Source organism: Nonomuraea purpurea (genome assembly GCF_042650645.1).
In the GTDB taxonomy this organism is placed as follows: domain Bacteria; phylum Actinomycetota; class Actinomycetes; order Streptosporangiales; family Streptosporangiaceae; genus Nonomuraea; species Nonomuraea purpurea.
This window is the reverse complement of the sequence record NZ_JBHSBI010000025.1, coordinates 1-114665: the sequence shown is the minus strand read 5'-3', so window position 1 is coordinate 114665 and position 114665 is coordinate 1. Positions and strand designations below refer to the sequence as shown.

The 114665-nt window shown below is 68.8% G+C and carries 108 protein-coding genes and 2 pseudogenes (1 of these 110 running past the window's edge); 63 read left to right on the top strand and 47 right to left on the bottom strand.

Annotated features, from left to right (window positions below):
- The 5 genes from ACFOY2_RS38140 to ACFOY2_RS38120 form a co-directional block, all read left to right on the top strand.
- Positions 1-428: the final stretch of an aminobutyraldehyde dehydrogenase gene (locus ACFOY2_RS38140; protein WP_379532975.1), read on the top strand. The gene continues 970 nt to the left of window position 1, outside the view; the window shows 428 of its 1398 coding nt (coding positions 971-1398); its start codon lies beyond the left edge, outside the window; it ends in the stop codon at positions 426-428.
- Positions 429-680: 252 nt separating this feature from the next.
- Positions 681-3836: a nitrate- and nitrite sensing domain-containing protein gene (locus tag ACFOY2_RS38135; RefSeq protein ID WP_379532974.1), complete on the top strand. Its 3156-nt coding sequence runs from the start codon at positions 681-683 to the stop codon at positions 3834-3836.
- Positions 3833-4255 carry a roadblock/LC7 domain-containing protein gene (locus ACFOY2_RS38130; protein ID WP_449290155.1) on the top strand — a complete coding sequence of 141 codons (423 nt, stop codon included), beginning with the start codon at positions 3833-3835 and terminating at the stop codon, positions 4253-4255. Before ACFOY2_RS38135 ends, ACFOY2_RS38130 begins: the two co-directional genes overlap by 4 nt.
- Before the next feature lie 19 nt (positions 4256-4274).
- Positions 4275-4679: a DUF742 domain-containing protein gene (locus ACFOY2_RS38125; protein ID WP_379532973.1), complete on the top strand. Its 405-nt coding sequence runs from the start codon at positions 4275-4277 to the stop codon at positions 4677-4679.
- On the top strand, positions 4660-5238 hold the full coding sequence (locus tag ACFOY2_RS38120) for a GTP-binding protein (RefSeq protein WP_379532972.1): 579 nt from the start codon (positions 4660-4662) through the stop codon (positions 5236-5238). Before ACFOY2_RS38125 ends, ACFOY2_RS38120 begins: the two co-directional genes overlap by 20 nt.
- Before the next feature lie 57 nt (positions 5239-5295).
- Here ACFOY2_RS38120 and ACFOY2_RS38115 read toward each other — a convergent pair whose 3' ends face one another.
- Positions 5296-5754, bottom strand: a complete 459-nt coding sequence (locus tag ACFOY2_RS38115) for a MarR family transcriptional regulator (protein WP_379532971.1) — start codon at positions 5752-5754, stop codon at positions 5296-5298.
- 161 nt (positions 5755-5915) lie between these two features.
- Here ACFOY2_RS38115 and ACFOY2_RS38110 point away from each other — a divergent pair, with 161 nt between their 5' ends.
- Positions 5916-7337, top strand: a complete 1422-nt coding sequence (locus ACFOY2_RS38110) for a glycoside hydrolase family 6 protein (protein ID WP_379532970.1) — start codon at positions 5916-5918, stop codon at positions 7335-7337.
- Between the two features lie 102 nt (positions 7338-7439).
- Here ACFOY2_RS38110 and ACFOY2_RS38105 read toward each other — a convergent pair whose 3' ends face one another.
- The 4 genes from ACFOY2_RS38105 to ACFOY2_RS38090 form a co-directional block, all read right to left on the bottom strand.
- Positions 7440-8168: an SAM-dependent methyltransferase gene (locus ACFOY2_RS38105; protein WP_379532969.1), complete on the bottom strand. Its 729-nt coding sequence runs from the start codon at positions 8166-8168 to the stop codon at positions 7440-7442.
- A 31-nt stretch (positions 8169-8199) separates the two neighbouring features.
- Positions 8200-9087, bottom strand: coding sequence for an HpcH/HpaI aldolase/citrate lyase family protein (locus ACFOY2_RS38100; protein ID WP_379532968.1), 888 nt, complete (start codon positions 9085-9087; stop codon positions 8200-8202).
- Positions 9077-10297, bottom strand: a complete 1221-nt coding sequence (locus ACFOY2_RS38095; protein WP_379532967.1) for a CaiB/BaiF CoA transferase family protein — start codon at positions 10295-10297, stop codon at positions 9077-9079. Before ACFOY2_RS38095 ends, ACFOY2_RS38100 begins: the two co-directional genes overlap by 11 nt.
- A 103-nt stretch (positions 10298-10400) precedes the next feature.
- Positions 10401-11339 (bottom strand): LysR family transcriptional regulator, encoded by a 939-nt coding sequence (locus tag ACFOY2_RS38090; RefSeq protein WP_379532966.1) that lies wholly within the window; start codon positions 11337-11339, stop codon positions 10401-10403.
- 157 nt (positions 11340-11496) lie between these two features.
- Here ACFOY2_RS38090 and ACFOY2_RS38085 point away from each other — a divergent pair, with 157 nt between their 5' ends.
- Both ACFOY2_RS38085 and ACFOY2_RS38080 read left to right on the top strand, forming a co-directional pair.
- Positions 11497-12855 (top strand): CitMHS family transporter, encoded by a 1359-nt coding sequence (locus ACFOY2_RS38085; RefSeq protein ID WP_379532965.1) that lies wholly within the window; start codon positions 11497-11499, stop codon positions 12853-12855.
- 7 nt (positions 12856-12862) lie between these two features.
- A complete protein-coding gene (locus ACFOY2_RS38080; RefSeq protein ID WP_379532964.1) occupies positions 12863-14926 on the top strand; it encodes a DUF6351 family protein in 2064 nt (687 codons plus the stop codon).
- Between the two features lie 232 nt (positions 14927-15158).
- On the opposite strand, the gene ACFOY2_RS38075 is transcribed toward ACFOY2_RS38080, so the two are convergent.
- From ACFOY2_RS38075 to ACFOY2_RS38040, 8 genes are all read right to left on the bottom strand, one after another.
- Entirely contained in the window at positions 15159-17321 is a 2163-nt protein-coding gene (locus ACFOY2_RS38075; protein WP_379532963.1) for a leucine-rich repeat domain-containing protein, read from the bottom strand.
- A 155-nt stretch (positions 17322-17476) separates the two neighbouring features.
- Positions 17477-17704 carry a hypothetical protein gene (locus ACFOY2_RS38070; RefSeq protein ID WP_379532962.1) on the bottom strand — a complete coding sequence of 76 codons (228 nt, stop codon included), beginning with the start codon at positions 17702-17704 and terminating at the stop codon, positions 17477-17479.
- A 396-nt stretch (positions 17705-18100) separates the two neighbouring features.
- A complete protein-coding gene (locus ACFOY2_RS38065) occupies positions 18101-18646 on the bottom strand; it encodes a hypothetical protein (protein ID WP_379532961.1) in 546 nt (181 codons plus the stop codon).
- A 394-nt stretch (positions 18647-19040) separates the two neighbouring features.
- Positions 19041-19547, bottom strand: coding sequence for an SUKH-4 family immunity protein (locus tag ACFOY2_RS38060; RefSeq protein WP_379532960.1), 507 nt, complete (start codon positions 19545-19547; stop codon positions 19041-19043).
- Between the two features lie 398 nt (positions 19548-19945).
- Positions 19946-20716, bottom strand: coding sequence for an ABC transporter ATP-binding protein (locus tag ACFOY2_RS38055; protein WP_379532959.1), 771 nt, complete (start codon positions 20714-20716; stop codon positions 19946-19948).
- Between the two features lie 191 nt (positions 20717-20907).
- Entirely contained in the window at positions 20908-21696 is a 789-nt protein-coding gene (locus ACFOY2_RS38050) for an ABC transporter permease (RefSeq protein ID WP_379532958.1), read from the bottom strand.
- 68 nt (positions 21697-21764) lie between these two features.
- On the bottom strand, positions 21765-22580 hold the full coding sequence (locus tag ACFOY2_RS38045) for an ABC transporter permease (protein WP_379532957.1): 816 nt from the start codon (positions 22578-22580) through the stop codon (positions 21765-21767).
- Entirely contained in the window at positions 22577-23575 is a 999-nt protein-coding gene (locus ACFOY2_RS38040) for an ABC transporter substrate-binding protein (protein ID WP_379532956.1), read from the bottom strand. Before ACFOY2_RS38040 ends, ACFOY2_RS38045 begins: the two co-directional genes overlap by 4 nt.
- A 622-nt stretch (positions 23576-24197) precedes the next feature.
- Between ACFOY2_RS38040 and ACFOY2_RS38035 the strand changes: the two genes are divergently transcribed.
- From ACFOY2_RS38035 to ACFOY2_RS38010, 6 genes are all read left to right on the top strand, one after another.
- On the top strand, positions 24198-26945 hold the full coding sequence (locus tag ACFOY2_RS38035; RefSeq protein WP_379532955.1) for a sensor histidine kinase: 2748 nt from the start codon (positions 24198-24200) through the stop codon (positions 26943-26945).
- 37 nt (positions 26946-26982) lie between these two features.
- On the top strand, positions 26983-27405 hold the full coding sequence (locus ACFOY2_RS38030) for a roadblock/LC7 domain-containing protein (protein ID WP_379532954.1): 423 nt from the start codon (positions 26983-26985) through the stop codon (positions 27403-27405).
- A 65-nt stretch (positions 27406-27470) separates the two neighbouring features.
- The gene (locus tag ACFOY2_RS38025; RefSeq protein ID WP_379533019.1) at positions 27471-27818 is read left to right on the top strand and encodes a DUF742 domain-containing protein; all 348 of its coding nucleotides are present in this window, start codon (positions 27471-27473) and stop codon (positions 27816-27818) included.
- Positions 27799-28386, top strand: coding sequence for a GTP-binding protein (locus tag ACFOY2_RS38020; protein WP_379532953.1), 588 nt, complete (start codon positions 27799-27801; stop codon positions 28384-28386). The genes ACFOY2_RS38025 and ACFOY2_RS38020 overlap by 20 nt, the downstream gene beginning before the upstream one ends.
- A gap of 89 nt (positions 28387-28475) precedes the next feature.
- Positions 28476-29855, top strand: coding sequence for an aldehyde dehydrogenase family protein (locus tag ACFOY2_RS38015; RefSeq protein WP_379532952.1), 1380 nt, complete (start codon positions 28476-28478; stop codon positions 29853-29855).
- A gap of 5 nt (positions 29856-29860) precedes the next feature.
- Entirely contained in the window at positions 29861-30304 is a 444-nt protein-coding gene (locus ACFOY2_RS38010) for a hypothetical protein (RefSeq protein WP_379532951.1), read from the top strand.
- Here ACFOY2_RS38010 and ACFOY2_RS38005 read toward each other — a convergent pair.
- From ACFOY2_RS38005 to ACFOY2_RS37970, 8 genes are all read right to left on the bottom strand, one after another.
- On the bottom strand, positions 30282-31064 hold the full coding sequence (locus ACFOY2_RS38005; RefSeq protein WP_379532950.1) for an ABC transporter permease: 783 nt from the start codon (positions 31062-31064) through the stop codon (positions 30282-30284). The two genes, ACFOY2_RS38010 and ACFOY2_RS38005, sit on opposite strands and share 23 nt — an antisense overlap.
- Positions 31061-31828: an ABC transporter permease gene (locus tag ACFOY2_RS38000; protein ID WP_379532949.1), complete on the bottom strand. Its 768-nt coding sequence runs from the start codon at positions 31826-31828 to the stop codon at positions 31061-31063. The genes ACFOY2_RS38005 and ACFOY2_RS38000 overlap by 4 nt, the downstream gene beginning before the upstream one ends.
- Entirely contained in the window at positions 31825-32772 is a 948-nt protein-coding gene (locus tag ACFOY2_RS37995) for an ABC transporter substrate-binding protein (RefSeq protein WP_379533018.1), read from the bottom strand. Before ACFOY2_RS37995 ends, ACFOY2_RS38000 begins: the two co-directional genes overlap by 4 nt.
- A gap of 55 nt (positions 32773-32827) precedes the next feature.
- Positions 32828-33805: an ABC transporter substrate-binding protein gene (locus ACFOY2_RS37990; RefSeq protein ID WP_379532948.1), complete on the bottom strand. Its 978-nt coding sequence runs from the start codon at positions 33803-33805 to the stop codon at positions 32828-32830.
- A 94-nt stretch (positions 33806-33899) separates the two neighbouring features.
- The gene (locus tag ACFOY2_RS37985) at positions 33900-35348 is read right to left on the bottom strand and encodes a dihydroorotase (RefSeq protein WP_379532947.1); all 1449 of its coding nucleotides are present in this window, start codon (positions 35346-35348) and stop codon (positions 33900-33902) included.
- Between the two features lie 15 nt (positions 35349-35363).
- Positions 35364-36140 carry an ABC transporter permease gene (locus ACFOY2_RS37980; protein WP_379532946.1) on the bottom strand — a complete coding sequence of 259 codons (777 nt, stop codon included), beginning with the start codon at positions 36138-36140 and terminating at the stop codon, positions 35364-35366.
- Positions 36137-36946, bottom strand: a complete 810-nt coding sequence (locus ACFOY2_RS37975; protein WP_379532945.1) for an ABC transporter permease — start codon at positions 36944-36946, stop codon at positions 36137-36139. The genes ACFOY2_RS37980 and ACFOY2_RS37975 overlap by 4 nt, the downstream gene beginning before the upstream one ends.
- The gene (locus ACFOY2_RS37970) at positions 36943-37935 is read right to left on the bottom strand and encodes an ABC transporter substrate-binding protein (protein WP_379532944.1); all 993 of its coding nucleotides are present in this window, start codon (positions 37933-37935) and stop codon (positions 36943-36945) included. Before ACFOY2_RS37970 ends, ACFOY2_RS37975 begins: the two co-directional genes overlap by 4 nt.
- A gap of 544 nt (positions 37936-38479) precedes the next feature.
- Here ACFOY2_RS37970 and ACFOY2_RS37965 point away from each other — a divergent pair.
- The 17 genes from ACFOY2_RS37965 to dprA all read left to right on the top strand — a co-directional run bounded on the left by ACFOY2_RS37965 (position 38480) and on the right by dprA (position 54571).
- Positions 38480-41227: a sensor histidine kinase gene (locus tag ACFOY2_RS37965; protein ID WP_379532943.1), complete on the top strand. Its 2748-nt coding sequence runs from the start codon at positions 38480-38482 to the stop codon at positions 41225-41227.
- On the top strand, positions 41224-41646 hold the full coding sequence (locus ACFOY2_RS37960; RefSeq protein WP_379532942.1) for a roadblock/LC7 domain-containing protein: 423 nt from the start codon (positions 41224-41226) through the stop codon (positions 41644-41646). Before ACFOY2_RS37965 ends, ACFOY2_RS37960 begins: the two co-directional genes overlap by 4 nt.
- Positions 41647-41651: 5 nt before the next feature.
- Positions 41652-42098 (top strand): DUF742 domain-containing protein, encoded by a 447-nt coding sequence (locus ACFOY2_RS37955; protein WP_379532941.1) that lies wholly within the window; start codon positions 41652-41654, stop codon positions 42096-42098.
- A gap of 7 nt (positions 42099-42105) precedes the next feature.
- Positions 42106-42666, top strand: coding sequence for a GTP-binding protein (locus tag ACFOY2_RS37950; RefSeq protein ID WP_379533017.1), 561 nt, complete (start codon positions 42106-42108; stop codon positions 42664-42666).
- Positions 42667-42723: 57 nt separating this feature from the next.
- The gene (gene ffh, locus ACFOY2_RS37945) at positions 42724-44271 is read left to right on the top strand and encodes a signal recognition particle protein (RefSeq protein WP_379532940.1); all 1548 of its coding nucleotides are present in this window, start codon (positions 42724-42726) and stop codon (positions 44269-44271) included.
- Between the two features lie 239 nt (positions 44272-44510).
- Positions 44511-44951 (top strand): 30S ribosomal protein S16, encoded by a 441-nt coding sequence (rpsP, locus tag ACFOY2_RS37940; protein WP_379532939.1) that lies wholly within the window; start codon positions 44511-44513, stop codon positions 44949-44951.
- A 1-nt stretch (position 44952) separates the two neighbouring features.
- Positions 44953-45198 (top strand): RNA-binding protein, encoded by a 246-nt coding sequence (locus ACFOY2_RS37935; RefSeq protein ID WP_379532938.1) that lies wholly within the window; start codon positions 44953-44955, stop codon positions 45196-45198.
- Positions 45199-45268: 70 nt separating this feature from the next.
- Entirely contained in the window at positions 45269-45769 is a 501-nt protein-coding gene (gene rimM, locus ACFOY2_RS37930; RefSeq protein ID WP_379532937.1) for a ribosome maturation factor RimM, read from the top strand.
- The gene (gene trmD, locus ACFOY2_RS37925; protein ID WP_357828559.1) at positions 45769-46548 is read left to right on the top strand and encodes a tRNA (guanosine(37)-N1)-methyltransferase TrmD; all 780 of its coding nucleotides are present in this window, start codon (positions 45769-45771) and stop codon (positions 46546-46548) included. Before rimM ends, trmD begins: the two co-directional genes overlap by 1 nt.
- A gap of 137 nt (positions 46549-46685) precedes the next feature.
- Complete coding sequence (rplS, locus tag ACFOY2_RS37920; RefSeq protein ID WP_379532936.1) at positions 46686-47048, top strand: 50S ribosomal protein L19; 363 nt, start codon at positions 46686-46688, stop codon at positions 47046-47048.
- A 139-nt stretch (positions 47049-47187) separates the two neighbouring features.
- A complete protein-coding gene (gene lepB, locus ACFOY2_RS37915; RefSeq protein ID WP_379532935.1) occupies positions 47188-48048 on the top strand; it encodes a signal peptidase I in 861 nt (286 codons plus the stop codon).
- Complete coding sequence (gene lepB / locus ACFOY2_RS37910; RefSeq protein WP_379532934.1) at positions 48048-48647, top strand: signal peptidase I; 600 nt, start codon at positions 48048-48050, stop codon at positions 48645-48647. The genes lepB (ACFOY2_RS37915) and lepB (ACFOY2_RS37910) overlap by 1 nt, the downstream gene beginning before the upstream one ends.
- Positions 48648-48699: 52 nt before the next feature.
- Entirely contained in the window at positions 48700-49368 is a 669-nt protein-coding gene (locus ACFOY2_RS37905; protein WP_379532933.1) for a ribonuclease HII, read from the top strand.
- Positions 49369-49407: 39 nt separating this feature from the next.
- Positions 49408-49731 carry a DUF2469 domain-containing protein gene (locus ACFOY2_RS37900; RefSeq protein WP_026215037.1) on the top strand — a complete coding sequence of 108 codons (324 nt, stop codon included), beginning with the start codon at positions 49408-49410 and terminating at the stop codon, positions 49729-49731.
- A gap of 813 nt (positions 49732-50544) precedes the next feature.
- Positions 50545-51045: a YraN family protein gene (locus tag ACFOY2_RS37895; RefSeq protein ID WP_379532932.1), complete on the top strand. Its 501-nt coding sequence runs from the start codon at positions 50545-50547 to the stop codon at positions 51043-51045.
- Entirely contained in the window at positions 51046-52587 is a 1542-nt protein-coding gene (locus ACFOY2_RS37890; protein WP_379532931.1) for a YifB family Mg chelatase-like AAA ATPase, read from the top strand.
- Positions 52588-53242: 655 nt separating this feature from the next.
- Complete coding sequence (gene dprA, locus ACFOY2_RS37885) at positions 53243-54571, top strand: DNA-processing protein DprA (protein ID WP_379532930.1); 1329 nt, start codon at positions 53243-53245, stop codon at positions 54569-54571.
- A 402-nt stretch (positions 54572-54973) separates the two neighbouring features.
- On the opposite strand, the gene ACFOY2_RS37880 is transcribed toward dprA, so the two are convergent.
- The 3 genes from ACFOY2_RS37880 to ACFOY2_RS37870 all read right to left on the bottom strand — a co-directional run bounded on the left by ACFOY2_RS37880 (position 54974) and on the right by ACFOY2_RS37870 (position 56754).
- On the bottom strand, positions 54974-55288 hold the full coding sequence (locus ACFOY2_RS37880) for a hypothetical protein (RefSeq protein WP_379532929.1): 315 nt from the start codon (positions 55286-55288) through the stop codon (positions 54974-54976).
- A 399-nt stretch (positions 55289-55687) separates the two neighbouring features.
- Positions 55688-56053: a hypothetical protein gene (locus tag ACFOY2_RS37875; protein WP_379532928.1), complete on the bottom strand. Its 366-nt coding sequence runs from the start codon at positions 56051-56053 to the stop codon at positions 55688-55690.
- Positions 56054-56121: 68 nt separating this feature from the next.
- Complete coding sequence (locus ACFOY2_RS37870; RefSeq protein ID WP_379532927.1) at positions 56122-56754, bottom strand: NAD(P)-dependent oxidoreductase; 633 nt, start codon at positions 56752-56754, stop codon at positions 56122-56124.
- A 115-nt stretch (positions 56755-56869) separates the two neighbouring features.
- Here ACFOY2_RS37870 and ACFOY2_RS37865 point away from each other — a divergent pair, with 115 nt between their 5' ends.
- The 3 genes and pseudogenes from ACFOY2_RS37865 to ACFOY2_RS37855 all read left to right on the top strand — a co-directional run bounded on the left by ACFOY2_RS37865 (position 56870) and on the right by ACFOY2_RS37855 (position 58687).
- Positions 56870-57439, top strand: coding sequence for a TetR/AcrR family transcriptional regulator (locus ACFOY2_RS37865; RefSeq protein ID WP_379532926.1), 570 nt, complete (start codon positions 56870-56872; stop codon positions 57437-57439).
- A 144-nt stretch (positions 57440-57583) separates the two neighbouring features.
- A pseudogene (locus ACFOY2_RS37860) lies at positions 57584-58051 on the top strand (site-specific integrase); the annotation flags it as partial.
- 21 nt (positions 58052-58072) lie between these two features.
- On the top strand, positions 58073-58687 hold the full coding sequence (locus tag ACFOY2_RS37855) for a tyrosine-type recombinase/integrase (RefSeq protein ID WP_379533016.1): 615 nt from the start codon (positions 58073-58075) through the stop codon (positions 58685-58687).
- Positions 58688-58756: 69 nt separating this feature from the next.
- Here the strand turns inward: ACFOY2_RS37855 and ACFOY2_RS37850 are convergent, their stop codons facing one another.
- Together ACFOY2_RS37850 and ACFOY2_RS37845 are read right to left on the bottom strand one after the other, a co-directional pair.
- Positions 58757-59746: a murein hydrolase activator EnvC family protein gene (locus tag ACFOY2_RS37850; protein ID WP_379533015.1), complete on the bottom strand. Its 990-nt coding sequence runs from the start codon at positions 59744-59746 to the stop codon at positions 58757-58759.
- A 250-nt stretch (positions 59747-59996) separates the two neighbouring features.
- Positions 59997-61280, bottom strand: a complete 1284-nt coding sequence (locus ACFOY2_RS37845) for an MFS transporter (protein ID WP_379533014.1) — start codon at positions 61278-61280, stop codon at positions 59997-59999.
- A gap of 503 nt (positions 61281-61783) precedes the next feature.
- On the opposite strand from ACFOY2_RS37845, the gene ACFOY2_RS37840 reads away from it, so the two are divergent.
- The 6 genes from ACFOY2_RS37840 (at position 61784) to ACFOY2_RS37815 (ending at position 68488) form a co-directional block, all read left to right on the top strand.
- A complete protein-coding gene (locus tag ACFOY2_RS37840) occupies positions 61784-62398 on the top strand; it encodes an ArsR/SmtB family transcription factor (protein ID WP_357828526.1) in 615 nt (204 codons plus the stop codon).
- 870 nt (positions 62399-63268) lie between these two features.
- Entirely contained in the window at positions 63269-64234 is a 966-nt protein-coding gene (rpsB, locus tag ACFOY2_RS37835; protein ID WP_379532925.1) for a 30S ribosomal protein S2, read from the top strand.
- Positions 64235-65270: 1036 nt separating this feature from the next.
- A complete protein-coding gene (gene tsf, locus ACFOY2_RS37830) occupies positions 65271-66104 on the top strand; it encodes a translation elongation factor Ts (protein ID WP_379532924.1) in 834 nt (277 codons plus the stop codon).
- 136 nt (positions 66105-66240) lie between these two features.
- Positions 66241-66939: a UMP kinase gene (gene pyrH / locus ACFOY2_RS37825; protein ID WP_357828581.1), complete on the top strand. Its 699-nt coding sequence runs from the start codon at positions 66241-66243 to the stop codon at positions 66937-66939.
- 46 nt (positions 66940-66985) lie between these two features.
- Complete coding sequence (gene frr / locus ACFOY2_RS37820) at positions 66986-67543, top strand: ribosome recycling factor (protein WP_357828518.1); 558 nt, start codon at positions 66986-66988, stop codon at positions 67541-67543.
- Between the two features lie 99 nt (positions 67544-67642).
- Positions 67643-68488 carry a phosphatidate cytidylyltransferase gene (locus ACFOY2_RS37815; protein ID WP_379532923.1) on the top strand — a complete coding sequence of 282 codons (846 nt, stop codon included), beginning with the start codon at positions 67643-67645 and terminating at the stop codon, positions 68486-68488.
- Here the strand turns inward: ACFOY2_RS37815 and ACFOY2_RS37810 are convergent.
- A complete protein-coding gene (locus ACFOY2_RS37810; RefSeq protein ID WP_379532922.1) occupies positions 68485-69498 on the bottom strand; it encodes a suppressor of fused domain protein in 1014 nt (337 codons plus the stop codon). The two genes, ACFOY2_RS37815 and ACFOY2_RS37810, sit on opposite strands and share 4 nt — an antisense overlap.
- Positions 69499-69606: 108 nt before the next feature.
- On the opposite strand from ACFOY2_RS37810, the gene rlmN reads away from it, so the two are divergent.
- Entirely contained in the window at positions 69607-70707 is a 1101-nt protein-coding gene (rlmN, locus tag ACFOY2_RS37805) for a 23S rRNA (adenine(2503)-C(2))-methyltransferase RlmN (RefSeq protein ID WP_379532921.1), read from the top strand.
- A 6-nt stretch (positions 70708-70713) separates the two neighbouring features.
- Here rlmN and ACFOY2_RS37800 read toward each other — a convergent pair whose 3' ends face one another.
- Positions 70714-71382: a hypothetical protein gene (locus ACFOY2_RS37800; RefSeq protein WP_379532920.1), complete on the bottom strand. Its 669-nt coding sequence runs from the start codon at positions 71380-71382 to the stop codon at positions 70714-70716.
- Positions 71379-72134 carry an ABC transporter ATP-binding protein gene (locus ACFOY2_RS37795; protein WP_379532919.1) on the bottom strand — a complete coding sequence of 252 codons (756 nt, stop codon included), beginning with the start codon at positions 72132-72134 and terminating at the stop codon, positions 71379-71381. The genes ACFOY2_RS37800 and ACFOY2_RS37795 overlap by 4 nt, the downstream gene beginning before the upstream one ends.
- A gap of 62 nt (positions 72135-72196) precedes the next feature.
- Here ACFOY2_RS37795 and ACFOY2_RS37790 point away from each other — a divergent pair, with 62 nt between their 5' ends.
- A complete protein-coding gene (locus ACFOY2_RS37790; protein WP_379532918.1) occupies positions 72197-72745 on the top strand; it encodes a DivIVA domain-containing protein in 549 nt (182 codons plus the stop codon).
- 15 nt (positions 72746-72760) lie between these two features.
- Here ACFOY2_RS37790 and ACFOY2_RS37785 read toward each other — a convergent pair whose 3' ends face one another.
- Positions 72761-73408, bottom strand: coding sequence for an HAD family hydrolase (locus ACFOY2_RS37785; RefSeq protein WP_379532917.1), 648 nt, complete (start codon positions 73406-73408; stop codon positions 72761-72763).
- Positions 73409-73427: 19 nt separating this feature from the next.
- Between ACFOY2_RS37785 and ACFOY2_RS37780 the strand changes: the two genes are divergently transcribed.
- A complete protein-coding gene (locus ACFOY2_RS37780; protein WP_379532916.1) occupies positions 73428-73553 on the top strand; it encodes a hypothetical protein in 126 nt (41 codons plus the stop codon).
- Here the strand turns inward: ACFOY2_RS37780 and ACFOY2_RS37775 are convergent.
- The 5 genes from ACFOY2_RS37775 to iolC form a co-directional block, all read right to left on the bottom strand.
- Entirely contained in the window at positions 73543-74541 is a 999-nt protein-coding gene (locus ACFOY2_RS37775) for an AI-2E family transporter (RefSeq protein ID WP_379532915.1), read from the bottom strand. The two genes, ACFOY2_RS37780 and ACFOY2_RS37775, sit on opposite strands and share 11 nt — an antisense overlap.
- Positions 74542-74602: 61 nt before the next feature.
- Positions 74603-76453: a 3D-(3,5/4)-trihydroxycyclohexane-1,2-dione acylhydrolase (decyclizing) gene (gene iolD / locus ACFOY2_RS37770; protein ID WP_379532914.1), complete on the bottom strand. Its 1851-nt coding sequence runs from the start codon at positions 76451-76453 to the stop codon at positions 74603-74605.
- Complete coding sequence (gene iolB, locus ACFOY2_RS37765) at positions 76450-77307, bottom strand: 5-deoxy-glucuronate isomerase (protein ID WP_379532913.1); 858 nt, start codon at positions 77305-77307, stop codon at positions 76450-76452. The genes iolD and iolB overlap by 4 nt, the downstream gene beginning before the upstream one ends.
- A 25-nt stretch (positions 77308-77332) precedes the next feature.
- Positions 77333-78238: a Cgl0159 family (beta/alpha)8-fold protein gene (locus ACFOY2_RS37760; RefSeq protein WP_379532912.1), complete on the bottom strand. Its 906-nt coding sequence runs from the start codon at positions 78236-78238 to the stop codon at positions 77333-77335.
- Entirely contained in the window at positions 78235-79173 is a 939-nt protein-coding gene (iolC, locus tag ACFOY2_RS37755) for a 5-dehydro-2-deoxygluconokinase (RefSeq protein WP_379532911.1), read from the bottom strand. The genes ACFOY2_RS37760 and iolC overlap by 4 nt, the downstream gene beginning before the upstream one ends.
- A gap of 75 nt (positions 79174-79248) precedes the next feature.
- Here iolC and ACFOY2_RS37750 point away from each other — a divergent pair, with 75 nt between their 5' ends.
- From ACFOY2_RS37750 to ACFOY2_RS37720, 7 genes are all read left to right on the top strand, one after another.
- Positions 79249-79440 carry a hypothetical protein gene (locus ACFOY2_RS37750; RefSeq protein ID WP_379532910.1) on the top strand — a complete coding sequence of 64 codons (192 nt, stop codon included), beginning with the start codon at positions 79249-79251 and terminating at the stop codon, positions 79438-79440.
- Positions 79440-80627, top strand: a complete 1188-nt coding sequence (locus ACFOY2_RS37745; protein WP_379532909.1) for a CehA/McbA family metallohydrolase — start codon at positions 79440-79442, stop codon at positions 80625-80627. Before ACFOY2_RS37750 ends, ACFOY2_RS37745 begins: the two co-directional genes overlap by 1 nt.
- Entirely contained in the window at positions 80624-81529 is a 906-nt protein-coding gene (locus tag ACFOY2_RS37740; protein WP_379532908.1) for a TIM barrel protein, read from the top strand. The genes ACFOY2_RS37745 and ACFOY2_RS37740 overlap by 4 nt, the downstream gene beginning before the upstream one ends.
- Positions 81526-82608 (top strand): Gfo/Idh/MocA family protein, encoded by a 1083-nt coding sequence (locus ACFOY2_RS37735; RefSeq protein ID WP_379532907.1) that lies wholly within the window; start codon positions 81526-81528, stop codon positions 82606-82608. The genes ACFOY2_RS37740 and ACFOY2_RS37735 overlap by 4 nt, the downstream gene beginning before the upstream one ends.
- Positions 82605-85325 (top strand): glycoside hydrolase family 38 N-terminal domain-containing protein, encoded by a 2721-nt coding sequence (locus ACFOY2_RS37730; RefSeq protein ID WP_379532906.1) that lies wholly within the window; start codon positions 82605-82607, stop codon positions 85323-85325. The genes ACFOY2_RS37735 and ACFOY2_RS37730 overlap by 4 nt, the downstream gene beginning before the upstream one ends.
- A gap of 34 nt (positions 85326-85359) precedes the next feature.
- Positions 85360-86244 (top strand): hypothetical protein, encoded by an 885-nt coding sequence (locus ACFOY2_RS37725; protein WP_379532905.1) that lies wholly within the window; start codon positions 85360-85362, stop codon positions 86242-86244.
- A 72-nt stretch (positions 86245-86316) separates the two neighbouring features.
- Positions 86317-86622 carry a hypothetical protein gene (locus tag ACFOY2_RS37720; protein WP_379532904.1) on the top strand — a complete coding sequence of 102 codons (306 nt, stop codon included), beginning with the start codon at positions 86317-86319 and terminating at the stop codon, positions 86620-86622.
- Between the two features lie 348 nt (positions 86623-86970).
- Here the strand turns inward: ACFOY2_RS37720 and ACFOY2_RS37715 are convergent, their stop codons facing one another.
- Positions 86971-87462: an Lrp/AsnC family transcriptional regulator gene (locus tag ACFOY2_RS37715; protein ID WP_357828464.1), complete on the bottom strand. Its 492-nt coding sequence runs from the start codon at positions 87460-87462 to the stop codon at positions 86971-86973.
- A gap of 196 nt (positions 87463-87658) precedes the next feature.
- On the opposite strand from ACFOY2_RS37715, the gene ACFOY2_RS37710 reads away from it, so the two are divergent.
- The 9 genes from ACFOY2_RS37710 to ACFOY2_RS37670 all read left to right on the top strand — a co-directional run bounded on the left by ACFOY2_RS37710 (position 87659) and on the right by ACFOY2_RS37670 (position 97335).
- The gene (locus tag ACFOY2_RS37710) at positions 87659-89092 is read left to right on the top strand and encodes a gamma-aminobutyraldehyde dehydrogenase (protein ID WP_379532903.1); all 1434 of its coding nucleotides are present in this window, start codon (positions 87659-87661) and stop codon (positions 89090-89092) included.
- 13 nt (positions 89093-89105) lie between these two features.
- Entirely contained in the window at positions 89106-90197 is a 1092-nt protein-coding gene (locus ACFOY2_RS37705) for an ABC transporter ATP-binding protein (protein WP_379532902.1), read from the top strand.
- A gap of 9 nt (positions 90198-90206) precedes the next feature.
- Positions 90207-91409 (top strand): polyamine ABC transporter substrate-binding protein, encoded by a 1203-nt coding sequence (locus ACFOY2_RS37700; RefSeq protein ID WP_379532901.1) that lies wholly within the window; start codon positions 90207-90209, stop codon positions 91407-91409.
- A gap of 2 nt (positions 91410-91411) precedes the next feature.
- Positions 91412-92263: an ABC transporter permease gene (locus ACFOY2_RS37695; RefSeq protein WP_379532900.1), complete on the top strand. Its 852-nt coding sequence runs from the start codon at positions 91412-91414 to the stop codon at positions 92261-92263.
- Positions 92260-93045 carry an ABC transporter permease gene (locus ACFOY2_RS37690; protein ID WP_379532899.1) on the top strand — a complete coding sequence of 262 codons (786 nt, stop codon included), beginning with the start codon at positions 92260-92262 and terminating at the stop codon, positions 93043-93045. The genes ACFOY2_RS37695 and ACFOY2_RS37690 overlap by 4 nt, the downstream gene beginning before the upstream one ends.
- 35 nt (positions 93046-93080) lie before the next feature.
- The gene (locus ACFOY2_RS37685; protein ID WP_379532898.1) at positions 93081-94475 is read left to right on the top strand and encodes an NAD(P)/FAD-dependent oxidoreductase; all 1395 of its coding nucleotides are present in this window, start codon (positions 93081-93083) and stop codon (positions 94473-94475) included.
- Between the two features lie 15 nt (positions 94476-94490).
- Complete coding sequence (locus ACFOY2_RS37680) at positions 94491-95363, top strand: alpha/beta hydrolase (protein ID WP_379532897.1); 873 nt, start codon at positions 94491-94493, stop codon at positions 95361-95363.
- Between the two features lie 28 nt (positions 95364-95391).
- Positions 95392-96336 (top strand): quinone oxidoreductase family protein, encoded by a 945-nt coding sequence (locus ACFOY2_RS37675; protein WP_379532896.1) that lies wholly within the window; start codon positions 95392-95394, stop codon positions 96334-96336.
- A gap of 84 nt (positions 96337-96420) precedes the next feature.
- A complete protein-coding gene (locus ACFOY2_RS37670) occupies positions 96421-97335 on the top strand; it encodes a serine hydrolase (RefSeq protein WP_379532895.1) in 915 nt (304 codons plus the stop codon).
- A gap of 14 nt (positions 97336-97349) precedes the next feature.
- Here ACFOY2_RS37670 and ACFOY2_RS37665 read toward each other — a convergent pair whose 3' ends face one another.
- The 8 genes from ACFOY2_RS37665 to ACFOY2_RS37630 form a co-directional block, all read right to left on the bottom strand.
- Positions 97350-98855: a DHA2 family efflux MFS transporter permease subunit gene (locus tag ACFOY2_RS37665; RefSeq protein ID WP_379532894.1), complete on the bottom strand. Its 1506-nt coding sequence runs from the start codon at positions 98853-98855 to the stop codon at positions 97350-97352.
- A gap of 92 nt (positions 98856-98947) precedes the next feature.
- Positions 98948-101773, bottom strand: coding sequence for a BTAD domain-containing putative transcriptional regulator (locus ACFOY2_RS37660; protein WP_379532893.1), 2826 nt, complete (start codon positions 101771-101773; stop codon positions 98948-98950).
- Positions 101774-101780: 7 nt separating this feature from the next.
- Positions 101781-102521, bottom strand: a complete 741-nt coding sequence (locus tag ACFOY2_RS37655) for an isocitrate lyase/PEP mutase family protein (RefSeq protein ID WP_379532892.1) — start codon at positions 102519-102521, stop codon at positions 101781-101783.
- Positions 102518-103231 carry a hypothetical protein gene (locus ACFOY2_RS37650; protein WP_379532891.1) on the bottom strand — a complete coding sequence of 238 codons (714 nt, stop codon included), beginning with the start codon at positions 103229-103231 and terminating at the stop codon, positions 102518-102520. Before ACFOY2_RS37650 ends, ACFOY2_RS37655 begins: the two co-directional genes overlap by 4 nt.
- A 52-nt stretch (positions 103232-103283) precedes the next feature.
- A complete protein-coding gene (locus tag ACFOY2_RS37645; RefSeq protein WP_379532890.1) occupies positions 103284-103955 on the bottom strand; it encodes a DUF998 domain-containing protein in 672 nt (223 codons plus the stop codon).
- On the bottom strand, positions 103952-105163 hold the full coding sequence (locus tag ACFOY2_RS37640) for a glycosyltransferase (RefSeq protein ID WP_379532889.1): 1212 nt from the start codon (positions 105161-105163) through the stop codon (positions 103952-103954). Before ACFOY2_RS37640 ends, ACFOY2_RS37645 begins: the two co-directional genes overlap by 4 nt.
- A 79-nt stretch (positions 105164-105242) precedes the next feature.
- Positions 105243-106055 carry a DMT family transporter gene (locus tag ACFOY2_RS37635; protein WP_379532888.1) on the bottom strand — a complete coding sequence of 271 codons (813 nt, stop codon included), beginning with the start codon at positions 106053-106055 and terminating at the stop codon, positions 105243-105245.
- A 36-nt stretch (positions 106056-106091) separates the two neighbouring features.
- The gene (locus tag ACFOY2_RS37630) at positions 106092-106709 is read right to left on the bottom strand and encodes a DedA family protein (RefSeq protein WP_379532887.1); all 618 of its coding nucleotides are present in this window, start codon (positions 106707-106709) and stop codon (positions 106092-106094) included.
- Positions 106710-107101: 392 nt separating this feature from the next.
- On the opposite strand from ACFOY2_RS37630, the gene ACFOY2_RS37625 reads away from it, so the two are divergent.
- Together ACFOY2_RS37625 and ACFOY2_RS37620 are read left to right on the top strand one after the other, a co-directional pair.
- On the top strand, positions 107102-108277 hold the full coding sequence (locus ACFOY2_RS37625) for a sensor histidine kinase (RefSeq protein ID WP_379532886.1): 1176 nt from the start codon (positions 107102-107104) through the stop codon (positions 108275-108277).
- Positions 108278-108293: 16 nt separating this feature from the next.
- Positions 108294-109247 (top strand): hypothetical protein, encoded by a 954-nt coding sequence (locus ACFOY2_RS37620; RefSeq protein ID WP_379532885.1) that lies wholly within the window; start codon positions 108294-108296, stop codon positions 109245-109247.
- Here the strand turns inward: ACFOY2_RS37620 and ACFOY2_RS37615 are convergent.
- Both ACFOY2_RS37615 and leuE read right to left on the bottom strand, forming a co-directional pair.
- Positions 109155-109796, bottom strand: coding sequence for a VC0807 family protein (locus tag ACFOY2_RS37615; protein ID WP_379532884.1), 642 nt, complete (start codon positions 109794-109796; stop codon positions 109155-109157). The two genes, ACFOY2_RS37620 and ACFOY2_RS37615, sit on opposite strands and share 93 nt — an antisense overlap.
- Positions 109797-110009: 213 nt before the next feature.
- Positions 110010-110663, bottom strand: coding sequence for a leucine efflux protein LeuE (gene leuE / locus ACFOY2_RS37610; RefSeq protein WP_379532883.1), 654 nt, complete (start codon positions 110661-110663; stop codon positions 110010-110012).
- A 573-nt stretch (positions 110664-111236) separates the two neighbouring features.
- On the opposite strand from leuE, the gene ACFOY2_RS37605 reads away from it, so the two are divergent.
- Positions 111237-112628, top strand: a complete 1392-nt coding sequence (locus ACFOY2_RS37605; RefSeq protein ID WP_379532882.1) for a cellulase family glycosylhydrolase — start codon at positions 111237-111239, stop codon at positions 112626-112628.
- A 240-nt stretch (positions 112629-112868) separates the two neighbouring features.
- Here the strand turns inward: ACFOY2_RS37605 and ACFOY2_RS37600 are convergent.
- Positions 112869-113068 (bottom strand): annotated as a pseudogene (locus ACFOY2_RS37600) (ATP-binding cassette domain-containing protein); the annotation flags it as partial.
- 150 nt (positions 113069-113218) lie between these two features.
- Here ACFOY2_RS37600 and ACFOY2_RS37595 point away from each other — a divergent pair.
- The coding region (locus tag ACFOY2_RS37595; RefSeq protein ID WP_379532881.1) for a M14 family metallopeptidase at positions 113219-114665 on the top strand (1447 nt) is incomplete at its 3' end.

Here is a 114665-nt window from a genome sequence, read left to right as displayed (position 1 = left end):
GGCCGGCGCATGGCGGCGCCCCGATCGACGGGCCGGGGTTCTTCTATCCGCCCACGCTGGTGAGCGGGGTCGCGCAGGACAGCGAGATCGTCCAGGGCGAGTTGTTCGGCCCCGTGCTCGTCGCGCTGCCGTTCGACGGCGAGGACGAGGCGGTGCGCCTGGCCAACGACACCAGGTATGGTCTGGCCTCGTCGGTCTGGTCGCGCGACGTGGGCAGGGCGATGCGCGTCTCACATCGGCTCGATGTGGGGGTGACCTGGGTCAACGACCATCTGCCCATCGCCAGTGAGGCGCCGCACGGCGGGGTGAAGGGCAGCGGGTTCGGCAAGGACATGAGCCAGGAAGCGGTGCAGGAGTACTCGGTGACGCGGCACCTGATGGTCAAGCACGCGGCGCCGGTCGAGCGGGACTCATTCCGGCCCGCTTGAAAACGTGTACGGCGATATGAACCCTAAAGTCCACCTTTGGGGTCGTGTGATGGGATATGTTCGGTTGGCCGATCTGGTACGGGTTGTGTTCCAATTACCCAGCCGGACAGAATCCCATGCGCCACACGCGTGTCTGATTTCTTTCGAGCACGTACCGGCGAGAGGTTGCGAGAGTCAGTGAGGAAGAAGGACCCCCGGCACACGAGGTCAGGGGAGTACACAGGCGGACGGTTCCGGCTGGCAAACTGGCGTGTGCGCTCGAGGCTGGTCGCGCTGATCCTCATCCCCACCGTCGTGGGCGTGCTGCTCGCCGGCATCCAGCTTGCCGACGCGATCGGCACCAGTGCGGAGTACCGCCGGCTCACCCAGGTGGCCGAGCTGGTGCAGCGCATCGGCGCGCTCAACCACGAGCTCGGCAAGGAACGCACGCTCACCGCGTGGTTCGTCGCCGACGGCAACAGGGGCCAGCGCTTCGTCACGCTCAAGACCCAGCGCCAGGCGACCGACGAAGCCAAGGCCGATGTGCTCTCCGCGGCCTCCGCGATCGACGCCGCCCACGCGCCCCGCGTCCGCAAGGGCGTCGACGACATGCGCCGCTGGCTCGAAGGCCTCGACAGCCTGCGCGCCTCCATGATCGCGAACGTGCCCGCGCGCGCCGGCATCAGCACCTACAGCACGATGATCGGCGTCTTCTCCGCCATCGAGGCGGACCTGGGCGACGGCGTCAGCAACGACGCCCTGCAGGGTGAGGTGTCCGCGCTCGGCGCGCTCCAGCGCATGAAGGAGGAGATCTCGCGTCAGCAGGTCATCCTCATCGTGATGCTGGAGCAGCGCCGGCTCGACCAGGACGACCTGTCCGACCTCCTGGGCTCATGGAACAAGCAGCAGGCCGAACTGACCGCCTTCGAGCGGGACGCGACGCCCGCCGACCTGAAGAGCTACCAGCAGAGCGTCAAGGGCCCCCAGGTCGACCGCGCCGACGCCATGCGCCAGCGCGCGCTCGCCCAGGCACGCGCCTACGACCGGCTGATCGACCTCGAAGTCGCCTCCCGCCGCGCCGACGTCAACCTCTGGTTCGACAGCACCGACGCGACCATCAACACGATGCGCAAGGTCGAGGACGGCCTGGCCACGAAGATCGTGACCAGCACCCGCGACCTGAGCGACACCGAGCAGCGCAACGCCATCATCTCCGGCACGATGATCCTCGTCCTGCTGCTCCTCGTCCTGGTCATCACCACCCGCGTGGCCGGTTCGCTGGTCCGCCCGCTGCGCCGCCTGCGCGCCGAGGCGCTCCAGGTCGCCACCACCCGGCTGCCCGAGACCGTCCGCGTGCTGCGCGAGTCCGGCGAGGGCACTCAGGTGCCCGAGGCGCCCTCGGTCGGCGTCAACACCCGCGACGAGATCGGTGAAGTGGCGCGGGCGTTCGACGAGGTCCACCGCGAGGCGATCCGGCTGGCCGGCGACGAGGCCAAGCTGCGCGCGAACGTCAACGCCATGTTCGTCAACCTCTCCCGCCGCAGCCAGACGCTGGTCGAACGGCAGTTGCAGCTCATCGAGGGCCTGGAGCAGGGTGAAGAGGACGAGCAGCGGCTCGCGAACCTGTTCAGGCTCGACCACCTGGCCACCCGCATGCGCCGCAACAGCGAGAACCTGCTGGTCCTGGCCGGTCAGGAGGCCGCGCGCAAGTGGAGCGAGCCGGTGCCGCTGGTCGACGTCGCCCGCGCCTCGCTGTCCGAAGTCGAAAACTACGAGCGGGTCCAGATCCAGATCCCGTCCGGCACGCTGATCGTCGGCCCCGCCGTCACCGACGCCGTCCACCTGCTGGCCGAGCTCATCGAGAACGCCATCTCCTTCTCGCCGCGCGAGAGCAAGGTCCAGGTCACCAGCACCCCCGCGGAGGGCGGCGTGCTGGTCTCCATCAACGACCTGGGCATCGGGATGAGCCAGGACGAGCTGGCCGAGGCCAACTGGCGTCTGGCCAACCCGCCGGTCGTGGACGTGTCGGTGTCGCGGCGCATGGGCCTGTTCGTGGTCGGCCGCCTGGCGCTGCGGCACGGCATCCGGGTTCAGCTCAGCGTGCGGGAGACGGGCGGTCTGAGCGCGCTGGTCTTCATGCCCGACATGCTCATCAGCAACGGGCAGGCCTCGCAGCCCGGCGGGCAGTACGAGGCGTTCACGACGTTCGACCCGAACATGTTCGCCCAGCCGGGGCAGAACGGCGCCCACCCGTCGCTCGACGGCCCCGAGCAGGTCGTGGACACGCAGTGGCCGGGGTCGCTGCCGGTGCCCGGCACCGGCAACTGGCCCTCGTTCGGCGACCAGCCCGTGGCGGGCGGGATCGGCGACCAGCCCGCGCCCGCGAACTTCGGCGACCAGCCGTCCGTGTTCAGCGAGCAGCCCCCCGGGTTCGGCGACCAGTTCGGGCAGCCGCCCGCCCCCGCCCAGGAGGAGCCCCGCTGGCCGTCCTTCGCGGAGGAGCCGCCGCCCGCGCCCCTCGGGGAGCAGCGCTGGCCGTCCTTCGCCGACGGGACGCCGCCGCCCGCGTCCAACTCGTTCGAGGAGAACCGGTGGCCGTCGTTCGCCGAGCAGCCGCCGCCCCTGCCTGAGGGCGTCGAGCCCCGCTGGCCGTCGTTCGCGACCGAGCCTCCGCCGCCGCAGCAGCAGCCCCAGGAGGAGCAGCGCTGGTCGTCGTTTGCCGACCCGACGCCGCGCAGGTCGCTGTTCGACGCCGAGGAGCGGCCGAGGCCGCAGTTCGGCGAGGAATACCACTCGCCGTTCGCCGACGAGCCCAAGCCGGTCGACCAGTTCCAGCAGAACGGGCACTCGACCTACGGGCCGTTCGGGAAGGGCGACTACTCCTCGCAGGACATGACCGGGCCGCTGCCCGTGGTGCGCAACTCGCCCATGGAGGAGCAGAGCGAGGAGTTCCTGCCGATCTTCTCGTCGGTCGGCTCCGACTGGTTCCGCCGGCCCGAGCCCGACCAGATGCATGCGCAGCCCGAGGCCGAGCCCGAGATCACCGCGATTCACCCGGCCGTCCCCGCGGACCCGCCGCCGCCACCGCCTCCTGCTGCCGACGTGCAGAGCGGGTCCTCGCTGCCGAGGCGGACGCCCGGCCAGTCGGGCGCCGGCGCGTCGTGGTCCTCGCCCGCGGACTCCGGCTTCCAGGCCGCGCAGGCCGCATCGGAGCCCGCGCAGGGCGGCACGACGGCCTCGGGTCTGCCCCGTCGCGTCCCCAAGGCCAACCTGGTGCCCGGCACGGCGAGTCTCGCCGAGCCTCAGGCACAGTCACCGGCACCGCAGATCTCACCTGAGCGGCTGCGCAGCCGGCTCTCCAGCTTCCAGCAGGGTGTCCGGCAGGGCCGAGCGTTCACCCGCGGAGAAGAGAATGAGGAGGAACAATGAGAGAAATGAGCCAGGGAGCGCGTGGCATAAGCTGGCTGATCACGGACTTCGTGAACAATGTGCCGGGCGTGGCTCACACGGTCGTGGTGTCGTCTGACGGCTTGCCGCTCGCCTTCTCCGAGGGGTTCCCCAAGGACCGGGCCGACCAGCTCGCCGCGGTGGCCTCGGGTGTGATCAGTTTGACCCAGGGCGCCGCGCGGGTCTTCGAGGGCGGTATGGTCACCCAGACCGTCATCGAGATGCAGCGCGGGTTGTTGATGATCATGTCGATCAGTGACGGTTCCTGCTTGGCGGTCCTGGCCGCGCCCGACTGTGACATGGGCCTGGTCGCGTACCAGATGACCCTGCTGGTCGAGCGGGCGGGACAGGTGCTTACTCCGGCCGTACGCGCTGAGCTGCAAGCGTCACGCCCCCGCTAGCCGGGGATGACAGGAGATCATGGTGACAGGTCAGGGTTGGGCTGGTGATAGCACGCCGCCGCATCCGGCGGTTCCCCGTCCGCAGAAGCCGAGCTCCCTGGTGCGGCCCTATGCCGTGACCGGGGGGCGCACCGCGCCGCGGATGAAGTTCGCCATGGAGGCATTGGTGTCCTCCGTGACGTCGGAATACCAAGACATTTCCCTACTCAGTCCGGAGTATCAGGCGATCATTCAGCTGACCCGGAACGTCAGGTCGGTTGCCGAGATCTCCGCCCTTTTACGCCAGCCGCTTGGCGTGGTCCGGGTGCTGATCGCCGACATGGCGTCGGAGGGCCTGATCCGCGTGCACCAGCCTGCGCTGGACGCGGGAAAGCCGGACCTCAACTTGCTCGAAAGGGTGCTCAGTGGACTTCGCAGGCTCTAGTCCCGGCCTCACCTCGACGAAGATCGTCGTGGCCGGGGGCTTCGGCGTGGGGAAGACGACGTTCGTGGGTGCGGTCTCGGAGATCTTGCCGCTCACCACGGAAGCCGTCATGACGGACGCGTCGGCGCACGTCGACGACCTCTCCCACACGCCGAACAAGACGACCACCACGGTCGCCATGGACTTCGGCCGGGTATCGCTCGACCGCGACCTGATCCTTTATCTGTTCGGGACGCCGGGCCAACACCGGTTCTGGTTCATGTGGGACGACCTCGTCCGGGGCGCCATCGGCGCGGTCGTCCTGGTGGACACCCGCCGCCTGGCCGACAGCTTCCCGGCGATCGACTACTTCGAAGAGGCCAAGCTGCCGTTCGTGATCGGCATCAACGGCTGGGACGGACACTTCGCGCACGCGGAGGGCGAACTGCGCGAGGCGCTGTCGATCGGGGATCACACCCCGGTCGTGCCGTTGGACGCGCGGCAGCGTGAGTCCGTCAAGTCCACCCTCATCACGTTGGTGGAACACGCCTTGACCCGCCACATGCACACGTCCGTGTAGGCGGGCCGCTCTTACGGGCGCCGCCGGTCCTGCCGACAGGACCGGCGGCGCCCGTTTTCACGCGCCGGAGCGCAGGCGTTCGGCGTGGCGGCGCTGGTTGTCCAGCGCCACACTCAGGAACGTCGCGATCAGCTCCAACTCGGCCATGCTGAACCGGCCCAGCTCGGCCTGCGCGTCCGCCAGGATGGGGCCCCAGATTTGCTCGCCGAGCCGCTCGGCCTGCTCCGTCAGGTGCACCAGGACACGTCGCCGGTCGGCCGAGTCACGGTCGCGCCGGGCCAGGCCGGCCCGCTCCAGCCGGTCGATGGCCGTGGTCATGGCGCCCCCGGTGAGCCCGGCGGCGGCGGCCAGCTCGCTCGCGGTCTGCGGGCCGTGCGCGCCGAGCCGGCTCAGGCAGCGCAGATCCGTGCGATTGATGCCCAGACGGCGGGCGGCCAACTCGTCGATGAGGTCCGTCGCGTCCTGCAGGTCCTGAACCGCCCCGGTGAGAGCGTCAATCCGAGATTGTTTTGACAATCTGATCCTTAGAAAATTTAATTGCTTCCTGTAGAGCACATCTTAATGGATCGAGCAGGGCGTCATCACCCTGGCCGAACAGACGTGCTCACCAGATCTCTTGACCTTGTTCACGGCGGTCCGTAATGATCAACGGCGGATCCCCGCCGAAAGGTGAACACGTGCGATTTCTCGCAGCGAAAACCGCGGCTTTAGCCGCTGTCCTGACCACCTCGGTTCTTGTTTTTCAGCAGCCCGCCTCCGCCGCCGCCCAGCTCATCGCGAACGGTACCTTCACCAGCAGCACCGCCCCATGGGCGGCCATCGGCCAGACGGCGATCGCCGCCGAGTCCGGCCTCATGCGGGTGGACGTCAAGAGCGTCGTCGCCAACCCGTGGGACGCCATGGTCGCCGCGCCCACCACCGCCGCCCTGAACCCCGGCAAGAGCTACACGCTCTCCTTCGACGCCTCCTCGACGCTCGCCTACACCGCGCGCGCCACCGTCCAGTACACGGCCACCCCCAGCTCCAACCAGTCGCTGGCCACCGACGTGCAGCTGACCAAGACGAGCAAGCGCTACAGCATCCCGTTCACCGCCGCCTCCGCCGCCAACACGGCCGCCGAGGTGACCTTCCAGCTCGGCGGGTCCGGCGGCACACCGGTGATCCGCTTCGACAACGTCTCGCTGATGGAGACGCAGACGACCCGGCCGACCGCCCTGTACGTGAACCCGCTGTCGAACCCCGCCCATTGGGCTGATCAGAACAACAGCACGCCCGAGGGCAAGGCCATCGCCGCGAGCATCGGCAGCAAGCCGATCTTCGAGTGGTTCGGCGGCTGGTTCACCGACCTCACCTTCGCCGTGGACACCTACGTCGGCGCCGCGCAGGCCCAGGACCGGCTGCCGATGCTGGTGGCCTACAACATCCCGAACCGCGACGCGTGCGCGGGCCACTCGGGCGGCGGCGCGGGCGACGCCACCGGATACCACAACTGGATCACCGAGTTCGCCAAGGCGATCGGCACCAGGCACGCGATCGTCGTGCTCGAACCCGACGGGGTCGCCGCCGCCGGCTGCGTGACGAAGATCGGCAAGGATCCCGAGGACCAGTACCGGATGCTGCTGGACGCCACCCAGGTGCTGCGCGCCCAGGCCCCGAACACCTGGGTCTACCTCGATGCGGGCAACGCCACCTGGATCCCCGCCGACCAGATGGCGCCCCTGCTGGTCAAGTCGGGCATCGCCAACACGCGCGGCTTCGCCGTGAACGTGTCCAACTACATCACCACGGCCGACAGCGAGGCCTACGCGGTCGCGGTCAACGGGCGCCTGGCCGCCTCCGTCGGCGCCAAGAAGTACGTCATCGACACCAGCAGGAACGGCAACGGCCCGTACTCCGACAGCACGCCCGAAGACAACTGGTGCAACCCGCCCAAGCGCAAGCTCGGGACGCCGCCCCGGCAGCAGACCAGCGGCGCCGAGTTCCTGTTCTGGGTGAAGGTGCCGGGCGACTCGGACGGGCCGTGCGGCATCGGCTCCGGCATCCCGGCCGGGGAGTTCAGCGAGATCCTGGCCATGGCCCTGATCAACGGCAACCCCTGACACTCCGCCACGGGCCGGGCCGGTATCTTCACCCACCGGCCCGGCCGTGCCCCGGGTGCGCCTGCGCTTGGCGTCAATGCGCCCAGGAGCGTCGTGGACGTGTCAGACGCGCCGCAGGAGCAGGGAGACGAAGCCCAGCAGGCCGCGGTAGCCGTTCAGCCACATCTCCCGGTGTTCCCGCATGGCCGCCAGCGCCTGCTCCCCGTCGGGGCCGGGGTTGTCGGCGGCCCAGCGGGCCAGCGAGCCGGTCCACGACAGTTCGTAGTCGTCCCACTCCCCGGCCTCGCTCACGTGGCCGTAGACGGTCAGCCACCCACCGGACTCCGCCTCCGCAACCGTGCCCGCCAGATCCGGATAAATCCCGATGGCCGCAGCGAGCTCCGGGCTCGGCGGCCGCTCCCAGAACCCCTCCCCGACCAACGCCAGCCCACCCGGCCGGACGAAGCGGGCGACGACCTCCATCGTGCCCTTCAGCCCCCCGAACGCGTGCGTCGCCCCGATGCAGAGCACCAGGTCATACGGCTCGGAAGCGGCGAACTCCGTCGCGGACACCTGGTGCAGCGACAGCCGCTCGGACAACCCGCGGGCGAGCGCGGCGCGTTCGGCGGACGACAAGGCGTGCGAGGAGAGGTCCACGCCGTCGGCCGTCGCCGAGGGGACGAGCTCCAGGGCCCGCAACGCCCACTCGGCCTCCCCGCACCCGAGATCGAGCACCCTGGCCCCCTCGGGAAGCGCCGCCCGGAGCAGCAGGTGGTCGAGGTTGCCGGGTGAGACGGGCGCGGCGATCGGGTGGTCGCGGTGCGCGATGGCGCTGATGAGCTGACGTTCCATGCCGTCCATCCTCCCGGCACGCGCAACCGGTTTACCGGCCGTGGCGGGCGAGCAGCAGCCGGGCGGTCGCCGCCATGGCCTCGTCCACCATCTCGCCCTCGAACCGCACCGCCCCCGTCCCGCTCGCCTGGGCCGCCTCGACGGCCGCGACCAGCCGCGCGCAGCGGTCCAGCTCCTCGGCGGTGGGGGAGAAGACCTCATTGATGACGGGGACGTGGGAGGGGTGGATGGCCATCATGCCCTCGTACCCGAGCGCCCGGTTCTGCTCGGCGAAGGCACGCAGCCCGTCGAGGTCCCCGATGCGCGTCCACAACCCGGAGACCGGGTGGGGGACGCCGGCGGCCCGCACGTCCAGGAGCACGCGCGAGCGCAGCCCCAGGGTCTCGGTCCCCGACGGGCTCCAGCGGTAGCCGACCGCCCGCTCGACGTCGCCTCCCGGCGCGGTGACGGCCCCGAGGTAGGCGACCCGGCCGGCGGCCCGGCCCACCTCGTACGCCTCCCGCAGCCCCGACGCCGTCTCCAGCAGCGGCACCAGGACGATCCGGCCGGCGGGCAGGCCGCGCTCGCGTTCGCACCAGCCGAGCAGCCGATCCGCCAGCCGTACCTCGTCCGGCGAGCCCACCTTGGGCAGCACGACCCCGGCGAGCCGTTCGTGCGCGATCGCACGCAGTTCGCCGGCCGCCGCCCAGCCGTCCAGCGGGTTGACCCGGACGAACAGGGCCATCCGCCCCGTCCAGCCGGCCACCGCCTCGGCCACCCGCCGCAACGCGCTGGCCTTGCCCGAGGGCGGGACCGCGTCCTCCAGGTCGAGCACGGCCGCGTCGGCGCCCGCGGCCTCCGCCTTGGCCAGCCAGTCGGTCCTGGTGCCAGGGACGAACAACAGGGAGCGCAGCGGCGCCGCGACCAGGTCAGATGACACCGCGCTGCTCCAGGTCGGCGAGCTCGTCGTCGGCGAGCCCGAGCCAGTCGCGATAGACGAGGCGGTTGTCCTGCCCCAGCGCGGGCCCGGTCCGCCAGACGCGTCCTGGACTGCGGTGGAAGCGCGGGATCACGCCCTGCATCCGGACGGGGCCGAGGTCGGCGTCGTCGACGGTGATGATGTCGTCCCGTTCGGCGTAGACGGGGTCGGCGACGATGTCGGCGGCAGTGAACACCCGGGAGGCCACCACCTCGGCCCGCGCGAACAGCTCCAGGCACTCCTCGGTCCCGCGCGCGGCCACCCATTCGCGCAGGCCCGCGTCCAGCCGTTCGCGGCCGGCGTGCTGCTGGCGCGTGGTGGCGAACTCCTCCTCAGGCAGGCCGAGCAGCCGCGCCACGTTCCGCACCGAGCGGAGGGTGGCCGAGGTCACCGTGATCCAGTCGCCGTCACCCGACCGGTAGGTGTTGATCACGGCGGCGGGCGCGACGGCGAGCTGGTTGCCGGCCCGCTCGGGGACGACGCCGAGCTGGTCGTAGGCGATGACCTGCCATTCGACCAGGCGGAACAGCGGCTCGAACAGGGCCAGGTCGATCCATTCGCCGTCGAAGTCCGGATCGCTCGCCTTGCGGTGCAGCGCGGCGAGCACCGCGTAGGCGCCCATCAGCCCCGTGACCGCGTCGCCGTGGGAGAACCCGGTGTGCACCGGCGGCCCGCCTGGAAACCCGGTCAGGTGCACCACCCCGCTTCTGGCCTCGCCCATCTTGCCGAAGCCCGGCTCGTCCGCCCGCGACGACGTCGCCCCGAACCCGGAGATCTGCAGCAGCACGGCCGTCGGGTTGATCCGGTGCACCGCCTCCCAGTCGAGCCCCCAGTCGCGCAGCCGTCCGGCCCGCAGGGTGACGATCACGACGTCGGCCCAGGCCACGAGCCGGTGGGCGATCTCCCGGCCGTCGGCGTGGTGCAGGTCGAGGGTGACCGATCGCTTGTTGCGGCCGGCGACCTTGAACCACAGGGGCACGCCGTCGCGCTCGGGCCCCATGGCGCGGGCGGCGTCGCCGGAGCCGGGGGCCTCCACGTGCACCACGTCCGCCCCCTGGTCGGCGAGCATCGAACCGGCCATCGGCCCGGCCACCACGTGCGCGAACTCCACCACCTTCAGCCCGCGCAACTGGCCCTGGCCGCCGCCCGTGTCCTGTCCTGTGCCTGCCACCCGCGCGCTCCTTCGCCTCCTGACCGGTCGTTTCATCCTGCCGAGGCGATTAAATGCGTGTCCAGCACAAGAACTCGATCAATACATGCGCATTCCGCATAAATTAGGGCGGGTCGCTGCTCCAGGACACGCCGGGAGGCAGCGGACGCTGCCCGCGCCGGAAGTCGTCGAGCAGGTCGAGGAAGGCTCTCGTGGCCAGCGGCAGCGTGCGCCTGGCCCGGACGACGACGTCCAGCCGCCGATCCACGACGGGCTCGGCCAGCGGCCGGTAGACCAGCGGACCCGCGCCCCCCATCAGTGGCAGCACCAGCGCGGGCATCGCCGAGACGCCGAGCCCCGCCGTGACCAGCCCGCCCACCGTGGCCACGCTGCCCGCCTCGGCCGCGGGCGCCGCCGACGTCCCCGCCTGGGCGAAGGCCGCGTCCGTCAGCCGCCGCACGCTCGACTCCGGCCCGATGGCGAGGAACGGCTCGCGGGCCAGCTCCTCCCAGGTGACCTGGGGCAGTTCGGCGAGCGGATGGCCCTGCGGCAACACCGCGTGGAAGCGGTCGCGGATCAGCGGACGGTGTTCGAGCTGATCGGGGGCGGCACCGACGGTGGAGATCGCGAAGTCGGCGTCGCCGGACAGCACGCGGCCGAGCACCACCTGCTCCAGGCCGTCCATGATGCGCAGCGCCACGTGGGGCCGCCGGCGGCGGAAGCCGGAGATCACCTGGGGGAGCAGCACCGCGGCCAGCGACGGCAGCGTGGCCACGGCCACCACGCCCGACTCGCCGAGCAGATAGCGCTCCAGCTCCTTCATGCCCGAGCGGTGCGCCCGCACGATCTGCTCGGCGACCCGCAACGTCTCCACGCCCGCCGCGGTGAGCTGCACGTTGCGGGTGTCGCGCTCCAGCAACTGCGCGCCGAGCAGCCGTTCCAGCTCGGCCACCGCGCGGCTGAGCGACGACTGCGAGACGTGCATCTCGGCCGCCGCCGCGGTGAAGCTCGCCGCCCTGGCGACGGCGGAGTAGGCGGCCAGCAGCCGCAGGTTCGCCTCCATGACCAGCGAGCATAGACCGCGACTGTTGCGCAGAACGCATGGATAAATGTTGCTTTGATGCTGGACGTGCGATTAAGTCGCTCGGAAACTCTTCCGTAACACTCCGGCACGTCACCCCCCGCATGCCGGACGAGGACGAGAAGGCGAGCGAACTCCGATGCTGGCTGCGCTGGGATTCACCACGATCATTCTGTTCCTGCTGCTCACCATGACCAAGCGCGTGTCGGTCCTGATCGCCCTGGTCCTGATCCCGGTCCTGGCCGCCCTGGCCGGCGGCTTCGGCGGCGACCTGGGCAAGATGATCCTCGACGGGCTCGGCAAGGTCGCGCCCACCGGCATCATGATCGCGTTCGCCGTCCTCTACTTCAGCCTGATGATCGACGCCGGGCTCTTCGATCCGCTCATCCGCGGCATCCTGAAACTGGCCAAGGCCGATCCGATGCGCATCGCCGTCGGCACGGCCGTGCTGACGATGTGCGTGGCGCTCGACGGCGACGGCGCCTCGACGTTCCTCATCACCATCTCCGCCCTGCTGCCGGTCTACCGGCGGCTCGGGATGAGCCCGCTGGTGCTGTCCGGCGTCGTCTGCCTGGGCGCCGGCGTGATGAACCTGATCCCCTGGGGCGGGCCCACGGCACGGGCCATGGCCTCGCTGAAGCTGGACAGCTCCCAGGTGTTCACGCCGGTGCTGCCGGCGATGGCGGCCGGGATCGCGTGGGTGCTGGTGGCGGCGTACCTGATCGGGGCCAGGGAGCGGCGCCGCCTCGGCAAGCTCTCCATGCCGGAGGGCGAGGGGCCCTCGGAGCGGGTGACCGGGGAACGCGCGGTCGGCGAGGCGTCTTCGGAACGCGTGGCCGGTGAAGGGCCCGGCACGCTGCTCGCCCCGGCCCGCCGCAACCGCGCCCTGACCGCCTTCAACCTGATCCTCACCCTCGTCCTGCTCGTCGCCCTGGTGCTGCAGGTCATGCCGCTGCCGGTGCTGTTCGTGGTCGGGTTCGCGATCGCGCTGCTGGTCAACCACCCGACGTGGGAGCGCCAGCAGGAACTGCTCGAACGGCACGCCAAGAGCGTGGTCCTGGTCACCACAATGATCTTCGCGGCCGGCGTCTTCACCGGCATCCTCACGGGCACCAAGATGATCACGGAGATGGCCGGGGCGTTCGTCCAGATCATCCCCGACTCGCTCGGCGGGCACCTGCCGGTCCTCGTGGCCCTCACCGGCATGCCGCTCAGCCTGGTCTTCACCCCCGACGCGTACTACTTCGGCGTCCTGCCCGTCCTCGCCGAGACCGCGAGCGGCTTCGGCGGCGATCCCGCCGAGATCGCCAGGGCCGCCATCCTCGGCCAGATGACCACCGGGTTCCCGCTCAGCCCGCTCACCGCCTCCACCTTCATCCTGGTCGGGATGAGCGGCGTGCAACTGGGGGAACACCAGCGCTTCATCTTCGGCTGGGCCTTCGCCTCCACCCTCGTGATGACCGTCGTCGCGCTGCTGACCGGCGCCTTCGCCCTGTGAGGTGCCGATGAGCCCGCTCGCGCTCGTCCTGCTGCCCGCCCTGCTGCTCCCGCCGCACACCCCGGCCACCTTGGTCCCAGCCCCGCGCGTGGACGCGCGGACCGCCTCGATCGCCTCGGCATCCGACCCGCGCCTCGATGCCCGCGCCGCCCTGGATCTTGACCCGCGCGTCGACGCGCGGACCGCCTCGGCCGCCTTGGGCTCCGGCCTGCACGTCGAGGTCGTCTCCAACCGGGCCGACCTGGTCTCCGGCGGCGACGCGCTGGTGCGGATCACCGGCTCGGCGCGGGTCCGGGTCGACCTCAACGGCGCCGACGTCACCTCGGCGTTCGTGCCCGGCCCGCGCGGCACGCTGACCGGGCTGGTCAAGGGCCTCTCGCCCGGCGAGAACGTCCTGACCGCTCGGCCCGACCGGGGCCGGGCCGAGCGGCTGACGATCACCGACCACCCGCGCGGCGGCCCGGTGTTCTCAGGCCCGCAGGTGCGGCCGTGGCGCTGCCAGACGACGGAGAACGGCCTCGGCCCGGCCGTGAACGACCAGTGCGACGCCGCGCCGGTGCGCCGCGAGACCACCCTGGCCGACGGCACGAAGGCCACCCTCGAACGCGGCACGATCAACCGCGGCGTCTACGACCTGCTCGTCCCGGAAAGCTGGAACCACAAGCTGGTGTGGACGTTCGGCGCGGGCACCGGGCAGCACTACCGGCAGGGCGTCTCCCGTGGCCTGACCGCGCCCGAAGCCGTGGAGGCCGCCTCGAAGGGCTTCGCCGTGGCGTCGTCCACGATGACCGACAACAGTCTGCACAGCAACGACGTCACCTCCGCCGAGACCGTGATGATGGTCAAGGAGCACATCATCGAGACCTACGGCGAGATCCGCTACACGATCGGCCGCGGCGGGTCGGGCGGGGCGCTGCAGCAGTACCTCATCGCCGACGCCTACCCGGGCCTGCTGGACGGGCTGCTGCCCACACAGGACTGGCCGGACCAGATCGTCGGCGCCTACCGCGAATTCGGCGACTGCGCCGCGCTGGTCCGCCACATGGACTCCTCACCCCTGTGGACCGACCCCGAGGACAGGACGGCCGTCTTCGGCCACGGCGGCACAGGCGTCTGCGCCACCTCCGCCGGGCGCGCCCCCGACTACATGAAGCCCGACGACGGGACGTCCTGCGCGGGCGAGGACAGCTACGACCCCGCCCGCAACCCGACGGGCGTGCGCTGCACGCTGCAGGACTTCATGGTCTCCGTCTACGGCACCCGCCAGGGCTGCGCCGGCACGCCGTGCGCCAGGCGCCCCTGGGACAACGTCGGCGTCCAGTACGGCCTGACCGCGCTCCGCGCCGGGACCATCACCGCCGAGCAGTTCGCCGACCTCAACGAGAAGGTCGGCGGGTTCGACATCGACATGGCCTGGACCCCGCGGCGCAGCGCCGCCGACGCCGAGGCCGTCGAGATCGCCCACCGATCCGGACGGGTCGTGTTCGGCCGAGGGCTGGCCCGGGTGCCGATCATCGCGGCCAAAGGCACCGACAACAACGACTACCACTACCCGTGGCGCAGCCTCGTGCTCCGCAACCGGCTCGACCGGGCCAACGGCCACCACCGCAACCAGGTGCTGTGGACCAACGGCAGCGACGGCTCGCCCCTGGACGTCATGGACCGCTGGCTCGCCGCCGTCGAGACCGACGAGCGGGCGGTCCCGCTGCCGGACAAGGTCGTACGCCACCGGCCGCCCCAGGCCGTGGACGCCTGCTGGATCGACGGCGCCAAGATCACCGACGCGGCGACCTGCGACAGGGCCTACCCGCACCGGGCCGACACCCGCGTCGCCGCGGGCGAGGGGCCGACGAGCGACCTGCTCAAGTGCCGGCTGAAGCCGCAGCGGCGCGACTCGTACGGGGTCGCCTTCACCGACGAGCAGTGGGCCCGCCTGCGCACGGCCTTCCCGACGGGCGTGTGCGACTACTCCAAGCCGGGAGTGGGCCAGAGCGTGCCACGCCCCTGGCTCACCTTCGCCAACGGACCGGGCGGCACACCGCTCGGGCCGCCGCAAACCTCAAGGAGCTGACGGACACGCCGGCGTCGAAGTTCGTCAGGGTCGAACCCCGGCTGCAGGCCGCCAAGTACGTCCGCGCCGTGATGTCCGATCTGCCCAAACGCAATGGCTGGACGATTGTCGAGACGGTCGGCGATCCGGCGTCTGGCCCTGGGGGAAGAACCCTTGTCCGCGAGGCGCGTTCGATGGTCTCCACGTCGATGACGAATACGGGACCATGGTCAACGATCGCCTCGTCAGAAGATCAGTCTGCTTCCCTCGCGTCGTCGTCCCAGTCCTCATCCTCATCCTCGTCGTCCCAGCCCTGGTCGTCGTTCAGCCAATCGGGCAGTGCGATGAGCGGGTTGTCGTCCACATCAAGCTCTGTGATGGGGAGATGCTTCAGCCACTCGGGCAAGACGGTGATCTCATTGTTGGCCAGGTTGAGTTCCTCGATGACAGTGAGGCGTCTTAACCACTCAGGTAGCTCGGTGAGATCGTTGTCGCTCAGGTCGAGCTTGATGAGGCGAGTGAGGTTGCCCAACGTGTCCGACACCATGGCGAGCCGATTGCCGCCCAGGTTGAGCTCGGTGAGATTGGTGAGGTTGCCGAATGTGTCAGGCACCAGGGCCAGCTCGTTGCCGTACAGATGGAGCACGATGAGGTTGGTGAGATCGCCGAACGTGTCAGGTAGGACAGTGAGCTTGTTGTGTGGTAGCTGAAGCCCAATGAGGTTGGTGAGGTTGCCGAAGGTGTAAGGCAACAGGGCGAGTTGGTTGGCCTTCAGGTTGAGGTTTCGGAGGTTGGTGAGGTTGCCGAAGGTGTCAGGTAAGGCAGTGAGCTTGTTGTGTGGTAGCTGAAGTTCGGTGAGGTTGGTGAGGTTGCCGAACGTGTTGGGCAGCTTGGCGAGCTGGTTTGCGTCCAGGTTGAGGTTTCGGAGGCTGGTGAGGTCGCCGAAGGTGTCGGGCAGCTTGGCGAGCTGGTTGCCGTTCAGGTCGAGCTCGGTGAGGTTGGACAGGTTGCCGAAGGTGTAAGGCAACAGGGCGAGTTGGTTGGCCTTCAGGTTGAGGTTTCGGAGGTTGGTGAGGTTGCCGAAGGTGTCAGGTAGGGCAGTGAGCTTGTTGTGTGGTAGCTGAAGTTCGGTGAGGTTGGTGAGGTTGCCGAACGTGTTGGGCAGCTTGGCGAGCCGGTTTGCGTCCAGGTTGAGGTTTCGGAGGCTGGTGAGGTCGCCGAAGGTGTCGGGCAGCTTGGCGAGCTGGTTGCCGTTCAGGTCGAGCTCGGTGAGGTTGGACAGGTTGCCGAACGTGTCAGGCAACATGTCCAGCTGATTGTTTCTCAGGTTCAGCTCGGCGAGGTTGGTGAGATTGCCCAGCCATCCGGGTAGGACGCTGAGCCGATTGCCGTAAAGCTTGAGCTTGGTGAGGTTGGTGAGCCCGGCCAACCCGTCCGGCAAGACGGTGAGCTCGTTGCTTTGCAGGTCGAGCTCGGTGAGGTTGGTCAACGTGTCCGGCAGTACGGTGATTCGGTTGCTGCCCAGGTACAGCTTGGTGAGGTTGGTGAGCCCGGCCAATCCGTCCGGCAAGACGGTGAGCTCGTTGCTTTGCAGGTCGAGCTCGGTGAGGTTGGTCAACGTGTCCGGCAGTACGGCGATTCGGTTGCCACCCAGGTACAGCCTGGTGAGGTTGGTGAGGTTGCCCAACGTCTCGGGCAGGACAGTGACGTTGTTGTAGGCCAGGTAAAGAACCGTGAGGTTAGTGAGATTGCCCAACACGTCCGGCAATTTGATCAACTGATTGAGGCTCAGGTCGAGCGTGTCGAGGTTGGTGAGATTGCCGAACGTGTCTGGCAGCACGGTGAGCCGGTTGCCGCCCAGGTTGAGATCGGTGAGATTGGCGAGGTTGCCGAACGTGTCTGGCAGTGCGGTGAGATGCCTGCTGGACCACAGGTTGAGCTCGGTGAGGTTGGTGAGGTTGCCCAACGCGTCGGGCAGGACCGCGACGTTATTGAAGGCCAGGTCGAGGACTGTGAGGTTGGATAAATCACCCAGCCATTCGGGCAAGTGGGTGATCCTGTTGTCACGCAGCTTGAGCACACTGAGGTTGGTGAGGTTATGCAGCCACTTGGGAAAGTTGGTGAGCCGATTGCCGCCTGTATAAAGTTCGAGCGTGGTGAGGTTGACGAGGTTGCCTAACGTGTCAGGAAGTCCGGCGAGCTGGCTGCCCGACACCTTGAGATCGGTGAGGTTGGTGAGGTTGCCCAGCCACCTGGGTAATTCAGTGAGCCGATTACCTTTCAGGTTGAGCGCGGTGAGACCGGTGAGACCGCCCAGCGCCTCAGGCAAGATATCCAGTTCAAGACCAGCAAGGTCCAGTTCAGAAGCGCCGCTGTCCAGCGCCGCGGCAATCCGGCTCTCAGCCTCCGAAGACACTCCGGCCCACCTCTCTTCGATGTCTTGGCATAGGCGGGCTGGCTCACCCGCCGCCAACAATGGCTTTGGCTGACAATCGACAGACAGTACCGCGTGATTGCCGCAGCTATGATGCGTTCTCCCTCCGCGGGCACTGACCATCTGATTCACCTGAGTCAGTTCGCCCCGTCACCTCTCGCAGGGTGGCGGGGCGTCGCCACGTTCAGTGCCGCCGGGTACTGCCTGAGGTCGATGTGGCACGTCGCGCCGAGGAGCGAAAGCCATCCGCCGGCCACCACGAGCAGACGGCGATGCTCGGCGATAGTCTTTCGGCCGTCGAGGAGACACGCGACGTACTCCAGGTGCCGCCCCACGCGCCCGAGGAACGTGCGCGGCGAACTCAAGGCGCGCCAGCGTCTCGCGACCGACGTCGCTGGCCGCAGATCGGCGGGCAAGCTCCATCGCGTCGATCTCGTCTCCGAGGTCCGCCCTTTCGTCCACATCGTTGAAGAGCGTGTGCTCACTCAACCCGTACAAGCGGCAGTAGAGCTCGCCGTCGGGCCGGTGCTTGCTGCTCTCGTGGTCGCGGATCCTGCGCACCATGCTTTCTGGTTCGGGCATGGCCCTGTCGGCGACAGAGGCCAACCGCAGGGCGAGGTCCCGCTGAGACCATCCTGCCCTGGTCCGTGCGGCTCGCAGCCGACCTGCCCAAGCGGGAACCTTGCTCATCGCGTGCACCTCCGGGGGCGGGCGGACAAGGGCGGATATCCGGGTGCGCCTCTAGTGTCATCGGCGTGTGCTCAGTCGTCGGCGAAGGCCAAGATCGTCACGATGGCGCCTTCGCCAACGCCGATCAGTACACGATCGACGGCATAGCCGGTCAGAGAGGTTGAGGCATAACAGTCGGGTCTGCCGTCGGCCTCCCAGGCTTGGGTGAAGGAGAAGTCGTTGTTGCTCCACCAGCAGGCCTGTGTTCCCAGGACTCTTACTATTTGCTCAAGGATGCGTCGCGCGGTCTCAGGGTCCCAAGGTCCTTTGGGAGACCCGTAGGCAAGGTCCTGAGTGCAGGTGCTCACCAGCAACGAGAGCAACCGATCCGCTGGAAGGGTGACGGCCTTCAGCAGCGCGGTAAGGCCGTCGACCGTTGTCGGTAACGGATCTGCTGGTGGATGCCGAGGTGGGTACGGCGCCTGGGCAAAGTTGGCCTCAGCGAGCATCGAACTCAGTGGCTGGGCCACGGCGGTTCCCAGGTCATCGTCTACTGAGGTCCGCAGAAACCCACGCGTATCGCCATGTGCATTCAGGGGACGCAGGAGATTTCGGATCCGCTCAACGGTGCCAATCATGCGCAATGTTCTATCGTCTTGATGCCGGCGGTCGATACTCAACCTCACGATGGCCGAGGAGCGGTGATGGGCGCCCGAGTCGGTGATCTCTTCGACTCCTGGCCTTCCATCTGTGAGGTCCGGGGACGCACGTCTACATGCTCACCGAGGATCCGGCCGCCGTATCCACCGCTCAAGCTCAGCCCGTTCACTCGCGGTAAATCCACCTGCTCCCGGGCATCCCATGCCAGAACCCATGTCCCCCGGTCCGGCCTGTAATCATCAGCGGATGAGTGACCGGTGGTCCCTGCTTGACGAATTCATCGTCGGAAATCGAAAACTCCAGGCGATCAAAGAGTCCAATCCTGAGCTGCGGGTCTATGCTTCAACTGCTTCCGCTCCCGGCATGAGTAGGTCAGGAAACAATATATTGGACCACCCGTGCCCACATGTCAGAGCTCTCTAAGGCGGCGGCGTCAACGTCTCGAATTGTCCGCTCAAGCTCATCTCGATTTGTAGGTTTCACGCCTTCTTGCAACTTTTTGGTCAATTTGAAATTTATTGTCGAAAACGTTTCGAGATGACTGGCTATGAGGACTGCCTCTTCGCGCATTTGAGGCGTCAAGGCGACGACTTCTCCATTTTCTCCATCGAGGCAGAGAAAACTCTCCAGGAAGGTGCCCAGAATGAGAATGGATTCACGCTGCGCCCAAACGGGAAGCTGGAGTCCAACAAGAGAGTCGCGCAGAGGCCGAAGCCCGCAGACGTTTGTCGAAATAAGGTCCTCGAAGCTGCTGGGAACCCCTAGGTTGCACAGCACATATCGCGTCCTGCGATCCGCCACCTGAGCGGGAATATCCTCCTCGGAAAGTACTGGCGCGAGCGCGCCCCCATACACATCCACCATTTTTGCTCTATCCATACAGCACGCCTCTCCTTCCATGCAGGGGCTTTATTCCATTCCGGAACCTCGCAATTGCGGCGTCGCCTCATTCGCCAAAGCCCGTATCTCGGACTGGCTGGCGTGACCGTGGTCGACATCGCCGTGACCGACCTCAACGACCGGGGCGACTCATGGGATCAAGTGCGCTGGGAGCTTCAGGAGCCGTCTTCGGTGGTGTCCATCGATGGATTGACCAAACGGCAAGATTCTGCCCGGTTGGGGTGGGCGTCAGCAGGCCCACCGCTCGGGCGGGCAACGGGTGGGCCCGATGGCGCCGAAGGAAGAACGCCCCGAGCGAAGCGAGGTCGCTTTCGCTCGGGGCGGGTGTCAGCGGGCTCACCACCCAGGTGGGCAACGGGTGGGGGAGCCCGGCTCACCTACACCGTGGCGTGGCCGCGGACCAGGCGTCCCACTTCGGCGCGGAGGTGGACGAAGTCCGAATGTTCGCGGGTGGTGATCTGGTCGCGTGGGCCGGGGAGGTCCACCTTCAGGTCGCCGACGACGTTGGCCGGAGCCTTGGACAGCACGACCACGCGGTCGCCCACGTACACGCTCTCGTCGATGTCGTGGGTGATGAGCACGATCGTCATCTGGTGGTGTCCGCGCACCTTGAGGACGAGGTCTTCAAGGTCTTCGCGGGTCTGGGCGTCCACCGAGCCGAACGGCTCGTCCATGAGCATCAATGCCGGCCGGTAGGCCAGCGCCCGCGCGATCGCCACGCGCTGCTGCATGCCGCCCGAGAGCTGGAACGGGTATTTGCGGGCGGCCCCCGACAGCCCCACCGATTCGAGGGCTTCGTGGGCGGCCTCGCGGCGCTGGCTCTTGTCCATGTTCTTGCGGCGCAGCGGCAGGGCCACGTTGTCGGCCACCGACATCCACGGGAACAGGGAGCGGCTGTAGTCCTGGAAGACCACGGCCAGGTTGTCGGGAGTCTGGCGGACGACGTTCCCCGCGATCTTGATCTCGCCGCCCGTGGGAGTGATCAGGCCCGCGATCGACCGCAGCAGGGTCGACTTTCCGCAGCCCGACGGTCCGACGATGCACAGCAGTTCGCCCTCGGCGACGCTCAGATTGAGGCCATCGATGGCGTGGTGCGCGTTCGGGCTGCCGCCACCGTAGACGTGGGAGAGGTTGTCTATCTCGAGCAATGGATTTCCTAGGGGGACGAGACGACGGCGACCAGGTCGGAACCAGAAACACTCTATCGAAGCGTTGCGCGCCGGACATGACAGTCAACTAAACCTATCCAGGGCGTGATCTTACTCTTGCCCGTCGTCCCTTGTCACGGTCCACGGCGCATGCTCGTTCAGCTCCCGTACGGCGTGCGGCACGACCGGCTCTAGCCGACGAGCTGCTGCGCGGCGTGGTGCCAGGCGAGCACCCGTCGCTCCACGACCAGGAACAGTTCGTTGAGCAGGTAGCCGAGCACGCCGAGCAGCACGATCCCGGCCCACATGGCGGGCAGGTCGAAGGTCGAGTACGCGTAGGTGAGCTGGAACCCGATGCCGTTCGTGGTGCCGGGCAGCAGTTCGGAGAAGACCATGACGATCAGGGACAGCGACAGGGCCAGCCGCAGCCCCGCGAACACCTTCGGCAGCGCCGACGGCAGGATCACCTTCATGAGCCGCTCGCCCCGCGACAGCCGGAACACCTGGCAGGTCTGCAGGTGCAGCGGCTCGACCGAGCGCGCGCCGTCGGCGGTGTTGAGCAGCACCGGCCACACGATGCTGAACATGATGAACGCCAGTTGCATGCGCAGCCCGAACCCGAACACCACCACGAAGACGGTGATCAGCGCGGGCGGCGGGATCGCGCGCAGGAACTGCAGCACCCCGTCGAGGTAGTCGTAGACCCGGGCGGACAACCCCAGCGCCAGCCCGAGCAGGACCCCGGTCAGCGCGCCCCCGGCGTAGCCTGCTGCCATCCTGCCCAGGCTCGGCAGGATGTCGCCGATGGCCGCGTCCGTCAGGAACAACGTGCCGGGCGGCCCTGAGAACCACATGGCGTGCATCCGCGCCACGATCACGCTGGGCGCGGGGAAGAACGTGCTGGCCGCCAGGGTCGTGGCGGCCTCCCAGAGCAGGACGAGCACGACCAGCACCAGCCAGCGTAACGCGGTCGTGCGCACACCTCTTCTCCTGACGGGCCGGACGATGCGGACGGTCCCTGGTTTACCTACCCACGGGGCGGCGGCCTTCATCGTGTCTCTCCCAACCGCGCATGATGCCAGCGGAACGCCCGCCGCTCCACCGCCACCAGCAGTGCGTTGACCGCCACGCCGAACAGCCCGACCCAGAACACCCCGGCCAGGATGTCGGTCATCCGCGCGGGCACGGCGATGCCGGCGAAGAAGATGAACACGCCGATGCCCTCGCCCCGCCCGGCCACGATCTCGGTGCTGACGGTCAGGATGAGTGCCACTCCGGCGGCCAGCCGGATCCCGGTGGTGATGAAGGGCGCCGACGAGGGCAGCGACACGCGCAGCAGCACCGCGAGCGGCCCGAACCCGTACGCCCTGAGCGACTCCTTGGCCACCGGGTCGACGCCGCGCAGGCCGTACATCGTGTTGTAGAGGATGGGCCACAACGCGGCGTAGACCACGAGCGTGACGCGCAGTTGCAGGCCCGTGCCGATCACCAGGGCCACCAGCGGGATCAGCGCCACCGACGGGATCGGCCGCAGGAACTCCACGACCGAGCGGGTGGCGGCGTCGATGATGGGCACGCTGCCGAGCAGCAGACCGAGGGGGACGGCGATGGCCGCCGCGACGCCCAGCCCGATGGTCCAGGCGAGCAGGCTCGTCACGGCGTGTGCCTGGAAGGCCGGGTCGAACGCGAGGGCCGCCGCCCGGCCGATGATTTCGCTGGCGGGCGGCAGGAACGCGGGGTCGGCCAGGCCGGTTCTGCTGAGCAGTTCGATCAGCGCGGCGAAGGCGAGCGCCCCGGCCGCCCGGCGCGACCAGCGTGTGGCCGAGGTCGCCGGGCGGGGACGGGACAGGGTTTGAGCGCTCACCCGGACGTGGTCGCCGACATCAGCGTCTTGACGTCGATCGACTTGTTGAGCCACTTGGCCTCCAGCATCCAGTCGGCCACCCGCTGGAGGCGGACCGGGTTGTCGTTGCTGGAGAAGTACGGGAAGGTGACGGTGGCCGCGGTGGCCGCGTCGATCTGCGTGAAGTTCGGCAGCACCTTGGCCACGACCTCACGGTTGTTCTCCATGAGCTTGGCCGCGTTGTGGATGGCCCGCTGGAAGGCCGCCGCAACCTTGGGGTTCTTGTCGTACCACTCCTGTGTGCTGACGTAGCCGGAGATCGGGAACTCCGCGGCGGGGCCCGACGCCGGGTCGATGATCTTGCGGGCGCCCATCGAGGACGTGGCCGCCGTGACCATGGGCTCGCCCAGGTAGGCGGCGTCGATCTGGCCGCCCTTCCAGGACGGCATGATGTTCTGGAACGTCACCGGCACATATTTGATCTTGGTTGGGTCGACGTTGTTGGCTTTGAGCACCTGGCTGAGCGCGAGCTCCTGGAAGTTGTGCAGGACGTTCACGTTGACCGTCTTGCCTTCGAGGTCTTTGGCCGTCTTGATAGGCGAGCCCGGCAGCGCCATGATGCTGAGCGAGTCGGGGGCGGCACGCGAGCCCTCGGCCAGGATCCGCAGTTTCAGCGCGCCCTTGTCGTGGGCGGCGAACATGGACACGTAGTTGCCGAACATGGCGTCGATCTCGCCCTTGAGCAGCATGGGGATGGCCTCGGGCGCTGCCTGGACGATCTGTGGCGTGACGTCCAGGCCCTCCTTCTCGAAGAGCTTCTGATCGATGGCGACGTAGATGGCGGCGCTGTCGATGGCAGGCAGCGTGGCTACCTTGATCTTCGTCTTCTCCAGGCCGCCGGCGGACGCGGACGGCGGCGTGTCGGGGGTCGTCGAGCCGCCGCTGCTGCACGCCGCGGCGCCGAGCGTCAAAGCGAACCCGATGATGGCGGCCCTGGCAGCGTTGCCAAGCCTCATGTCAGGGACTCCCTTCGATGGAGCCAGGGGGGACCGGGTGGCTTCTGCTCCCGGGGGCTCTGTGTGCCTGACGCACAACAGGGATCGACCGTAGCACCTAATTGGCGGTCATTATCGGGAAAGGAACACTTGTGGTTGCAATGTCCGGTTGCCGCTCTATCGTAAAAATTGATCGCCGAAAATTCTAGAGGTTTGTCCGGTTTGTGAAAGGAGGTGACTGGCGGGACCGCTGGTGCTGATGGGGTTGATTGTAAGACGTTTTCCGCAGGTCCTTAAGTGGCTTGTGGGGCGATCTTATATTGCCCGTTTCAGCAGATAGGAAGGCTCTCACACCGATTCTGTCGTATTTTTCGGACATTATGGGATAAACGCCTCATCGGGGCACTAGTAGTGGTTGGCCCGTGCCAACCCGTGTGCTCAAATGACGCTTATCTCGAAGTACATATTGCCCCACGTGCATTTACCTGCATGGTCACCGAGTATTCCCCTCCGGGGCGAGAGGTTGCGAAGGCAAGTGAGAACGCAGAGCGCTGAAGCTTCCGCTGACCGCGAGCCGCACGGGCATGAGAGGCGTCGGTCGTCCAGCCCTTCCTCGAAAAGGTTCGGACTGGGCAACTGGCACGTGCGTTCGCGCCTTGTCGCGCTGATCGTCGTTCCCACGGCCGTGGCCGTGGGTTTGGGCGGGCTGAACGTGATCACCTCGCTCAACGACGCCAGCACCTACCAGACCCTCAGAGAGGTCGCCGAGCTCAGTGATCAGCTCGGGGCCGTCACCCACGACCTGTCCTTCGAACGTGACGAGACCGCTCTCTACATCGCCCAAGGCCGCCCCGACAACCGTGAGGCCCAGCTCCGCAGCACCTACAGCGGGGTGAACAACCTCATCGACGAGGCCAAACGGCGGGCGCAGGCGCTCACCGACACCCACGCCGAGGCCGTCAGGCCCGTGCTGCGGCGTCTGGACGAGATCCCGACACTGCGCGAGACCGCGGTCAGCGGGAAGATCCAGCCCCTGCCGATGATCCAGAAGTACTCGCAGATCATCGCGACCCTCCTGCAGTTCCACGACCAGGTCGGCCAGGTAGCCGTCGACGACCAGGTCTCCCACAGCGCCAGCGCGATGGCCGCGATCGCCAGGGCCAAGGAGCAGGCGTCCAAACAGCGCGGCATCCTGGCCAGCGCGCTGGACAACAAGAGCTTCGACAGCGGTGAGTACGACGCGCTCACCGACGCCAAGTCGCGTGAGGAGAGCGAGGAGACGCTCTTCGCCACGCTGGCCAACCTCGACCAGCTGGAGCTCTACCGCAACACGGTCGTGGGCAGGGACGTCGACCAGACCGACCTGTTCCGGCTGCGGGCCATGGCGCAGTCGACGGAGGGCAAGGAACTCAGCATCGGCGTCCAGCCCAACAAGGACGTCTCCACGTGGTTCGACGTCAGCACCGGCAAGATCGACGCGCTGCGCAGCGTGGAGAAGGACCTGTCCTCCTCCGTCATCCTGCGCGCTCGCGCCTTGGAGGAGGGCGCGAACCGCTCGGCGCTGATCTCCGGCGGCCTCATCCTGCTGCTGCTGATCGTGGTGCTGGCGATCATCTCGCTCATCGCCCGCTCGCTCATCAGACCGCTGCGCAAGCTGCGCCGTGAGGCCCTCGACATCGCCGGGCAGCGCCTGCCCGAGACCGTCCAGCAGTTGCGCGAGAGCGGCGACGGCACGGTGGGGCCCGTCGTCCCGATCGGCGTGGACACCCACGACGAGATCGGGGAGGTCGCGCGGGCCTTCGACGAGGTGCACCGCGAGGCGGTACGGCTGGCGGGGGAGGAGTCGAGGCTCCGTAGCAACGTCAACGCGATGTTCGTGAACCTGTCGCGGCGTTCGCAGACGCTGGTCGAACGGCAGATCACCCTGATCGACGGGTTGGAGCAGGGCGAGCAGGACGAGCAGCGGCTCGGCAACCTGTTCAAGCTGGACCACCTGGCCACGCGTATGCGGCGCAACAGTGAGAACCTGCTGGTCCTGGCAGGCCAGGAACCGCCCCGCCGCTGGAGCCAGCCGGTGAAGCTGGTCGACGTCACGCGGGCGTCATTGTCCGAGGTCGAAAACTACGAGCGGGTCGTCCTCCAGGTTCCGGACGGCGTCTCGGTGGCCGGCCAGGCCGTCAACGACGTCATCCACCTGCTGGCGGAGCTGGTGGAGAACGCGTTGTCGTTCTCGCCGCGCGAGACCCGGGTGACGTTGTCGGGCAGCAGGATCGACGGCGGCGGCGTGATGTTGTCGATCACCGACTCCGGCATCGGCATGACCCCCGAGGAACTGGCCGCGGCCAACGAGCGGCTGACCGAGGCGCCCAGCGTGGACGTGTCGGTCTCACGCCGGATGGGCCTGTTCGTGGTCGCCAGGCTGGCCCACCGCCACGGCATCAGGGTGCAACTGCGCCCGCACGCCTCCGGCGGACTGACTGCCATGGTGCTCATCCCGGAGAACATGCTGGGCACCCAGGCGCCCTCCTTCGCCGACTCGCCGTCCATGACCGGCACGCAGCAGCCACCTGCCCTGGCCGGCGCGGCGGCAGGGCCCGAGCCGTACGCGGGGCCGCATCCGGCGCCGACCGCCACGGACTGGCCGCAGGCCCCCTACCAGATGGGCCCGGGCCACCCGTCCTTCCCGTCGAATCCGGATCAGGGCGGCAACTGGCAGCAGCAGCCCCCATGGAAACCCGACCCGAACGCCTGGCCCGCCGAGCCCCGCTTCGGCGGCTACGAGAACTCCGACGTCTGGACCCCGCCCCGCGGGCCGGCCTGGAACGGCGACCGCAGCCTGCCCAGACGCCCGGTGTCGGAGCCGAGCGGCTGGAACAACTCCGACCACCCGTCCGGCGGCTGGAACAGCCCGGAACAACCACCCGGCTGGCAGACCGAACCCGAGCCGCCGCGGCCCGGGTTCGGTTTCCCCGACGCCGCCGACCCCGTCACCGGCCCCATTCCCGCGGTCCCGCCTGCCTCTGCGGGTGACGATTTCCTGCCGATCTTCGCCGCAGTGGAGTCCGCCTGGTTCGGACGGAACAAAACGTGGGAATCCAGCAAAGCAGACGAAGGCTGGAGCGCGGCGGAGGCTGTGGTGGAACCGGTACGCGGTGGCTCGACGGCTTCTGGGTTACCCAAGCGGGTGCCCAAGGCCAACCTGGTGCCCGGCTCGGCCGACACGCCGGCCTCGCCGAAGGGCGTCACACCGATGCCGTCGGTCTCGCCCGACCGCATCCGCAACCGGCTGTCGAGCTTCCAGCAGGGGTTCCGAGCGGCACGTGACGACATAACCGAGGGCAGGGCGTTCCCCTCTGGCCCCAAGAACAACGACAGGGAGGAGGGTCCATGACCGAGCTAGGAATCATGGGGCCGACCGAGGAGGGTCCATGAGCGACCTGAGCCACGCGGCGCGCGGAGTCGACTGGTTAATCACCGACTTCGTCAGCACGGTTCCCGGGGTCGCGCACGCGGTGGTCGTCTCGTCCGATGGGCTGCCGTTGGCGGCGTCGTCGGGTTTTCCGGCTGATCGGGCTGATCAGCTGGCCGCGATCGCGTCGGGTTTGGTGAGTTTGACGCAGGGTGCGGCGAGGGTGTTCGAGGGTGGTGTGGTCAATCAGACGATCGTGGAGATGCAGCGCGGGCTGATGCTGATCATGTCGATCAGTGATGGTTCGTGTCTGGCGGTGCTGGCGGCGCCTGACTGTGACATGGGTCTGGTGGCGTATCAGATGACGCTGATGGTTGATCGCGCCGGTCAGGTGCTGACTCCGGCTGTGCGCGCCGAGTTGCGCGCCAGCCAGATCAGGTGATGTAGGTGACAGACCCTCGATGGAACAGCGGCGGTTGGGCTCCTCCGCCCCAACCCCAGTCGTCGCTGAATCCCGACCCCGCATCGCCCGTCCGCCCGTACGCCGTGACAGGTGGACGGACGGCGCCGCGGGTCAAGCTGGCGATGGAGGCCCTGGTGTCCTCGGCGACCGCCGAGAACCGGGAGATCTCGCATATCACGCCGGAGTACCAGGCGATCAGCCAGCTGTGCCGGCAGGTCAGGTCCGTGGCAGAGGTGTCGGCTCTGCTGCGGATCCCGCTCGGCGTGGTACGGGTGCTGATCGCTGACATGGCGGCCGAAGGTCTGGTTCGTGTGCATCAACCACAACTGGACGCGGGCAGGCCGGACGTAAATCTGCTCGAAAGGGTGCTCAGTGGACTTCGCAGGCTCTAGCCCCGGCCTCACCTCGACGAAGATCGTGGTGGCCGGAGGTTTCGGGGTGGGCAAGACGACGTTCGTCGGCGCGGTGTCGGAGATCATGCCGTTGACCACGGAGGCCGTCATGACCGACGCCTCCGCCGGTATCGACGATCTGGCCATGACGCCGCTGAAGTCGACCACGACCGTGGCGATGGACTTCGGCCGGGTCTCCCTCGACCGCGACCTGATCCTCTACCTGTTCGGGACCCCCGGACAGCACCGGTTCTGGTTCATGTGGGACGACCTGGTACGGGGTGCGATCGGCGCCGTCGTGCTCGTGGACACGCGCCGTCTTGCCGACAGCTTCCCGGCGATCGACTACTTCGAAGAGGCGCAACTGCCGTTCGTGGTGGGCGTCAACGGCTGGGACGGCGACTATCCGCACAGCGACGTCGAGGTGCGCGACGCGCTGACGCTGTCCCCGCACATCCCGCTCGTACGCCTGGACGCACGCTCCAAGGACTCCGTCAAGAACGCGCTGATCCACCTGGTCGAGCACGCGCTCTCGGTCAGGATGGCCGTCCCGGGGTGGGGCGGCTGAGGCTGCCCGTGCGCCCTCGTTGACAGGGCCGACACCCTCATGATCACAATGGCTGCGGTTTCCCCAAGCGTGGCAGGAGCCCGTGGCCGATGAACGTGCGCGATCCCCTCACCGGGCGGCTCGACAGGCCGCTCGCCCCCGTCTCGCCCGAGCGCCTCGCCGCCACCGCGGCCGAGTTGCGCGCGATGTCCCCCTCCTGGAACGACGCCGACCGCGGCGCCGTGCTGACCAGGTTCGGGGCCGCGCTGGCCGCTGACGAAGACCTGCTCGCCGCCCTGGTCGCCGACACGGGCCGGGTGGCGGAGTCGGTGCTGGAACGGCAGATCGTCGCCGGCCTGATCGCCCGATGGGTACGCCAGGCGCCCGCCCTCCTCCAACCCCTGCCAGAACGCCCCGCCTCCCTGCCGGGGATCGTCGTGGGCGGGGACGCGGTGCCGTACGAGCTGGTCGGGGTGATCAGCCCGTGGAACTTCCCGCTGCTGCTCGGCCTCATCGACGCCGTCCCCGCGCTGGCCGCCGGGTGCGCGGTGCTGGTCAAGCCGAGCGAGGTCACGCCCAGGTTCATCGAGCCGCTGATGCGGCTGGTCCCCGACGAGCTGCCGCTCAGCGTCGTGGAGGGCGACGGTGAGACGGGCGCGGCGCTGGTCGGCCTGGTGGACGCCCTGGTGTTCACCGGCAGCGTCGAGACGGGCCGGCGGGTGGCCGAGTCGGCCGCCCGCGCCTTCGTGCCCGCCCACCTGGAGCTGGGCGGCAAGGATCCGGCGATCGTGCTGGCCGGGGCCGACCTGGACCGGGCCGCCTCGGCGATCCTGTGGGGCGGCACCGCCAACGCCGGGCAGTCCTGTCAGTCCATCGAACGCGTCTACGTGGCCCGCGAGGCGCACGACGAGTTCCTCGCGCGGCTCGTGGACAAGGCCGCGCAGGTGGGCCTGACCTGCGAGGGCGGCCCGATCGGGCCGATCATCGGCCCGGGGCGGGAGGACGTGATCGCCGCCCACCTGGCCGACGCCGTGGCCAAGGGCGCGCGCGTGCACACCGGCGGCGAGATCGAGCGGCACGGCGGCGGCCACTGGTGCCGCCCGACCGTGCTGTCCGGCGTCGACCACACCATGACGATCATGACGGAGGAGACGTTCGGCCCCGTGCTGCCCGTCATGGCCGTGGACGGCCCCGACGAGGCGGTCGCCCTGGCCGACGACTCGCTCTACGGCCTGTCGGCCGCGGTCTTCGCCGCGACGGAGGCCGAGGCCATGGCCGTCGCGGCGAGGCTGCACGCCGGCGCGGTCAGCGTCAACGACGCCGCGCTGACCGCGCTCGTGCACGAGGGCGAGAAGCACTCCTTCCGCCTGTCGGGGCTCGGCGGCTCGCGCATGGGGGCCGCCTCCATCGCCAGGTTCCTGCGCCGCAGGGCCTACCTGGTCAACCGATCCGAGGCCGCCGACCCGTGGTGGCACACGACGAAGGAGTGAGGCGCATGGGACTTCGCGCGGACATGCCGCTGCTGGCCCGCCACGAGGGGGAGTGGGAGGGCGACTACCTCCACCTCGACCGCGAAGGGAACCCGATCGACCGGCACCGCGTCCACATGACCTGCGCGATCCTCGACGACGCCGTCTACCACCAGACCAACCGCTACACCTGGGACGACGGGCGCAGCGAGGTGCACGAGTTCCCCGGCACGTATCTCGGCGGCGGCCGGTGCGGGTTCGACACCGAGCGGATCAAGGGCGAGTTCTGGGAGCTGGACGCCGGCACCATCTACCTGAGCTGGCAGTACAAGGCCGAGGGCGAGGACCTGCGGCTGTACGAGATGATCGTGCTGAGCGAGGACGGCAAGTCACGCAGCAGAACCTGGCAGTGGATCAAGGACGGCGTCTGCGTGAAGCGCACCCTCATCAACGAGTGGCGCCGTTCCTGACACTGTGGTGCCACGACAACACCGTCCGCTCGACGCCCAGGAACGCGGCGTTGAGCGCGATGCCGAGCAGCCCGAGCAGCACGATCCCCGCCCACATGGCCGGGATGTCGAACTTGCTCTGCGCCTCCAGCATGCGGTGCCCGAGCCCCTCGCTGCTGCCGACCAGCTCCGAGATGACCATCATGATCAGCGCCAGTGACACGCTCAGCCGCAGCCCGGCGAAGATCTTCGGCGCGGCCGCGGGCAGGATGACGCGGGTCAGCCGCTGCCAGGCGCTCAGCCGGTAGACGGTGCCCGTCTCGATGTACTGGCGGTCGACGTGGCGGGCGCCGTCCATGGAGTTGATCAGCACCGGCCAGATGACGCCGTACACGATGGAGGCCAGCTCCATCGGGGTGCCGATCTTGAACAGCACCAGGAAGACCGGCAGCAGCGTGGACGGCGGCACCGAGCGGCCGAAGTGCAGCAGCGGCTCCACCAGCGCCGCCAGCCGGTTCGAGCGGCCGAGCGCCACGCCGGCCAGCACCCCGGCCGCGCAGGCCATCGCCCACCCGGCGAACAGCCTGGCCAGGCTGGGCAGCAGGTCGGCGATCGCCTCGTCGGTCAGGAACGCCCGCGACGGCGGGCCCGAGAACCACATCTCGTGCAGCCTGACCACGATCTGCGACGGCGGAGGGAAGAACACGGCCTGCGCCGAACGCGTGGTCAGCTCCCAGGCGAGCACGGCCACGGGCAGCGACCAGTACCAAAGGATCCTCACAGCGTTTCCCCCGTACGCGCCTCGTGCCAGCGGAACAGCCGCCGCTCACCGGCCGTGAACAGCAGGTTCGCGGCCAGCCCGATGAGACCGGCCCACACGGTCGCCGCCAGCATGCGGTCGACCCGGTTCGCGCTGCCGGCCAGCGACAGGAACGCCCCGATCCCGCCGCCGCCCGGCGCCAGCAGCTCCACGCTCACGGACACGATCAGGGTGACCGACACCGCGATGCGCACGCCGGTCGCGATGAACGGCGCCGCGCTCGGCAGGCTCACCCGCAACACCACCGCCAGCGGGCCGAAGCCGAAGCTGCGCAGCGTCTCCTTGGCCAGCGGATCGACGTCGCCCAGGCCGTACATCGTGTTGATCAGCAGCGGCCACGAGCACGTGTAGACGATCAGCGCGGTCTTGGCGTCGTGGCTGTCGGGGAACAGGAACATGGCCAGCGGGATCAGCGACACCGACGGGATCGGCCGCAGGAACTCCACCAGCGGCCGCGCCGAGCGCTCCATGAACGGCACCGTCCCGAACAGCAGCCCGGCGGGCACGGCCACCGCGATCGCGATCGCCAGCCCGCTCGCGCACGCCACCAGGGTGGCCGCCACGTCGGCCATGAACTGCGCCTCCAGCGGCAGCCGCGCCGCCGCGACCAGCACGTCCGACACGTACGGCAGAACGTTCGGGATCAACCCGGCCCGCCCGGCCAGCTCGGCGAGGACGAGGAACCCCGCCACGCCGAGCCCCCCGAGCACGATGCGAGCGGTCATCCGCCCTGCGGCGCGAACAACTGGGCCGCGTCCACCTTGTTCTTCAGGAACCCGTACCCGTGCAGCAGGTCGGCCAGCTTCTGGACACTGGCCCTGTCGGCCTCCATCGAGAACGTGCCGAGCGTCATCGCCGCCGCCGCGTCCGCGGGGATCTGCGTGTAGGTCGGCACCACCTCGTCGATCGCCTTCCTGTCGGCCCCCGCGATCTGCTGCGCCTTGGCCAGCGCACGGTGGAAGGCCGCGGCCGTCTTCGGGTTCTTGGCCAGCCATGCCTCGCTGACGCCCCACCCGTCGATCGGCACCCCGGCGGTCACGCCGCTCGTGGTGTCGATGATCTGCGTGCCCCCGGCCTTCTTGGCGGCGGTCAGGAACGGCTCGACCAGCCAGGCCGCGTCCACCTTGCCCGAGGACAGGGCGGCGAGCTGGTCGGCGAACGGCACGGCGACGTACTTGACGTCGTCCGGCTTGAGCCCGGCCTCCTGCAGGTGGGCGTTCGTCAGCGTCTCACCGAGCGCGGCCAGCACGTTGACCGCGATGTTCTTGCCCTTGAGGTCGGCGGCCGACTTGATCGGCGAGCCCTTGGCGACCACCACGCCGGCGACGTTGGGCGCGGCCTCCTGGCTGTGCTGGAAGAGCTTCAGCTTGGCCGCGCCGCTGTCGTTGATCGCCATCAGCGACACGTAGCTCGTCAGGAACGCGTCCATGCTGCCATTGGCGATCTTCGGCATGACCGCCTGCGGCGCCTGGATGATCTCCGTCTTGACGGTCAGGCCCTCCTCCTTGAACAAGCCGCGCTTCTCGGCGATGAACAGCGGCGCCGACGACGGCACCGGCACCACGCCGACCAGGAGCTGCGTCTTCTCCAGACCGCCGGCGGAGGACGCGGCCGGCTCGCCGCCGCCCCCTCCGCCGCCGCACGCGCTGAGGGTCAGCGCGATCGCCATACCCACGACTACGAACCTGGCCAGCTTCATCGCAGTGCCTTTCTCGTCAGTCCTGTCACCTGTCATCCGGCGACGCCATGACCGACTTCACGTCGATCGGCGCGTCGATATAGTCGTACTCGAGCATGAGGTCGGCCACCTTCTGCAGCCTGGACGCCTCCAGCGTGCTCGGGTAGGCACCCAGGGTGATCGCCTCGGCGGTCGTCCTGTCGATCTTCGTGTACGTCGGCAGCGCGGCCTCGACCGCCTTGCGATCACCGGAAGCGATCTGCTGCGCCTTGGAGATCGCCCGCCGGAAGGCGGCCAGCGTCTTCGGGTTCTGCCGCGCCCATTGTTCGGTGGCCACCCAGCCCGCGATCGGCAGGTCGGCCGTCGGCCCCGTCATCGTGTCGGCGATCGTGCGAAAGCTGAGCGCCTTGGAGTTGGCGGTGATGAACGGCTCGGTGACCCAGCCCGCGTCGGCCTGGCCCGAGGTGATCGCGTTGCCCATCTCGGGGAACGGCGTCTTGGCGAACGTGACGTCCGTCTTCGCCAGCCCGGCCGCCTTGAGCTGCGTCGTGACCGCCAGTGTGCCGATGTTCCCGAGGTTGTTGACCAGGAGGGTCTTGCCCTTCAGATCCGCCACCGTGCGGATGGGCGAGTTCTTCTGGACCATGATGGTGAAGGTGTCGGGCGCCGCCCGGTACATGTCGGCGACCAGCTTGATCTTCCTGCCCCTGCTCACGGCCAGGAACGTCGAGACGTAGTTGGTCTGCGAGACGTCCAGCGCGGCGCTCTCGATCTGCTGCAGCGCGGCGGCGCCGCCGGTGATCGTGACCGGCTCCACCGTCAGGCCCTCCGCCGCGAACAGGCCCCTGGCATTGGCGATGTAAAGCGCCACGGCGTCGGGGACCGGCAGCGTCCCGACCTTGATGACCGCCTTCTCCAGGGCTCCCGCCGACGGGCTCGGAGCCTGGCCGCCGCCGCAGCCCGAGAGCGCGAGTGCGGCGGCCAGGCCGAGCACGAGTGCGTGACAGCGCAGTGCGCGTGTCATGGGGGGGTTCTCCTCTTGCGAAGGGGGAGAGCGAGACACGTTACTCTGCGCGAGCGTACCCGAGGAGTGATCGAATCGGCAGGCGGACGCCGTTTCAGGCGGGTCTGGACACGTAACGGCCCACGGGCCGGCCCACGATCTTGCCGGCGTCCAGCACGTGGTTGCCGCGCACGAACGTGTCGGTGACCTTGGCGGTCAGCTCGAACCCCTCGAACGGCGTGTACTCCTGCGTCGACTCCGACTCCTGCGCGCGCACCGTCCACGTCTGCCCGGGGTCCACCAGGCAGATGTCGGCGTCGAAACCGGGCGCGATCGTGCCCTTGGTGCGCAGGCCGTACCGCTTGGCCGGGTTCCACGAGGTCAGCGCGGCGATCCTGCCGTACGGCAGGCCGCGGCGGCGGCCCTCGGTGATCAGGCCGGGCAGCAGGTACTCGGCGCCGCCGAACCCGGCCTTGGCCACGAAGACGTCCTCGCGCGGGTCGCCGAACTTGAGTTCGTCGCGGCAGCAGGCGTGGTCGCTGACGACCCAGTCCACGGTGCCGTCGAGCACGTACTCCCACAGCGCCTCGACGTCCTCGCGCGGCCTGATCGGCGGGTTCACCTTGGCGCCGATGCCACTGGCCGTCTCGACGTCGGCGAGCAGGTGACCGATCGTGACCTCGCGGCGGAAGTCGATGTGCGGGAACGTCGCCGCCATGCGCACGGCGGCGTCCAGGGCCTTGCGCGAGGACAGGTGCAGCAGGTTGACATTCGCCAGCCCCGTCTCGTGGGCGAGGTAGGAGGCGATGAAGACGGCCAGCCCCTCGGAGTGCGGCGGGCGGGAGGCGCTGTAGGCGGCCAGCCCGCTCAGGTCTCCGGCCTCCTCGACGAGCTTGGTGTAGGCGGTCATGATCTCGGCCGTCTCGCAGTGCAGCGACAACGAGATCTCGCCCGCCAGATCGGGGAAACGTTCCCTGGCGGCCTGCACGCCGCGCATCACGAACTCGAAGTGCGCGTAGTCATAACGTTCGCCCTCGGGCAGCATGAGGAAGGCCCGCTGGTCGTCGGAACGCCCGTGCAGCCCGTGCCCGCCGTAGAACATGAAGATCTTGAACGACGGGACGCCGAACCGCTCGACCAGATCGGGCAGCTCGCCGATGTGGCCGCTCGACATGGGCGCCAGGTGGAAGCCGTAGTCGACGTACGCCCTGCCCTCGGCCTGCCCCAGCACCTCGGGGAAGAAGTCGGCGTAGGAGCCGCCCTTGTTCAGGTAGTACTGGCCGGTCCGCATGTACGTGAGCGCGGTGGTCACGCCACCCTGAGCGCTCGCCCGGCTCTCCGACTCGGTGTCGTCGGGCAGCGGGTTGTAGATCCCCCAGTGCTGGTGGGCGTCCACGACGCCGGGGAAGGCCAGCTTGCCGCCTCCGTCGACGACCTCGCCGGCCCCGGAGAGTCCGGGCTCCACCCGGACGATTCGACCGTCGGAGACCGCGATGTCCGCATCGACGGGCTCGTCGTGGTCATGGGTCACGACCTTGACGTTCTTCAGCAAGAGCTCGGTCACAGAAATGGGTCTTTCCTAAGCGATGCGGAAGGCGTCGCGGTGCCAGGCCAGCACGCGCCGCTCAACCATGAGGAACAAGGTGTTGAAGACGAAGCCGAGCACGCCGAGCACCAGGACGCCCGCCCAGATGGCCGCCATGTCGGCACGGTTGTTGGCCAGGCTGAGCAGGTAGCCGAACCCGTCGGTGCTGCCCTTGAGTTCGGAGATGACCATCAGGATCAACGCCAGCGAGACGCTCAGGCGCAGCCCGGCGAAGATTTTCGGCGCGGCGGCGGGCAGGATGATCCGGAACAGCCTGATCGGCGCCGGCACGTTGAAGACGGCGGCGGTGTCGACCTTCACATTGTCGAGGCTGCGCGCGCCGTCGATCGAGTTGAGCAGGATCGGCCAGATGATGCCGAAGACGATGGTCGCGACCTGCACCTGCGTGCCCATCTGGAAGAGCACGAGGAAGAGGGGGAGCATGACCGGTGGCGGCACCGCGCGGCCGAACTCGACCAGGGGCTGCACGTAGTCGGCCAGCCAGGCGGTCCTGCCGAGCGCGACGCCGAGCGCCACACCCACCAGCACGGCCAGGCTCCAGGCCCCGACCACCCTGAGCAGGCTGGGCCCGAAGTTCTCCACGGCCTCTTCTGTCAGGATGTACGGCCCGGAGAACCACATCTCATACATCTTGCCCACGATGAGGGTCGGCCCGGGGAAGTAGGGACTGGCCTGCGACTCGGCGAGCAGCTCCCAGCCGATCAGGACGACGGGAACCAGCCACAACCGCTTGATCAAGGTCAGGATCATGCGGATCTCCACCTGAACAGCCGGCGCTCGGCGCGGACCAGCAGGATGTTGACGACGAGCCCGATCGCTCCCGCCCAGACGAGGGCCGCGATGACGTCGATCATCGCGTCAGCGCCGACGCCCGTGCTCGCCTCGATGAGGAAGCCGCCGATGCCGACCGCGCCGCCCACGATGTACTCCACGCTGATCGCCAGGATGAGCGTGATGGAGGCGGCCAGGCGTATCCCGGTCGAGATGAACGGCGCCGCGCTCGGCAGGGAAACCCGCAGGATGACCGCGGCGGAGCCGAAGCCGAACGAGCGCAGCGTCTCCTTGCCCACCGGGTCCACGTCGCGCATGCCGTACATGGTGTTGATCAGGATCGGCCACGAGGCGGCGAAGACGATGAGCGCCACCTTGGCGTTGAGCTCGGGCTGGAAGAAGAACAGCGCCAGCGGGATCAGCGCCACCGAGGGGATGGGGCGCAGGAACTCCACGAACACCCGGGTCATCTCCTCCACCACTGGGACCGTTCCCAACAGCAGGCCGATGGGGACGGCGACGAGGATGGAAAGAGGCAGCCCGATGGCCGCGGCGGTGAGCGTGCCCTGCAGATCGGCGAGGAAGTCCGGGTCGACGGCGAGCGTGACCGTCCTGGCCAGCGTGTCCGCCGCCGTCGGCAGCCATGTGACCAGGCCGGACATTCCGAGAACCTGCCAGACAAGCAGAAAACCCGCCACGCCTGCGGCGTGACGGGAGAACTTGATCAGCCGCGCGCGGGCGAGCGGGTCCCGCTCGCGCCGCGCCGGAAGGACTGTGGCCGTCATCCTTGGGAGGGGGCCGTGTAAATCATGGGAGCGACATCCATCTTCTGCTTGAGCATGCCGGAGTCGAACATCAGGTCCGCCACCCGCTGGACCCGCTGGGCGTTCAGCGAGGTCGGGTAGTTGCCGAGGTTCATCGTCGCGGCGGTCTCAGCCGGGATCTTGGTGTAGGTCGGGATCACCTTGGTCACGGCGCTGCGGTCGGTGGCCGCGAGGTTCTGCGCCTTGGCCATGGCCCGCTGGAAGGCGGCCAGCGTCTTGGGGTTGTCGGCCACCCACTTCTCCGTGGCGGCCCAGCCGGTGATCGGCAGGCCGTCGGTCGGGCCGGACATGGTGTCCAGCAGCATGGTGGCGCCGAGCTCCTTCTTGGCCTGGCTGACGTAGGGGTCGGTCATCCAGACGGCGTCCACGTCGCCCTTGTCCAGCGAGGAGAGCCAGTTGGGGGTCGGGACCTCGGTGTACTCGACGTCCTTGGTGGGGTCGAGACCGGCGATCTTCAGGTGCGGGTTCATGGTGAGGGTGCCCAGGCCGGCCAGGGCGTTGACGCCGATCTTCTTTCCCTTGAGGCCGGCGATGTCCTTGATGGGGGAGTCCTTCTTGACCATGATGCCGAAGGCGCCGGCCGCGCCCTGGTAGGAGTCGGCGATGTACTTGAACTTCTCGGTGCCCTGCTCCTGGATCGTCAGGATCGTGGCGTAGCTGCCGAGAACGATGTCCATGGCGCCGTTGGAGAGCTTGGGCAGAACCGCCTGGGGAGCCTGGATCGGCTCTTGCTTGACGTTGAGGCCTTCCTCCTTGAAGAAGCCGCGCTCAATGGCGATGAACAGCGGCGCCGAGTCCGCGCCGGGGTACTGGCCGATCAGGAGGTCGGTCTTCATACCGGCGGCGGCGCCAGAGCCTTCGCCCTTGTCGCCGGAGCCGGAGCATCCGGTGGCGACGAGGGTGGCGACAAGCCCGATCAGGGCCGTACGCCCTAATGCACCGAACCGCATTGCGGGTCTCCTTTGAACCGGGGGGTCATGCGAAAGGGGTGTTGAACGACGCTGGCACCTTAGCGCAGGCCGTACTTGCAGAGGGATCCAAGAGTTCACGAAATTATTTACATATATCCCCATATATGGCGATTTGAGGAGATTTGTCCGATTATTCGTGAGATGAACTCTTGACTTCGGGGGATCTCGTGCCGTGGGAGCCTTGGGATAGGTGTGGTGATTTGCGTAAAATAGCGAGCCGTGTGTCGACTGTGATCTTTGCGGTATTGGCCGAACTCTGGATGATGTGCTCCAATTGGCTCTCGCCCCAAGGGTGCGTCGGCGTCACACGGTTAACACGTGTTTGACGTGATCTTCGTGCACCAGACCATCCGAGGAGAGGTTGCGAAGGCAAGTGAAGACTGTTGTCCCCTCTGCGGGCGGGGATCAGGGCTTAACGGAACAAGCCCCCCAGCACGCGTCCCAAGGGCCACAGACGCCCGCGCCCAACGGCGCGGCGAGCAACCGACGGGCGGGCTCTCGCTTCTCCCTGCGTAACTGGCGAGTGCGCTCCAAGCTCCTGGTCCTGGTCGTCATCCCAACCCTTGCGGCGCTCGTGTTCGGTGGCCTGCGCGTCACCACCTCGATTTCCACCGCCGGCGAATACGCACAGGTCAACGAGGTGGCTGTGCTGGCGAGCCAGCTCACCTCCCTCGCGCATGAGGTCGAAATGGAACGCGACCTCACCGCCAAGTACGTTGCCCAGGGGCGAAGAACCGGAAACAGCGCACCACAGGATGTTTCTTCGCAATATGAGGTCGTCGACAAGCTTGTCGTCGAGGTCAAGGCCGGCGTCGACGGCCTCGCCGCCTCCGACAACACCGCGGCCCCCGACGCCCTGCGCATCAAGAACCGCATCAACGAGATCGCGACCTCGCGCGAGACGGCGATCAAGTCCCAGCTCGACGCGAACTCGGTCATCACGCTCTATGACCGGGTCATCTCCGACCTGCTCTCCCTGAACGACCAGATCGACCAGGGCGCGGTGGACAAGGAGCTGTCGGACAGCGTGGCGGGCTTCGCCGCCCTGTCCAGGGCCAAGCAGTTCGTCTCCACCCAGCGCGCGCTGATGCTGGAGGCCCAGGCCGCCAGGGGATTCGGCAAGCAGGAGCTCGACGCCTTCATCGCCGCCCGCGCCCAGAAGAACAGCGAGCTGGCCACCTTCAGGGCCAGGGTTCCCCTCCAGCTCCGCCAGGCCTACGACGACTCCGTCAGCGGCAAGGCCGTCGACGGCGCCGAGATCCTCTCCGCCCGCGCCCTGTTCCTGCAGGACCAGGGCAAGCTCGTCTCGGACCCCAAGCTCGGCCTCACCCGTGACGGCAGGAGCTGGTTCAACGCCATCAGCGAGACCATCGACGGCATGCGCAAGGTCGAGCAGCAGGCGGCCGACTCCATCGTGCTGCGCAGCCGCACCCTGGAAGGCGCGGAGCAGCAGAGCGCCGTGATCGTCGCCGGCGCCATCGTGCTCCTGCTCGTTCTCGTCCTGCTGGTGACCGTGTTCATGGCGCGCTCGCTGAGCGGCCCGCTGCGCAGGCTGCGCAGGGAGGCCCTGTTCATCGCCGGACGCCGCCTGCCCGACACCGTGCGCCAGCTCCGCGAGGCCGAGAGCGTCGGCGAGCCCGAAGTGCAACCCATCGGTGTCGCGTCCAACGACGAGATCGGTGAAGTGGCGCGGGCCTTCGACGAGGTCCACCGCGAGGCGGTACGACTGGCGGGGGAGGAGTCGAGGCTCCGTAGCAACGTCAACGCGATGTTCGTGAACCTGTCGCGCCGCTCCCAGACGCTGGTCGAACGGCAGATCACCCTCATCGACGGCCTGGAACAGGGCGAGCAGGACGAGCAGCGGCTCGGCAACCTGTTCAAACTGGACCACCTGGCCACCCGCATGCGGCGCAACAGTGAGAACCTGCTGGTCCTGGCAGGCCAGGAACCGCCCCGCCGCTGGAGCAAGCCCGTCAAGCTGGTCGACGTGGCCCGCGCCTCGCTGTCCGAGGTCGAAAACTACGAGCGCGTCGTCCTCCAGGTGCCCGACGGCGTCTCGGTGGCCGGCCAGGCCGTCAACGACGTCATCCACCTGATCGCCGAGCTCGTCGAGAACGCGTTGTCGTTCTCGCCGCGCGAGACCCGCGTCACCGTGTCCGGCAGCAGGATCGACGGCGGCGGCGTGATGTTGTCGATCACCGACTCCGGCATCGGCATGACCCCGGACGAACTCACCCAGGCCAACGACCGCCTCATGGACGCCCCGATCGTGGACGTGTCGGTGTCGCGGCGAATGGGCCTGTTCGTGGTCGCCCGGCTGGCGCACCGCCACGGCGTCAGGGTGCAACTGCGCCCGCACGGATCCGGCGGCCTGACCGCCATGGTCCTGATGCCGGAAGCGCTCCTCGGCGCCCAGGCCCCCGCCTTCCCTGGAGCGGGAGCTCCCACTGGTGTCGGGCCGATGGACATGCCCTCCGACGACGGCTTCGGCGCCCGGCAGCCCATGCAGCCGATGCAGCCCCCGGTGGCGCCGCCCGCGCCCCAGTGGCCCAACGGCGGCGGCTACCAGCCCGGCCCGGGACACCCGTCCTTCTCGTCCCAGCCGTCGTCGTTCGCCCAGCCGAGCATGGACATGCCCTGGCCGTCCGACCCGCGCGGAGCCGCCGGCACCACCGGCAACCGCGGCTACGAGACCTCGGACGTGTGGGTGCCCGCGCGCAACTCCCAAAGCCCTCCCGGCGAATGGGGACGCGACAACAACTCCCTGCCGAGGCGGCCCACGGGCGGCGCCGAGCCAGGGGACAACGGCCGGCCGAGCTTCGACTTCCCCGAAACCGAGTCCGCCGCGACCGGCCCCATCCCGGTCGTCAAACCCGCATCAGGGGGAGACGAATTCCTCCCGATCTTCGCCTCGGTCGAATCGGCCTGGTTCGAGCACGGGGACCAAGGCGCCGCCGCCGCAACCTGGGGTTCCAGCAAGGCGGACGCGGGATGGAGCGCGGCCGAGGCCGTGGTGGAGCCGGTACGTGACGGCTCGACGGCCTCCGGGTTGCCCAAGCGGGTGCCCAAGGCCAACCTGGTGCCCGGCTCGGCGGAAACCGTCTCGGCGCCGAAGGGCGTCGCACCCACGCCGGCGGTCTCGCCGGAACGGGTACGCAGCCGGCTGTCGAGCTTCCAGCAGGGGTTCCGGGCGGCACGTGACGACATCAGCGAGGGAAGGACGTATTCGTCCGGTCCGAGAAGTGTTGAAAGCAGGGATGAGCGCGCATGAATGACCTGAGCCAGTCGGCACGTGGCGTGGATTGGTTAATCACCGACTTCGTCAGCACGGTTCCCGGGGTCGCGCACGCGGTGGTCGTCTCGTCCGATGGGTTGCCGTTGGCGGCGTCGTCGGGTTTTCCGGCTGATCGGGCTGATCAGCTGGCCGCGATCGCGTCGGGTTTGGTGAGTTTGACGCAGGGTGCGGCGAGGGTGTTCGAGGGTGGTGTGGTCAATCAGACGATCGTGGAGATGCAGCGCGGGCTGATGCTGATCATGTCGATCAGTGATGGTTCGTGTCTGGCGGTGCTGGCGGCGCCTGACTGTGACATGGGTCTGGTGGCGTATCAGATGACGCTGATGGTTGATCGCGCCGGTCAGGTGCTGACTCCGGCTGTGCGCGCCGAGTTGCGCGCCAGCCAGACCAGGTGATGTAGGTGACAGACCCCAGATTCAACAGCGGCGGCTGGAACAGCGGTGGCTGGAACAGTGGCGGCTGGAACAGTGGCGGCTGGGAGCCCCCACCGCCCCCGCCCCCGAGCTCTGACCCCGCCTCGCCGGTCCGGCCCTACGCCGTGACCGGCGGGCGGACGGCGCCGCGGGTCAAGCTGGCGATGGAGGCCCTGGTGTCCTCGGCGACCGCCGAACACCGGGAGTTCTCGCACATCACGCCGGAGTACAAGGCGATCAGCCAGTTGTGCCTGCAGGTCAGATCGGTGGCAGAGGTGTCGGCTCTGCTGCGGATCCCGCTCGGCGTGGTACGGGTGCTGATCGCGGATATGGCGGCCGAGGGCCTGGTACGGGTCCACCAGCCGCAACTGGATGAGGGTAGGCCTGACGTCAACCTGTTGGAAAGGGTGCTAAGTGGACTTCGCAGGCTCTAGCCCCGGCCTGACCTCGACGAAGATCGTGGTCGCCGGCGGGTTCGGGGTGGGCAAGACGACGTTCGTCGGCGCGGTGTCGGAGATCATGCCGTTGACCACGGAGGCCGTCATGACCGACGCCTCCGCCGGAATCGACGATCTGGCCATGACGCCGCTGAAGTCGACCACGACCGTCGCCATGGACTTCGGCCGCGTCTCGCTCGACCGCGACCTGATCCTCTACCTGTTCGGCACGCCGGGACAGCACCGGTTCTGGTTCATGTGGGACGACCTGGTACGGGGTGCGATCGGCGCCGTCGTGCTCGTGGACACACGCCGTCTTGCCGACAGCTTCCCGGCGATCGACTATTTCGAAGAAGCGCAACTGCCGTTCATCGTCGGGGTCAACGGCTGGGACGGCCAGTACGCCCACAGCGATGCCGAGGTGCGCGACGCCCTCACCCTGGCCCCGCACATCCCGATGGTGCGCCTGGACGCCAGGCACAAGGAGTCGGTCAAAAGCGCGCTGATCAACCTGGTCGAGCACGCTCTGACGGTTCGGATGGCCGTGCCAGGCTGGAGCGGCTAGCGGAGCGGCTAGGCTGGAGTCTTAGACGTAAACCCGCTTCGAGGACTGGCCAACCACGTGTTCGAGACGCTTTCCGACCGGCTGACATCGGTTTTCTCCTCCCTCCGAGCCAAAGGGCGGCTGTCGGACGCCGACATCGACGCCACCACTCGCGAGATCCGCATCGCCCTGCTTGAGGCCGATGTCGCGCTCCCAGTGGTCAAGGCGTTCGTCGCCCAGATCAAGGAGCGCGCCCGCGGCGCCGAGGTCTCTCAGGCCCTCAACCCGGCGCAGCAGGTCGTCAAGATCGTCAATGACGAGCTGATCGCGATCCTCGGCGGCGAGACGCGCAGGCTCCGCCTCGCCAAGACGCCGCCGACCGTCATCATGCTTGCGGGCCTCCAGGGTGCGGGCAAGACCACCCTGGCGGGCAAGCTGGCCGGGTGGCTGCGCGAGCAGGGCCACGCGCCCATGCTGGTCGCCGCCGACCTGCAGCGGCCCAACGCCGTCCAGCAGCTTCAGGTGGTGGGCGAGCGCGCCCAGGTCGCCGTTTACGCGCCCGAGCCCGGCAACGGGGCAGGCGACCCGATCGCGGTCGCCCGCCACTCCATCGACGAGGCCAGGCGGCTGCAGCACGACGTCGTCATCATCGACACCGCCGGCCGCCTGGGCATCGACCAGGAGATGATGAAGCAGGCCGCCGACATCCGCGACGCGGTCTCGCCCGACGAGGTCCTGTTCGTGGTCGACGCCATGATCGGCCAGGACGCCGTCACGACGGCGCAGGCGTTCATGGAAGGCGTCGGCTTCGACGGCGTCGTGCTCACCAAGCTCGACGGCGACGCCAGGGGCGGCGCGGCCCTCTCGGTCCGCCACATCACCGGCCGGCCGATCATGTTCGCCTCCACCGGCGAGAAACTGGAAGACTTCGACGCCTTCCACCCCGACCGGATGGCCTCCCGCATCCTCGACATGGGTGACATTCTCACCCTGATCGAGCAGGCCCAGAAGACGTTCGACGAAGAGCAGGCCGCCAAGATGGCCGGCAAGCTCACCTCGGGCGAGAACTTCACGCTCGAGGACTTCCTCGAGCAGATGATGATGGTCCAGAAGATGGGCCCCATCAAGAACCTGCTCGGCATGATGCCCGGCATGGGCCAGATGCGCGACCAGCTCAACTCCATCGACGACCGCGACCTCGACCGCATCGCCGCGATCATCCGGTCCATGACGCCGGGCGAGCGCCAGGACCCCAAGATCATCAACGGCTCGCGCCGCGCCCGCATCGCCGCCGGATCCGGCGTCTCGGTCAGCGCGGTCAACAACCTCGTCACCCGCTTCTTCGACGCCCAGAAGATGATGAAGCGGATGGCGGGCGGCATGGGCATCCCGGGCATGCCCGGGGGGCGCGGCAAGGCCACCAAGGCGCAGAAGAAGGCCAAGAAGGGGCGGCGCGTCAGCGGAGACCCGCGCAAGGCCGCCCTGGGCAAGCCCTCCGCCGCCGAGGAGCCCGCGGAGCCCAAGCAGGGCGGGGTGCTGGGGAACCTGGGGGGCAAGCTGCCGCCGGGGATGGAGCTGCCGCCGGGCTTCGACCCCTCCAAGCTCCGCCTCCCCGGCCAGAAGTAGCCCTTCCTCCGGGGGCCACGCCCGAGGTTCGGCCAGGACGTTGACGGATTCGGTGGCGCGCGGCCCAGAAGGTCGAGGCAGTGCCGTCAATCTGGCACAATGACATGTTGGAACATCGTGACCAGGCGGGTGCCCTCTCACCTCCCGCCGGACGCGCCTGTCCCTGGAGCGTCGTCCCGTCGTGCCCCACTCGGCGAGATGCCGTTCACCCACGCTCGAATGCAGGAGAGACCACACCCGTGGCAGTCAAGATCAAGCTCAAGCGGCTCGGCATGATCCGCAACGCGCAGTACCGTATCGTCGTCGCCGACAGCCGCACCAAGCGTGACGGCCGGGCGATCGAGGAGATCGGCCTGTACCACCCGAAGGATGACCCTTCGCGCATCGAGGTCAACGCCGAGCGTGCGGCTTACTGGCTGGGTGTCGGCGCGCAGCCGACCGAGCCGGTGCTCAAGCTGCTCAAGCTCACCGGTGACTGGCAGAAGTTCAAGGGCGAGCCCGCCCCTGCGCCTCTCAAGGTCGCCGAGCCCAAGCCCGACCGTCACGCCCTCTACGAGGCCGCGGCCAAGGAGACGCTGTCCGGTGGCGACACCGGCGCAGCCGCCACCACGCCGAAGAAGGCCAAGAAGAAGGAAGAGGCTGAGGCCCCCGCCGAGACCAAGACCGAGGGCGAGGCCTGACGTGCTCGAGGAGGCCCTCGAGCACCTCGTCAAGGGCATCGTCGAACATCCCGACGATGTCCGGGTCCGCGCACGCCGCATTCGCAGCGGGCGCGTCCTGGAGGTCCGGGTGCACCCCGAGGACCTGGGCAAGGTCATCGGACGCGGCGGGCGCACCGCCAAGTCGCTGCGCACGGTCGTGAACGCCCTGGCCGACGGGAAGTACGTGCGGGTTGATCTGCTCGATCTGCACGAAGCGGTCCGTTAGCGTCAGGTTTGTGCGCCCTCATCGGCTTTGGTGGCCGGTGGGGGCGCTCGCGTTGAAAGGGTAGGTTCACGTGCAGCTAGTCGTCGGCCGGATCGGCCGTCCGCATGGGGTTCGCGGTGAGGTGACCGTGGAGGTGCTCACCGACGATCCCGAGCTGCGCTTCGCCGTCGGAGCGTCCGTCACGACCGACCCCGCCGACAGGGGTCCGCTCGTCATCGAGGGCCGCCGGTGGCACAAGGGCATTTTGCTGATGTCGTTCGCGGAGGTCTTCGGGCGCGACGCGGCGGAGGAACTGCGCGGCACCATGCTGGTCATCGACTCGGCTGACGTGGCGCCGTCCGAGGACCCCGACGAGTTCCACGATCACGAGCTCATCGGGCTGGCGGTGGAGACCGCCTCGGGCGAGCCCGTGGGCGAGGTCAGCGACGTTCTGCACCATGGGCAGGACCTCCTGGTGGTTCGCAGGCGCGGGCAGGACGAGGCGCTCATCCCGTTCGTCAAGGCCCTGGTGCCCGAGGTCGACCTGGAGGGCGGCCGGCTGGTCGTCGATCCGCCAGAGGGCCTGCTGTGATGCGGCTCGACATCATCTCGATCTTCCCCGAGTACTTCGCACCGCTCGACGTCTCGCTGATCGGCAAGGCACGCGAGCGCGGGACGCTCGACGTCCGGGTGCACCAACTGCGTGACTGGACGCACGACGTGCACAAGACCGTGGACGACACCCCGTACGGCGGCGGCCCCGGCATGGTCATGAAGCCCGAGGTGTGGGGCGAGGCGCTCGACGCCGTGATCGGCGAGGGGGCGCCGCGGATGATCGTGCCGACGCCGAGCGGACGGCCGTTCACCCAGGAGCTGGCGCAGGAGCTGGCGGCGGAGCCGTGGCTGCTGTTCGCGTGCGGACGCTATGAGGGCATCGACTCGCGCGTCATGGCCGAGTACGGCACGCGGCTGCGCGTCGACGAGGTCAGCATCGGCGACTACGTGCTGGCCGGGGGCGAGGTGGCGGTGCTGGTGATGGTGGAGGCCGTCGGGCGGCTGCTGCCCGGCGTGCTGGGCAACGCCCAGTCGGTTGTGGACGACTCGTTCGCGCCCGGGTCCATGCGCAATCTGGTTGAAGGACCCGTTTACACCAAACCGCCCGTCTGGCGGGGACACGAGGTGCCGGCGGTGCTTCTGTCCGGACATCACGGAAAAGTAGCCAGATGGCGGCGGGACGAGGCGCTGCGCCGTACCGTCAGGAACCGGCCGGAGCTGGCGGCGGCGCTGGACCCCGACACGCTCGACAAACACGACAGAAAGCTCCTGGAGGAGCTGTCGTTTCGCGTCGAGCCCGAAGATATGGCAAACTGAATCGCTGCCAACCGTCACCTGGTTGGTTCATCATGCCCGGGAAGAGCAACTCCGGGCTCAGGAGACAGCAAGCGTGTCCGCCACGAGCCACGGCCGGGTGGACCTCCGCGTGCTCACAAGAACTTGAGGACTCTCTCATGCACACGAAGATCCAGGAGCTCGAGAAGGCGACTCTGCGCGGCGACGTGCCGAGCTTCCGCCCCGGTGACACGCTCGAGGTTCACGTCCGCGTCGTCGAAGGCAACCGCTCCCGCATCCAGGTCTTCAAGGGCTTCGTGCTGCGCAGGCAGGGCAGCGGCGCCCGCGAGACCTTCACGGTCCGCAAGGTCAGCTACGGCGTCGGCGTCGAGCGTACCTTCCCCGTGCACAGCCCGGTCATCGAGAAGATCGTGCTCGTGACCCGCGGCGACGTGCGCAGGGCCAAGCTCTACTACATGCGTGACCTGCGCGGAAAGGCCGCGCGCATCCGCGAGAAGCGTGAGACGCCGGCCGCGAAGTAATCCGGCCCTTTCGCCATGGCCCGCGTTCCGCGGGCCATTCGGCTTTACAGGGCCGTTTCCTTTATGTGGAGCGACTCGTGCATGGGTGTAACGTCGGTCGAGGCTTGTCGAGCCGAAGCATCATCTAGGCTCGTCAGCGATGACTAGCGAGAGCCAGGAGCACGGCGCTGCGCGCCGCCCTGTCGAGGACGAGGTGGACGTGGTCGCCGAAGAGACTCAGAAGCCAGCAAAGGGCGGGAAAAACGAGAAGAAGGGGTCGTTCTGGAAAGAACTTCCCGTTCTCATCGTCGTAGCCTTGGTTCTGGCCCTGATCATCAAGACGTTTGTGGTCCAGGCCTTCTACATTCCATCGGAGTCGATGGAGAACACCCTGCTGAAAAACGACAGGGTTCTGGTCAACAAGCTCGTCTACCACACGCGTGACATCGAGCGCGGAGACGTGGTGGTGTTCTCGGGCGTCGACTCGTGGGACGGCGAGTTCCAGCTCGAGGAGCCGTCCAACCCGGTCGCGGCGTTCTTCCGCTGGGTCGGCACGGCGTTCGGCATCGTGCCGGGCGAGAAGGACTACATCAAGCGGGTCATCGGCATCGGTGGCGACCACGTCAAGTGCTGCGACCCCAAGGGGCGCATCACGGTCAACAACACGCCCATCGACGAGGAGAGCTACCTCTACCCGGGCAACGTGCCGTCCGACAGGTTCTTCGACATCACGGTGGCGCCAGGACGCCTGTGGGTGATGGGCGACCATCGCTCCGTCTCGCTCGACTCCCGCTCACACACCGGTGACGCCGGCGGTGGTTCCATTCCCGTGGGTCAGGTCATCGGACGGGCCTTCGTGATCGTGTGGCCGTTCAACCGGGCGGGCTCGATCGACATTCCCGACACCTTCGCTCAGCCCGCGCTCCAGGCGCTCGGCGGGGCGGTGCCGATGGTCGCCGGGTTCGGGCTGGCCGTACCCTTGGTGCTGGTCCGTCGGCGCTGGCTGCTGAGGAGGCGTTGATGGCCGTCACCAAGAAGGCGGAGGGCGTGGCGAAAGAGAAGAAGAAGGGTGGTGGCTTCCGCGAGACCGTCCTGCTGCTCATCATGGGCGTCGGTATCGCGCTGCTGCTGCAGGCGTTCGTGGTCGGATCGTTCTACATCCCGTCGGTGTCGATGGAGAACACCCTGCTGATCAACGACCGGGTGTTCGTCAACAAGCTGGCGGGCAAGCCCGAGCGCGGCGACATCGTGGTCTTCAAGGGCTGGAAGGGCGGCGAGGACACCATCAAGCGCGTCATCGGCGTGGGCGGCGACCACGTCAAGTGCTGCGACTCCAAGAGGCGCATCACGGTCAACGGCACGCCGCTCGACGAGGAGTCCTACCTTTACCCCGGCGACTACCCCTCGGGCGACGATTTCGACGTCAAGGTGCCCGCGGGCCAACTCTGGCTGATGGGCGACCACCGCAGCGCCTCGGCCGACTCGCGTGCCCACGTGGACGAGCCGGGCAAGGGCTTCATCTCCGAGGACGCCGTGGTCGGCAAGGCGGTGCTTCGCTACTGGCCGTTGTCGCGCGGTTACCTCTTCGCGCGTCCCGACACTTTTGACAAGGTCAAGTAGAGGGTGCTTTCGGTCGCGGTATGCGGCGAATGGGGCGTACGCTGCCTCTGTCATGACAGTTGCGTTCCGCCCTCGGCCCAGCGTCGTCCGGCGCGATTCCGGACTCTACGCCTATGAGCGGGCGCTGGCCCGCCGCGGCCTGGCTCCGATCGCCGGAGTCGACGAAGCGGGCCGCGGCGCCTGCGCGGGCCCGCTCGTGGTCGCCGCCGTCATCCTGCGCAGGCAGATCGACGGCCTCGGCGACTCCAAGCTGCTGACCCCGGTCGCGCGCGAACGCCTCTACGACCTGATCATGCCGGTCTCCCACGTGGGCATCGTGATCATCCCGCCCGGGGAGATCGACGCCAAAGGTCTTCACAAATGCAACGTTTCAGGAATGCGGCGGGCTGTCGCACAGTTGCCCTGTGACCCGGAGTACATCCTGACGGACGGCTTCCCGGTTCCCGGGCTGCCCGCGCCGTCGCTGGCCGTATGGAAGGGGGATCAGGTGGCCGCGTGCGTGGCGGCCGCGTCGATCGTGGCCAAGGTGACGAGGGACCGCATGATGGTCGCGCTGGACGCGCGCTTCCCGCAGTACGGTTTCGCCGAGCACAAGGGGTATGTCACACCAGGACACCGGCTGGCGCTGGAAACGCACGGGCCATGCCCTGATCACCGTTACTCCTTCGTCACGGTGGCCAGGGAGATGGGTGAGAATGAAATGGGGGCCGGGGTTGCCTGAGCAGGCGAACCGGGGGACCGGTACGACAGGAGGACCGCGATGAGCGCAGAAGATCTCGAAAAGTACGAAACCGAGATGGAGCTGCAGCTTTACCGCGAATACCGCGATGTCGTCGGTTTGTTCACGTACGTGGTGGAGACTGAGCGGCGCTTCTACCTGACCAACTCGGTCGATCTCGACGTCCGTACCGCGGAGAACGGCGACGTCTTCTTCGACGTGAAGATGCAGGACGCTTGGGTTTGGGACATGTATCGGCCGGCGCGGTTCGTCAAGAACGTGCGGGTGGTCACGTTCAAAGACGTGAACGTGGAGGAACTGGCCAAGGCAGACCTGGAGATGCCCAAGGAGGGGTTCTCGGGGTAGCCGGGGGCGTTCCAAGGGGGGGCTCGTCCCATACGGACGGGGCCAGGCGAGGCACGCGCCACAACACCTCGCCCACCCACAGCCCAACCGACCCGGGCCGGACGTTCGCCCAAGGCCGAACGCGGCAGCCTCACACCCACGCCCCCCTAAGCCCCAACCGGCTCTGGGGCCCACGCTTGCAGGGTCGAGCCGGGCAGCCTGTCGACGTGCGCCCTTGGTCTGACCGGTCCTGGGCCCCATGCTTGTCGAAGGTTGAGCCTGGCGGTCTCAGGCCCACGTGCACCCACGGTCCGACCGGCCCCAGGCTCACGCTTGTCCAAGGTCGAACCTGGCAGTTTCAGGCCCACGCCCACCCAAGGCTCAACCGGGCCTTGGATCGGCTGGTACGGCCCAGTTCTGAAGCAGCGGACCCGGTTCCCGAAGCCCGGCCCTGAGGCGGCCAGTTCGCCACGCAAAGCCCGCCCCGATCCTTGCTGGCCGGCACCGCCCAAAAGCCCAGCTTGGTCCTCGCAGGTCGGCACAACCCAAATCCCGGTAGCGGCTGACCGCCTGAACCTGAGCGGGCACCACGCGCGTGCACCTGCACTCACAGCCTCTCGACGCATGACCTGGCTCGTTCCTGCCTGCCCGAGCCCGCCGCCGCCAGATTTGGCCCACCTCACGCGGTCTCCCATCACCGCACTACGACTTATCCACAACCCGGCGGTAGCCCATCCCCTCCATCCCCAGAACCACGTTCGGCCGCCTCTCCACCGCCCCTCATCCGCGAAAGTCGGTGCCCGGACCGCACCGACGAACAACCGGAGATGGCACATGGCCGCAAACAGCACCACCAGCAACGCGACCCCCCAAAGCCCCGCCAGAGACAAAACCACCAAGAACGAGACCGCCACAAGCAACGTCAGAACGCCCAACAACCCCAAGGGCCCCAACGGACGGCCCACCGCCGGGAAACCCAGCGCCGACAAGCCGCTCCAGCTCGGCAAACAAGGCGAACAAGTGGCAGTGACCTACTTGGAAGCCGCAGGCCTGAAAATCATCGACCGCAACTGGCGCTGCCGCCACGGCGAAATCGACATCATCGCCGAAGAGGGCCCCACGTTGGTGGTGGTCGAGGTCAAAACCCGCTCAGGCAGATCCCACGGCACAGCCCTGGAGTCGGTGAGCCGAGCCAAGCTGGCCAAACTTCGATTGCTGGCCGCCAGATGGCTGGCCACGCAGCCCCGCACGTTCAGCACCGTGAGAGTAGACGTGATCGCCCTGGAGCGCTTCGCCGGAGACTTCGCCATGAGCCACGTACGGGGGGCGATCTAGATGACCGTGGCCCGCACCCGCAGCGTGGCACTCTTGGGCGTCGCAGGCAGAACCGTCGAGGTGGAGGCCGACGTAGGCAACGGCCTGGCGGGCATCCACCTCATCGGCCTCCCCGACACCGCGCTCAGCGAGGCCCGCGACCGAGTCAGATCCGCGGTGGTCAACAGCAACTATCCATGGCCGGACGCCCGCATCATCGTCAGCCTCTTCCCGGCCAGCCTCCCCAAGCGCGGGTCCCAGTTCGATCTGGCCATAGCCGTAGCCATCATGGGCGCGGCCGGGGTGGTCCCCGCCGAACGCATCGCGCAGCTATTCTTCCTCGGCGAACTAGGACTGGACGGCCGTATCCGCCCCGTACGCGGCATCCTCCCGTCCATCCTCGGCGCGGCCAAACACAGCGACGTCACGGTCGTGGTCCCCGCCGCCAACTCAGCAGAAGCCAGCCTGGTGCCGGACGTCAAAGTGGTGCCGGTGGGCCATCTGCGCCAGCTCGTGGAGTGGCTGCGCAAGGGAGACGAGCCACCGGAGCCCGAGATCGAGGAGGCCGTCGAACCCGCCAAGATCTCCACCGACCCCGCAGTGGACCTGGCGGACGTCGTCGGCCAGCCCGCAGCCCGCCGCGCCTTGGAGGTGTGCGCCGCCGGCGGCCACAACCTCTGGATGCTCGGTCCACCGGGCACCGGCAAGACCATGCTCGCGGAGCGCCTCCCCACCCTCCTCCCCGAGCTGGAGCTCGACCACGCCCTGGAGGTCACGGCCATCCACTCGGTCGCGGGCGTCCTGCCCCCGAACGCGCCGATGATGCGCAGACCCCCGTTCGTCAGCCCACACCACACGGCGACGTCCGCCGCGATCATCGGCGGCGGCAGTACGATCGTGCGCCCAGGAGCGGTCTCCCTCGCCCACCGAGGGGTCCTCTTCATGGACGAGGCCCCAGAATTCCCCCGCCATGTCCTGGACGCCCTCAGACAGCCACTGGAATCAGGCCGCGTAACGGTGTCCAGATCAGCCGGCTCGGTCACCTTCCCGGCCAGATTCATGCTGATCCTGGCCGCCAACCCCTGCCCCTGCGCCCAGGACGAAGACCAAGGCAAAGGCCAAGCCTGCAGATGCACGCCCACCGTACGACGCCGCTACCTGGGCAGACTCTCGGGCCCACTCCTGGACCGCATAGACATGAAGGTCACGGTGGCCCGCTCGTCCAGACGCGAACTCCTGGCTGACCGCCAGTTCGTGGAGACCAGCAAGACGGTGGCCGAACGCGTCCTGGTCGCGCGGGAACGCGCCGCCAAACGCCTAGCGGGCACCCTTTGGCGTACGAACGCAGAAATCCCCTCCTCGGTGCTCCACGCCGACTACCGCCCTTCCGAGACCGCCATGAGACCCATGACGTCCTGCCTGGACTCAGGCACCCTCACCGCCCGCGGCCTGGACCGCGTCGTCCGCGTCGCCTGGACCCTCGCCGACCTGGCCAACAAAGACGCCCCAGACCAGGACGACACCAACGCTGCCCTGAGCTTCTGGCTCGGGGTCAACTCCTAACCCGCGAAAACCCCTCACAAGCCCACAACATCACTCTGAAACCCCGCCCAAAACCCTTAGCCCAAGCCTCAGACCACCCTGCGCCGAACCGTACCCATCCCCACCACCAAGCCCCGCACCCAGCCAACCCTCGTAGCTAGCTTCCGCACTCTGCCCACCCCTCCCCAAGCCCCACACTCCGCCCACTCAGCCGACATCCAAGCCCTCAGCAACCCCATAGGCCACATCAAGGAGCCCTTTCATGCACTCCCCTTCCTTGCAGGACGCCCCTGCCTCAGTCTCCGTCTCCACCCCCGTCGCCGCGGAGCGATCCCTACCCGCGTTGGTTCCAACACCCCGCCAGCCTCCACAAGCGGCGGTGGCACCACCCCCACGCCCCGAACCCTCAGCACCCCATCCACCCCTGGAAACCGAGGCCCTCGCGGAAGCCACCATGCCCACCCCGTCTCCGGAAACGTCAGCGACCTTCCCCCTCCCAGAAGGGACTGTCGAGACCGACACACCCTCACAACTCTCCGCGCTCGCCACACCTCCATCGAGCACATCGACCACCACGTTCTCAACAGGCACGCCGCCGACTGCCCCGCATCCCACGACCACACCGACCACCCCGCCTCCAGGCCCCGCTGCGACCAGCACCACAACCACCAAACCTTTGCTGCCTTCAGAGGCCACCATCAGCAGCAACGGCAACGCCCGGGAGTACGAGGCCAGGGCCGCTCTCATGCGGGCTGCCGACGTCGGCGACCCCATCATGGGCCGCCTGGTTTTGCAATACGGCCCTTCGCAAGCAGTGGAGGCGATCCGCGCCCGCACTCTCCCTCCGGAGTTCACAGCCAAGGAAGCCCAGCAGGAGCGCCCACCGGACCTGACCGCCCGCTTGAACGTCTGGTACGCCCGTCTGGCTTCTTCCAACCCCACCGCCGACCTCGAAGAAGGAGAGAAGGCAGGAGCCAGGCTGGTCATCCCGGGCAGCCCCGAGTGGCCCACCCAACTGGACCAGCTCGGCGCGAGCCGCCCCCTTGGACTCTGGCTCCACGGCAAGGCGGATCTCCGCTTCTCCTGCCTCAAATCCGCGGCCGTGGTCGGGGCACGCTCCGCGACGCCTTACGGAACGCATATCGCGGCCGAGTTCGGCGTCGGCCTCGGCGAGGCAGGATGGACCGTCGTGTCAGGCGGCGCGTACGGCGTGGACGGAGCGGTCCACCGCGGCACCCTGGCCTCCGGTTCGCCGACGGTGGTGGTGTTGGCGTGCGGCGTGAACGTCTGTTACCCGAGCTCCCACGAAGCCCTGTTCGCCGCCGTCAAAGACCAGGGAGTGGTGATCAGCGAATGCCCGCCGGGCGTGCACCCCACCCGGGCCCGCTTCCTCATCAGGAACCGCCTGATAGCCGCCCTCTCACGAGGCACCCTGGTGGTGGAGGCGGCCCTTCGCAGCGGAGCCCTCAACACGGCCGCCCACGCCCTGACCCTCAACAGGTACCTGGGAGCAGTCCCGGGCCCGATAACGTCCGCCCAGTCAGCCGGCTGCCACAAACTCCTCCGTGAACGCAAGGCTGTGTGCATCACCTCACCTGAGGAGATGATCGACCTCGTCGGCGTCATAGGCGACGACCTGGCCACGCAGACCCGCCCTCCGGCAGTCCCCAGAGACAGCCTCAACGAGGCGACCAGGAAGGTCCTGGATGCGATTCCGACGCGTGGCGGCGCGGGCCCAGCCTCGATCGCGGTCGCCGCAGGGGTTGGCCTGGACACTGCTCTGAGCGCCTTGGGCGGCCTGGCAGCCGCAGGCTACATAGAACGAACCACCCGAGGCTGGCGCCTCCGCAAGCAGCCCTCCAGCTACCTCAAGGCCCCAGAGTCCGACGCCCTCGAACCCCCACCTATCCCCGAACCCGACCCCACCGACGTTCCCCCACCGCCAGAGGACTTCCCACCCACCCAATCCGCGTATCAACCCTCGGAGGCGCCATGGCCCGGCTGACAGCATGCATGGGCCGGAAATGGTGACGGCCACCGCTTGACCCTCGGAGGTCCAGCCGAGACCGAAGGTCGGCAACGCGATGGCCGCAGACACAGTGTGACGTGCGTGCGACAACTCGTGAAGTGGAAAGAGCGCCGGTGACTCCCACTTTCACACACCCCATGCCGAAGCCCAGAGGGCCGTCGGAGGGATCACTCAAAGGCCGTCAGATGCCTCTCGTCTGAGAGCCGTCCCATGGGGCACGATCCCTCTCGCTCCCGCGGAGCATAGCCCCACGACGACGCACGAACCCACCACTGCTCGGCACGACCCCCAGCACTCACCCCATCCACTCACCGCTGCTCGGCAGTCGAATAGTGGTGAGCCCCCGGCCTGCTGCTGGGCCGAGGGCTCAACTCGGTGCTAGTTCCAGCCCTCCTCCGGCCATTTGTTCATTTTCAGTCCTAGCTCGATCACCGCGCACTGCAGCGCGGTGAGCTTTTCGAGTATCTCGGCTCGAGCAAACCTGAAGTGCTCGTCCGTGTAGCGCCAGAATCCTGCTAGTTCGTCGCAGAAGGCTGCGATGTCCTGGCATATCTCAGTTCGGGCACCCAAAACTGCATCTTCCATACGAACGAAGTCGTTCGATGCCGTTTTGGCCTGACTTCCGGAACGCTGGCGGGCTTCGAGCTCCTCAATCCGGAGCTTAAGCTCGATGATCTCTGCCTCTACGTCCACGCATCCCTACCCTTACGGCAGTCGTGAGGGACCCCGTCGCCGATGACGGGATCCGGTTTCCGTGGTGGCATGCTTACAAACATTGGACCGTCATCGCGACCGTCATTCGGATCTGGATGGAGTTTTCTCTACCTGGAGGGGATGTCGATTCACTGGAGAAGGAAATTTCCTTGCGGGCATAACATGAACGAAGCGGATCATCCGCACGCATACCCATGCATATGTCTCCTCGGCTGAATGGACGCCAGAGTCGTCGATGCGGACGTCAGTGAGGCGTGTAGCGGCGAGGCGCGAGAGTGGACAATCCATGGGGTTGCGGGAAACGGAGCGCATCCGTCCTTTCTGTTAAAATTGGCTGGTTTGGTGATCGTTGTTCGGGCGGGGTTGTGACGCCCTGGCTCAGCAGCTTGCGCGCGGTAATTGGCGCATGGCGCGGGGATTGTCTCGGTACTTGGTGATTGGGATGGCGTTGCGGACGGCGCTGGTGTCGATCAGGATCGTGACCGCGGTTGGATTGCAGGTCACGATGTCCGGTGTCGACCCGTTGTATGAGGTTTCCTGCGGTTCCGCCGGCGGTGTTCGCGTTGGTGAACTTGTCGTTTCGGTGTTTCGGGCGGGGCGCAGGGTGGTTACCCGGTCGGTGTCGAGGGAGCCTTGGGTCAAGCTGGCTCGGGGGGTGGCCACCCAGGCTCGTTGTTGGGCCGGCTCGGCGTAGACGGTGGTTGACGGATCGTCGACCAACCGGAAGAGGGACAGGTGCACCACGGCGTCGGCCGTGCAGCTCGTGGTCGCTCAGCAGCAGGCCCAGGCAGATTGAGATCGTTCTCTTTGTGTCAGTACCCCACGGAGAGGCTGTGGCCGACGGTGGCGGGATCGGCCAGAGCGGCGAGGATGGCGTCGGCGAGGTCAGCGCGGGCGATGGTCATGCCGCCCCGCACATTGCGGTCGATCGCGGTGCGGTACGGACGGCGCTTGCCGTTCGTCAGCCGCGGCGGCCGCATGATCGTCCAGTCCAGACCACTGGCGCGGACGATCTCATCGGTACGGGCGAAGTCGGCGAAGTTCTTCCGAAGGAAGCGCCCCAGCAGCGGCTTGAACAGTACGCGGCTGGCGAATCCGTCGCCTTCGTCCACGACGTGGCCGCTGGCGGTGACGACGATGAGGCGGCGGGTGCCGGTAGAGCGCATCGCGGTGATGATCGCGCGAGCGCCGTCAGCGCATACTGACCCGCCCGCTCCTGGCCGCAGTCCCAGGGCCGAGATGACGGCGTCGCAGCCGGTCACGCTGGGGGTGATCGCGGTGGCGTCCATGATGTCGGCGGTGACCGGCTCGAGGTGCGGGTGGTTCGCCTGGGAGAGCCGGGCCGGGTCACGGACGACTGCCGTGACGTGGTGACCTGCGGCTAGGGCCTGGTCAACGAGGCGCTGTCCGGTGCCGCCGGTCGCGCCGAAGACGGTGAGCTTCATCTAGACTCCCCGAGGTTAGTAAACGCTCGCTAACTTCTGTGAGGTTAGTGAGCGTTTACTAACCACGTCAAGCGCGCAACGACTGGGAAGAAGGGCGACGATGGGCACCAGAGATGTGATCCTCGACGCGGCCGCACGCGTCATGGCCGAGCGCGGGCTGGCCAATGTGACCACACGCCAGATCGCGCAGGCTGCCGGATTCACTGAAGCGGCCCTGTACAAGCATTTCACCAACAAGGCCGACCTGCTCTTGGCAGTGATTCGGGAACGGTCACCCGGCTTCGCGCAGTTAACGCAGGCATTGGGCGACAAAGCAGGCACGGGAACCCTCGAAGGCCACCTCACCGCCGTTGCCAAGGCCGCGATCGCCTTCTACCGCGAGGGTTTCCCCATGCTCGCCTCGGTGTTCGCCGACCCGAACACCCTGGCCGCGCACAAGAGCGAACTGCGGGACCGGGGTGCCGGCCCACACCAGGTCAACGAGGTGGTTGCCGCCTACCTGCGTGCCGAACAGGACCTTGGCCGACTGCGCCCGGGAGCCGACATCGAGGCCGTCGCCGGCCTGCTGCTCGGTGCCTGCTTCCAGTACGCCTTCCTGGGCCACATGTCTCCGCCCGGCCGACGGGGTGACGACGAGGCGGCCGCGTCCTTCGCCCGCACCCTTCTGGAATCGCTCACCGATTAACTAGGAAGATCGTCTCATGGCGGCGGGCGTTCAACGGGGCCAGGATGAGACGTGGTAGTGGGGCAGCGTAGGCGTATGAACGGGGCGTGATTGCTGGGGCAGGGTAGGAGACCGACCATCCCAAGGGCGGATTGAGGTTCAGAGATGAGGCGGGAGTCGGGCGTGGAGAGGGGCACGGGGATGGAGCGGGGCTCGGCGGCAGATCAGGGTTCGGGGATGGAGCAGGGTTTGGCGGCAGGCCAGGGTTCGGGGATGGAGCAGGGTTTGGCGGCGGATCGGGGTTTGGTGGTGGGGCGCGAAGCGGCGGGTGGGCGCGAGGTTGGTGTTGAGGGGGAGGGGGTTGGTGTTGTGGGAGGCGGTGGGGGTGTGGGTAGGGAAGAGGTTTTGGGGGAGTTTAGGCGGTATTTGCGGTTTGAGCGTGATCTTTCTGTGCATACGGTGCGGGCCTACATGGCTGATGTGGAGGGATTGCTTGATTTTCTGAACGGGCGGATTGAGAGGCTTGACATTGGGGGGCTTCGCGCTTGGTTGGCCGATCAGCATGCGGCCGGAAAAGCTCGGGCTACTTTGGCTCGTCGGACTGCTTGTGCTCGTACCTTCACTGCTTACTGCCATCGGCGTGGGTGGTTGCCGGTGGATCCGGGGTTGTTGCTGGGGAGCGCCAAGGCTGCTCGTCCGTTGCCGGCCGTGCTTGATCAAGAGCAGGCGGAGGCGGTTCTTGAGGCGCCCCCGACCGTGGAGCCGAAGGAGGTCCGTGATCAGGCGATGCTTGAGCTGCTTTACGCCACTGGTGTGCGGGTGAGTGAGCTGTGTGCGCTCGATGTTGATGATGTGGATCGGGAACGGCACGTCATCAAGGTGTTGGGTAAAGGCCGTAAGGAGCGGTCTGTTCCCTTTGGGGTGCCCGCTCTTCGTGCCTTGGATCGGTGGTGCATCCATGGGCGGCCGTTGTGGGTGAGGGAGAAGTCGGGGGCGGCGCTCTTTCTCGGGGTGCGTGGCGGGCGGATCGATGCGGGGACTGTTCGGCGTGTTGTGCATACGCGGTTGGCGCAGGTGGAAGGGGTGCCGGACATGGGGCCGCACGGGTTGCGGCATTCGGCGGCGACTCATCTGCTTGAGGGTGGGGCGGATTTGCGCAGTGTTCAGGAACTGCTGGGGCACGCCTCTCTGAACACCACGCAGATCTACACGCATGTTTCGATTGAGCGGTTGCGGGCCGCGTATCGGCAGGCGCATCCGAGGGCTTGATGGGGTGGTGGGGCTGGGGCGGTCGTAGGTGACGGGCCCAAGGCGGTGGGTGTTTTGGGTGGTTCTCGGTTATTTAGGGGGTGGTCGGGAGTCTGGTGGCGGGCGGCGTCTGCGGGGTGGGCGTCTATGGCGGTGATGTTTGCGGTGCTGGCCTATTGGTCGTCGGCCTTGGTGACCGATCTTTCGGGTGCGTCGTCTTCGGCGCGGTGTGATGAGCAGGGTGATCAGTGTGATCAGCGTGGCTGCTCCCAGGAGGGTGCCGAGGGCGATGGCGGGGGCGGTGATTGTTGAGGCTGAGCGGGTCAGCAATTGAGTGTTTTTCAGGGGTTGGTATGCGGGGGTTTGTAGTGATGTTGGTGATTGCTTATGCGGCTCATCGTTCTCATAAGGCTCAAAGGGCTCATGTGATGAAGGGGCTGGTAGTGGGGTGATTTTCCCTTGGTTGTGAGGGGGCGTTGAAGGGGTGTCGGTGTCGGTGGTGATGACGGGCTTGCTGGGTGCGATGTCTCCGGGGTACTGGGGGCGTGGGATGGCTGGTGGGGGTGCTTGGTTCGTTGTCGGGTTGCTGTGTGGGGATGCGGGGGCTTGTTGTGGAGTGGGAAGGGGCCAGAACGGGAGGAGGCGGATGGGGGCTCGGCCAAGGAGGAGGAGCGGGTCGAGGTAGAGGGTGTCGCGGCGTAGGCCCCAGTGCAGGCACGACTCTGGGCAGTGGCTGATCGTGGGTTCGATGACGCCGAGTTCGGCTCCGAGGGTTACTGGTTGGCCTCGTCGCACTGAGGGGCTGACTGGCTGGTAGGTCGTGCGCAGACCGTCTCCGTGGTCGATCGTGATCACGCCTTTTCCGGCTACGGGGCCGGCGAAGCGGACTGTGCCTGGGCCTGGTGCGAGGACAGCGGTGGATGCGGGGGCGGCCAGGTCTATGCCGCGGTGGCCCGCCAGCCAAGGCTCGGGGGGCGGGGTGAAACGGCGGAGGATGCGGGGGTGTCCGTCCAGCGGCCAGCGCCAGGCTTTGGGGGAAGAAGAGGCTCTTGCTGGGGGAAGGAAGGGCCAGAGCGTCATCATGACTGTGCTGATGAGGGCTGCCGATATGGCTTTTCTGGGGGTTCTGGTTTTGCGGGGGATCACGGTTCGGTGGTGATGGCTACTCCTGCTGGGGTGGGGGTGGGTGGTCATGGCGGGAGTTTGGTGGAGAGGGTCGTTGCGGCGAGGAGGCGAACGTCGTTCTGGGGATCGGGTGGAGCTCTGCGGATGGGGTGTGGATAAGTGGCGGAGGTTTGTGGACCTGGTCAGCTCTGGCGCTTTTGGGTGATCAAGAGGGTGTCTCCGGAGATGGAGAGTGGATGTGTTGGTGGTGCTGCTTGTCGTGGTGAGGATGTGGGTGGTCGCGGGGGCGTAGGGGAGAGGTCCAGATCCAGATGGAGCTGAGGGCCATGCCCGCTGCGCAGATGAGGATGGTTGGGCGCAGGCCGAGATACTCGGCCAGGAGGCCTCCGGTCATGCCGCCCAGGGCCAGGACGCCCTGTATGGCGAAGGTCATGGTGGCGTTCACTCGGCCGCGGAGCTCTGGGGTGGATTCGCGAAGGGTGATCGCGCCCATGCAGGTGGCGAAGGCCACGACTATGGCGCCGGCGATCGCTCCCGTCAGGGCCAGGAGTGAGAGTTTCCACCACAGCGGGCCTGTCAGGAGGCCCACGGTGAGGATTTCGACGGGGAAGAGGAGAACCGCGGCGCGCAGGACGCGGTTCTCGCCGTAACGTTTGGCCAGGCGGGCCGTGGCCCAGGCACCCAGGAGGCCTCCGACGCCTCCTATCGCGATAAGGACGCCGATCAGGCCCTTGGGGATGTTGAGCGTGTTCAGCATGTAGAGCATGTAGACGGCTGTGTACGCCATGGCGAAGAAGTTGATCGTCACGCCTGCGCCCAGTAGGGCCCGGAGCACCGGGTTGGTGACGCTGGTTCGCAGGCCCTCGACGATGTCACGCCACATGCCTCGGGAATGTGTTGGTTCGTTCCGCTCTGGGGTGCGGATCGTGCGGAGCAACAAGGCTGAGGTCAGGAACGACAACGCCTCCGCCAGTACGGCCAGTGGGGCCGTGAGGAACTGCACCAGTAAACCTGCCAGGCCGGGGCCGCCCACCGAGGCCACCGAGTAGGAGGCGTGGAAACCGGCCATCGCCTCGGTTCGCTGGGCGGGAGAGACGACCGCCGCCACATGGGGGAAGTTCGCGGCTCTGAAAAGCACCCCGGCTGTGCCGATCACCAGGGCGACGACTATCAGCCAGGTGATGTTCAGGACGCCGAGCAGCCAGGCCACGGGGACTGCGGCGGCGGCTGCGCAGGACACGAGTTCGCAGGCGATCATCAGAGGGCGGTGACGGGTGAGACGGTCGGCAATGGCGCCCGATTGGAGGCCGAACAGGAGAGCGGGCAATGAAGCGGCCGCGGTCAGCAGGCCCATTTGGGAGGGGGAGGCGGTGAGGGTGGTGACCGCGGTCAGCGGGATGGCCAGCTTTGAGACCTCGGAACCGGTGACCGAGATGGTCCGGGCTGACCAGAGCAGGCGGTAGTCCCGCTGTTTGCGGAGGGGGGCCAGGGCTGGAAGTGGGGGCGGTATCGGGGTTGGGGTGCGCGAGGGCCTTGATGTTGGTGAGGCTGAGGTTGCTTTCGTTGCCGCAGTTGGTGGTGTTGCTGTTGTTTTCGGGGTTGATGGGATTGCTGAGATCGGGGGCAGTGGCGAAGGCAGTGGTGAAGGTCCTGATGGGAGTGGATGGGAAGGGGCGGCCTGGGACTGTTCGGGGTGAGTGGGCTTGAGGCGGGGTGGTTCGGACGCTGCGTGTTCAGGGTGGGGTGATTCGGGCTGGGCGCGGCCGGGATGGGGAGGTTTGGCCTGGGTGAGGTTGGGGTGCTTGAGATCGGGTTGGGCGGAGTTGGTGGGGTTGGTTTGGGGATGGTCCAAGGGCGGGGTGGTTTCGGAGTGGTTGGGGGAGGGAGAGGTGTTGGCGTTGTTGTGAAGGGAACGCTTCATAAGTATGAAGGTAATCCTTCACAGTTGTGAAGGCAATGCTTCACGTCTTGGTGGGCGGGTACCTTTGGCTCATGACGCGGGACAGGCAAGCCCTCAGCGATCCCAAGGCGATGCGGGCGTTGGCCCACCCCGCGCGGTTGATGATCCTGAACAGGCTCGGTGCCGAAGGAGCCGCAACTGCTACCGAGGTGGCGGAGATCGCGGGGATCACGCCCAGTGCGGCGAGTTATCACCTGCGGATGCTGGCCAAGTACGGGTTCGTGGAGGACGCGCCTCCCCGGGGCGATGGCAGGGAGCGGGTATGGAAGGCCGTGGACGCGCCGCTCAGCGTTGGGGTTCTGCCCGATGATCAGCCGGAGGTTCGGGACGCCAAGGTTCTGTTGATGGACGTCCTCGCCCGGGAGGCCGACGAGGAGGCGCGGCGGGCTCTGTCGAATGTCGGTCAGGAGCCTGAGGAATGGCGGGACGCGGCTCGTTTCAGCCGTTACCGGATCCGGGTCGACGCTCAGGAGCTGGCGCGGCTGAATGCGGAGATCGAGAAGCTGATCGAGCCCTATTTCGCCCGAGATCGGAGTCAGGAGGTCGCGCCGGAAGGGGCCAGGGTCGCCGAGGCGCAGATCAAGCTCTTTCCGGTGGCGAAGAGGGTGGTTCCCGGGTTGCCGACCGAGGATCATGACGCAGGGTGATCGGGTTTGGGCGGTGGGGTGGCTTGGTGGTCGGTAGGCGTGGTCCCACCAATGTGGCGCCCCAATACGCCTCAACGCGCCCCAATGCGACCCAAGTTGTCCCAATGCGTCTTACGCGGCCCAACGCCTGTGTGACCCCATGCGCCTTGCGTGACTCGAAGGGCTGTACGCGACCTGATGCGCCTTGCGTGGCTCCAAGGTTTCAGCCCGGCCCAATGCGCCTCGCGCGGCCTAATGCGGTGGGAGCCGCACCAATGCGCTCCAAGGGGCCGGACGTGGTTCGGCTCAAGCGTTCGAGCGCGAGAGGTCTACGGTGTCTGGACGCAATATGGCTCAAGGACCGAAGGCCGTGCGGCCCGAGGCGTCCCAAGGGGCCGGACGTGGTTCGGCTCAAGAGGTCGAACACGACAGGTCTACGGCGCCTGGACGTGATTATGGCTCCAAGGGTCGAGGGCCGTGCGGTCCGAGGCGTCACACGTCCCAGAACGAACGAGGACGGTCCGAAAGTTGGCCTGGTGAGCTTGGGGTGGCTGTGGGGGGCGTGGACGGGCTCTTCGGGCGGAGGTTGTCCGAGGGGGCGTTCTTTGGAAGCCCTTGGGAGTGGGTGATCGTTCGGTGGGGTGGTGACGAGCAGGGCGAGATGTCCGATTGACCACACGCGGTCAGCCTGGGGCGGTGCGGGAGGTAGACTTTTCGGTGGCCTGTGACCACAGGCCGACTTCGCATGCCCCATTGCGGACCGCTCCTTCGGTCCGGGCCGAGCGTCCGGCTGGAGAGGTTTCGGGGCATCAGGGCGGTAGACCACGCGCTGCCGCGGCACAACCGAGAATCGCGCCCATCCGCAGGGCGCCAGACCTGGAGGACCATCACATGGCCCCCGTCGTCACCATGCGACAGCTGCTCGAGAGCGGCGTTCACTTCGGTCACCAGACCCGGCGCTGGAACCCGAAGATGAAGCGCTTCATCTTCACCGAGCGCAACGGCATCTACATCATCGACTTGCAGAAGTCGCTCTCGTACATCGACCGCGCCTACGACTTCGTCAAGGAGACCGTCGCCCACGGCGGCACGATCCTGTTCATCGGCACCAAGAAGCAGGCTCAGGAGGCCATCTCCGAGCAGGCCGCTCGGGTCGGCATGCCCTACGTCAACCAGCGCTGGCTGGGCGGCATGCTCACCAACTTCTCCACCGTGCACAAGAGGCTTCAGCGTCTGAAGGAGCTCGAGGAGCTCGACTTCGACAACGTCGCCGGCTCGGGGCTCACCAAGAAGGAGCTCCTCATGCGCCGCCGCGAGAAGGACAAGCTTGAGCGTACGCTCGGCGGTATCCGCGACATGGGCCGCGTGCCGAGCGCGGTGTGGGTCGTCGACACCAAGAAGGAGCACATCGCGATCAGCGAGGCCAAGAAGCTTGGCATCCCGGTCGTCGCGATCCTCGACACCAACTGCGACCCCGACGAGGTCGACTACCCGATCCCGGGCAACGACGACGCCATCCGCGCCGTCGGCCTGCTGACCAGGGTTGTCGCCGACGGTGTCGCCGCTGGTCTGATGGCCCGCTCCGGCGCCGCGCGTGGCGACGAGAAGCCGACCTCCGCCGAGCCGCTGGCCGAGTGGGAGCGCGAGCTGATCGAGCAGGGCACGGGTGAGCGTCCCGCCGAAGAGGCGAAGGCCGCTCCTGAGGCTACTGCTGAGGTCGCTCCCGAGGCCGGTGCCAAGGAGGCTGCGCCGGCAGCTCCCGAGGCCGCCGCTCCCGAGGCCGCCGCTCCCGAGGCCGCAGCTCCCGAGACCGCTCCCGAGGCCGCCGCCGAGGGCGAGACCGGGCAGCAGGCCTGACCGAGCAGTAGCCGTGACGGGCGCAGTTCCGGCTGAGGGCCAAGCCTGACCGGACCGTAGTCCTGGCCGAGGGTGAGACTGGCCGCGCCGCAGCCCTGACCAAGTGGCAGGTCCGATTGGGCAGTAAGACTGATCGGACGGCCGCTCTGGTTGGGCGGCGGCTCTGGTCGGGCAGGAAGCCTGGTCGGGCGCGGCGGCTCTGGTCGGGCGGGAAGCCTGGTCGGGTTGGTAAGGCTCGTCGGGCGGCAGGTCGGGCCGGGTGGTAACAGGCCTGCGGCCCGATCCGGGCAGTCCAGCACGACTGGTCAGGTGAACGGCCGTCAGGTCGGTCCCTGATCAGGTAACGGCACGGTAATGGCAGGTGTCGGCCGACTTTCCGGTTGGCCGCCCTGCTTGCTGAGGGCTTGGAGCCGAAGGCATGGTGGACTGGCAAGCCGCCGACTGGCCGGGCGCCTCGGGAGAGGGTCTCTCTCGATCGAGGCGGGCGGCAGGTCGCCCCGAGCCTCCCGGTAGGCCGGGCACGCCAGATGTTCCGGGCGCTTGAAGCTCCAGAGCGTTCTGAGCGTGCAGGATGTCCGGAGCGCGCGAAGTGATTCGGGCGTGCAGGATGTCCCGGAGCGCGGAGTGTTTCGGGCGTGCTGAGCGTTCGGAATGCGAAGGCTGTTTCGGGCGTGCTGGGCGTCCGGGGTGCTCCGATTCTGGGAACGGGCAGGCGGCTGTACGTTCCGAGGGAAGACGTTCCGACCGAGGTACGCGGCCGAGTCCTTCACGGGGCGGCGGCCCGGAAGAAGGCGTTCGCGATGAAGCGGACGTTCCGGGCAGCTCGCCGGGGAGGGCAGGCCGGGGTCGGGGCGGTAAGCCGGGCAGGGCTGGGCAGTATGCCTAGCGACGCAGCCCAGCCGATACGAGCGAAGCAAGCCGACCTGGCCAGGCCCCGGGCAAGACCAGGCACGCGCCTGCCGTACGAGAACCAAAGGGTGAGCGCGAAGCCCACCCCGATCCACGACGACGACGAAATCCCACAAGGAAAAAGAGCATGGCTTCCGTGAACATGGCCGACGTCAAGCGGCTTCGCGAGATCACCGCCGCCGGCATGATGGACTGCAAGAAGGCGCTCGAGGAGTCCGGGGGCGACTTCGATCGCGCCATCGAGCTGCTGCGCCTCAAGGGCGCCAAGGACGTGGGCAAGCGCGAGACCCGTACCGCGTCCAACGGTCTGGTGGCGCTCAAGCAGGACGGCGACTCCTCTGCCGCGCTGCTCGAGCTCAACTGCGAGACCGACTTCGTGGCCAAGGGCGAGCGCTTCCAGGAGCTGGCCGGCCAGGTTGTCGCGCACGTCCTGGACACCAAGCCCGCCGATGTGGCGACGCTGCTGGAGTCCTCGTTCGACGGCAAGACCGTCAAGGAGCACCTCGACGTGGCCAACGCCGCGCTCGGCGAGAAGATCGAGATCCGCCGCTTCGCGGTGATCGAGGGTGGCTACATCGGCGCCTACATGCACAAGACCGACCCGGCGCTGCCGCCGGCCGTGGGCGTGCTGGTCCAGTTGGACAAGCCGAACGCCGAGGTCGTCAAGGACATCGCCCAGCACGCCGCGGCGATGGCCCCGCAGTTCCTCAAGCCCGACTCCGTGCCCGCCGAGGTCGTCGAGAAGGAGCGCAAGCTCTTCGAGGAGATGACCCGCGAGGAGGGCAAGCCCGAGGGCGCCATCGGCAAGATCGTCGACGGTCGCGTCAACGGCTGGTACAAGGACTTCACGCTCCTCCAGCAGGCGTTCGTCAAGGACAACAAGAAGAGTGTGGGCAAGTACGCCGAGGAGAACGGCGTCGAGGTCCTGGGCTTTGTCCGTTTCAAGGTCGGCCAGGCATAGGCTTAGGCAAGCTGCCAGTTCAACGATCCGCCGAATGAAGGAGGCCGCCGCCGTGCAGGACCACCGGGAGACAGCCCATGAATCCACACGGACGGCGGCTTCCCCACCTCCAAGCCCACTGAGGTGGAAGCGGGTGATGCTGAAGCTGTCGGGCGAGGCGTTCGCCGGGAGCGAGCCGCTGGGCATCGACCCGACAGTCGTCGATCATCTGGCCGACTCGATCGCCGAGGCGGTCAAGGAGGGCGTGCAGGTCTCGGTCGTGGTCGGCGGCGGCAACATGTTCCGCGGGTCCACCCTGTCTCAGGGGGGCATGGACCGGGCCAGGGCCGACTACATGGGCATGCTCGGCACCGTCATCAACTGCCTGGCCCTGCAGGACTTCCTGGAGCGGCGGGGCGTGGAGACGCGCGTGCAGACCGCCATCACCATGCAGCAGGTGGCAGAGCCGTTCCTGCCGCGCCGCGCGATCAGGCACCTCGAGAAGGGGCGTGTGGTCATCTTCGGGGCGGGGCTCGGTTCGCCGTTCTTCTCCACCGACACCGCGGCCTCGCAGCGTGCGCTGGAGATCGGTGCCGAGGCGCTGCTCAAGGGCACGCAGGTGGACGGCATCTACGACTCCGATCCACGTAAAAATCCGGATGCGGTCAGGTTTGACCACCTTGACTACGGCGAGGTGCTGCTCCGCGACCTCGCGGTCATGGACGCCACCGCTATCAGCCTGTGCAAGGACAACGACCTGCCGATCGTGGTCTTCGACCTCATGGGCGAGGGCAACATCCTGCGAGCGGTACGCGGTGAGAAAATCGGCACGCTGGTGAGTCCCGCAGGCAAATGAGCGAGCGAGCCCGACACCGCCAGCTAGAAGACGACAGGGAGCCGCTGTGATCGACGAAACCCTCCTCGAAGCCGAGGAAAAGATGGACAAGGCCGTCGTGGTCGCGAAGGAGGACTTCGCGAGCATCCGCACCGGCCGGGTCACCCCCGCGATGTTCAACAAGATCAGCGCTGAGTACTACGGCACGCCGACGCCGATCCAGCAGTTGGCGTCCTTCCATGTGCCCGAGGCGCGCATGGTGCTGATCCAGCCCTACGACAAGAGTTCCATGGGCGCGATCGAGAAGGCCATCCGCGACTCCGACCTCGGCGTCAACCCGACGGACGACGGCCAGGTGATCCGCGTGACGTTCCCCGAGCTGTCGGAGGAGCGCCGCAAGGAGTACATCAAGGTCGCCAGGAACAAGGGCGAGCACGCCAAGGTGTCCATCCGCAACATCCGCCGCTCCGCCAAGGAGATCCTCGACAAGATGATCAAGGACGGCGACGCGGGCGAGGACGAGGTCAGGCGGGCCGAGAAAGAGCTCGACGACTTGACGCAGAAGCACGTCGCCAAGATCGATGAGCTGCTCAAGCACAAGGAAGCCGAGCTGCTCGAAGTCTGAGCGGCGCGCCGCAGGGCGGGCCGCGTTCAGCGGGCCGCCACAGGGTTGCACCTACGGCCCTCGCCGGGCAGGCGGGGGCCGTGGCTCTTGGAGAAGTCTGTGGATGAACGTACGGCTGGCACCAGCTCCGGCGGCGGCAGCCGTAGCGGAAGGAACCTGCCGGCCGCGATAGCCGTCGGCCTGGGGCTGGCCACGCTGGTGCTCGGCTCCCTCTACTCGCCGATCAAGGAGCTGTTCCTCCTGGTCATGGTGGGGGCCGTGGCCGTGGGCGTGCTGGAGCTGATCAAGGCTTTCGCCGTCCGCGGCATCAGGGTGCCGGCCGTGCCCGTGGTGGCCGGCCTGGTGGCGATGCAGGCGGGGGCGTACTGGGGCGGGCCGCTGTGGTTGCTGGCCACGTTCGCGATATTCGCGGTCGTACTGCTGATCTGGCGGATGTTCAGCGACGGCACGGACGGCTATGTGCGCGACGTCTCGGCGTCGGTGCTCACGCTGTTCTATCCCGCGATGCTGACCTCGTTCGCGGCGCTGCTGCTCAAGGCGCACGACGGCGAGCACCGGGTGGTGATCTTCATCGCGGTGACCGTGGCGAGCGACATCGGCGGGTACATCGCGGGCGTGCTGTTCGGCAGGCACCAGATGACGGCGATCAGCCCGAAGAAGACCTGGGAGGGGTTCACCGGGTCGGTCGTCGCGTGCACGGCCGTCGGGGGCTGGCTGGTCGTGTGGCTGCTCGGCGGGCAGATCTGGCAGGGGGCGCTGATCGGCGCGCTCGGCGCGCTGCTGGCGACCGTGGGCGACCTGGTCGAGTCGATGATCAAGCGGGATCTCGGCATCAAGGACCTGGGCACGATCCTGCCCGGCCATGGCGGCCTGATGGACCGGCTCGATTCGCTGGTCATGACGCTGGTGCCGGCCTGGCTGCTGATGACCCTCTTCTTCCCCTAGTGGTCCATCGCCTGTGTGGTGACCGGGGTCAGCCAGAGCCAGCGGACGATCTCGCCCCCAAACGCGAATCCTGACATGTCGGGCATGTGTGGGGCGTCGGCCTGCATCAGCACCCCTGAGTACTGCGGGCCCAGCGGGAACGTCGAAGGCTCGTGATACCACCTGGCCGTGTGGCCGTGGCCGAGCCATGTCACCGAGTGCCACGGATACTGCGACAACCACACGAGCAGCAGGGCCGCGTCCCTCGGGTCGTCGCGGGTGGCCACGGCCAGTTCGATCCGCGCGTACGCGCCCGGCTTGTCGATCCACTGCTCCACCGTGGGCATGCGCTGGCAGCTCATCCCGACCGTGGACAGGACGGTGAAGGCGCGCTCGCCGTGCGGCGGGCGTTCGGTGATGCCGACGGTCGGCAGCCGCTCCCCGCTGGCGTCCCAGTAGCGGCCCGCGGGACCCAGCACCCCGTCTAAATGGCCCATCACGAACTGCTGGAACGACGCCCACGACCCCTCGCCGTGCCGCCAGCGCCAGTAGGACCTGGCGTTGGAGAGGCGGGGCCGCAGCCCGTCGAGCGCCTCGGAGAGCGCCCAGGCGAACGGTGACTCGCCCACCGCGTCACGCGCGTAGCCGGGCATGCCCCTGCTCATGTCGGCCCAGCCGGGGATGACCGCCAGCAGGTCGTCGTCCTCGTACAGGGCGACCCCGTCGCCCTCCTCGAACCACAGCGGGCTGAGCTGGCCGAGCGGTCGCCGGCCGTCGGGGTGGAGCGTGTTCGCCCTCGGCATGAGCGGAGGCAGGCCGGAGTTGATCCTGGTCAGGTCCACCACGGCCGGGGCGGGGCGGTGGTTGGCCAGCCAGACCGCGCCGTGCACCGTGCCGTCCGGCGAGCACAGGTAAGCTACCGAGGAGTCCTCGTCCCGCTCGACCACGAGCGTCCGGCTGCCGTAGGGGTTGCCGGCGGCGAGAACGACCTCGGCGCCACTCTCGCCGGACGCCGACCGAAGAATCGCCATACGATTCGACTGTAGATCGGGGGGTGACCATGACGCGAGCAGGAATGCCACCTCCGATCCGAACGTTCACTACCCTGATCGACGACCCCTCACGCAAAGGCAAGGATCGTGTCCCAGCCCCCAGGTCAGCTCACCTTCGTCGCGCCGCGCCGGGCCAAGCCCGCCCGGCACCTGGCCGACCTGTCGATGGCCGACCGGCGGGCCGCGGTGACCGAGTTGGGCGAGAAGGCGTTCCGCGCCGACCAGCTCTCACGCCACTACTTCGAGCGCCTCACGACGGACGTCGGCGCGATGACCGACCTGCCCTCGGCCGCCCGCGAGAAGCTGGCCACGCTCCTGCCCGACCTGCTCACGCCGGTCAGGGAGATGACGACCGACGGCGGCACCACGCGTAAGACGCTGTGGCGTCTGTTTGATGGGGCGCTGGTCGAGTCGGTGCTCATGCGCTATCCCGACCGGGTCACGATGTGTGTGTCCTCGCAGGCCGGGTGCGGCATGAACTGCCCGTTCTGCGCCACCGGACAGGCCGGGCTGACCCGCAACATGTCCACGGCCGAGATCGTGGAGCAGGTCGTGGCCGGGGCCCGCGCCCTGGCGGCCGGCGAGGTGCCCGGCGGGCCCGGCCGGGTGAGCAACGTCGTGTTCATGGGCATGGGCGAGCCCCTGGCCAACTACAAGCAGGTGATCGGGGCGGTGCGCCGGCTGGTGGAGCCCGCGCCCGATGGGCTCGGCATCTCCGCGCGCGGCGTCACGGTCTCCACCGTGGGGCTGGTGCCCGCGATCGGCAAGCTGGCCGACGAGGGGTTGCCGGTCACGCTGGCGCTGTCGCTGCACGCGCCCGACGACGAGCTGCGTGACACGCTGGTGCCGATCAACACGCGGTGGAAGGTCGCCGAGGTGCTGGACGCCGCCTGGGCGTACGCGGCCAAGACCAAGCGGCGGGTCTCGATCGAGTACGCCCTGATCAAGGACATCAACGACCACGAATGGCGAGCCGACCTGCTGGGCAAGCTCGTCAAGAACAAACTGGTGCACGTCAACCTGATCCCCCTCAACCCGACTCCCGGGTCGAAGTGGACGGCCTCACGGCCCGAGGACGAGCGGGCGTTCGTGCGCCGTCTGCAGTTCCACGGGGTGCCGGTCACGGTGCGTGACACGCGCGGACGCGAGATCGACGGCGCCTGCGGCCAGCTCGCCGCCGCCGAGTAGCGGCCGTCACATCCGCCTCCGCAGCCACACGTACGCGCCCAGGCCGATCGCGCACCACGCCAGGGACACCGACGCGAGGTAGGGGAACTGGTCGAGGAGGTGGCCGGAGTTCGCCGCCTTCATCCAGCCGATCAGCGGGAAGGTGAGCCAGGACAGCGCCGAGGCGCTGATCAGCAGCATCATCAGGAATCCCAGCAGCAACACCATGATGGACAATGCGGGGGAGTTCAGGATCGCGCGGCTGGTGAGGGCGCCGAGCGCGGTGCCCGTCAGGGTGGCCAGGCCGTACAGGAAGAGGGCGGCGGCCAGCACGCCCGGCGACGGGAACGCGGAGACGCCCAGCAGCAGGGCCCAGACCAGGCCGAGGCCCGCCAGCGCCGCGCAGGTCGCGAACGCCGCCGCCAGGCCCGCGGCGACCTCCCTGCCCCGGCCGCCCACCTGGATGGCCGACATCTCGCGCTGCCGGTCGGGCTCGGTGTCGAGCAGGCTCCGCGCGGCCCAGGCCAGGACGGGGATGATCAGGATGGCGCCGTCGGTGAGCACGCTCGCCTCCGCGCCCTTCGGCGCCCTGCTGCCGTGGACGACCGCGATCATGACCAGGGCGAGGAGGAGGGCCTGGTAGACGCGGTGCGAACGGATGTAGGCGGCCAGGCGGAAGGCAGCCAGGGCGATCATCCGGTCTCCTCGATCTGACGGGCCTGGTAGCCCTCTTCGCGCATCCTGGTGAGAAAGTGGGCGAGGTCGGCCGTGGGGAGGGTCACGGCCACGGTCGCCGTCGGCGGGGCGTCGGTGGTGAGGGGTGTGGTGCCCTCCTTGAGGTGGCCGTCGAGCAGCGACCAGTGACGCAGGCCGGGCAGGCCGCGCATGCCGCCCTGGTGATCGCTGACGATGACGATGCCGCCCCGGCCCGCGATCTCCGTGGCGATCTCCGGCAGGGTCTCGCGGGTGTCGGCGTCGAGGCCGGCGAACGGCTCGTCCAGGATCAGCAGCCCCGGCGCGGCCATCAGCGCCTGCGTCAGGCCGACCTTGTGGGCGCTGCCCTTCGACAGCTCGCCCAGGGGGACGGTGAGCAGGTGCCCCATGTTGAGGCGTTCCACCCAGGGCTCCCAGCGGGCGCCGCCGCGTACGCGGGACATGTGGCTCAGGTAGGCCGTGACCGTGAACGGCTGGTCGGTGGGGAAGCGGTCGGGGGCGAAGCCGACGACCTCGGGCCGGCCGGTGATCGTGCCGGACGTCGGGTGGGAGAGCCCCGACAGGAGCCGGAGCAGGGTCGACTTGCCGGCTCCGTTCACGCCTGTCAGCTCGATCACCTCGCCGGGCGCGAGCTGAGCCTCGGCACCCTGGATGACAAAAGGGTCACGCCTTCGATACCGGAAGAAAACCTTGGTCAGCCGCATGGTGCAGTAACGGTATATGTCAGTGCGCATGGGCGTGATAAAGAACCTCACAATGGAGGTACCCCCAGCAGCTTCTCACGAGGAGTGTGAGCTTGAACCGCTTTCCGCGCGTCATGGGTATGCGTTCAGGCTATGACCCCGTCGAAGTCGACGCCCTGATCGGGCGGATCGAGTCGACGCTGGGCAGAGGCACGCACACCCTTGAGCCCGTGACCGCCGACGAGGTCAGGACCGCCACGTTCCACGCCAAACGTGGCGGCTACCAGGAGACCGCCGTCGACTTCGCCCTGGAGGCGTTCGTGGTGGCGCTGGAGACCCAGGCCAGACGTCCCGTCCGCCTGGCCATGACCGAGCCCACCGGCGAGATGTTGCGCCAGGAGTGGTTCGAGACCCAGGCGGCCCGCGTCGAACGGGTGGCCTTCCGCGCCGGCCGCATGGGCACCGGCTACAACGAGGACGAGATCGACGCCTTCCTCGACCGGATCGTGGCCACCTTGCGCGGCACGACGGACTACCCGGTGACGGCGCGGGAGGTGCGGGAGGCCAGGTTCTCGACCGTGCTGTTCAGGTCCGGTTACCTGATCGCCGACGTCGACTCCTTCCTGTCGGGCATCGCGGACGTCCTGGAGCAGCGCGTCTGAACACCGGAGGCGGCGTCACAGGTTCTGGACGGCCGTGAGGAGGCCGTGCAGGTCCGGCAGGACGCGCTGGATGATCGTCGGGTCCGGCGCCTGCTCGCCCTGCCGGTTGATCCACACGCGACGGATGCCCAGCCGGTGCGCGGGCACCATGTCGTGGAAGTAGCTCTGCGCCGCGTGCACCCAGGCGGCCGGTTCGTACGAGCGTTTGAACAGCTCGAAGTGCGCGTTGGCCGGCTTGTACGCCCGCGCGTCCTCGGCCGTCACGACCGCGTCGAACCGTACGGGCAGCCGCCGCAGCGTCTCGGCGATGAGGTCGCGGTCGCAGTTGGTGAGCAGCGCCAGGTTCCACCCGGCGGCGCGCAGCGTGGACAGCTCGGCCTCGACCTCGGGGAACACCGGCCAGTACGGGATCGTCGCGGCCAGCACCGAGGCGTCGTCCGCCTGGAGCTCCACTTTCTCCTCGGCGCAGGCCCTGCGCAGGGACTCGGCCATCACGTGGCGGTAGCGCAGCTCCGGCGTTTCGGCCTGTACGTCGGGTTCGTGCCGGTTGTACGCCTCCAGCAGGCGCGGTCCCTGCCCGGGGGCGATCAGGTCGGCGCTGGTCAGGATGCCGTGGCGCCAGTCGACAAGCGTTCCGAAACAGTCGAACGTTACCCATCTCATAAGTCACATCATGAAGGTCATGACGCTGTCTGTACGTCCCATCGAGCCGGTTGATCTGCCGGCCGTGGCACGCGTGCTCACGATGGCCCTCTCCGCCGAGGGCGACGGGATCCCGATCAGGCACGAACCGGAGCTCACCCTCTGACAGGAGGGGGAGTGAGCGACGCCCGCCGCAGGTTCACCAGCAGCGACGCGGCGGGGGCGGCCAGGAACGCGCCGGCCACGCCCGCGACCAGGCTGCCCACGGCGATCGCCACGATGATGACCGCCCCCGGCAGGTCCAGGGCCTTGCCGTAGATCTGCGGCGCCAGCACGTGCCCCTCGATCTGGTGCACCGCCACGGTCACCGCCACCACGATCAGCGCCACCAGCCAGCCCTTGGCCACGAACGCCACCATCGCGGCCAGCAGCCCGGCCAGGAAGGCCCCCACCATCGGCAGGAACGCCCCCACGAACGTCAGCACCGCCAGCGGCAGCGCGATCGGCACCCCGAGGATCCACAGCGTCATCCCGATGAAGAACGCGTCGACCAGGCCCACGATCGCGACCCCGCGGATGTAGCGGCCGATCACCCAGAAGGCGAGGGTGCCCGCCCCGGCCAGCCGGGCCCTGGCGGCGACCGGGGCCAGGCTCACCAGCCAGCGGAAGAGCCGGTCGCCGCCGTGCACGAAGTACACCGACAGGATGACCGCCAGCACGGCCCCGACGACGATCTCGCCCACGGTCCTGACCCCGGCCAGCGCCCCGTTGGCGATCTGCCGGCCCTGGGAGGACAGGTACTCCTTGGCCCGCGTTATGAACTGCTGGTTGCTGAGCCCGAGCCGGACCGCCAGGTCGTGCAGGCCGCCGAGCGCCTTGCCGACGCTGGAGCGCAACTGGGTCACGCCATCGGCGGTGGGCGGCACCAGCAGCGCGACCAGAGCCGCCGCCAGCAGGATCCCGCAGACGAAGACGATCGCGGTGGACAGCGCCCGGTTGAGCCCGCGTGACCTGAGCCAGCGCGCCGGCGGCAGCAGCAACGCGGTCAGGAACAGGCCGATGACGATCGACAGGGCCACCGTACGCACATGGTAGAGACAGAACCCGGCCACCGCGATGACCGCGACCCAACCGAGCAGCCGCCACGGCCTCATCCCCTGCCCCCTATCGTGCCTGGTCAGAGGCGTTCCCTCAGGCGAACAGGGGCAATCCTGCTCAGCGGGGCGGAGCCAGGTGCAGGCGCTGGGACCGCTTGTTCGCCTCGTAGGTCTCCCGCGCCGCGTACGTGGCGCTCGTCGTCCCCACCTGCGCCACGGGCACGTCCCACCAGGCCTCGGAGGAGGGCGCGTCGTCGGCCATGGGGTCGGTGCGCACGTAGACGACCGTGGTCTCGGTGGCCGAACGCGCGGCGTCGAGCGCCTTGCGCAGGTCGGAGACCGACTCGGGGCGCAGCACCGTGGCGCCCAGGCTGGCCGCGTTGGCGGCCAGGTCCACCGGCAGCGGCCCGCCGTCACGACGGCGGTAGGAGGTGCCGAGCCGTTCGGCGCCCACACTCTCCGACAGGCGGCCGATGGAGGCGAAGCCGGAGTTGTCCACCAGGACGACGATCAGCTTGACGTTCTCGGAGATCGCCGTGACGAGTTCCTGCGCCATCATCAGGTACGACCCATCGCCCACCATGACGAACACCTCGCGCTCAGGAACCGCCATCTTGACCCCCAGGCCGCCGGCGATCTCGTAGCCCATGCAGGAGTAGCCGTACTCGACGTGGTAGCTGCCCGGGCCGCTCGGCCGCCAGAGTTTGTGCAGGTCGCCGGGCATCGAACCGGCCGCGCACACGACCACGCCGTCGTCGCCCGCCGCCGCGTTGACCGCGCCGATCACAGCCGACTGGGGCAGCGGCGAGCCCTCCAGCCCGTAGGCGCGCTCGACGGCCTCGTCCCACGTCCGGGTCAGCTCGGCGGCCCGCGCGCGGTAGGCGTCGGGCGTGCCGCGTCCCCCGGCGAACGCCTCGGCCAGATCGGCCAGCCCCTCGCGGGCGTCGGCCACCAGGTGCAGGCCCGACAGCTTGGCCGCGTCGAAGGAGGCGATGTTGATGTTCATGAAGCGCGCGTCGGGGGCGAAGATCGTGCGGGAGGCGGTGGTGAAGTCGCTGTAGCGGGTGCCGACGCCGATGATCAGGTCGGCCTCGCGGGCCAGCGCGTTGGCCGCGGTGGTGCCGGTGGCGCCGATCGCGCCCACGGCGAGCGGGTGCCCGTACGGGAGCGCGCCCTTGCCCGCCTGCGTCTCGGCGACGGGGATGCCGAACATCTCGGCGAAGAGCCTGAGCTGGTCGGTGGCCTCGCTGTAGATCGTCCCGCCGCCGGCCACGATCAGCGGGCGCGCGGACTCCCCGAGGAGCTCGGCCGCCCTGGTCAGCGCCGCCCGTTCCGGGCGCGGCCTGGGGATGTGCCACACACGGCGGGCGAACAGCTCATCAGGCCAGTCGTACGCCTCCGCCTGCACGTCCTGCGGCAGCGACAGCGTCACCGCGCCCGTCTCGGCCGGGTCGGTGAGCACCCGCATGGCGGCCAGCAGGGCGGAGGGGAGCTGCTCGGGGCGGTTGAGCCGGTCCCAGTAGCGGGAGACCGGCTTGAAGCAGTCGTTGACCGAGATGTCGTAGGAGCGGGCGTCCTCCAGCTCCTGCAGCACCGGGCCGGCCACGCGGGTGGAGAAGATGTCGCCGGGGAGCAGCAGCACGGGCAGCCGGTTGATCGTCGCGCCCGCCGCGCCGGTGATCATGTTGGTGGCGCCGGGGCCGATGGAGGTGGTGCAGGCCAGGGTCGCCAGGCGGTTGCTGGCGCGGGCGTACGCGGCGGCCGTGTGGACCATCGCCTGCTCGTTGCGGCTCAGGTGGTAGGGCAGGTCCTCGGAGGAGGTGGCCAGCGCCTGCCCGAGCCCGGCGACGTTGCCGTGGCCGAAGATGCCCACGCAGCCGCCGAAGAATCTGCGCTGCACGCCGTCGCGCTCGCTCCACTGCTCGGCGAGGAAACGAACGACGGCCTGCGCGACGGTCAACCGGATCATGACGTCCTCCTGAACGGCACTCTGGGGTCGGTCGGCTGGGCGTCCCAGGAGGAGCGGATCCAGGCGTGGCGCGGGTCGTCGCAGAACGCCATCGAACGCTGCTCGGCCGGGCCCGCCAGGACGTTCAGGTAGTACAGGTCGTAGCCGGGGGCGGCCATGGAGGGGCCGTGGTAGCCGTAGGGCACCAGGACGACGTCGCCGGAGGAGACCTCGGCGAGGGTGTCGATGTGGCCGCGTTCCGAGGAGTAGACGCGCTGGTAGCCGATGCCCTGGTCGGCGACCTCGAAGTAGTAGATCTCCTCCAGCACCGCCTCGCCCGGATGGTCCGTGTCGTGTTTGTGCGGCGGGTAGGACGACCAGTTGCCGGCAGGGGTGAGCACCTCCACGGCCATGAGCTTGTGGCAGTCGAAGATGTCGGGGGCGCAGAAGTTGTTGACCTGGCGGGTGGCCTGGCCCGCGCCGCGGATCTCCACCGGGACCTCGGCGGCGGCGACATACCTCGGGGGCAGCGCTCGGGTGGCGCGGGCGGAGGGGAGGGCGATGCGGCCGGCGCCCTCCAGGGTCACCCGCGAAGAAATCGGGATATAGGCGAAATCGGAGGGGCCGTCGAACACCGACGCACGGCCGGTCAGCACGAACGTGCCGGCCTCGCCTCCCCGGCCGGGCGCGACGGTGACCGTGCACGAGCCGGCCAGCGGCAGGACCAGCAGCTCCTCCTGGCCGCTGTCGAAGGTCACCGGGGCGTCCGTCAGGTCCGCGACGCGCAGCCCCGAATAGTCCCAGCCCGCCAGGGACGGGGTGACCTCGACCGCCCACGGTCCGCTGGCGGCCTTGCCGTAGGGAAGGTACGTCATGAGCCCTCCTTCGTCGGCCTCATGGTCATGCGCGGGCCTTTCGCACCAGTGCCGCGGCGCCGTCCACCGCGGTCGTCACGTCGTCGTCCGGGGGGTAGAGCAGGGCGCGCCCGACGACGAGACCCCGCACGCCCGGCAGGCTCAGCGCGCGGCTCCAGTCGGCGTAGGCGGCGTCGATGTCGGGAGGGTCGCCGCCGAGGAGGAGGGCGGGCAGCGTGGTGGCCGCCATCACCCGCTCCATCTCCGCCACGGCGGGGATCTTGAGCCAGGTGTAGGCCGAGGTGACACCGAGCGCCTGGGCGACGCTGATCGAGCGGATCACGGCCTCGGGCGACAGGTCGTTGCGCAGGACGCCCGACTCCGTGCGCCGCGCCCAGAACGGCTCCACCATGGCCACCAGGCGCCTGCGGGCCAGGTCGGTGACCGCGCGGGCGCACGACTCCAGCGTCACCACCGTGGCGTGGTCGCCGGGGTCGATGCGGCAGAGCATCTTGCCGCCGTCGAAGCGCATCGCGTCGATCGAGTCGGCGTCGAAGCCGGTGAAACGGTCGTCCAGTTCGAACACCGAGCCCTGCAGTCCGCCCCTGTTCATGGAGCCGAAGGCCAGCTTGCCTTCCAGCGCGCCCAGCAGGAGCAGGTCCTCAAGGACGTCAGGGGAGGCCAGGATGCCGTCGACGCCCGGCCGGGACAGCGCGACCTGGAGACGGTCGAGCAGGTCGGCGCGGCTGGCCATGGCCATGGGCCGATCGCGTACGGCCAGCGAGGCCCGGGCCGGATGGTCGGCGGCGATGATCAGCAGTCGTTCGCCTTCGGCGGGCAGCCCCCGGCGGCGCCTCCTGGCCGCGGCCTCGGCGATCTCCTCGGGCCGGGTGGCGCGGATGTAGGTGAGCCGCTCGTAGCCGGCGGGTTTGGGCAGGGTGATGTCGCTCAAGAGCGCACCTCGTTCAGCAACTCCTCCACCTCGGCGGTCGTCGGCATGGCGTCGGCGCAGGCCAGGCGGGCGGCCACGAACGCGCCCGCCGCGTTGGCGAAGCGGATCGTGCGCTCCAGCGGCCAGCCGCGCAGCAGCCCGAGGCAGATGCCGCCGCCGAAAGCGTCGCCCGCCCCGATCCCGTTGATCACCTTCACCTCCACAGGCTCCACCAAAGCGCTCTCCTCAGAGGTACGCGCGAAAACCCCTTCTGGGCCCATTTTCACGATCGCGACGCGGACGCCGAGGTCGAGCAGTGCCTGCGCGGCGGCCTCCGGGTCGCGTACGCCGAGCGCGTTGTCCATCTCGTCCAGGTTGCCGACCGCCACGTTCGCCAGGGGGAGCATGCTCCGCGCCGCCTGTCTGGCCGCCTCCTGTGACTTCCACAGCGTGGGCCGCCAGTCGAGGTCGAACACCGTCCAGCCGGACGTGCGCGCCGACAGGGCGGCGGCGTGCGCGGCGGCGCTCGGCTCCTGGCTCAGCCCGGTCAGCGAGAACCAGAACAGGCCGGTGGCCGCGATGGCGTCGAGGTCGAGGTGGTCGGGGGAGACCTGCAGGTCGGGCGGGTGCTCGCCGCGGTAGAAGTAGATCGGGAAGTGGTCGGGCGGGAAGATCTCGCAGAACGTCACGGGGGTCGGCGCGTCCTCGACGGTGCTCACGTACGCGTCGTCCACGCCGAACCCGCGGATCGCCCGCCGTACGTACTCGCCGAAGGGGTCGGCGCCCACGGCCGTGATCACGGCGGGGCGCAGCCCGTGGCGCGCCGCGGCGACGGCGACGTTGGTGGGGCTGCCGCCGAGGAACTTCCCGAAGGTCTCGACGTCGGCCAGGCCGACGCCGGTCTGCAGCGGATAGACGTCGACGCCGGAGCGGCCGAACGTGATCAGATCGTACAAAGCACCTCCAAAGGGAGCTTACCGGGCGCACTATGGCATATTGTCATGACATACGGATGTCCACTATGTTGCCGAATGTGCCAGCCTCGAAACTCGGGCCGCGCTGCGGCCGACGACGAGCAGTACAAGACCACGCTCTCCCCCGTCCGCACGTCAGGCAAGGGCGCGGACGACATCGACAGCCCCGTCCGAGGTGACAGGCTGGAGGTGGCAGGGTGCAGGAGACGGAAGGTGGCCATCGTGGACAACCACGGGAAGCTCGTCTGATGGGCGTCCGGCGCTGGCACTGGAGCCTGGACGACCGGCTGGAACAGATCCTGCGGGAGGTGCCCTTCGAGGTGCCCCCGGGGGCCGAGGCCGTGACCGTGCGGCTGTCCTACGACCGGTCGCAGGGGGTGATCGACCTCGGGTGCGGCGCGCCTGACGGCTTCCGCGGCTGGTCGGGGGGCGCGCGGGACACCTACACGATCACCCGCGACTGGGCCACCCCCGGCTACCTGCCGGGCGCGCCGGTGGCCGGGACGTGGCACGTGTGGCTGCGGCTGCACCGGATCCCGCCCCAGGGGCTGGACTTCGAGCTGGAGATCGTCGCCGACCGGGCCGCGCCGACCGAGCCGGCCGCCGAAGAGCCGCTGCGGGGCGAGCGCCCGCCACGCCGGGACATTCCAGACACAGACGGACTGCGGTGGTTCGCGGGGGACTTCCACGCCCACACCGTGCACAGCGACGGCAGCCTGACCATCGACGGGCTGGCCGAGCTCGCCGCCGCGCGCGGGCTGGACTTCCTGGCCGTCACCGACCACAACACCATCAGTCACCATCCCTGGCTGGAGAAGATCGACCGGGGGATCACGCTGATCCCCGGCCAGGAGGTCACCACCGACCGGGGCCACGCGAACGTGTTCGGCGACGTCGGCTGGGTGGACTTCCGCGAGCCGGCCGACTCCTGGACCGAACACGCCGAACGCGCCGGTGGGCTGATCTCCGTCAACCATCCGCTCGGCGGCGACTGCGCCTGGCTGCTGCCGATCAGCCGCCGGCCCCGGATCGCCGAGGTCTGGAGCTCCGGCTGGTGGGACCGCCGCTGGGGCGCCCCGCTGGCCTGGGCGGACGCCTGGCGCGACGACGTGATCGCGATCGGCGGCAGCGACTTCCACCGCCACGGCTCCGACGGCCTGCCCGGCGCGCCCACGACCTGGGTGCTGGCCGAGGACGTCTCGACCGTGCTGGACGGCCTGCGGGCCGGACGCACCGCGGTCTCCGCGGGCCCCGACGCGCCGCTGCTGCTCAGGCTGGGCGACGAACTGCTCGCGCTGGACGCCGACGGATTGGTCCTGGTACGCCCAGGCGGCGCGCGCCAGGTGGTCCGCGGCGACCGGGCGCTGCTGACGGCCGGAGAGGGACGACACCGTCTGGAGACCTACGAGAACGAGGTGATGGCCCTGTGCGAGTGAGCGGAACCACGAGGAAGATCGCCAACGCGCCCGTGAGCTTCGGGGTGTTCGAGCTGAGCGACGCGCCCCCGCCGCTGGACGCCGACGAGATGGTCCGCGCGCTGGCGCAGGCCGGCTACGAGGGCATCGACTCCGGGCCGATCGGCTACCTGGGCACCGGCTCCGAGCTGACCGACCGGCTGGGAGGCAACGGGCTGTTGCTGGCCGGCGGCTGGGTGGACCTGCGTTACGGCGACGCCGGGGCCTACCGGGAAGGGTTGCCCGCGCTGGAGGCGGCGCTGGAGGTGTTCGCCGCCGCGCCGCCCGCGCCGGAGGGGTTCGGGCCTCGGCCCACGCTGGCCTGCTCGGGCTCGCCGGAGCGCTTCGCCCGCCCGGGAGGGAGCGTCCCCGGGCTGGCGGCCTCCGACTGGCCCGCCTACGCGGCTCGCGTCCAGGAGGCCGCCGACCGGTGCCGCGAGCGCGGCTTCGAGCCGGCCTTCCATCACCATCTCGGCACCTACGTCGAGATGCCCGAGGACGTGGAGCGGCTGCTGGAGCTGACCGACGTGCGGCTCTGCCTCGACACCGGCCACCTGCTGCTGGCCGGTGGAGACCCGGTGACGGCGCTGCGCGCGTGGGCGGAGCGGGTCGAGCACGTGCACGTCAAGGACGGCGACACGAAGATCCTCGCCGACGCCCTCGCGGACGGGGCCGACCTGCGTGAGCTCATGGGGCGCGGCGGGTTCGCGGCGCTGGGCGAGGGAGAGCTGGACCTGCCGGGCGTGGTGCGGACGCTCCACGAGATCGGCTACACCGGCTGGGTCGTCATCGAGCAGGACACCCTGCCGGGGCGGCGCGCTGTCGCCCGGAACATCGCCGACCAGACCGCCAACCGCCGCAAGCTGGAGGAACTGGGACTTTGAAGATCGCGCTGGTGGGATGCGGGGCCGTGACGCAGGCGGTGTACGTGCCGCTGCTGTCGCGGCGCCGCGACCTGTTCGAGGTGAGCGCCGTCTGTGACCTGTCGCGGACGCTGGCCGACGCGGTGGGCGAGCGGCTGGGGGCCGCCGGGCGCTACACGGCGGTGGCGGACATGCTGGCCGAGGGCGGTTTCGAGGCCGTGCTCGTGCTGGCCTCCGGCTCGCACGGCGAGACCGTGCGCCGGGCCCTGGCGGCCGGCTACGCCGTGCTGTGCGAGAAGCCGCTCGCCCTGACCAGGGCAGAGGTGGCGGCGCTGCCCGAAGGCCGGTTGATGGTCGGCTACATGAAGCAGTACGATCCCGCGGTGCGCCGAGCGGAGGAACTGCTGGCCTCGCTGGGTGGCGCCGAGATCATCAGATCGGTCGAGGTGACCGTGCTGCACCCGAGCGGGGAGTCACAGCTCGCGTTCGCGAACCTGGCCCAGGCTCAGGACGTCGACGCGGGGCTGCTGAGCTCGTTGCGGGCCGAGGAGAGCGGGCTCGTGTCGCGGGCGTTGGGGGAGTCGGCGCCGGAGGCGGTGCGGAATGTGTACATGGTGTCGCTCGGCTCGATATGCCACGATTTGTCGCTCTTGAGGCGCTTTACCGGCTCTCCGGCGGAAATTTCGTACGTTGAGGCATGGGGTCCCGCGCCCGGCTCCATCGAGATCACCGGCCCGCTCCCGGCCGCCGGCCGCTTCGCGATCCGCTGGCACTACCTGGCCGACTATCCCGCCTACCGTGAGACCGTGGCCATCCACCACGACAAGGGCACGCTGGAACTGGTCTTCCCCTCGCCCTACCTGATGAACGCCCCCACGACGCTCACCATGGTCGCCGGCGCCGAGAGCCGCACCGAATGGCGGGACGTCACCGAGGCATTCGACGTACAACTGGCCGCCTTTCATGCTTACGTGTGCGAGGGCGAAGCGCCGCTCACCGACGCGGGCGGCGCCCTTGAGGACATCGTGACGGCCCAGCGGATCGCCGCCCGCTACGCCGTCCAGCATGATCTGCCAATCGGAGGGGAGGCCGCCGCGTGAGCGCGGAGATCGTCGTCGTGCCGCACACGCACTGGGACCGGGAGTGGTACGAGCCGTTCCAGCGGTTCAGGCTGCGCCTGGTGGCGCTGCTCGATGAGGTGCTGGAGGCGATGGAGCGCGAGCCCGGCTACCACTTCACCCTGGACGGGCAGCTCGCCTGCGTGGACGACTACCTGGAGGTGCGACCCGAGAACCGCGGGCGCGTCGCGGCGCTCGTCGAGTCCGGGCGGCTGGCGGTGGGGCCGTGGCAGATCCTCCTGGACGAGTTCCTGTGCTCGGGCGAGAACATCGTCAGGAACCTCGAACTGGGCATGAGCCGGGCGGAGCAGCTCGGCGGGGCGATGCCCGTGGGGTATCTGCCGGACATGTTCGGCCACACGGCGCAGATGCCGCAGATCCTGCACAAGGCCGGGCTGCGGGACGCGTGCGTCTACCGAGGCGTGCCCTCCTCGGTCATCACGGACGCCTTCGCGTGGGTGGCGCCCGACGGCACGGCGCTGCGGACGCAGTACCTGCCGGTCGGCGGGTACGGCAACGGCGCCCACCTGTTCGCCGAGGGCGGCGACCTGGGCAACCGGGCGGAGGCGTTCGTCCAGACCATGCGCGAGTGGCACGGGCCGGAGGGGCCGCTGCTGGCCATGTACGGCACCGACCATTCCGCTCCTGTGCGCGGGTTGCCCCAGATGGTGGCCGCGATGGGCGCCCGGATGGACACCTTGTCCGGCTATATCGGGCAATATTCGGGCGAGGTCGATGGCCTCCCGCGTGTCGTCGGCGAGCTGCGCTCCCACGCCCGCGCCAACATCCTGCCCGGCGTCATCTCGGTCCGCGCCCACCTCAAGCAGGCCATGGGCCGCGCAGAACGCATGGTCGAGCGCTACGCCGAGCCGCTGGCCACCCTCTGGGGCGCGGAATGGCCTGGACGGTTCCTGGACATGGCCTGGTGGCGGCTCGTGGACGCCGGCGGCCACGACTCGGTGACCGGCTGCGGCGTGGACGAGACCGCCCTGCAGGTCGCCGCCCGCATCGCCGAGGCCGAGCACCTCGGCCAGGCCGTACGCGACATGGTGACCGCCCGCCTGGCCGAGACCGTGCCCTCTGACGCGGTGCTCGTGGTCAACCCGACCCCCGCCCCACGGCGCGCCGTCGTGGTCGTGGACGTGGCGGGAACCAGCCCGCTCGCCGACGCCGACGGGGAGCCGCTGCCCACACAGCCGCTGGAGTACGCGCCCACGCTCCTGCTCGACCAGGAGATGAACGCCGAAACGGCGCTGAGCATGGTCCACGGCACCGAACTCTTCGGCCGGCACATCACGGGCTGGTCGGTCGAGGACGGCGTGCTGACCTTCCGGGTGGCCAGGGAGAGCACGTCCGTGTTCGACGTGGAGGAGTTGCGCGCTGACGTGCGGGACATCCACCACGTCCGCATCCTCGCCGAGACCCGCCGCCTGGTGGCGACCATGGTGGAGGTGCCGCCGCTGGGCCACACGACCGTCCGCCCCAGGCCGCGCGAGGAGTCGTCGTCGCCCCGCACGCCCGGCGGACACGTGGCGGCCTGCTGGCTGCGCTCGGACGTCGCGCCCCTGCCCGTGCGCGGCGACCCGGAGGTGCTGGACAACGGCCTGATCCGGGTGCTGATCGCGGGTGACGGAACGCTGACGCTGATCGGCGAGGACGGGACGAAGATCACGGGCGCGGGCCGCATCGTGGAGGGCGGCGACGTCGGCGACACCTACAACTACGCGCCTCCCGCCTCCGACTGGATCGTGTCCAAGCCGGAGTCCGTCAAGACCGAGCTGATCTACCTGGGGCCGCTGGTGGCGGTGGTGGAGATCAGCCGGACGTACCGCTGGCCCGCCGAAGGCGTCGTCGTCCACGACACGCCGGAGCTGCCCCCTGGCTCACGCTCCCTCAGGACCGAGAGGACCGTCGTCACCACCCGTGTCGAACTGCGCGCGGGGGAACGCTACGTCCGACTGAAGATCGACTTCGACAACCGCTGCACCGACCACCGCGTCCGCCTGCACATCCCGATGGCGGAACCGGCCACGAAGTCGTACGCCGAGGGCCAGTTCGCGGTCGTCAGCCGCGGACGCGACCCGGAAGGCGGCTGCGGCGAGACCCCCATGCCGACCTACCCCGCCTCGTCGTGGGTGGCGGCCGGGCACGTCGCGGCGCTGCTGGAGCACGTCACGGAGTACGAACTGGTGGACGGCGACCTGGCGCTCACGCTGCTGCGCTCCGTCGGCTACCTCTCCCGCAACTGCAACCGCCTGCGGCCGGAGCCCGCCGGCCCCCAGCTCCCGACCCCGGCCGCGCAGGCCCGCGGGCACCACTCGGTGAGCCTGGCCCTGATGCCGTACGGGACGTCGTGGCGCGAGGTCGTGCCCGAGGCCGAAACCTACCGCCACGACCTGCTGCTGGTGCCGGGGCGAGCCCATCCCGCGCTTCCGCTTCCCGCGCCCGGCTGCGGGCTGTCGGTGACCGGGGACGGCGTGGTGATGACCTCGCTGCGGGTGCGCGACGGGTGGCAGGAGCTGCGTGTGGTCGCCATGTCCCCGCACCCCACGGAAGCCCTCATTTCGGGCAACCTCTCCCAGGCCCGGTACGCCGATCTACGCGGGCGTCCGGGCGCGTCATTACAGGTCGTCGACGGTGCGGTGCGGCTGCCGTTGATGGCCTGGGAAATCTCGACCCTCCAAATCCGTCAACTCTGAGTAATGAATCGAACGCATGTAGTAATCTTTCGGCATGCGCAAGGTCACGCCACAACACGAGGGGCTGACCCAGATCACCACGCTGGATCTGGGATATACCCGCCATATGCTGCGGGCGCTGTTCGACCTGCCGATACCGGAAGCAGGTGAGGCGCGACTCGCCTCACCTGACCTCTCCCAGGCAGACCCGGCCGTGTGCCGAGCCGACGGCGCGATCCTCTATGGGAAGGGAAAAGAGAAGTACGGCGTCATCGTCGAGACGCAACGGAGCCCGGACAATGACAAGCGCTACTCCTGGCTGGAGTACATCGCGAATTTCCGGGCTCGGGAGAAGTGCCCGGTCTGCCTGGTCGTCCTCTGCCCCGACCCTTCGGTCGCACGCTGGGCCGAAAAAGCGATCACAACAGGGCATCCCGGGCTGGAACTGATCCCCAAGGTCATCCACCCGGGCAACACCCCCGTCATCACCGACGTCGCACAGATGCTGGGCAACATCGGCCTGGCGGTCCTGTCCACGATCATGAGAGGTAACAGCCCGGAAGGCGACGCCATCTTCGAGGCGATGCTGGCAGCTCTGGACAGCATCGATCGCGAGACTGCTTGGCGCTACGCTCGGTATATCAACGTGTCGCTGACGGGTGACGAACAGAAGAAATGGGAGAACCTCATGGCCATGCAGACGTATCCGTATCAGGGAGACTACGCGGAAGGCCTCCTGGCCGAGGGAGAGGCCAAGGGTGAGGCGAAGGGCGAGGCGAAGGGCGAGGCCAAGTCCGTGCTGAAGATCCTTCAGCATCGTGGGGTCGCGGTGTCGGATGAGGTTCGTGAGCGGGTCATGGCCTGTCGGGACATGGCGACGTTGGATCGGTGGCTGGTTCAGGTGCTGTCCGTCTCGTCGGCGGAGGAACTCTTTGACTGAGTCGCCGATCGCAACATGCCATTCGCGAGACGACGTACCGCGAGATCGAGGCGGTGGGCGATGATGCCGACAATGGAAAGCCTCCTGGCCGAGGGCTGGCCCGAGGCTTGGGTCGAGGCCTGGGCCCAGGCCGAGGCCGAGTCCGTGCTGAAGATCCTTCAGTATCGTGGGGTCGCGGTGTCGGATGAGGTTCGTGAGCGGGTCATGGCCTGCCGGGACGAGGCGACGTTGGATCGATGGCTGTTTCGGGCACCGTACGTCTCGTCGGCGGAGGAACTCTTCGACTTGGACGCCGACGGTGAGAGGTCAGAAGAAAGGGCGGCCGAGTCGGCGGGCGGCGTGGATGGCGAGTCAGACCTCCGCAAACGCGGTGCCTGACAAAGCCCTTCTCGGCGGGGTCGGCATGGTTGAAGTCGCCCCCGCCCATAACTACGCGGAGAGCGCCTCGTTCGCCTCCCATTTGGCCTACGACCTCGTCAGCCTGCCGGTCCGGGCCTGAGCGGCACCGAGGCGTCCAGCGCATACCCGACCCGGCAGGGATGCGCCGCCCGTTCGACCCGTTCCGGCTGGCGTTCGCCTGGCAGGCCCCCAGTCGCGCGGTACGGCCCGTACGGCCCTTGTCTCGTTCGCTCGGCCGACACCCCAAGTCGCGTGCTGTAAGGCCCATGCGGGCCCTTACTTCATCCGCGTGGCCGGACCCCCTGAACTGTCGGCGACACCCCTGAGTTATCGGGTGCCCCAGGAGTAGGTCTGCTTGCGTAGCTTCAGGTATACGAAGGACTCCGTGGCGCGTACAGCAGGAATTGCCCGGATTTTGCTGAGAATCTCCAGTAAGTGCCCGTCGCCCTCGCAGACCACTTCGACGATCACGTCGAAGGAGCCCGCCGTGAGCACCACGTAGTCGATCTCGTCGATCGCGGCCAGCTCGTCGGCCACCGTCTCCAGGTCGCCCTCGCAGTTGACCCCGATCATCGCCTGGCGCGGGAAACCCAGCGTGAGCGGGTCGGTGACGGCCACGATCTGCATGACACCTGCTTCCTGCAGTCGCTGGACGCGCTGGCGTACCGCGGCCTCCGAGAGGCCGACCGCCTTGCCGATCGCCGCGTACGGCATGCGCCCGTCGCGCTGGAGTTGCTCGATGATCTGCTTGGACAGATCGTCGAGGACCACCGGACCGGAGTTCGTGCTGCTTCGGCGTACCCGGGGCGGCGTCGTCATAGAGCGGATTCCTCCTACCGGTCCGGCGTTACGGGGGCATTCCCGCTTCGTTGCCGTCCTGCTGCGACATGGTGTCAGTTCTTGGCGCTCTGTCAAGCGAATTCGTAGCAATTTGATATCTTCACCACGAAATCCCTTGTCGAGATGCAGCCGCTCTGTAAGAGTCGCGGCATCTCAGCCACCGCGAGGAGGGCGAATGAACACCCGTCTGCAGAACTTCGTCAACGGCGAGTTCGTGGACTCCAAGGGCGGCCGGTTCTCCGACGTCGTCGATCCGTGTACGGGCGAGTCCTACCTGCAGGCCCCGGTTTCGGGGGTGGAGGATGTCAACGCCGCCTTCGCCGCCGCCGCGGCCGCGTTCGAGTCGTGGGGCAGGACGACTCCGGGCGAGCGGGCCAACCTCCTGCTCAAGGTCGCCGACGCGATCGACGCGCGGGCAGATGAGATCAACGAGGCGGAGTGCCTCAACACCGGTAAGCCCCGGGCCCGCATGGCCGAGGACGAGACCCCGGTCGCGGCCGACCACTTCCGCTTTTTCGCGGGCGCCGCGCGCACGCTGGAGGGCCCCACGGCGGGCGAGTTCCTGGCCGACCACACCAGCGTGATCAGGCACGAGCCGATCGGCGTCGTCGGGCAGGTCACGCCGTGGAACTACCCGGTGATGATGGCGGTCTGGAAGATCGCCCCGGCTCTGGCGGCCGGTAACACGATCGTGCTCAAGCCGTCCGACACCACCCCCGTCGCCACGCTCAAGCTGGCGGAGATCCTCGGTGAGGTGCTGCCCGCGGGTGTCTTCAACGTCGTCACCGGCGACCGGGAGACCGGCGCGCTGGTGGTGAGCCACCCGACGGCCGCCATGGTCGCGATCACCGGCTCGGTCGGCGCGGGCATGTCGGTCGCCAAGAGCGCCGCCGACGATCTCAAGCGGGTTCACCTGGAGCTCGGCGGCAAGGCCCCGGTCGTGGTGTTCGAGGACGTCAAGGACCTGGGCAAGGCCGCCGCCGACATCGCGGTGGCGGGCCTGTACAACGCCGGCCAGGACTGCACCGCCGCCTGCCGGGTGCTCGTGCAGGAGAGCGTGCACGACGAGTTCGTGGCCGCGCTGACCGAGGCCGCGGCCGGCACCGTGACCGGCGACCTCGGCAACGAGGACGCGCTCTACGGCCCGCTCAACAACGAGAACCAGCTCGCCAGGGTCCAGGGCTTCATCGACCGGGTCCCGGCGCACGCCAAGGTCCTCACCGGCGGTCAGCGTGTCGGTGACAAGGGCTACTTCTTCGCCCCGACGGTCGTCGACGGGCTCAGGCAGGACGACGAGATGGTGCAGAACGAGGTCTTCGGCCCCGTGATCACCGTCCAGACGTTCACCGACGAGGCCGACGCCCTGGCCAAGGCCAACGACGTCAGGTACGGCCTGAGCGGCTCGGTCTGGACCTCCGACCACGGCCGTGCCATGCGGATGTCCAACAGGCTCGACTTCGGCGTGGTCTGGGTCAACACGCACATCCCGTTCGTCTCGGAGATGCCGCACGGCGGCTTCAAGCACTCCGGGTACGGCAAGGACCTGTCGGTGTTCGGCCTGCACGACTACACCCGGGTCAAGCACGTCATGCACTACATCGGCGAATAGGACAGAGCCCGGGATGACTGAGCTGCACGCGATCGAGCTTGAGGACGTCGTCAAGGAGTACCTCTCGCACGGTGAGGTCGTCCGGGCTGTCAAGGGTGTGACGCTGGGCATCGCCGAGGGGGAGTTCTTCTCCCTCCTCGGCCCGTCCGGCTGCGGCAAGACCACGACCATGCGGATGGTCGCCGGGTTCGAGCAGCCCTCCAAGGGCGTGGTCAGGCTGCACGGCAAGGACGTCACGAACGTCCCGCCGAACAGGCGCGACGTCAACATGGTCTTCCAGTCCTATGCGCTCTTCCCGCACATGAGCGTCTGGGACAACGTGGCCTTCGGGCTCAAGCAGCGCAGGACCCCGCAGGAGGAGATCAGGCGGCGGGTCGGCGAGATGCTGGAGATCGTCGATCTGACCGGCAGGGAGAAGCGCAGGCCGCGCGAGATGTCCGGCGGCCAGCAGCAGCGGGTGGCCCTGGCCAGGGCCCTGGTCAACCGGCCGAGGGCGCTGCTGCTCGACGAGCCGCTCGGGGCGCTCGACCTCAAGCTGCGCCAGGCCATGCAGGTCGAGCTCAAGCGCATCCAGCGCGAGGTCGGCATCACGTTCGTGTACGTGACGCATGACCAGAACGAGGCGCTGACCATGAGCGACAGGATCGCGGTCATGAACGACGGGCTGGTCGAGCAGCTCGCCGGCCCGCGCGAGATCTACGAGCGGCCCTCCACCGCGTTCGTGGCGGGCTTCATCGGCACCTCGAACCTGCTCGCCGGCGCCGCGACCGGCGGCGAGCTGAAGATCGGCGGCGGCCGGGTGCTGATTCCCGGGCACGACGGCGAGGTGACGGTGACCGTGCGCCCCGAGAAGATCACCATCGGCACCGAGGAGCCGCCGCCGAGCCTGAGCGCGGTGCGCGGGACCGTGGCCGAGGTCGCCTACCTGGGCACCTACAACAGCTACGCGGTGAGCCTCGCGGACGGGGCCGCGACGGGGCAGGGCGCCGGAACGGTCGTCACCGTGTTCCAGCAGAACGCGCTCGACGCCACGGCGACGGCGGAGCGGGGCGACTCCGTGTGGTTGTCGTGGCGGGCGCAGCACTCGTACGTGATTGGAAGTTGAGAGCACCTCATGAACCCCCCTCCCCTCCATCTGCCTCGTCGCGAGGCGTTCAGGATCGCCGGCTTCTCCGCGGCCGGGCTGGCGTTGGCCGCCTGTGGCGTGCAGGGGCAGAAGGCGGCCCCGCCGAAGGCCGACGCCGTCCAGGACTTCTGGGCCAAGCAGACCAAGCACGGCAAGGTCGTCTTCGCCAACTGGCCCGAGTACATGCCCGAGGACAAGGCGCCGCTGGAGAAGTTCAAAGAGGCGACCGGCATCTCCTACGAGTACAAAGAGGTCATCCAGGAGAACGCCGACTTCTTCGGCAAGGCCGACCCCGTGCTGCGCGCCGGCCAGTCGCTGGGCTACGACATCGTCGTCATGACCAACGGCATCCAGCTCCAGCACATGATCGAGCTGGGCTACGCGGTGCCGCTCGACCACACGCGACTGCCGAACTTCGGGGCCAACGCCGGCCAGAAGTACAAGGAGCGCTCCTACGACCCGGGCAGCAAGTACACCATTCCGTACACCTCCGGGGTGACCGGCATCGCGTACAACACCAAGTACGTCGATGAGGACATCACCAGCATCGCGTCGCTGTTCGATCCCAAGTACAAGGGGCGGGTCGGCATGATGTCCGACGCCCAGGAGATCGGGAACTTCGGCATGTTCGCGCTGGGGATCGATCCGGAGAAGTCGACCGAGGCCGACTGGAAGAAGGCCGGGGAGAAGCTCAAGGCGCAGCGCGACGCCGGAATTGTCCGGAAATATTACGATCAAAGCTATATCAATGCCGTCGCCACGGGCGACGTCTGGCTGAGCATGGGCTGGTCCGGCGACGTCTTCCAGCGCCAGCTCGCCGGCGAGCCGGTCAAGTTCGTCGTGCCCGAGGAGGGCGGCACGATCTGGACCGACAACATGCTCATCCCCAAGGGCGCCGCCAACCCGCTGGACGCGCTCATGCTGATGGACTACCTCTACCAGCCGGCCGTGGCCGCCGAGCTGGATGAGTTCATCCAGTACGTCACCCCCGTCCCGGCCGTGCAGGAGCTGCTGCGGGAGAAGGCCAAGACGGCCAAGGGCGAGGACAAGAAGGCGCTGGAGGACATGGTCGACAGCCCGCTCATGTTCCCGTCCGAGGCCGACTACGCCAAGCTGCGCACGTTCACCACCCTGACCAACCAGCAGCAGCAGGTGTTCAACCCGATCTTCCAGTCCATCACCCAGGCATAGCGATGCGGCGGCTCACCCCCTACCTCCTGGCGCTGCCGAGCTGGATGTGGCTGGCGATCTTCCTGGTCGTGCCCATGGCCGCGATGGCGTCGGTCTCCCTGCAGACCGGCAACGCCATCGACGGGTACGCCATGACGTTCAGCTTCTCCAACTACACCGACGCGCTCGGCAGGTACAGCCCGCAACTTTTCCGATCGCTGCTGTACGGCGGGCTCGCCACGGCGGCCATGCTGGTGATCGGGTACCCGGTGGCGTACTGGATCGCCTTCAAGGCCGGGCCGCGCAAGTCCGTGTACCTGTTCCTGCTGCTGCTGCCGTTCTTCGTCTCGTTCGTGCTGCGGACGATCTCCTGGAACTTCCTGCTGTCGGACAACGGCATCCTGTTCGGCACGCTGAAGGCGTGGGGGCTGCTGCCGGCCGACTTCCACGTGCTGGCCACGACGTTCGCGGTGGTGGGCGGGCTGACCTACAACTTCCTGCCGTTCATGATCCTGCCGATCTACGTGGCGCTGGAGCGGGTCGACCCGAGGGTGGTGGAGGCGGCCCAGGACCTGTACGCCACGCGGATGGGCGCCTTCCGGCGGGTGGTGCTGCCGCTGTCGCTGCCCGGGGTGTTCGCCGGGGTGCTGATGACGTTCGTGCCCGCGACGGCCGACCCGATCAACGCCCAGATTCTCGGCGGCACGTCGAACACCATGATCGGCAACATCATCCAGACCGAGTACCTGATGAACCTCGACTACCCGACGGCCTCCGCGCTGTCGTTCACGCTGATGGCGGTGCTGCTCGTGGGCATCTTCGTCTACGCCAGGGCGCTCGGCACCGACAACGTCCTGGAAGCGGCGGCCCGATGAGCAGGAGCGGGCTCGGCGATCGGCTGCTGCACGGCTACACCTGGCTGATCATCATCTGGCTGTCGTCGCCGATCGCCGTGATGATCCTGTTCGGCTTCAACGACAAGCAGAGCAAGTCCAACACCTCCTGGCAGGGCTTCACACTCAAGTGGTACGCCCAGCTTTTTGAGATCTCCGACCTGACCGTGGCGCTGCGCAACTCGCTGCTCATCGCCGTGATCAGCACCGTCGTCACCGTCGTCATCGGGACGATGCTCGGGCTGGCGCTCGGCCGGCACCGCTTCCGCGGCAAGGGCGCGACGAACTTCCTGGTCTTCGCCGCCATCTCCACGCCCGAACTGGTGATGGGCGCCTCGCTGCTGTCGCTGTTCGTCTCGGGCAACGTGCCGCGCGCCACCGCCACGATCATCATCTCGCACGTGCTGTTCTCGCTGTCTTTCGTGGTCGTCACCGTACGGGCGCGCATCGTCACGCTCGACCCGTCGCTGGAGGAGGCGGCCAGGGACCTCGGGGCCACGGCGTGGGGGACGTTCCGGCAGGTGACGCTGCCGTCGATCATGCCGGGCGTGATGGCGGGCGCGATGTTGTCGTTCGCGCTGTCCATCGACGACTACGTGGTGACGAGCTTCGTCAACGGCTCGACCGTCACCTTCCCGCTGTGGATCGTCGGCGCGGTGAAGACCGGTATCCCGGCGCAGGTCAACGTCATGGGTACGTTGATCTTCGGCATCGGTGTGCTGATCGCGGTGGTCAACGCGATCGCGGTGCGACGCCGTGACTGAAACATCCTCCATGACGTCGTAGGGAAGTGGGATTGGTGGATCCGCTGAAGGCGCTTGCTGACGCGGAGCGCAAGCCGTACTGGCTGGACAGTCCGGCCAGACCCGAGCCGCAGCCGCGGCTCTACGGGAACACGAGCGCCGACCTGGTCGTCGTCGGCGGGGGCTTCACAGGGCTGTGGACGGCCCTGATGGCCAAGGAACGCGATCCATCGCTGGACGTCGTCCTGCTCGAAGGGCGCAGGATCGGCTGGGCGGCCACCGGCCGCAACGGCGGGTTCTGCATGGCGACCCTCACCCACGGCCTGGCCAACGGGCTGGAGCGCTGGCCCGAGGAGATCGGGCGGCTCGAACGTTCGGGTGTGGACAACCTTGACGAGATCGAACGCACGCTGCAGCGCCACGGCATCGACTGCTCGTTCGAGCGCACCGGAGAGCTGCACGTGGCCACCGAGCCGTGGCAGCTCGACGGGCTGCGCGAGCACCTCGGCCTGATCTCCGAGCTGGGGCTCGACTACGTGCCCCTCGACCGGGAGCAGGTGCGGGCCGAGGTCGACTCGCCGACCTACCTGGGCGGGCTGTGGGAGCGCAGCGGCTGCGCCATGCTCGATCCGGCCCGCCTGGCCTGGGGGCTGAGGCAGGCGTGCCTGCGGCTCGGGGTGCGCCTGCACGAGCGCACCCCGGTCCGCTCGCTGCGCGACAACGGCAAGACGATCGTGCTGCGAACGCCGCACGGCGCGGTCACCGCGCCGAAGGTCGCGCTGGGCACGGGCGTGTTCCCGCCGCTGCTGCGCCGCCTCAAGCACTTCCTGGTCCCGGTGTACGACTACGCGCTGATGACCGAGCCGCTGACCGACGCCCAGCTCGCCTCGGTGGGCTGGCGCAACCGGCAGGGCGTCGGCGACTCCGGCAACCGCTTCCACTACTACCGGCTGACCGACGACAACCGGATCCTGTGGGGCGGCTACGACGCCGTCTACTACAACGGCGGTCTGGTCAAACCCGAGTACGACCAGCGCGACGAGACGTTCACGACGCTGGCCGAGCACTTCTACGCCACCTTCCCGCAGCTCGACGCCGTGCGGTTCAGCCACAGGTGGGGCGGCGTGATCGACACCTGCAGCCGGTTCAGCGCCTTCTACGGGCAGGCGCACGGCGGGCGGCTGGTCTACGCCGTCGGTTACACCGGTATGGGCGTCGGGGCGACCCGCTTCGGCGCGAACGTGCTGCTCGACCTGCTGTCGGGCGAGCGCACCGAGCGGACCGAGCTGCGGATGGTGAAGGAGAAGCCGATCCCGTTCCCGCCCGAGCCCGTGCGCTCCGGGGTGATCCAGTTCACCCGGTGGTCGATCGCCCAGGCCGACCGGCACGGGGGCAGGCGCAACCTGTGGCTGCGCACGCTGGACCGGATGGGTCTCGGCTTCGACTCGTAGCGCAGACTTGGGCGTATGAAAGTCGAGTTCGTGGTGGACGGCCTCACACTGGCGGGGGACCTGCGGGTGCCCCGCGGCGTGGGGCCGCGTCCTGCTCTGGTCTTCACCGGGCCGTTCACCGGGGTGCGTGGGCAGGTTGCCGGGTTGTACGCGGCGCGGCTGGCGGAGCGGGGGTACGTCACGCTGGCCTTCGATCATCGAAACTGGGGCGAGTCCGAGGGGACGCCGCGGCAGGATGAGGATCCGCAGGGCAAGCTGCGTGATCTGCGGGGGGCGGTGTCGTACCTGCGGTCGCGGTCCGAGGTGGCGGCGGATCGGATCGGGGTGGTGGGGATCTGCCTGGGCGGGGGATATGCCCTGAAATTTGCTGCTTTTGATCCGCGTGTACGGGTATTTGCGGGCATTGCCGGGGCGTACCACAACCCGTACACCACGAGTTCCGGCACGGATTACCAGACGGTCCTGAGCGACCTCACCGACGTGCTGGAACGCCAGGACCGGGGCGGGATCGTCGAATACCTGCCCGCCGTCGCCGAGGAAGGCGAGGCCGCCATGCCGGGCGACGAGCCCTACGCCTACTACGGCACCGAGCGCGGCGCCGCGCCCCACTGGGCCAACAGGGTGACCAGGGCCGGCATGCGCGAGCTGATCACCATGGACAACATGATCGGGGCGGACTTCCTGTCGCCGAAGCCCGCCCTGATCGTGCACGGGCTCGTCGACCGGCTCTGCCCGCCGGAGGGGGCCGAGGAGGCGTTCAAGCGGCTCGACGAGCCGAAGCAGCTCGTCTGGGTCGACGCCAAGCGGCACATCGACCTCTACGACCGCGAGCCGTACCTCACCCAGGCCGTGGACGCGACCGCCGGCTTCCTGGACCGGCATCTCTGACCATCGTGCCGCGCTGATCGGGGAGTTCATGCGTGCCATTCAGTTCGCCCGCTTCGGCGGGCCCGAGGTGCTCGAAGCGGTCGAGCTGCCCGATCCGGTGGTGGGGCCAGGACAGGTGCCCGTCGAGGTGGAGGCGGCGGGGGTGAACTTCTCCGATGTCCGGCAGATCGCCGGGCACAACTCGCCGCCCGGCGGCCTCCCGTTCGTCCCCGGCACCGAGGTGATCGGGCGCGACGCGCTGGGGCGGCGGGTGATGGGATTCACCGCCAACGGGTACGCGAGCAAGGCCGTGCTGGACGCCGGCGACCTGGTGGTCGTGCCCGGCTCGCTCGGGGCGGGGGAGGCGTTGGCGCTGCTGGCACAGGGGCTGACCGCCTTGCACCTGCTGCGCTCGTCGGCCCGGATGCGGCCGGGGGAGAGCGTCGTGGTCCATGCGGGGGCCGGTGGGGTGGGGAGCCTGGCCGTGCAGCTCGCCAGGGTGCTCGGGGCCGGGCGCGTGATCGCCACCGCCTCCACCGAGGACAAACGCTCGCTGGCCAGGTCCCTGGGGGCGGATGCCGCCGTGGACGGGGCCGCCACCGGGTACGCCGAGCGGGTCATCGAGGCCAACCGCGGCCGTCCTGTGGACGTCGTGCTGGACGCGGTGGGCGGGGAGGTGTTCGAGGCGGCCCTGACGGTGCTGGGGATGTTCGGGCGGCTGGTGACGTACGGGTCGGCGGCCGGACGGACCGCGTCCCCGGTCGATCCGGCCCGGCTGGTGGCCGGCAACCAGGGTGTCTGCGGCTTCTGGCTCAAAGCGCTGCTGGCCGCGCGCGGACTGTGCGGGGCAGGGATCGGCGAACTGGTCGATCTCGCCGTCGCGGGACGGATCAGGCCGGTGGTCGGGGGCGTCTACCCGCTCGGCGAGGCGCGGCGGGCGCTGGCCGACCTGGCGGGACGGCGTACCGTCGGCAAGGTCGTGCTGAAGGTCTGACCAGGAAACGCCGTGGCGGATCGGGATGATCGGCCCGAGGGGAATGAGTCTGCTGACCCCCGGACCGATCACAGGGGTTGGCGCGTGCGCGGGAAGTGGATGATCGCCTGGGGCATGCTGGCGGCCGCGGGAGCAGGATGCGGGAGCGGGCGCGGGCCGGTCGTGCCCGTCACGGTGGGGGCGCCGGTCAAGGTGGCCAGGTGCGTGCTGAAATTGCCCGACGCCAGAGGGGCCAGGGTGGCCAGAAACCGGCTAGAGCGCGATATTTCCCGCTATATGAGCCAACGTCCCGGACGGATCGTCTACGGCGCGCTGGACCTCGTCACCGGCGTCTCCTTCGGCCAGGGCGAACACGACCGCGACATGATCACCGCCAGCGGCGCCAAAGTGGACATCGTCGCCGCCCTGCTGCACAGCCGCGCCGGAGAGCTGAACGAGGAGGAGCGGGAGCTGGCCGAGCGCATGATCAAGGAGAGCGACAACAAGGCGGCGGACGCGATGTGGTCGCGCGTCGGGGGCACGGACGTCATGACGGGCTTCTACGACCGCATCGGGCTCAGGGAGACCACCCCGGGACCCGGCACCTACTGGGGCGGCACCCTCACCAGCCCGGCCGACCGCATCCGCCTGCTTCAGGTGCTGGTGCGCGGCGGCGGAGAGCTGTCGTCCACGGATCGGCGGCTCGTGCTCCGGCTGATGGAGCAGGTCCAGCCGGACCAGGCGTGGGGCGTCAGCGCCGCCGCCCGTCCCGGGGATCGGGTCGCACTCAAGAACGGGTGGACGCCGCGGCCGTTCATCCGCGAAACCTGGGCCGTGACCAGCTACGGGCGCGTCGTGGGGCCGGGAAGGGACCTGCTGCTCGCCGTCCAGACGGACGAGCAGCCGGGGGAGGAGGTGGGGATCGAGACGGTCGAAGGCATCGCCCGCACCATCGGCGCCCGTCTCGACGCCCTCTCTCCCACCACCACCCGCCCCTGCCCCACCAACCCCATCGCCTGATGGGTGGCCCTACCTCAAACCCGGACCGGCGTCTCGTCGGAGATGACCTTCGGCACCCCGCGCAGTCCCACGAACGCGAGCACCGCGACCACCGCCAGCATCGCCGCCGTGACCGCCGACGTCAGGTGCATGCCCTCGAGGAACGCCGTCTGCGCCGCCCGCAGGAGCGCCCCGGCCTGCTCGGACGGCAGCGCCTGCGCCACGCCCACGGCCCCGGCCAGCGACTCCCGCGCGGCCTCGGCCGACACCCCGGCGGGCAGTTCGAGGTTGGCGCGGTAGGCGCTGTTCAGCACGGTGCCCAGGATCGCGATCCCCAACGCCGCGCCCAGCTCGAACGACGTCTCCGACACCGCGGCCGCCGCCCCGGCCCGCTCCTTGGGCGCCGTGGCCAGCACGTTGTCGTTGTTGACGGTGAAGGCGAACCCGACCCCGGCCCCGCCGATGGCCATGGCGGGGAGCAGGACGAGGTAGTTCAGCTCCAGGGTGAGCGTGGTGTAGAACAGGAACGAGCACCCGGTCAGGGCCACGCCGAGCGCGACCACACCGTTCCTGCCGATGCGGTGGATGAGCTTCGTGGCCGCCATGCCGCTCACCGCGGAGCACAGCCCGCCGGGGAGCTGCGCCAGCCCCGACTGCAGCGGCGACCAGCCGAGCACGAGCTGCAGGTACCAGGCGAACATCAGCATCGTCGACGACATCGCGAAGATGGCCAGCAGGTTCGTCAGGATGGAGGCGCTGAACGCCCTGCGGGCGAAGAGCCGCACGTCGATCAGCGGCTCGGCCAGCCGCCTCTGCCGCCGCACGAACATCCAAAGCAGCACGATCCCGACCACGCCCGCCACCAGCACGTCGGCGTGCCCGATGCCCTTGTGCGCCACCTCCTTGATCGTGTAGACGACCGCCACCACGCCGGCGAAGGACAGGGCGGCGCTGAGCAGGTCGATCCGGCCGGCGTGCGGGTTGCGCGACTCCGGCAGCACCAGGACGCCGGCCACGACGATCAGCAGCATGATCGGCACGTTGATCAGGAAGACCGAGCCCCACCAGAAGTGGTCGAGCAGCACGCCGCCGACGACCGGGCCCACGGCGAAGCCGACCGCGCTCATGCCGCTCCAGATGCCGATGGCCGCGGTACGCTCGCCGGGGTCGGTGAACACGTTGCGGATGATCGACAGCGTCGACGGCATGATCGTCGCGCCGGCCACGCCCAGCAGCGCTCTGGCGGCGATGAGCAACTCGGCGTTCGGCGCGTACGCGGTCACGACCGAGGCGACCCCGAACGCGGCCGCGCCGATCAGCAGCAGGCGTTTGCGGCCGATGCGGTCGCCGACGTTGCCCATGGTGACGAGCAGGCCGGCCAGCGCGAAGCCGTAGATGTCGCCGATCCAGAGCAACTGCGTCGCGTTCGCGCCGAGCTCGGTCACCAGCCGGGGCAGGGCCAGGTGCAGCACCGTCAGGTCGAGCGAGAGCAGGAGGGCGGCCAGACAGGCGATGGCCAGACAAGCCCATTTGTTCTTCATGCGCCCACTGTCGGCGCAGCGGCTGACGGGCCGCCTACCGTCCGCTGACCATCCGGCTGACCCCGCCGTCCGGTCTGCCCCGCCGGGACGGTCTACCGCTCGCCGGCCATCCTGCCGGCCTCGGCCAGGCCGGCGCTGATGCGGTTGCGGGTCTCCCTGACGCTGTACCAGTCGCCTGGGCACACCTCGTCGGCCCAGGTCAGGAGCGCGCGCCCCTCGTCCAGCTCGCCGCGGGACAGCGCGATCTCGCCCATGCCGCAGTACGCCCAGGCCAGGATCTCCGTGGAGCCGTTGCGCCGCGACAGCTCGGCCGCGGGCCTGTAGTCGGTCAGGGCTCCGGCCGCGTCGCCCAGGCTGAGCAGGGCGTCCGCCCGCCGGCACAGGCTCTCGGCGATCTCCGTCGTGGCGCCCAGCTCGCGAGCCAGCGTCAGCGCCTCGTCGGCCAGCGCGTGCGCGGTGGCGTAGTCGCCCAGCTCCTGGTGGAGGGCGCCGAGCCCGGACACCGCGAGCACGGATCCCCAGCGCTCGCCGATGGCCTTGAACTCCGTGATGCTCTGCTGGAACTGGGCGATGGACTGGTCGGTTCGGCCCATGGCCTGAAGGGAGAACGCCGTGCCGCTGTTGGCCAGCGCCCGCAGCCATGGCGGAAGGAGGTGGACTCTCGCCTTGACCTCCTCGTAGACGGCCTCGAAGTCGCTGGGGGGACCCGTGAACATGGACAGCAGCATCATCAGGAACTCGACCCGCTCGGGCACGTGGTAGATCGGCAGCAGTTCCCGCAGCTCGCTCAGACGGCCGCGCAGCGTGTCGTCGGTGTCTCCCTTCCAGGCGCTGACGAGCACGCACATGGCGTACTCCTCTTCCCTGCCCTCGAACCGGGTGGGGCCGAGCGCGGTCAGCAGGTCGGCGGCCAGGTCGGCGCTGGTGGTGCGGTGGCCGCGCATCCACCAGTAGCAGGTGACGTGGGCCAGCAGCCGCATCCCCAGTTCGAGCTGCCCCGACTCGGTCGCCCAGCGCACCGCCGCGCTGAGGTCGGCGCTCTCCTCATCGAGCTTTTCCAGCCATTGGAGCTGTTCGTCGGTGCGCAGCCGAGGGTCGGTCGCGAGGACCAGGTCGAGGTAGTAGCCGGTGTGCGCGTCGCGGAGCGCGGCGACCTCGCCCGACTCCGCCAGCCGTTCGGCGCAGAAGGCCCTGATCGTGTCGAGCATGCGGTAGCGGCCGTCGACCACCTCGACCAGCGACTTCTCCGTCAGCGAGAACAGGATCTCCTCCGGCAGCCCGCACACCCGCTCGGCCGCCTCAGGCCGTGCCCCGCCCACGAACACGGTCAGCCTTCTGGCCATCCGCTGCTCGTCTTCGTCCAGCAGGTCCCAGCTCCACGCGACGACCGCGTGCAGGGTCTGGTGGCGGGGCAGCGCCGTCCTGCTGCCGCGCGTCAGCAGCCTGAACAGGTCGTCCAGCCGGGCCGCGATGTCGGGGACCGACAGCGTGCGCAGCCGCGCCGCGGCCAGTTCGATGGCCAGCGGCAGCCCGTCGAGCGCCCGGCAGATGCGCACGACGTGCGCGGCGTTGTCCGAGGTCACGGCGAAGCCCTGCTGGACGGAGGCCGCCCGGTCGGCGAACAGCCGGACCGCCGCGTACTCCAGCGGGTCGTCGGCATCAGGCGGCGGCAGCCGCAGCGGCGAGACCGGCATGATGGACTCGCCGGTGATGCCGAGCGCCTCGCGCCCGGTCGCCAGCACCCGCAGGTTGGGGCAGGAGGCCAGCAGCAGGTCCGTCAGCTCGGCCGTGGTGGCGATGAGATGTTCGCAGTTGTCCAGGACCAGCAGCAGCTTGCGGTCGGCCAGGGCGGCGAGCAGCCGGGTGAGCGGCTCCACGACCCTTCTGTCGGGGTTGTGCAGTGTGCCGTCGCGGATGTCGAGCGCCGCCAGCACGGCCCTGGGCACGTCGGCCTCGTCGGTGACCGGCGCGAGCGGCACGAAGCACACGTCGCCGGGCGCCCGCTCGGCGGCCTCGATGGCCAGCCGGGTCTTGCCCGCGCCGCCGGGGCCGATCAGCGTGACCAGCCTGTTCGCCGAGAGCCTGGCGCCGAGCTGCGCCAGCTCCTCGCCCCTGCCGACGAACGTGGTGAGCTGGGCCCGCAGCCCCTGCCGCGAACGCGGGCCGCTGTCCGACGCGGACGGCGCGCCGAGCGCCGGGTCGGCCCGCAGCACGGCCAGGTGCGCTGCGGCCAGCTCGGCCCCGGGCTCGACGCCCAGCTCGTCGTCCAGCAGTTTCCTGGCCTCGTCGTAGACGGTCAGCGCCTCGGCCTGGCGGCCGCTGCCGTACAGGGCGAGCATGAGCTGGGCGCGCGGCCGCTCGCGCAGCGGGTGGGCGGCGGTGAGCTGGCGCAGCTCGGCGACCAGCTCGCGGTGCCGGCCGAGATCGAGGTCGGCCTGTACCCGGTCTTCCGTGGCGACCAGCCGCAGCTCCTCCAGCGCCGCCGCCGGGGCTTCTGCGTGCGGCGCGTCGGACAGCGGCCGGCCCCGCCACAGCTCCAGCGCCTCGCGCAGCAGCGCGGCGGCCCGGCCGGGGTCGCCGCCGGCCAGGGCCTGCCTGCCCGACCGGGCCAGCAGCTCGAACCTGCGGGCGTCCACCTCCTGCGGATCGGCGACCAGGCGGTACCCGGCCGGATGGAACTCCACCAGGTCCCTGCCCAGCGACCTGCGCAACCTGGACACCTGCGACTGCAACGCGTTGGCCACGCCCTCAGGGGGGCGGGCGCCGTACATGCCGTCCACGAGTTGCTCCGCGCCGACGATACGGCCGGCGTGCAGGGCGAGCAGCGTCAGCAGGGCGCGTACGCGGGGGCCGCCGAGGGCCACCGGTTCGCCGTCCTCGCCCAGAACGGTAGTGGGCCCGAGGATCTGGAAGCGCATGTCTCGATTATCGCGGCAACCTTGCCACGGTCTCCTGATAAGTAGGCAGCCGGGGTGTGGGCTTGCCCTGGATCTCCAGCACCGCCGCCAGCGCTCCCCTGAGCGCGGCCCGATAGAGCAGCGAGCCGGTGCTCACCCTGGCCACGCCCGCCGCGGCGAGGAGCGCCAGCGTGGGGCCGCCCGGCTGGTAGAGCACGTTGAGCGGCAGCGGCGTGAGCGCCGCCAGCTCCGCGATCTCGTCGAGATCGCTCAGCCCCGGCACGAAGATCCCGTCAGCGTGGCCGTAGGCGCGCACGCGTTCCCGCGTGTCGCCGGTCTTCAGCCAGCACGTGTCGGTACGGGCGTTGACGAACACGCCGTGCCCCTTGGCGGCCTCGATGATCCGCTGATGGAGCTCGATCGGGCGCAGCGTGCCGTCGGGGCGGCCGTCCTCCAGGTTGACCCCCGCGACTCCGAGCGCGGACAGGCCCGCCACCAGGTCGGACACCTCGGCGGGGTCGTCGCTGAAACCGCCCTCGACGTCGACGCTGAGCATGACCCCCAGGTCCTTGAGCGACTCGGCCAGCTCGATGGTCTCGGCCCTGGTCGCGCCGGCCGCGTCCGGCTTGCCGTACACGGCGGCCACGCCGAGGCTCGTCGTGGCGATCGCCGGGAACCCCTGCCCGGCCAGGAACGCGGCCGAGCCGTAGTCCCAGGCGTTCGGCAGCAGCAGCGGATCGCCCGGTCGGTGCAGGTCGTGGAAGTTCATCGATGGCTCCCGTCGAGCAGTGCTTCGAGTACGCCCGCGGCCAGGGCGAGCGCGTGGTCGGGCGCCGGGCAGGGGCGCAGGCCGTAGCCGAAGGTCAGATGCGGCAGGTCGGCGTCGCGGTTGGCGGCCACCAGGTCGATCGTCACCTCGTCGCCGGTGCGGGTGTCGAGCCTGCGGGTGGCCTTGAGCGGCGGGTCCAGCGTGAGCGTCTCGTGCAGCAGGGCGTCCACGTCGTCCCCGGGAGCGGCGTGGCTCAGCGCGGTCTCGATGAGCGCCTCGGTGGCGGTGTGCGCCTGCAGGAGCAGCGTGATCGCCGGCAGGTCGGCCACCTTGAGCAGCTCGGCCACGGCGGCGTCGGCCTGCGGGCTCTCCTCACCGGACAGGTAGCCGGAGGCGGCGGCGGGCACGGCCCGGGTCTGCGGCACTCCGAGCGCGGCGGCGAGCACGTCCGTGGGCACGCCTCGCCAGTCGCCGTCACGTTCGCCGGTCATGGCCCTGGCGGCCGGTCTCAGCTCGGCGGGGTTCACGTGGGCCAGCCGATCGGTGACCAGGCGGCGCCGCTCGGCGTGCGTCTGGCCGCTGCTGAAGCGCGACACGTGCGCGCGCAGCCAGGCGAGCGTTCCCTCCCGGCCGTCCTGGCGGACGGGAGGCGGCACGTACCTGCTGTCGGAGAGCAGCGCTCGAGCCTGTGAATGGCGGGTGATGAGCATGCTTTCACGCTATGACCTGGACCTTTCGCCAGTGGTCGAAGTGTGCGCGGGCTCAGGCGGCCAGTTGCTCCGGCAGGTCGGGCTCGGCGGACTCGGCCGGTGTCGCCGCCGTCCGCGTTGTGGGCCTCGTCTGGTACGTCGCCAGCGCCATGACCGTGATCAGCACCATCTCGGCCAGCACCACCCCCCGTTCCAGCAGCCCGTAGTAGGCGTCGCCCGCCATCCACGGCGAAGTGAAAGAGGCAGGGTGGGCCGCCAGGTACACCGCCAGCGTCACCGCCGAGGTCACGCTCATGGCCTTGACCGCGTTCCAGCGCGGCGACCTGGCCCGGCCCCTGGCCAGGGTCCAGCCCGCGACCGGCAGCGAGGTGAAGAAGAGCGCCGCCGCCCAGCGGTGGATCTCGCCGGTCAGCGAGTCGACGTCCGAGGAGGCGGGATCGGTCGGGAAGATCGCGCTCATCATCAGCCCCGCCGCCCCGGCCAGCAGCAGCACCCGCGTGGCGGCGCTGCGCGACGGCTCGATCAACGACAGGCCGTAGGCCAGGCACAGGCACGCCGCCGCCAGCGCCAGCATGCCGATCACCACCGGCACCAGCCCGCCCGGCACCAGCGCGTAGTCACTGAGCAGTGTCTGCGCCGGCAGGGCCACCTCCGCGTACGTCAACGCGCCCACGGAAGCCACCGTGCCGAACACCGCGCCCCAGGCGCACTGTCGAGGGGTCATCGGGTCACCTCATCGTAGATACGCTCGAACCGGGCGAGCGATGACTGGTCGTCGTGGGTGAGCGCCAGCTCCCTGCTGGCCTTGCCGAGCCTGGTACGCAGGCCGTCGTCGGTGAGGATGGCCGTCAGGTGCCTGCCCAGGGAGACCACGTCGCCCGGCTGGAACAGGTAGCCGTTGTCCTCCACGAGGTGCGGCAGCGCCATCGCGTCCGCGGCCACCACCGGCAGCCCGGTCGCCATGGCCTCCAGCGTGGCGATGCTCTGCAGCTCGGCGACGCCGGGCATGGCGAACACGTCGGCGGCGGCGTACGCCTGCGGCATGTTCTCGTCGGGCACGAAGCCGAGGAAGAAGACCCGCTCGCCCACGCCGATGCGGCTCGCCAGCCGCTCCAGCTCGGCCCGCTGGTTGCCCTTGCCGACGAACGCCACCTGGGCGTCGGCCTCGTTGAGCACGAGCGGCAGCGCGCGGACGATCTCGTCCAGGCGCTTCTCCTCGTCGAGCCGGCCGACGAACAGGATGGTGTGCCGGTCGGGCAGGTCGAACAGCTTGCGGGCCCAGGCCTTCGGCTCGGCGTGCGGGTGGAACCTGGTCAGGTCGATCCCGCAGGAGACCGGCTCGACGTTGCGGGGGAAGCCCTGGTCGGTCAGGAGCTTGGCGGCCAGCGGCGTCGGGGTGGTGATGTGGTCGGCCCTGTTGAAGATCCGGCTGAAGTCGCGCCAGGCCAGTTGGCCCGCCCGCCGGCGCAGCCGCTCGGGGATGTGGGCGAACTGGAAGAGGTTGTCGGGCATGAAGTGGTTGGTGGCCACGATGGGCACCCCGGCGCGGCGGGCGGCCGACATGGCGGCCCGGCCGACCACGAAGTGGCCCTGGGTGTGCAGCACGTCGGGGTTGATGTCGGTGATCAGCCGGTGCAGCCTGGTCGGAACCGTGATCCGCATGGTCGGGTGGACCAGCGACGGCGCCGAGCGCAGCCGGTGCACGACCACTCCGTCGACCACGTCGGCGCTGGCGGGGCCGGCGTCCGACTGGCAGATCACGTGCACCTCGTTGCCGCGCGCGGCCAGGCCGGTGGCCAGGCGATGGGTGAAGTACGCGGCGCCGTTCACGTCGGGTGGATAGGTGTCGCTCGAGATCAGGACGCGGCGGGGACGCTCGGGGGCGGGGGACAGACCGGTACGGTTCTTGACACTGTGCAGAGGCATGGCCATGACGGTGACTCCGATTTCACAAGGGGACCCGGCCGGGGGAGGACCGGAAGAAGAACAGGGGAGGTCGAGTAGGGGGAGGTCAGGCGGTGTCGTTGCGGGCCTCCAGCGGGCTGGTGCGCGCCAGGGCGACGGTGCCCGCGGCGGTCAGCGCCGCCGCCGCGACCGGCACGATTCCGCTGGGCAGCGGCTCGCCGAGCAGCAGCGCGCCGAACGCCACCGCCGTCAGCGGGTCGGCGATCTGCAGCGAGGCGAACGAGACGCCGAAGTGCCCGACGGCGTAGGCCCGCTGGAGCATCACCAGCGCCAGCAGGGCGGGCAGCGGCAGCGCCAGCAGGTACCACCAGTTCCATGCGCCGTCCACCAGCACGCGCATGAGCGTGGCGGTGGCGCCGTACAGCACGCCGGAGCTGGTCGCCAGCAGGGCCGCCCGGCCCGCGGGCGAGGCCGCCTTGGAGCCGGCCCACAGCAGCACCGCCGCGACGCCGGCCACCCCGAGCAGCGTGAGCACGCCGTTCGGGCTGAGGTAGGTGGGACCGTCCGACTCGGGGACCAGCAGGACGAGCCCGATGAGCCCGACGGCCACCACGGCCGCCGCGTACAGCTCCCTGCGCGAGGGCTTGCGGCCGTGCAGCGCGGCCGCCAGCGGCAGGGCGAACAGCAGGCTGGCCACGCCCATCGGCTGCACGATGGTCAGCGGGCCGAGCCCGAGCGCGACGATGTGCAGACCGCCACCCGCCAGGATGGAGGCGCCGCCGAGCAGCCAGCGCGGCTTGCGCAGCAGGGCCAGAAATCCGGGCTTGGTCGATTCGACCGCCTCGAACTGCTGCAGGGCGGCCCCGAGCGCGAAGAACAGCGAACCGACCAGGGCGATCACCGCGGCCAGCACAGTCATGCGCACTCCTTTCAGACGGATAGTTGCCAGATAGGGTCAAACGGACGTGTCCGCAGGAAGACGATCCGAAGAAGCCTGGGTGGCGCGTCGCTTCCTGATCCACCTCACGAGCTCCACGAGCCCCGTGATGGACAGCGCGATCCCCAGACCCAGCAGCAGGCCCTTGATCGGGTCGTTCTCGAAAGCCATTCCGCCGAAGAAGCCGATCAGCCCGGAGTACACGGCCCACGAGCCGGCGGCGATCGCGTCGAAGAAGGTGAACGAGCGCAGCGGGTACCGCACCGCGCCCATGGTCAGCGTGGTCGCGGTACGTCCACCCGGGATGTACCTGGCCACGACGAGCACGAGGCCGCCCCGCTCGGTCAGCGCGTTGCGCGCCCAGACGAACGCCTTCTTGTCACGCAGCCTGCGTCCGGACTTTTTGCCGATGAAATAGGAGATGTGGTCGCCCGCGAACGCGCCGAGTGCCGCGACCACGATGACCAGGGCCAGGTTCGTCTCGCCCGACGCGGCGAAGACCGCCGCCGTGATCACCGCCGTCTCGGCCGGCACGATCGGGAAGAACCCGTCGAGCAGCGCCAGGGCGAACAGCGCCACGTACAACCAGGGCGAGGACATCACCTGCTGGACCAGGTCGAGAATGGCGTGCGACATCAGCGTCTACTCCGATCGTTGGGGCACCCACCTAAGCGTGAATGCGAGCGACGTACGGGAACATCGGGGATGCCCCCGGTCGAACGCGGACCCTTCCCTTACGCAGGTCAGGGCCGGTACCCCATGAAGGTAGAAACACCGCTGCTCACGGCACATCGGACGATCGGCACACACCACCCCCGACTTTCGTCGGGGTCAGAAATGCGCCTTCCGCTTGACATCATTGATTCAATCGGTTTGACCAGGCGAAAACAGGAGTGTGAGTAGGCGCTTTCGAGGTGGGGTTAGCACCACCCTGGCCGCTCGATTCCGCCCTACCCTGACTTTCGTCAGGGTAGTCTCCTGCCTTCGGATGGGGGTGGCTCCTCCCCAGGGTGGATAACGTCGGTGCCGTGAAGCAGCTACGCAGAGAGAACGGCCGTCAGGTCGGCTACGACGTCCTGCTCTGGATCGTGCTCTGCGCGGCCATCTGCGCGATGGGGCCCCTTCCGTTCGCCGACCCGGCCGGGTTCGGCACGGTGACCGCGCCCAGGCTCGCGCTCGGCACGGTCGCGGTGCTGGTCGGCAGGCGCCGGCCGCTGGCCGCGCTGGTGCTGCTGCTGCCGCTCGGGCCGTGGAGCTTCAGCGAGGGGTTCGCGACGGTGGACCTGACCTGGCTGCTGCCCAGGCGCGACGTCAAGATCCTCCCGTTGCTGGCCACGTCCCCGTTCGTCGTCTGGTACGCCTATCTCACCGGCCGCCGGCTGAGCGGGCTGCGCCCTGCCCTGGTCGCGTTCTGCCTGATCGCGGCCGTCGGCGTGGCCATGGTGCTGGACAGCGGCGGCGACCTGGCCCTGTGGGTGTCCATGATCACCGCACTGGCCGGCACCTATGTCGTGCCGTACCTGCTGGGGCTGCTGCGGCGCAGGCTGCTGCTGCAGCGCCGGCAGGCCAGGTTGTCGGCGGAGGCGCAGGCCAGGCTGCGCGAGCGGGCCAGGATCGCGCGGGAGATGCACGACTCGCTCGGCCACGACCTGGCCCTGATCGCGGTCAGGGCCGCCGGGCTGGAGTTGTCCGCCGGCCTCCACGAGGCGCAGGTCAAGGCGGCCGGCGAGCTGCGGCTGGCGGCGGCGGACGCCACAGAACGGCTGCGCCAGATCATCGGGCTGCTGCGCGACGACTCCGATGCGCCGCCGCTGGCCCCCGTGCACGAGGACGTGGCCGAGCTGGTACGCCGGGCCGGCGACTCGGGCATGCCGATCACCCTGGACCTGGTCCCAGGACCGGTGCCGGAGCTGGCCCACGCCGTCGTGCAGGAGGGCCTCACGAACGCCGCCAAGCACGCACCCGGCGCCGCCGTGGAGGTCTCGGTCCGCGCGGACCGCGTGGTCGTGCGCAACGGCCCGGCACGCTCGCGGCCGATCGCGCGGCCGGGCGGCCTGGGGCTGGCGGGCCTGCGCGAACGCGTCCGGCTGGCGGGCGGCACGCTGGGCGCGGGGCCGGTGGGCGGCGGCTTCGAGCTGGCCGTCGACCTCCCCCGCCAGGGGGAGGAGCATCCCCGCCGCTCGGGAGGGCAGCGGGCCTCCTGAGCGCGAGGCTCGGAACATGACTGAACAGGTAAAGGGGATCGGCCGCGTCACCGCCGCGCTCGTCGCGATCGCGGCCATGCTGCCCTACCTCACGCTGAAAGTGCTCTGGCTGACCGGCAGCTCCATCGGGGTCACCGATCCCGGCCTGATGCGCGAGTCGACCATGGTCGGGCTCAACGCGATGACGTTCGGCATGGACGCGGTGGCGCTGGTGCTGGCGCTGGCGTTCAGCATGCGGTGGGGGCTGCGGCTGCCCGCCTGGCTGGTGCTGCTGCCGCTCTGGGTGGGCACCGGGCTGCTGGCGGTGGTGGCCGTCGCCGCGTCGCTGGCCCTGCTGGTGGGCGGGCCGGCGGTGTTCGCCGGCGGCGGTCCCATCCAGCCGTGGGTCTACATGATGGTCTACGGCGGGTTCGTGGGCCAGGCGGCCGGGCTCACCACGGCCTTCGTCCTCTACGCGCGCGCCCGGTGGCCGAGGGTGCTCACGCGGCCGTTCACCGGGCCTCGCCGCTCCTTCCACGACGTCGTGGCCTGGGGCGCGCTGGTGGTGGCGGCGCCGGTCGGCGGGACGTGGCTGGCCTGGGCGGTGGGCGCGCCCTCGACCCAGGCGATCCAGGGCGTCCTGCGGGGCCTGCTCGCGATCGGCGGGGCCGCCGCGCTCGTCGTCCTCGTCCGGCGGCGCGGCCGGGCGCGCACGTTCGCGGTGGCCTGGCTCGGCTCCGGCTCGCTGTTCGCGAACGGGCTCTACTCGACGATCGTCAGGCTGGTCGGCGGGCCGCTGGTCGGCGGGCCCACGGGCGCTGCGGACCTCGTGTCGTTGTTCGGCATGCTGACCGGGCTGGTCATGGGGATGTGCGGGGCGTTCCTGCTGGCCGAACGGTCAGGCGTGGGCGACGTGCAGCCGGCGCAGGAGCCGCTTGAAGGCGAAGATCGAGAACGTGATCGCCAGCCCGCTGATCACCGCGACGGCTGAGGTCCGCAGCACCATGAACGAGGTCAGCGACCCGGCCAGCGACTCGTAGACGGCCAGCGCGATGCTCAGCGTCGAGTTCATCAGCAGCACGAACGCCCACAGCAGGGTGATCCTGGCGAAGAAGCGGCGTACCCGCTCGTGCTTGAGCACCGCCGACGGCAGGTGGATGTAGTCGAGCGTGAGCTTCTGCACGATCGGCCTGTTGAGCCGGACGGAGGCCAGGAAGGCCATGCTGATGCAGATGGTGCCCAACTCGGGCTGGATGAAGTACCACATCCACGTGCCGGTCCAGAACCCGACGATCGCGCGGACGGTGATCGCGAACGCGGCCAGATACATGGTCGCGGGCACCTTGACCCGCCTGATCAGCCGCCAGGCCACTCCGAGGTAGACCCAGGCGACGGTGGCGACGAGCGCCCCCTTGAACTCGAGGATCATCAGGGCCAGGTAGAACACCGCCAGTGGGGCCACGACGCCTTCGAGCAGCCTGGGGGCCGCCTGCCGGGCCAGAGCGGTGAGGCGTGGAATGGTTACTGGAGGGTGACTCAAGGCTGCTCCGCAGATAGGCCGACGATCAGCGGCTACCCGGGTTCCGGGGGACCAGGCTTACCAGATGGAACGCTCGCGGTAACAGAACGGCATCATCGCCGTCACGGGAAGCACGCCGGTGGCCTACCGTACCCGAGCGACGTCGATGCGACCGCCTCTTTTGACACGTTCCATCTGTCACCAACCAAACCAGCAGGGCCTTGAACCAGGCTTTCAGCCGAGTGACGTGGTCGCCAGCTTCGCCCCGAACCCCACGAAGAGCGCCCCGACACCGGAGGTCAGCCCCGCGCTGAGCCTGTTGTGGCGGCGGAACTGGGCGGCCAGGAACGTGCCCCCGAAGATCAGCGCCGTCAGGTAGAAGAAGCTGAAAAGCTGGATCACCGCGCCCAGGATGAGGAACGACAACGCCGGGGCGGAGTAGCCGGGGTCGACGAACGCGATGAAGAAGGAGACGAAGAACAGGATCGCCTTCGGGTTCAGCAGGCTGATCGTCAGCGCCTTGCGGAACGGGCGCGCCTGGCGTTCGGCCGGCGCCTGCGCTGCCCGGGTGACGGCGGCGCCCGCGCGCCAGGTCTTCCACGCGCCCCTGATCATCTGGAAGCCCATCCAGGCCAGGTAGGCCGCGCCGGCGTACTTGAGGATCGTGAACAGCAGCGGGTTGGAGCGCAGCAGGGACGCGGCTCCCGCGGCGGCCAGCACCATCAGCACGGTGTCACCGAGGAAGACCCCCGCCGCTGCCCGGTAGCCCTGGCGGACGCCGTTCTGGGCGGCGAAGGCGAGGACGTACAGGGAGTTCGGGCCGGGCAGGAGGATGATCAGGAAGGCGCCGATGACGTAGGCCCAGAAATCCGTGATACCGAAGAACACGAAACATCAGAGTATCTCGCCTGGCGGCGGCCTATGTCCTGCTTCACTCCACTTTCTCCAGCCGGACACCCGAACGTCGGCACCTTTCTGGACTCCAGATCCCACGTTCTACCCGTCGCCGAGGGACGCGGCCGGCGCCCCGGAGGAGAAGCCGGCCTACGTCGCCGCCTTCGACCGGACCGCCCAGCGGCCGGACGCGCCGGCCGTCCTCGCCCGGCTGGACCGACCTGCCCAACACCGGCGACGAACTGCGCCGCTTCGGCTGGAACGCCTGCAGCAGCGCCCTGTGCCCTCGTCGTCGCGGGCGTGATCACTCTCGTCCAGACCTTTACTCCTTAATCCCTATGGGTTTACCATGAAATACGTGGACCCGCTCGTTGCGCCGTGGCTGGCGGCGTCATGGGTTCGCTGCGAGGTGAGAACGGTCCGCGCGGCTAGGGGTGGCCGCGCGGACCGTTGTTCATTTGACGGCTAGGGTCAGGATTGGGCCTTGTCTCCAGACAGACATCCGATCTACGCTGCCCATGCTCGTTAGTAAGGTTTCCTAATGAACGAGTAGAGGAGCTCACCCCGATGCATCGATCCATGCGGCTCGCCGTCGTGGCCGCGATCGCCGCCCTCTCGTTACAGGCCGTCCCAGCCCAGGCCGCGACCACGTACGAGGCCGAGAACGCCACCATCTCCCAAGGCGCCGCCGAGTCGAACCACACCGGCTACAGCGGCACCGGCTTCGTCAACTACGACAACACCACGGGCTCGTACGTGGAGTTCGCCGTCGACTCGCCCACGGCGGGACCGGCCACCCTCACCCTCAGGTACGCCAACGGCACCAGCACCAATCGTCCGATGGCCATCGCCGTGAACGGCGCCACCACCGCCAAGGACTTCCCCGGCACCGGCGCCTGGACCACGTGGCAGGACTCCAGCCTCACCACCACGCTCAACGCCGGCGCCAACACCGTGCGCGCCACCGCCACCACCGCGAACGGCGGCCCCAACCTCGACCGCCTGGTCCTCGGCGCGCCGTCCGCCGCCGGCACGCCCGTCCAGGCCAACGGCCAGCTCACGGTGTGCGGGGTCAGGCTCTGCAACCAGAACGGCAAGCAGATCCAGCTGCGCGGCATGAGCTCGCACGGCCTGCAGTGGTACTACCAGTGCCTCAACACCGCCTCACTCGACGCGCTGGCCAATGACTGGAAGGCCGACGTGCTGCGCATCTCCATGTACATCCAGGAGGACGGCTACGAGACCAATCCGCGGCTGTTCACCGACCGCGTCCACAACCTGATCGAGCAGGCGACCGCGCGCGGCATGTACGCCATCATCGACTGGCACATGCTCGACCCCGGCGACCCCAACTACAACCTGTCGCGGGCCAAGACCTTCTTCACCGAGATCGCCCAGCGGCACAACGGCAAGAACAACCTGCTCTACGAGATCGCCAACGAGCCGAGCGGCGTCTCCTGGTCGACCATCAGGAACTACGCCCACCAGATCATCCCCGTGATCAGGCAGTACGACCCCGAGGCGCCGATCATCGTCGGCACCCGCGCCTGGTCCTCGCTCGGCGTCTCCGACGGAGCCACCGAGACCGAGGTGATCAACAACCCGGTCAACGCCGCCAACATCATGTACACCTTCCACTTCTACGCGGCCTCGCACGGCAGCGAGTACCTCAACGCGCTGTCCAGGGCCGCCGACCGCATCCCGATGTTCGTCACGGAGTTCGGCACGCAGGAGTACACCGGCGACGGGTCGAACAACTTCACCAGGTCGCAGCAGTACCTCGACCTGATGGCGCAGAAGAAGATCAGCTGGGTGAACTGGAACTTCTCCGACGACGAGCGCTCGGGTGCCGTCTTCACCGAGGGCACCTGTCCCGGCGGCCCTTACGCGGGCACCTCGCGGCTCAAGCCGGCCGGCGCCTGGATCCGCGACCGCATCCGCACCCCTGACGACTTCTGACCCCTGAACCGGCCGGCCGGGGGGCGAGTGGGGAACCCTGGCCGGCCGCTCAATCCCGTCCTGTCCGGACGCACGGCAAGGTGTGACATGTGCGGATATCCATCCTGGGCCCGCTGGAGGTCGAGGGCGACGGGGGCTCCATCGCGGTCGGCGGCCTCCGGCTGCGCGCGTTGCTGGCCGTGCTGGCGCTCGAAGCCGGGCGCACCGTCACCGCCGAGCACCTGATCGACGCCCTGGACAGTCGAGCCCGCCGACCAGGGCCCGGCCCGCGTCGGGGGAGCCAGGGTGGCCAGAATCCTGACCGCCGTGGTCTTGCCGGCGCCGTTCGGGCCGAGGACGCCGAGCACGGACCCGGTCCTGACCGTCAGGCCGACGCCGTCGAGCGCGGTCTTGTCGCCGTACCTCTTGACGAGCCCTTCTGCTTCGATCGCGTACTTCATGCCCCCGACGGTGCCGGGCCCCGCTGGCATCCGCCTGGCAACGACCTGTCAGCCCGTGAAATTTGGGCCTTTCCTCGGGCAGGCAACCTCTTCACTCTCGGTTCAGGCGCCGCTCACCCCCCCGATCCCGAGCGCCTGAGGAGGACGAAGGTGAAACACCGATTAGTCATCCTGCTCGCCGCCCTCAGCCTGATCAGCCTGACCGGTATGACCGGGGCGGGAGCCTCCGCGGAACCACCGCAGAACAGGCAGTATCGCGTGGAGGGACCGGCGGACGCGCGGCAGCGCAGCGCGGTCGCCGCCACCGGGGCGGCCATCGAGGAGGTGGCCGAGGACTCGGTCCTGGTCACGGCGACGGCGGCCGAGGTCTCCGCCATCAGGCGGCTCGGCTACCGGGTGGCGGAGGTGCCGCGCCCGACATCCCCGTCCGGCGTCGGGACGGCTGACTTCCCGCCGGCGGACTCCGGCTACCACAACTTCGCGGAGATGACCTCGGAGATCAACTCCCTGGTCGCGGCCAACCCCGGCATCATGAGCCAGACCACGTACGGCACCTCCTACGAGGGCAGGCCGCTACGCCTGGTCAAGATCAGCGACAATGTGGGCAGCGACGAGAACGAGGTCGAGGTGCTCTTCACCGCGCACCAGCACGCGCGCGAGCACCTCACGGTCGAGATGGCGCTGTACATCATGCACCTGCTCGCCGACAACTACGGCACGGACGCGAGGATCACGAACCTGGTGAACACCAGGGAGATCTGGATCATGCCGGACCTCAACCCGGACGGCGGCGAGTACGACATCGCCACCGGCAGCTACCGTTCCTGGCGCAAGAACCGGCAGCCGAACTCCGGCTCCTCGTCCGTCGGCACCGACCTCAACCGCAACTGGGCCTACAACTGGGGTTGCTGCAACGGCTCGTCCGGCTCGACCTCCAGCGAGACCTACCGCGGCGCGAGCGCCGAGTCGGCCCCCGAGGTGAAGGCGGCGGCCAACTGGGTGCGCAGCCGCGTGGTCGGCGGCGTGCAGCAGCTCAAGTCGCACATCGACTGGCACACCTACAGCGAGCTGATCCTGTGGCCGTACGGCTACACCTTCAACGACACCGCCCCCGGCCTGACCCAGGACGACAGGGACGCCCACGCCACACTCGGCCAGAACATGGCCGCCACCAACGGCTACACGCCCGAGCAGGCCAGCGACCTCTACATCACCGACGGGACCATCGACGACTGGATGTGGGGCGTCTACAAGATCTTCAGCTTCACGTTCGAGATGTACCCGACCGGCTCCAACCCCGGTTTCTACCCGCCGGACGAGCAGATCGTCCCGCAGACGACCCGCAACAGGGAGGCCGTGCTCCGCTTCCTCGAATACTCCGACTGCGTCTACCGGATCATCGGCAAGGAGGCGCAGTACTGCGGCACCGGCAACCCGCCGGTCACCGTCTACTCCGACACCTTCGAGTCGGCGGGCAACTGGACGACGAACCCGGGCGGCACCGACACCGCCACCTCGGGTCAGTGGGAGCGCGGCGACCCCGAGGCCACCACGTCCTCGGGCGCCAAGCAGCTCGGCACCACGGTCAGCGGTTCGA

Bases quoted from the DNA above. Each gene is read 5' to 3' on its own strand.
- ACFOY2_RS37695 (WP_379532900.1), top strand. From the start codon at position 91,412: ATGCGGCGGCTCACCCCCTACCTCCTGGCGCTGCCGAGCTGGATGTGG.
- ACFOY2_RS37745 (WP_379532909.1), top strand. From the start codon at position 79,440: ATGGGCGTCCGGCGCTGGCACTGGAGCCTGGACGACCGGCTGGAACAG.
- ACFOY2_RS37795 (WP_379532919.1), bottom strand. From the start codon at position 72,134: ATGCGCACTGACATATACCGTTACTGCACCATGCGGCTGACCAAGGTT.
- ACFOY2_RS37705 (WP_379532902.1), top strand. From the start codon at position 89,106: ATGACTGAGCTGCACGCGATCGAGCTTGAGGACGTCGTCAAGGAGTAC.
- ACFOY2_RS37635 (WP_379532888.1), bottom strand. From the start codon at position 106,055: ATGACTGTGCTGGCCGCGGTGATCGCCCTGGTCGGTTCGCTGTTCTTC.
- ACFOY2_RS38015 (WP_379532952.1), top strand. From the start codon at position 28,476: ATGAACGTGCGCGATCCCCTCACCGGGCGGCTCGACAGGCCGCTCGCC.
- ACFOY2_RS38080 (WP_379532964.1), top strand. From the start codon at position 12,863: ATGAGCCCGCTCGCGCTCGTCCTGCTGCCCGCCCTGCTGCTCCCGCCG.
- ACFOY2_RS38060 (WP_379532960.1), bottom strand. From the start codon at position 19,547: ATGGATAGAGCAAAAATGGTGGATGTGTATGGGGGCGCGCTCGCGCCA.
- iolB (WP_379532913.1), bottom strand. From the start codon at position 77,307: ATGACGTACCTTCCCTACGGCAAGGCCGCCAGCGGACCGTGGGCGGTC.
- ACFOY2_RS38105 (WP_379532969.1), bottom strand. From the start codon at position 8,168: ATGGAACGTCAGCTCATCAGCGCCATCGCGCACCGCGACCACCCGATC.
- lepB (WP_379532934.1), top strand. From the start codon at position 48,048: ATGGCCGTCACCAAGAAGGCGGAGGGCGTGGCGAAAGAGAAGAAGAAG.
- ACFOY2_RS37715 (WP_357828464.1), bottom strand. From the start codon at position 87,462: ATGACGACGCCGCCCCGGGTACGCCGAAGCAGCACGAACTCCGGTCCG.
- ACFOY2_RS37700 (WP_379532901.1), top strand. From the start codon at position 90,207: ATGAACCCCCCTCCCCTCCATCTGCCTCGTCGCGAGGCGTTCAGGATC.
- ACFOY2_RS37640 (WP_379532889.1), bottom strand. From the start codon at position 105,163: ATGGCCATGCCTCTGCACAGTGTCAAGAACCGTACCGGTCTGTCCCCC.
- ACFOY2_RS37690 (WP_379532899.1), top strand. From the start codon at position 92,260: ATGAGCAGGAGCGGGCTCGGCGATCGGCTGCTGCACGGCTACACCTGG.
- ACFOY2_RS37785 (WP_379532917.1), bottom strand. From the start codon at position 73,408: ATGAGATGGGTAACGTTCGACTGTTTCGGAACGCTTGTCGACTGGCGC.
- ACFOY2_RS38125 (WP_379532973.1), top strand. From the start codon at position 4,275: ATGGTGACAGGTCAGGGTTGGGCTGGTGATAGCACGCCGCCGCATCCG.
- ACFOY2_RS37650 (WP_379532891.1), bottom strand. From the start codon at position 103,231: ATGCTCATCACCCGCCATTCACAGGCTCGAGCGCTGCTCTCCGACAGC.
- ACFOY2_RS37850 (WP_379533015.1), bottom strand. From the start codon at position 59,746: ATGACGCTCTGGCCCTTCCTTCCCCCAGCAAGAGCCTCTTCTTCCCCC.
- ACFOY2_RS38000 (WP_379532949.1), bottom strand. From the start codon at position 31,828: ATGACCGCTCGCATCGTGCTCGGGGGGCTCGGCGTGGCGGGGTTCCTC.
- ACFOY2_RS37665 (WP_379532894.1), bottom strand. From the start codon at position 98,855: ATGAAGAACAAATGGGCTTGTCTGGCCATCGCCTGTCTGGCCGCCCTC.
- ACFOY2_RS37750 (WP_379532910.1), top strand. From the start codon at position 79,249: ATGTGCCAGCCTCGAAACTCGGGCCGCGCTGCGGCCGACGACGAGCAG.
- ACFOY2_RS37840 (WP_357828526.1), top strand. From the start codon at position 61,784: ATGACGCGGGACAGGCAAGCCCTCAGCGATCCCAAGGCGATGCGGGCG.
- ACFOY2_RS37725 (WP_379532905.1), top strand. From the start codon at position 85,360: ATGCGCAAGGTCACGCCACAACACGAGGGGCTGACCCAGATCACCACG.
- ACFOY2_RS37890 (WP_379532931.1), top strand. From the start codon at position 51,046: ATGACCGTGGCCCGCACCCGCAGCGTGGCACTCTTGGGCGTCGCAGGC.
- tsf (WP_379532924.1), top strand. From the start codon at position 65,271: ATGGCTTCCGTGAACATGGCCGACGTCAAGCGGCTTCGCGAGATCACC.
- ACFOY2_RS37905 (WP_379532933.1), top strand. From the start codon at position 48,700: ATGACAGTTGCGTTCCGCCCTCGGCCCAGCGTCGTCCGGCGCGATTCC.
- ACFOY2_RS37900 (WP_026215037.1), top strand. From the start codon at position 49,408: ATGAGCGCAGAAGATCTCGAAAAGTACGAAACCGAGATGGAGCTGCAG.
- ACFOY2_RS38085 (WP_379532965.1), top strand. From the start codon at position 11,497: ATGCTGGCTGCGCTGGGATTCACCACGATCATTCTGTTCCTGCTGCTC.
- rplS (WP_379532936.1), top strand. From the start codon at position 46,686: ATGCACACGAAGATCCAGGAGCTCGAGAAGGCGACTCTGCGCGGCGAC.
- ACFOY2_RS37975 (WP_379532945.1), bottom strand. From the start codon at position 36,946: ATGACGGCCACAGTCCTTCCGGCGCGGCGCGAGCGGGACCCGCTCGCC.
- ACFOY2_RS37630 (WP_379532887.1), bottom strand. From the start codon at position 106,709: ATGTCGCACGCCATTCTCGACCTGGTCCAGCAGGTGATGTCCTCGCCC.
- ACFOY2_RS37895 (WP_379532932.1), top strand. From the start codon at position 50,545: ATGGCCGCAAACAGCACCACCAGCAACGCGACCCCCCAAAGCCCCGCC.
- ACFOY2_RS37645 (WP_379532890.1), bottom strand. From the start codon at position 103,955: ATGACCCCTCGACAGTGCGCCTGGGGCGCGGTGTTCGGCACGGTGGCT.
- pyrH (WP_357828581.1), top strand. From the start codon at position 66,241: ATGCTGAAGCTGTCGGGCGAGGCGTTCGCCGGGAGCGAGCCGCTGGGC.
- ACFOY2_RS38030 (WP_379532954.1), top strand. From the start codon at position 26,983: ATGAGCGACCTGAGCCACGCGGCGCGCGGAGTCGACTGGTTAATCACC.
- trmD (WP_357828559.1), top strand. From the start codon at position 45,769: ATGCGGCTCGACATCATCTCGATCTTCCCCGAGTACTTCGCACCGCTC.
- rpsB (WP_379532925.1), top strand. From the start codon at position 63,269: ATGGCCCCCGTCGTCACCATGCGACAGCTGCTCGAGAGCGGCGTTCAC.
- ACFOY2_RS38010 (WP_379532951.1), top strand. From the start codon at position 29,861: ATGGGACTTCGCGCGGACATGCCGCTGCTGGCCCGCCACGAGGGGGAG.
- ACFOY2_RS37800 (WP_379532920.1), bottom strand. From the start codon at position 71,382: ATGATCGCCCTGGCTGCCTTCCGCCTGGCCGCCTACATCCGTTCGCAC.
- ACFOY2_RS37970 (WP_379532944.1), bottom strand. From the start codon at position 37,935: ATGCGGTTCGGTGCATTAGGGCGTACGGCCCTGATCGGGCTTGTCGCC.
- ACFOY2_RS37710 (WP_379532903.1), top strand. From the start codon at position 87,659: ATGAACACCCGTCTGCAGAACTTCGTCAACGGCGAGTTCGTGGACTCC.
- ACFOY2_RS37680 (WP_379532897.1), top strand. From the start codon at position 94,491: ATGAAAGTCGAGTTCGTGGTGGACGGCCTCACACTGGCGGGGGACCTG.
- ACFOY2_RS37720 (WP_379532904.1), top strand. From the start codon at position 86,317: ATGGAAAGCCTCCTGGCCGAGGGCTGGCCCGAGGCTTGGGTCGAGGCC.
- ACFOY2_RS37995 (WP_379533018.1), bottom strand. From the start codon at position 32,772: ATGGCGATCGCGCTGACCCTCAGCGCGTGCGGCGGCGGAGGGGGCGGC.
- ACFOY2_RS38130 (WP_449290155.1), top strand. From the start codon at position 3,833: ATGAGAGAAATGAGCCAGGGAGCGCGTGGCATAAGCTGGCTGATCACG.
- ACFOY2_RS37960 (WP_379532942.1), top strand. From the start codon at position 41,224: ATGAATGACCTGAGCCAGTCGGCACGTGGCGTGGATTGGTTAATCACC.
- ACFOY2_RS38040 (WP_379532956.1), bottom strand. From the start codon at position 23,575: ATGAGGCTTGGCAACGCTGCCAGGGCCGCCATCATCGGGTTCGCTTTG.
- ACFOY2_RS38090 (WP_379532966.1), bottom strand. From the start codon at position 11,339: ATGGAGGCGAACCTGCGGCTGCTGGCCGCCTACTCCGCCGTCGCCAGG.
- ACFOY2_RS37655 (WP_379532892.1), bottom strand. From the start codon at position 102,521: ATGAACTTCCACGACCTGCACCGACCGGGCGATCCGCTGCTGCTGCCG.
- ACFOY2_RS37990 (WP_379532948.1), bottom strand. From the start codon at position 33,805: ATGACACGCGCACTGCGCTGTCACGCACTCGTGCTCGGCCTGGCCGCC.
- ACFOY2_RS37675 (WP_379532896.1), top strand. From the start codon at position 95,392: ATGCGTGCCATTCAGTTCGCCCGCTTCGGCGGGCCCGAGGTGCTCGAA.
- ACFOY2_RS37870 (WP_379532927.1), bottom strand. From the start codon at position 56,754: ATGAAGCTCACCGTCTTCGGCGCGACCGGCGGCACCGGACAGCGCCTC.
- ACFOY2_RS37775 (WP_379532915.1), bottom strand. From the start codon at position 74,541: ATGAGGCCGTGGCGGCTGCTCGGTTGGGTCGCGGTCATCGCGGTGGCC.
- lepB (WP_379532935.1), top strand. From the start codon at position 47,188: ATGACTAGCGAGAGCCAGGAGCACGGCGCTGCGCGCCGCCCTGTCGAG.
- iolD (WP_379532914.1), bottom strand. From the start codon at position 76,453: ATGATCCGGTTGACCGTCGCGCAGGCCGTCGTTCGTTTCCTCGCCGAG.
- ACFOY2_RS37605 (WP_379532882.1), top strand. From the start codon at position 111,237: ATGCATCGATCCATGCGGCTCGCCGTCGTGGCCGCGATCGCCGCCCTC.
- ACFOY2_RS37780 (WP_379532916.1), top strand. From the start codon at position 73,428: ATGACGCTGTCTGTACGTCCCATCGAGCCGGTTGATCTGCCGGCCGTG.
- ACFOY2_RS37620 (WP_379532885.1), top strand. From the start codon at position 108,294: ATGACTGAACAGGTAAAGGGGATCGGCCGCGTCACCGCCGCGCTCGTC.
- ACFOY2_RS37980 (WP_379532946.1), bottom strand. From the start codon at position 36,140: ATGATCCTGACCTTGATCAAGCGGTTGTGGCTGGTTCCCGTCGTCCTG.
- ACFOY2_RS37810 (WP_379532922.1), bottom strand. From the start codon at position 69,498: ATGGCGATTCTTCGGTCGGCGTCCGGCGAGAGTGGCGCCGAGGTCGTT.
- ACFOY2_RS37660 (WP_379532893.1), bottom strand. From the start codon at position 101,773: ATGCGCTTCCAGATCCTCGGGCCCACTACCGTTCTGGGCGAGGACGGC.
- ACFOY2_RS38065 (WP_379532961.1), bottom strand. From the start codon at position 18,646: ATGATTGGCACCGTTGAGCGGATCCGAAATCTCCTGCGTCCCCTGAAT.